Source organism: Nonomuraea sp. NPDC050536, from assembly GCF_044457685.1.
GTDB lineage: Bacteria > Actinomycetota > Actinomycetes > Streptosporangiales > Streptosporangiaceae > Nonomuraea.
The window spans coordinates 1-112,229 of record NZ_JBITHD010000009.1; the positions used below are offsets into that span (position 1 = coordinate 1).

At 71.6% G+C, this 112,229-nt stretch carries 101 protein-coding genes, 3 tRNA genes and 1 pseudogene (1 of these 105 running past the window's edge); 36 read left to right on the forward strand and 69 right to left on the reverse strand.

The genetic code is table 11. The features are described 5' to 3' along the window. From ACIBHX_RS24715 to ACIBHX_RS24725, 3 genes and pseudogenes are all read right to left on the reverse strand, one after another. Window positions 1-239, reverse strand: a pseudogene (locus tag ACIBHX_RS24715) (hypothetical protein); the annotation flags it as partial. Between the two features lie 59 nt (window positions 240-298). Then, window positions 299-478: a hypothetical protein gene (locus tag ACIBHX_RS24720; protein WP_397069583.1), complete on the reverse strand. Its 180-nt coding sequence runs from the start codon at window positions 476-478 to the stop codon at window positions 299-301. A gap of 93 nt (window positions 479-571) precedes the next feature. After that, window positions 572-3,265 carry a BTAD domain-containing putative transcriptional regulator gene (locus ACIBHX_RS24725; RefSeq protein ID WP_397069584.1) on the reverse strand — a complete coding sequence of 898 codons (2,694 nt, stop codon included), beginning with the start codon at window positions 3,263-3,265 and terminating at the stop codon, window positions 572-574. Window positions 3,266-3,440: 175 nt separating this feature from the next. Between ACIBHX_RS24725 and ACIBHX_RS24730 the strand changes: the two genes are divergently transcribed. Further along, window positions 3,441-5,882 (forward strand): caspase family protein, encoded by a 2,442-nt coding sequence (locus ACIBHX_RS24730; protein WP_397069585.1) that lies wholly within the window; start codon window positions 3,441-3,443, stop codon window positions 5,880-5,882. Window positions 5,883-5,889: 7 nt separating this feature from the next. On the opposite strand, the gene ACIBHX_RS24735 is transcribed toward ACIBHX_RS24730, so the two are convergent. The 5 genes from ACIBHX_RS24735 to ACIBHX_RS24755 form a co-directional block, all read right to left on the reverse strand. Next, a complete protein-coding gene (locus ACIBHX_RS24735) occupies window positions 5,890-8,199 on the reverse strand; it encodes a penicillin acylase family protein (RefSeq protein WP_397069586.1) in 2,310 nt (769 codons plus the stop codon). 8 nt (window positions 8,200-8,207) lie between these two features. Then, window positions 8,208-10,421, reverse strand: a complete 2,214-nt coding sequence (locus tag ACIBHX_RS24740; protein WP_397069587.1) for an FtsX-like permease family protein — start codon at window positions 10,419-10,421, stop codon at window positions 8,208-8,210. Then, window positions 10,418-11,110 (reverse strand): ABC transporter ATP-binding protein, encoded by a 693-nt coding sequence (locus ACIBHX_RS24745; RefSeq protein ID WP_397069588.1) that lies wholly within the window; start codon window positions 11,108-11,110, stop codon window positions 10,418-10,420. Before ACIBHX_RS24745 ends, ACIBHX_RS24740 begins: the two co-directional genes overlap by 4 nt. Further along, entirely contained in the window at window positions 11,107-11,634 is a 528-nt protein-coding gene (locus tag ACIBHX_RS24750; protein WP_397069589.1) for a PadR family transcriptional regulator, read from the reverse strand. Before ACIBHX_RS24750 ends, ACIBHX_RS24745 begins: the two co-directional genes overlap by 4 nt. An 80-nt stretch (window positions 11,635-11,714) precedes the next feature. Continuing rightward, window positions 11,715-12,941 carry a serine hydrolase domain-containing protein gene (locus ACIBHX_RS24755; protein WP_397069590.1) on the reverse strand — a complete coding sequence of 409 codons (1,227 nt, stop codon included), beginning with the start codon at window positions 12,939-12,941 and terminating at the stop codon, window positions 11,715-11,717. Window positions 12,942-13,054: 113 nt separating this feature from the next. Between ACIBHX_RS24755 and ACIBHX_RS24760 the strand changes: the two genes are divergently transcribed. Together ACIBHX_RS24760 and ACIBHX_RS24765 are read left to right on the forward strand one after the other, a co-directional pair. Further along, entirely contained in the window at window positions 13,055-14,209 is a 1,155-nt protein-coding gene (locus ACIBHX_RS24760; protein WP_397069591.1) for a histidine kinase, read from the forward strand. Further along, window positions 14,197-14,841, forward strand: a complete 645-nt coding sequence (locus ACIBHX_RS24765; protein WP_397069592.1) for a LuxR C-terminal-related transcriptional regulator — start codon at window positions 14,197-14,199, stop codon at window positions 14,839-14,841. The genes ACIBHX_RS24760 and ACIBHX_RS24765 overlap by 13 nt, the downstream gene beginning before the upstream one ends. 15 nt (window positions 14,842-14,856) lie before the next feature. On the opposite strand, the gene ACIBHX_RS24770 is transcribed toward ACIBHX_RS24765, so the two are convergent. Both ACIBHX_RS24770 and ACIBHX_RS24775 read right to left on the reverse strand, forming a co-directional pair. Continuing rightward, on the reverse strand, window positions 14,857-16,230 hold the full coding sequence (locus ACIBHX_RS24770) for a hypothetical protein (protein ID WP_397069593.1): 1,374 nt from the start codon (window positions 16,228-16,230) through the stop codon (window positions 14,857-14,859). Between the two features lie 21 nt (window positions 16,231-16,251). Then, entirely contained in the window at window positions 16,252-16,884 is a 633-nt protein-coding gene (locus ACIBHX_RS24775) for a TetR/AcrR family transcriptional regulator (RefSeq protein ID WP_397069594.1), read from the reverse strand. 183 nt (window positions 16,885-17,067) lie between these two features. Between ACIBHX_RS24775 and ACIBHX_RS24780 the strand changes: the two genes are divergently transcribed. After that, window positions 17,068-18,249, forward strand: coding sequence for a hypothetical protein (locus tag ACIBHX_RS24780; RefSeq protein ID WP_397069595.1), 1,182 nt, complete (start codon window positions 17,068-17,070; stop codon window positions 18,247-18,249). A 9-nt stretch (window positions 18,250-18,258) separates the two neighbouring features. On the opposite strand, the gene ACIBHX_RS24785 is transcribed toward ACIBHX_RS24780, so the two are convergent. The 3 genes from ACIBHX_RS24785 to ACIBHX_RS24795 form a co-directional block, all read right to left on the reverse strand. Next, a complete protein-coding gene (locus ACIBHX_RS24785) occupies window positions 18,259-18,723 on the reverse strand; it encodes a hypothetical protein (RefSeq protein ID WP_397069596.1) in 465 nt (154 codons plus the stop codon). A gap of 71 nt (window positions 18,724-18,794) precedes the next feature. Further along, on the reverse strand, window positions 18,795-22,355 hold the full coding sequence (locus tag ACIBHX_RS24790) for a WD40 repeat domain-containing serine/threonine-protein kinase (protein WP_397069597.1): 3,561 nt from the start codon (window positions 22,353-22,355) through the stop codon (window positions 18,795-18,797). Window positions 22,356-22,457: 102 nt separating this feature from the next. Continuing rightward, window positions 22,458-23,186, reverse strand: coding sequence for an SDR family oxidoreductase (locus ACIBHX_RS24795; RefSeq protein ID WP_397069598.1), 729 nt, complete (start codon window positions 23,184-23,186; stop codon window positions 22,458-22,460). A 247-nt stretch (window positions 23,187-23,433) separates the two neighbouring features. Between ACIBHX_RS24795 and ACIBHX_RS24800 the strand changes: the two genes are divergently transcribed. Both ACIBHX_RS24800 and ACIBHX_RS24805 read left to right on the forward strand, forming a co-directional pair. Next, window positions 23,434-24,483 (forward strand): glycerophosphodiester phosphodiesterase, encoded by a 1,050-nt coding sequence (locus ACIBHX_RS24800; RefSeq protein WP_397069599.1) that lies wholly within the window; start codon window positions 23,434-23,436, stop codon window positions 24,481-24,483. A 196-nt stretch (window positions 24,484-24,679) separates the two neighbouring features. Continuing rightward, the gene (locus tag ACIBHX_RS24805) at window positions 24,680-25,081 is read left to right on the forward strand and encodes an SHOCT domain-containing protein (protein WP_397069600.1); all 402 of its coding nucleotides are present in this window, start codon (window positions 24,680-24,682) and stop codon (window positions 25,079-25,081) included. A gap of 28 nt (window positions 25,082-25,109) precedes the next feature. On the opposite strand, the gene ACIBHX_RS24810 is transcribed toward ACIBHX_RS24805, so the two are convergent. The 3 genes from ACIBHX_RS24810 to ACIBHX_RS24820 all read right to left on the reverse strand — a co-directional run bounded on the left by ACIBHX_RS24810 (window position 25,110) and on the right by ACIBHX_RS24820 (window position 27,786). Further along, the gene (locus ACIBHX_RS24810; RefSeq protein WP_397069601.1) at window positions 25,110-26,264 is read right to left on the reverse strand and encodes an MFS transporter; all 1,155 of its coding nucleotides are present in this window, start codon (window positions 26,262-26,264) and stop codon (window positions 25,110-25,112) included. Between the two features lie 34 nt (window positions 26,265-26,298). Continuing rightward, the gene (locus ACIBHX_RS24815) at window positions 26,299-26,796 is read right to left on the reverse strand and encodes a VOC family protein (protein WP_397069602.1); all 498 of its coding nucleotides are present in this window, start codon (window positions 26,794-26,796) and stop codon (window positions 26,299-26,301) included. A 78-nt stretch (window positions 26,797-26,874) separates the two neighbouring features. Beyond that, window positions 26,875-27,786 carry a helix-turn-helix domain-containing protein gene (locus ACIBHX_RS24820; RefSeq protein WP_397069603.1) on the reverse strand — a complete coding sequence of 304 codons (912 nt, stop codon included), beginning with the start codon at window positions 27,784-27,786 and terminating at the stop codon, window positions 26,875-26,877. A gap of 208 nt (window positions 27,787-27,994) precedes the next feature. On the opposite strand from ACIBHX_RS24820, the gene ACIBHX_RS24825 reads away from it, so the two are divergent. Together ACIBHX_RS24825 and ACIBHX_RS24830 are read left to right on the forward strand one after the other, a co-directional pair. Then, on the forward strand, window positions 27,995-28,243 hold the full coding sequence (locus ACIBHX_RS24825) for a hypothetical protein (RefSeq protein WP_397069604.1): 249 nt from the start codon (window positions 27,995-27,997) through the stop codon (window positions 28,241-28,243). Between the two features lie 10 nt (window positions 28,244-28,253). Next, the gene (locus ACIBHX_RS24830) at window positions 28,254-29,615 is read left to right on the forward strand and encodes a serine hydrolase (protein WP_397069605.1); all 1,362 of its coding nucleotides are present in this window, start codon (window positions 28,254-28,256) and stop codon (window positions 29,613-29,615) included. Here ACIBHX_RS24830 and ACIBHX_RS24835 read toward each other — a convergent pair. From ACIBHX_RS24835 to ACIBHX_RS24850, 4 genes are all read right to left on the reverse strand, one after another. After that, complete coding sequence (locus tag ACIBHX_RS24835) at window positions 29,612-33,874, reverse strand: hypothetical protein (protein WP_397069606.1); 4,263 nt, start codon at window positions 33,872-33,874, stop codon at window positions 29,612-29,614. The two genes, ACIBHX_RS24830 and ACIBHX_RS24835, sit on opposite strands and share 4 nt — an antisense overlap. Before the next feature lie 80 nt (window positions 33,875-33,954). After that, complete coding sequence (locus ACIBHX_RS24840; RefSeq protein ID WP_397069607.1) at window positions 33,955-34,398, reverse strand: Lrp/AsnC family transcriptional regulator; 444 nt, start codon at window positions 34,396-34,398, stop codon at window positions 33,955-33,957. Continuing rightward, on the reverse strand, window positions 34,395-35,750 hold the full coding sequence (locus ACIBHX_RS24845) for an aspartate aminotransferase family protein (RefSeq protein WP_397069608.1): 1,356 nt from the start codon (window positions 35,748-35,750) through the stop codon (window positions 34,395-34,397). The genes ACIBHX_RS24840 and ACIBHX_RS24845 overlap by 4 nt, the downstream gene beginning before the upstream one ends. A gap of 137 nt (window positions 35,751-35,887) precedes the next feature. Next, window positions 35,888-36,313 (reverse strand): VOC family protein, encoded by a 426-nt coding sequence (locus ACIBHX_RS24850; RefSeq protein ID WP_397069610.1) that lies wholly within the window; start codon window positions 36,311-36,313, stop codon window positions 35,888-35,890. 47 nt (window positions 36,314-36,360) lie between these two features. Here ACIBHX_RS24850 and ACIBHX_RS24855 point away from each other — a divergent pair, with 47 nt between their 5' ends. Then, entirely contained in the window at window positions 36,361-36,762 is a 402-nt protein-coding gene (locus ACIBHX_RS24855; protein WP_397069611.1) for a MerR family transcriptional regulator, read from the forward strand. A gap of 74 nt (window positions 36,763-36,836) precedes the next feature. Here ACIBHX_RS24855 and ACIBHX_RS24860 read toward each other — a convergent pair whose 3' ends face one another. Beyond that, window positions 36,837-38,192 carry a rhodanese-like domain-containing protein gene (locus tag ACIBHX_RS24860; RefSeq protein WP_397069612.1) on the reverse strand — a complete coding sequence of 452 codons (1,356 nt, stop codon included), beginning with the start codon at window positions 38,190-38,192 and terminating at the stop codon, window positions 36,837-36,839. A 132-nt stretch (window positions 38,193-38,324) separates the two neighbouring features. Then, entirely contained in the window at window positions 38,325-38,594 is a 270-nt protein-coding gene (locus tag ACIBHX_RS24865) for a metal-sensitive transcriptional regulator (RefSeq protein WP_397069613.1), read from the reverse strand. 24 nt (window positions 38,595-38,618) lie between these two features. On the opposite strand from ACIBHX_RS24865, the gene ACIBHX_RS24870 reads away from it, so the two are divergent. Further along, a complete protein-coding gene (locus ACIBHX_RS24870; protein ID WP_397069614.1) occupies window positions 38,619-39,170 on the forward strand; it encodes an FAD-dependent monooxygenase in 552 nt (183 codons plus the stop codon). Here the strand turns inward: ACIBHX_RS24870 and ACIBHX_RS24875 are convergent. From ACIBHX_RS24875 to ACIBHX_RS24885, 3 genes are all read right to left on the reverse strand, one after another. Next, window positions 39,167-40,363: an MDR family MFS transporter gene (locus ACIBHX_RS24875; protein ID WP_397069615.1), complete on the reverse strand. Its 1,197-nt coding sequence runs from the start codon at window positions 40,361-40,363 to the stop codon at window positions 39,167-39,169. The genes ACIBHX_RS24870 and ACIBHX_RS24875 overlap by 4 nt on opposite strands. Further along, window positions 40,360-41,445, reverse strand: coding sequence for a PLP-dependent cysteine synthase family protein (locus ACIBHX_RS24880; RefSeq protein ID WP_397069616.1), 1,086 nt, complete (start codon window positions 41,443-41,445; stop codon window positions 40,360-40,362). The genes ACIBHX_RS24875 and ACIBHX_RS24880 overlap by 4 nt, the downstream gene beginning before the upstream one ends. Window positions 41,446-41,517: 72 nt before the next feature. Beyond that, a complete protein-coding gene (locus ACIBHX_RS24885) occupies window positions 41,518-41,841 on the reverse strand; it encodes a hypothetical protein (protein ID WP_397069617.1) in 324 nt (107 codons plus the stop codon). 87 nt (window positions 41,842-41,928) lie between these two features. Here ACIBHX_RS24885 and ACIBHX_RS24890 point away from each other — a divergent pair, with 87 nt between their 5' ends. Beyond that, window positions 41,929-42,582: a class I SAM-dependent methyltransferase gene (locus ACIBHX_RS24890; RefSeq protein ID WP_397069922.1), complete on the forward strand. Its 654-nt coding sequence runs from the start codon at window positions 41,929-41,931 to the stop codon at window positions 42,580-42,582. Between the two features lie 4 nt (window positions 42,583-42,586). Here the strand turns inward: ACIBHX_RS24890 and ACIBHX_RS24895 are convergent, their stop codons facing one another. From ACIBHX_RS24895 to ACIBHX_RS24930, 8 genes are read right to left on the reverse strand one after another with little or no spacing between them, the layout of a single operon-like run. Further along, window positions 42,587-43,624 (reverse strand): C45 family autoproteolytic acyltransferase/hydolase, encoded by a 1,038-nt coding sequence (locus ACIBHX_RS24895; protein ID WP_397069618.1) that lies wholly within the window; start codon window positions 43,622-43,624, stop codon window positions 42,587-42,589. After that, a complete protein-coding gene (locus tag ACIBHX_RS24900; RefSeq protein WP_397069619.1) occupies window positions 43,621-44,280 on the reverse strand; it encodes a TetR/AcrR family transcriptional regulator in 660 nt (219 codons plus the stop codon). Before ACIBHX_RS24900 ends, ACIBHX_RS24895 begins: the two co-directional genes overlap by 4 nt. Window positions 44,281-44,306: 26 nt before the next feature. Continuing rightward, window positions 44,307-45,920: an ABC transporter substrate-binding protein gene (locus ACIBHX_RS24905; RefSeq protein ID WP_397069620.1), complete on the reverse strand. Its 1,614-nt coding sequence runs from the start codon at window positions 45,918-45,920 to the stop codon at window positions 44,307-44,309. A gap of 5 nt (window positions 45,921-45,925) precedes the next feature. Next, a complete protein-coding gene (locus tag ACIBHX_RS24910; protein WP_397069621.1) occupies window positions 45,926-46,702 on the reverse strand; it encodes an ATP-binding cassette domain-containing protein in 777 nt (258 codons plus the stop codon). Further along, complete coding sequence (locus ACIBHX_RS24915) at window positions 46,699-47,679, reverse strand: ABC transporter ATP-binding protein (protein WP_397069622.1); 981 nt, start codon at window positions 47,677-47,679, stop codon at window positions 46,699-46,701. The genes ACIBHX_RS24910 and ACIBHX_RS24915 overlap by 4 nt, the downstream gene beginning before the upstream one ends. Then, window positions 47,676-48,467 carry an ABC transporter permease gene (locus ACIBHX_RS24920; protein ID WP_397069623.1) on the reverse strand — a complete coding sequence of 264 codons (792 nt, stop codon included), beginning with the start codon at window positions 48,465-48,467 and terminating at the stop codon, window positions 47,676-47,678. Before ACIBHX_RS24920 ends, ACIBHX_RS24915 begins: the two co-directional genes overlap by 4 nt. Continuing rightward, window positions 48,464-49,414 (reverse strand): ABC transporter permease, encoded by a 951-nt coding sequence (locus tag ACIBHX_RS24925; RefSeq protein ID WP_397069624.1) that lies wholly within the window; start codon window positions 49,412-49,414, stop codon window positions 48,464-48,466. Before ACIBHX_RS24925 ends, ACIBHX_RS24920 begins: the two co-directional genes overlap by 4 nt. Then, complete coding sequence (locus ACIBHX_RS24930; RefSeq protein ID WP_397069625.1) at window positions 49,411-51,012, reverse strand: amidohydrolase; 1,602 nt, start codon at window positions 51,010-51,012, stop codon at window positions 49,411-49,413. The genes ACIBHX_RS24925 and ACIBHX_RS24930 overlap by 4 nt, the downstream gene beginning before the upstream one ends. Before the next feature lie 107 nt (window positions 51,013-51,119). On the opposite strand from ACIBHX_RS24930, the gene ACIBHX_RS24935 reads away from it, so the two are divergent. Next, window positions 51,120-52,757 (forward strand): SulP family inorganic anion transporter, encoded by a 1,638-nt coding sequence (locus ACIBHX_RS24935; protein WP_397069626.1) that lies wholly within the window; start codon window positions 51,120-51,122, stop codon window positions 52,755-52,757. A 203-nt stretch (window positions 52,758-52,960) separates the two neighbouring features. Here ACIBHX_RS24935 and ACIBHX_RS24940 read toward each other — a convergent pair whose 3' ends face one another. From ACIBHX_RS24940 to ACIBHX_RS24955, 4 genes are all read right to left on the reverse strand, one after another. Beyond that, window positions 52,961-54,592 carry a PHP domain-containing protein gene (locus ACIBHX_RS24940; protein WP_397069627.1) on the reverse strand — a complete coding sequence of 544 codons (1,632 nt, stop codon included), beginning with the start codon at window positions 54,590-54,592 and terminating at the stop codon, window positions 52,961-52,963. A gap of 62 nt (window positions 54,593-54,654) precedes the next feature. Then, window positions 54,655-57,660: an alpha-mannosidase gene (locus tag ACIBHX_RS24945; RefSeq protein ID WP_397069628.1), complete on the reverse strand. Its 3,006-nt coding sequence runs from the start codon at window positions 57,658-57,660 to the stop codon at window positions 54,655-54,657. Between the two features lies 1 nt (window position 57,661). Then, the gene (locus ACIBHX_RS24950; protein WP_397069629.1) at window positions 57,662-59,002 is read right to left on the reverse strand and encodes a 6-phospho-beta-glucosidase; all 1,341 of its coding nucleotides are present in this window, start codon (window positions 59,000-59,002) and stop codon (window positions 57,662-57,664) included. Further along, entirely contained in the window at window positions 58,999-59,751 is a 753-nt protein-coding gene (locus ACIBHX_RS24955; protein ID WP_397069630.1) for a DeoR/GlpR family DNA-binding transcription regulator, read from the reverse strand. Before ACIBHX_RS24955 ends, ACIBHX_RS24950 begins: the two co-directional genes overlap by 4 nt. 125 nt (window positions 59,752-59,876) lie before the next feature. On the opposite strand from ACIBHX_RS24955, the gene ACIBHX_RS24960 reads away from it, so the two are divergent. The 6 genes from ACIBHX_RS24960 (at window position 59,877) to ACIBHX_RS24985 (ending at window position 64,512) form a co-directional block, all read left to right on the forward strand. After that, window positions 59,877-60,827, forward strand: coding sequence for a carbohydrate kinase family protein (locus ACIBHX_RS24960; RefSeq protein WP_397069631.1), 951 nt, complete (start codon window positions 59,877-59,879; stop codon window positions 60,825-60,827). A 4-nt stretch (window positions 60,828-60,831) separates the two neighbouring features. Beyond that, complete coding sequence (locus ACIBHX_RS24965; protein WP_397069632.1) at window positions 60,832-62,094, forward strand: ABC transporter substrate-binding protein; 1,263 nt, start codon at window positions 60,832-60,834, stop codon at window positions 62,092-62,094. Between the two features lies 1 nt (window position 62,095). After that, the gene (locus tag ACIBHX_RS24970; protein WP_397069633.1) at window positions 62,096-63,004 is read left to right on the forward strand and encodes a carbohydrate ABC transporter permease; all 909 of its coding nucleotides are present in this window, start codon (window positions 62,096-62,098) and stop codon (window positions 63,002-63,004) included. Continuing rightward, on the forward strand, window positions 63,001-63,822 hold the full coding sequence (locus ACIBHX_RS24975) for a carbohydrate ABC transporter permease (protein WP_397069634.1): 822 nt from the start codon (window positions 63,001-63,003) through the stop codon (window positions 63,820-63,822). The genes ACIBHX_RS24970 and ACIBHX_RS24975 overlap by 4 nt, the downstream gene beginning before the upstream one ends. 89 nt (window positions 63,823-63,911) lie before the next feature. Next, window positions 63,912-64,214, forward strand: a complete 303-nt coding sequence (locus ACIBHX_RS24980; protein WP_397069636.1) for a hypothetical protein — start codon at window positions 63,912-63,914, stop codon at window positions 64,212-64,214. A gap of 91 nt (window positions 64,215-64,305) precedes the next feature. Beyond that, window positions 64,306-64,512 carry a histidine kinase dimerization/phospho-acceptor domain-containing protein gene (locus ACIBHX_RS24985; RefSeq protein ID WP_397069637.1) on the forward strand — a complete coding sequence of 69 codons (207 nt, stop codon included), beginning with the start codon at window positions 64,306-64,308 and terminating at the stop codon, window positions 64,510-64,512. A gap of 104 nt (window positions 64,513-64,616) precedes the next feature. Here the strand turns inward: ACIBHX_RS24985 and ACIBHX_RS24990 are convergent, their stop codons facing one another. Next, window positions 64,617-65,009, reverse strand: a complete 393-nt coding sequence (locus ACIBHX_RS24990) for a MerR family transcriptional regulator (RefSeq protein WP_397069638.1) — start codon at window positions 65,007-65,009, stop codon at window positions 64,617-64,619. Window positions 65,010-65,060: 51 nt separating this feature from the next. Here ACIBHX_RS24990 and ACIBHX_RS24995 point away from each other — a divergent pair, with 51 nt between their 5' ends. The 3 genes from ACIBHX_RS24995 to ACIBHX_RS25005 are packed head-to-tail and all read left to right on the forward strand — an operon-like array spanning window position 65,061 to window position 67,918. Then, window positions 65,061-65,963, forward strand: coding sequence for an NAD(P)/FAD-dependent oxidoreductase (locus ACIBHX_RS24995; protein ID WP_397069639.1), 903 nt, complete (start codon window positions 65,061-65,063; stop codon window positions 65,961-65,963). A gap of 2 nt (window positions 65,964-65,965) precedes the next feature. Beyond that, window positions 65,966-67,339, forward strand: a complete 1,374-nt coding sequence (locus tag ACIBHX_RS25000) for an MDR family MFS transporter (protein WP_397069640.1) — start codon at window positions 65,966-65,968, stop codon at window positions 67,337-67,339. Between the two features lie 57 nt (window positions 67,340-67,396). Next, a complete protein-coding gene (locus ACIBHX_RS25005; protein WP_397069641.1) occupies window positions 67,397-67,918 on the forward strand; it encodes a GNAT family N-acetyltransferase in 522 nt (173 codons plus the stop codon). On the opposite strand, the gene ACIBHX_RS25010 is transcribed toward ACIBHX_RS25005, so the two are convergent. Further along, the gene (locus tag ACIBHX_RS25010) at window positions 67,911-68,261 is read right to left on the reverse strand and encodes a DoxX family protein (RefSeq protein ID WP_397069642.1); all 351 of its coding nucleotides are present in this window, start codon (window positions 68,259-68,261) and stop codon (window positions 67,911-67,913) included. The two genes, ACIBHX_RS25005 and ACIBHX_RS25010, sit on opposite strands and share 8 nt — an antisense overlap. A 61-nt stretch (window positions 68,262-68,322) precedes the next feature. Between ACIBHX_RS25010 and ACIBHX_RS25015 the strand changes: the two genes are divergently transcribed. Both ACIBHX_RS25015 and ACIBHX_RS25020 read left to right on the forward strand, forming a co-directional pair. Further along, window positions 68,323-69,210, forward strand: coding sequence for a LysR family transcriptional regulator (locus ACIBHX_RS25015; RefSeq protein WP_397069643.1), 888 nt, complete (start codon window positions 68,323-68,325; stop codon window positions 69,208-69,210). Next, on the forward strand, window positions 69,207-70,133 hold the full coding sequence (locus ACIBHX_RS25020; protein ID WP_397069644.1) for a zinc-binding alcohol dehydrogenase family protein: 927 nt from the start codon (window positions 69,207-69,209) through the stop codon (window positions 70,131-70,133). The genes ACIBHX_RS25015 and ACIBHX_RS25020 overlap by 4 nt, the downstream gene beginning before the upstream one ends. Here the strand turns inward: ACIBHX_RS25020 and ACIBHX_RS25025 are convergent. The 5 genes from ACIBHX_RS25025 to ACIBHX_RS25045 all read right to left on the reverse strand — a co-directional run bounded on the left by ACIBHX_RS25025 (window position 70,130) and on the right by ACIBHX_RS25045 (window position 75,218). Further along, window positions 70,130-70,933 (reverse strand): SAM-dependent methyltransferase, encoded by an 804-nt coding sequence (locus ACIBHX_RS25025; RefSeq protein ID WP_397069645.1) that lies wholly within the window; start codon window positions 70,931-70,933, stop codon window positions 70,130-70,132. The genes ACIBHX_RS25020 and ACIBHX_RS25025 overlap by 4 nt on opposite strands. A gap of 68 nt (window positions 70,934-71,001) precedes the next feature. Continuing rightward, window positions 71,002-71,934 (reverse strand): ABC transporter permease, encoded by a 933-nt coding sequence (locus ACIBHX_RS25030; protein WP_397069646.1) that lies wholly within the window; start codon window positions 71,932-71,934, stop codon window positions 71,002-71,004. Further along, window positions 71,931-73,403, reverse strand: coding sequence for a sugar ABC transporter ATP-binding protein (locus ACIBHX_RS25035; RefSeq protein WP_397069647.1), 1,473 nt, complete (start codon window positions 73,401-73,403; stop codon window positions 71,931-71,933). The genes ACIBHX_RS25030 and ACIBHX_RS25035 overlap by 4 nt, the downstream gene beginning before the upstream one ends. After that, complete coding sequence (locus ACIBHX_RS25040) at window positions 73,400-74,419, reverse strand: sugar ABC transporter substrate-binding protein (RefSeq protein ID WP_397069648.1); 1,020 nt, start codon at window positions 74,417-74,419, stop codon at window positions 73,400-73,402. Before ACIBHX_RS25040 ends, ACIBHX_RS25035 begins: the two co-directional genes overlap by 4 nt. Before the next feature lie 160 nt (window positions 74,420-74,579). Further along, entirely contained in the window at window positions 74,580-75,218 is a 639-nt protein-coding gene (locus ACIBHX_RS25045; RefSeq protein ID WP_397069649.1) for a winged helix-turn-helix transcriptional regulator, read from the reverse strand. Between the two features lie 68 nt (window positions 75,219-75,286). On the opposite strand from ACIBHX_RS25045, the gene ACIBHX_RS25050 reads away from it, so the two are divergent. Then, entirely contained in the window at window positions 75,287-76,165 is an 879-nt protein-coding gene (locus ACIBHX_RS25050; protein WP_397069650.1) for an SDR family oxidoreductase, read from the forward strand. On the opposite strand, the gene ACIBHX_RS25055 is transcribed toward ACIBHX_RS25050, so the two are convergent. The 5 genes from ACIBHX_RS25055 to ACIBHX_RS25075 form a co-directional block, all read right to left on the reverse strand. Further along, the gene (locus ACIBHX_RS25055) at window positions 76,162-76,638 is read right to left on the reverse strand and encodes a cupin domain-containing protein (protein WP_397069651.1); all 477 of its coding nucleotides are present in this window, start codon (window positions 76,636-76,638) and stop codon (window positions 76,162-76,164) included. The two genes, ACIBHX_RS25050 and ACIBHX_RS25055, sit on opposite strands and share 4 nt — an antisense overlap. Window positions 76,639-76,696: 58 nt before the next feature. Then, window positions 76,697-77,167 (reverse strand): ankyrin repeat domain-containing protein, encoded by a 471-nt coding sequence (locus tag ACIBHX_RS25060; protein WP_397069652.1) that lies wholly within the window; start codon window positions 77,165-77,167, stop codon window positions 76,697-76,699. Further along, window positions 77,164-77,352, reverse strand: a complete 189-nt coding sequence (locus tag ACIBHX_RS25065; RefSeq protein WP_397069653.1) for a hypothetical protein — start codon at window positions 77,350-77,352, stop codon at window positions 77,164-77,166. The genes ACIBHX_RS25060 and ACIBHX_RS25065 overlap by 4 nt, the downstream gene beginning before the upstream one ends. A gap of 181 nt (window positions 77,353-77,533) precedes the next feature. Next, window positions 77,534-77,962 carry a hypothetical protein gene (locus ACIBHX_RS25070; protein ID WP_397069654.1) on the reverse strand — a complete coding sequence of 143 codons (429 nt, stop codon included), beginning with the start codon at window positions 77,960-77,962 and terminating at the stop codon, window positions 77,534-77,536. A gap of 2 nt (window positions 77,963-77,964) precedes the next feature. Further along, window positions 77,965-78,462, reverse strand: a complete 498-nt coding sequence (locus tag ACIBHX_RS25075) for a DUF2231 domain-containing protein (protein ID WP_397069655.1) — start codon at window positions 78,460-78,462, stop codon at window positions 77,965-77,967. A gap of 103 nt (window positions 78,463-78,565) precedes the next feature. On the opposite strand from ACIBHX_RS25075, the gene ACIBHX_RS25080 reads away from it, so the two are divergent. Then, window positions 78,566-79,261 (forward strand): helix-turn-helix transcriptional regulator, encoded by a 696-nt coding sequence (locus tag ACIBHX_RS25080; protein WP_397069656.1) that lies wholly within the window; start codon window positions 78,566-78,568, stop codon window positions 79,259-79,261. Here ACIBHX_RS25080 and ACIBHX_RS25085 read toward each other — a convergent pair. Continuing rightward, window positions 79,242-79,712, reverse strand: coding sequence for a hypothetical protein (locus tag ACIBHX_RS25085; RefSeq protein WP_397069657.1), 471 nt, complete (start codon window positions 79,710-79,712; stop codon window positions 79,242-79,244). The two genes, ACIBHX_RS25080 and ACIBHX_RS25085, sit on opposite strands and share 20 nt — an antisense overlap. Before the next feature lie 249 nt (window positions 79,713-79,961). Here ACIBHX_RS25085 and ACIBHX_RS25090 point away from each other — a divergent pair, with 249 nt between their 5' ends. After that, window positions 79,962-80,726, forward strand: a complete 765-nt coding sequence (locus tag ACIBHX_RS25090; RefSeq protein WP_397069658.1) for a nucleotidyltransferase domain-containing protein — start codon at window positions 79,962-79,964, stop codon at window positions 80,724-80,726. A 60-nt stretch (window positions 80,727-80,786) separates the two neighbouring features. On the opposite strand, the gene ACIBHX_RS25095 is transcribed toward ACIBHX_RS25090, so the two are convergent. The 4 genes from ACIBHX_RS25095 to ACIBHX_RS25110 form a co-directional block, all read right to left on the reverse strand. Next, window positions 80,787-80,861: transfer RNA gene (locus ACIBHX_RS25095), tRNA-Val, on the reverse strand. Window positions 80,862-80,864: 3 nt separating this feature from the next. Further along, window positions 80,865-80,935 (reverse strand) — tRNA-Cys (locus tag ACIBHX_RS25100). 13 nt (window positions 80,936-80,948) lie between these two features. After that, window positions 80,949-81,020, reverse strand: a tRNA-Gly gene (locus tag ACIBHX_RS25105). A 38-nt stretch (window positions 81,021-81,058) separates the two neighbouring features. Next, entirely contained in the window at window positions 81,059-81,694 is a 636-nt protein-coding gene (locus ACIBHX_RS25110; protein WP_397069659.1) for an amino acid-binding protein, read from the reverse strand. 82 nt (window positions 81,695-81,776) lie between these two features. Between ACIBHX_RS25110 and dusB the strand changes: the two genes are divergently transcribed. After that, window positions 81,777-82,886 carry a tRNA dihydrouridine synthase DusB gene (gene dusB, locus ACIBHX_RS25115; RefSeq protein WP_397069660.1) on the forward strand — a complete coding sequence of 370 codons (1,110 nt, stop codon included), beginning with the start codon at window positions 81,777-81,779 and terminating at the stop codon, window positions 82,884-82,886. On the opposite strand, the gene ACIBHX_RS25120 is transcribed toward dusB, so the two are convergent. Next, on the reverse strand, window positions 82,883-83,662 hold the full coding sequence (locus tag ACIBHX_RS25120; RefSeq protein ID WP_397069661.1) for a phytanoyl-CoA dioxygenase family protein: 780 nt from the start codon (window positions 83,660-83,662) through the stop codon (window positions 82,883-82,885). The two genes, dusB and ACIBHX_RS25120, sit on opposite strands and share 4 nt — an antisense overlap. A gap of 41 nt (window positions 83,663-83,703) precedes the next feature. Here ACIBHX_RS25120 and ACIBHX_RS25125 point away from each other — a divergent pair, with 41 nt between their 5' ends. Beyond that, window positions 83,704-84,600 (forward strand): helix-turn-helix domain-containing protein, encoded by an 897-nt coding sequence (locus ACIBHX_RS25125; protein ID WP_397069662.1) that lies wholly within the window; start codon window positions 83,704-83,706, stop codon window positions 84,598-84,600. On the opposite strand, the gene ACIBHX_RS25130 is transcribed toward ACIBHX_RS25125, so the two are convergent. From ACIBHX_RS25130 to ACIBHX_RS25185, 12 genes are all read right to left on the reverse strand, one after another. Beyond that, the gene (locus ACIBHX_RS25130; protein WP_397069663.1) at window positions 84,565-86,049 is read right to left on the reverse strand and encodes a hypothetical protein; all 1,485 of its coding nucleotides are present in this window, start codon (window positions 86,047-86,049) and stop codon (window positions 84,565-84,567) included. The two genes, ACIBHX_RS25125 and ACIBHX_RS25130, sit on opposite strands and share 36 nt — an antisense overlap. After that, window positions 86,046-86,555: a TOMM precursor leader peptide-binding protein gene (locus ACIBHX_RS25135; RefSeq protein ID WP_397069664.1), complete on the reverse strand. Its 510-nt coding sequence runs from the start codon at window positions 86,553-86,555 to the stop codon at window positions 86,046-86,048. Before ACIBHX_RS25135 ends, ACIBHX_RS25130 begins: the two co-directional genes overlap by 4 nt. Next, a complete protein-coding gene (locus tag ACIBHX_RS25140) occupies window positions 86,555-87,829 on the reverse strand; it encodes a YcaO-like family protein (RefSeq protein ID WP_397069665.1) in 1,275 nt (424 codons plus the stop codon). Before ACIBHX_RS25140 ends, ACIBHX_RS25135 begins: the two co-directional genes overlap by 1 nt. Before the next feature lie 3 nt (window positions 87,830-87,832). Then, a complete protein-coding gene (locus ACIBHX_RS25145) occupies window positions 87,833-88,864 on the reverse strand; it encodes a RimK family alpha-L-glutamate ligase (protein ID WP_397069666.1) in 1,032 nt (343 codons plus the stop codon). Continuing rightward, window positions 88,861-89,508 carry a GAF domain-containing protein gene (locus tag ACIBHX_RS25150; RefSeq protein WP_397069667.1) on the reverse strand — a complete coding sequence of 216 codons (648 nt, stop codon included), beginning with the start codon at window positions 89,506-89,508 and terminating at the stop codon, window positions 88,861-88,863. Before ACIBHX_RS25150 ends, ACIBHX_RS25145 begins: the two co-directional genes overlap by 4 nt. Next, window positions 89,495-90,364, reverse strand: a complete 870-nt coding sequence (locus ACIBHX_RS25155; RefSeq protein ID WP_397069668.1) for a S8 family serine peptidase — start codon at window positions 90,362-90,364, stop codon at window positions 89,495-89,497. Before ACIBHX_RS25155 ends, ACIBHX_RS25150 begins: the two co-directional genes overlap by 14 nt. Then, on the reverse strand, window positions 90,361-93,459 hold the full coding sequence (locus ACIBHX_RS25160) for an ATP-binding protein (protein ID WP_397069669.1): 3,099 nt from the start codon (window positions 93,457-93,459) through the stop codon (window positions 90,361-90,363). Before ACIBHX_RS25160 ends, ACIBHX_RS25155 begins: the two co-directional genes overlap by 4 nt. A gap of 1 nt (window position 93,460) precedes the next feature. Beyond that, window positions 93,461-93,643, reverse strand: a complete 183-nt coding sequence (locus ACIBHX_RS25165) for an aroma-sacti cluster domain-containing protein (RefSeq protein WP_397069670.1) — start codon at window positions 93,641-93,643, stop codon at window positions 93,461-93,463. Then, window positions 93,640-94,896 (reverse strand): MFS transporter, encoded by a 1,257-nt coding sequence (locus ACIBHX_RS25170; RefSeq protein ID WP_397069671.1) that lies wholly within the window; start codon window positions 94,894-94,896, stop codon window positions 93,640-93,642. The genes ACIBHX_RS25165 and ACIBHX_RS25170 overlap by 4 nt, the downstream gene beginning before the upstream one ends. Further along, window positions 94,893-95,444 (reverse strand): flavoprotein, encoded by a 552-nt coding sequence (locus ACIBHX_RS25175; RefSeq protein WP_397069673.1) that lies wholly within the window; start codon window positions 95,442-95,444, stop codon window positions 94,893-94,895. The genes ACIBHX_RS25170 and ACIBHX_RS25175 overlap by 4 nt, the downstream gene beginning before the upstream one ends. Before the next feature lie 6 nt (window positions 95,445-95,450). Beyond that, window positions 95,451-96,803 carry a radical SAM protein gene (locus ACIBHX_RS25180; protein ID WP_397069674.1) on the reverse strand — a complete coding sequence of 451 codons (1,353 nt, stop codon included), beginning with the start codon at window positions 96,801-96,803 and terminating at the stop codon, window positions 95,451-95,453. A 69-nt stretch (window positions 96,804-96,872) separates the two neighbouring features. Further along, window positions 96,873-97,058, reverse strand: coding sequence for an aroma-sacti cluster domain-containing protein (locus ACIBHX_RS25185; protein ID WP_397069675.1), 186 nt, complete (start codon window positions 97,056-97,058; stop codon window positions 96,873-96,875). Window positions 97,059-97,319: 261 nt separating this feature from the next. Here ACIBHX_RS25185 and ACIBHX_RS25190 point away from each other — a divergent pair, with 261 nt between their 5' ends. Continuing rightward, window positions 97,320-99,416 (forward strand): B12-binding domain-containing radical SAM protein, encoded by a 2,097-nt coding sequence (locus ACIBHX_RS25190; RefSeq protein WP_397069676.1) that lies wholly within the window; start codon window positions 97,320-97,322, stop codon window positions 99,414-99,416. A gap of 171 nt (window positions 99,417-99,587) precedes the next feature. Next, the gene (locus ACIBHX_RS25195; protein ID WP_397069677.1) at window positions 99,588-100,403 is read left to right on the forward strand and encodes a ParB/RepB/Spo0J family partition protein; all 816 of its coding nucleotides are present in this window, start codon (window positions 99,588-99,590) and stop codon (window positions 100,401-100,403) included. A gap of 7 nt (window positions 100,404-100,410) precedes the next feature. On the opposite strand, the gene ACIBHX_RS25200 is transcribed toward ACIBHX_RS25195, so the two are convergent. Both ACIBHX_RS25200 and ACIBHX_RS25205 read right to left on the reverse strand, forming a co-directional pair. Next, the gene (locus ACIBHX_RS25200; RefSeq protein ID WP_397069678.1) at window positions 100,411-103,329 is read right to left on the reverse strand and encodes an AfsR/SARP family transcriptional regulator; all 2,919 of its coding nucleotides are present in this window, start codon (window positions 103,327-103,329) and stop codon (window positions 100,411-100,413) included. 167 nt (window positions 103,330-103,496) lie between these two features. Next, window positions 103,497-104,669, reverse strand: coding sequence for an ROK family protein (locus ACIBHX_RS25205; RefSeq protein ID WP_397069679.1), 1,173 nt, complete (start codon window positions 104,667-104,669; stop codon window positions 103,497-103,499). Window positions 104,670-104,804: 135 nt separating this feature from the next. Here ACIBHX_RS25205 and ACIBHX_RS25210 point away from each other — a divergent pair, with 135 nt between their 5' ends. The 6 genes from ACIBHX_RS25210 to ACIBHX_RS25235 all read left to right on the forward strand — a co-directional run. After that, the gene (locus ACIBHX_RS25210) at window positions 104,805-106,112 is read left to right on the forward strand and encodes a glycoside hydrolase family 36 protein (RefSeq protein ID WP_397069680.1); all 1,308 of its coding nucleotides are present in this window, start codon (window positions 104,805-104,807) and stop codon (window positions 106,110-106,112) included. 64 nt (window positions 106,113-106,176) lie between these two features. Further along, on the forward strand, window positions 106,177-107,100 hold the full coding sequence (locus tag ACIBHX_RS25215; protein WP_397069681.1) for a carbohydrate ABC transporter permease: 924 nt from the start codon (window positions 106,177-106,179) through the stop codon (window positions 107,098-107,100). 6 nt (window positions 107,101-107,106) lie between these two features. Continuing rightward, entirely contained in the window at window positions 107,107-107,916 is an 810-nt protein-coding gene (locus ACIBHX_RS25220; protein WP_397069682.1) for a carbohydrate ABC transporter permease, read from the forward strand. A gap of 25 nt (window positions 107,917-107,941) precedes the next feature. Continuing rightward, on the forward strand, window positions 107,942-109,234 hold the full coding sequence (locus ACIBHX_RS25225; protein WP_397069683.1) for an ABC transporter substrate-binding protein: 1,293 nt from the start codon (window positions 107,942-107,944) through the stop codon (window positions 109,232-109,234). A gap of 12 nt (window positions 109,235-109,246) precedes the next feature. Further along, window positions 109,247-110,794, forward strand: a complete 1,548-nt coding sequence (locus ACIBHX_RS25230; protein ID WP_397069684.1) for an alkaline phosphatase D family protein — start codon at window positions 109,247-109,249, stop codon at window positions 110,792-110,794. Between the two features lie 11 nt (window positions 110,795-110,805). Further along, on the forward strand, window positions 110,806-112,229 hold the 5' portion of the coding sequence (locus ACIBHX_RS25235; RefSeq protein ID WP_397069685.1) for an NPCBM/NEW2 domain-containing protein. Its footprint extends 532 nt past the window's final position; the window shows 1,424 of its 1,956 coding nt (coding positions 1-1,424); its start codon is at window positions 110,806-110,808; the stop codon falls past the right edge of the window.

The window sequence follows — 112,229 nt, forward strand, 5'->3', positions numbered from 1 at the left end:
GTCTGGTCGGCCAGCAGCTCCCGGCTCACCCGGCTCCCGTCCACGGTCGTGACGTCGAACTCGCCGACGACCTCACCGACGGCCGGACCGGCAGGAGCGCCCATCGTGGCGACCATCTCATACAGCGCGTCCACCAGCTTCGTGTGCTCCCGCAACCGCCGCACCACACCGAGCGTCAACACCAGATCCAGCAGACACAGCACACCGACCAGAACCACGACCGCGATCAAGTAGGCCACAACACACCTCCGAGTAGAAAGGCGACCGCTGCCCGGCCGGGCAGCGGTCGAGAGTGTGATCAGGCGCAGCGCCAGTACTTCTGGCAGGAGCCGCACGAGACGTGGCCGTTCGGGTAGTAACAGCAGTACTTCGCGTAGCCATAACCGCAGCACTGCCAGTCGCAGTCGGTCGCCCTGGCTACGGTGTTCGGCGCGATCAGCTCGAGGAGCCGGTCGGCCATTCTGGTCACGACGCGCATCGAACCTTTCCTTTCGTCGTCCAGGCGGGCCGGCGCCCGCCTGGTGCACGTCGCAGCCTGCGGCAGAGGTGTGATCGGTTTCTCAACGATTTCTTAACGGCCCGCGGCGATGCGCTCGCGGACCTGCTCCGCCTGCGCGTCGCCGAGGGAGTCGAAGAACTCCGCGGCCTGCTTCCAGGCCTGGCGGGCGGCGGTGACGTCCCCTGCGCGCACGTGCGTCTCGCCCAGGCGGACCAGCGTTTCCGCGGCCGCGTGCAGGTCGTCGCAGCCGTGCAGCAGCTCCGCCGCCCGCTCGAAGCACGCCACCGCGCCCGCGAGGTCGCCCTTGAGGTCGAGCACGTACGCCACGCTGTCCCAGGCGTGCCCCTCTCCCTGGGCGTACCCGAGGCCGGCCAGGATTTGCTGTGCCTGGCGGCAGTCGGCCAGCGCCGCGTCGTACGCGCCGATCTGGGCGCGCAGCCAGCCGGCGTTGTTCAACGCCCGCGCCTCTCCCACAGCGTCGCCGGCCTGACGGAACAGCTCCAGCCCGCACAGCGCGTGGTCCAGCGCGTCGCCGGGCCGCGTCCGGCTCAGCGTCACGCTCAGGCCCAGGTGGACGTGCGCCTCCAGCATCGGTTCGCCCAGGTCCCTGTGCAGCTCGATCGCCCGCTCGAAGTGCTCGACCGCCTCGCGGTCGCGGCCGAGCCTGGCGTGGGCGCGGGCGATGCTGTTGTGGCAGCGGGCCCGGGCCAGCCGGTCGCCGAGCCGGACGGCCGCCTCGAGTGCGACCGCCTGGACCCGCACGATCTCCTCCCAGAGGCCGCGGCGCTGCATGAACTCCGCGAACGCCCACGCCAGCTGCCACGCGTGCCGGTCCAGCCCCGCCGCGGTCGCCTCGGCCAGCAGCGCCGGCAGCGCGGGCGACTCGTCGGCGTACCAGCGCAGCGCCTCTTCCTGACCGGCGAACCGCTCCACCGCCGCGCCGCGGGCCGGCGGTTCCAGCGCGAGGTCGTCACGGTGCGGGTAGCACACGCCGTTCGCGGCGCAGGCCGAGTGCAGGTAGTAGTCCAGCAGCCGGCGGGTCGCGGCCCGCCGTACCGTCAGGCTGTCGGCGGCGCGCGCCTGCTCCGACGCGTAGACCCGCAGCAGGTCGTGCAGGTGCAGGCGGCCGGGCGGGCGCAGCTCGACCAGGTTGGCGCGGCAGAGATGCGTGGACAGCTCGCGGGCGCGGGCCGGCGGCAACGCGCCCAGGCTCGCCGCGGCAGGCAGCGGCAGGTGCGGGCCCGGGTGCAGGCCGAGGCGCCGGAACAGCAGGGCCGCGGGCGCGGGCAGGTCCCGGTAGGAGCGGCCGAACACCCCGCGCAGGTCGATCGCGGGGTCGCTGCTGGCGAACGGCTGCAGATCCGCCCGCTCGAGATCGCCGGCCACCTCGGCGAGCGGCAGATCGGGGTGCTGTGCCAGCTGCGCCGCGACGATCGCCAGCGCCAGCGGCAGCCCGCCGCACCGCCGGATGATCCGCGCGGCGGCGTCCGGCTCCGCGGCCGGGCGCGACTCGCCCAGCCACGCCGTCAGGAGGCAGTGGGCGTCGTCGCCCGGCAGGACGTCCAGCCGCACCAGGTGCGCGCCCGCGGTGACCGCCAGACCGGACAGCTCGCCACGGCCGGTGACCAGCGTCAGGCAGCCGGGCGAGGCGGCCAGCAGCGGGCGGACCTGGGCGGCGTCGCGGGCGTCGTCGAGCATGACGAGAACCTTGCGGCAGGCCAGCACGCTGCGGTAGAGCCCGATCTGCGCCTCCACGCCCTCCGGCACCTGGGCGTCGGGAACCCCGAGCGCGCCGAGGAAGCGAGGCAGGACCACGGACGCGTCGACCGTGCTGAGATCGGCGTGCAACTGCCCGTCGGGGAAGCGGTCGCGGTGCAGGTGAGCCCAGTGCAGCGCCAGCGACGACTTGCCAACCCCGGGCGGCCCGGAGATCGCGCAGACCGCCGCGGCCGCCGCCCCGATCGCGGCCAGCCGCTCCAGCTCCGGAGCGCGGCCGACGAAGTGCCGCAAGCCCACCGGCAACTGAGCGGGAACCGGGCGTAAGGTCTCGGTCGCGTCGCCCGAGCGCAGCAGCATCCGGTGGACGTGCCGCAGCGACGTGCCCGGCTCGACGCCCAGCTCCTCGGCCAGCGTCCCGCGCACGCGGGCGAAATGCGCCAGCGCCTCGGCGGTCCGCCCCCACGCGTGCAGCGCCTCGATCAGCGCGGCCGCCACCAGCTCGTCCAGCGGGTACTCCTCGGCCAGCGGCGACAGCGCCGCCACCGCCGCCGCGGCGTCGCGGCCGGTCACCGTACGCGCCCAGCGCAGCAGCGTCTCCTTGCGCTCGTCGCGCAGGCGGTGCCGCACCCGCTCGGCCCACTCGCCCGGCAGCCCCGTCAGCGGATCGCCGCGCCACAGCGCCAGCGCCTCACCCAGCAGCGGCGCGGGATCCTGTACGGCTGCCGCCTGCTCGGCCAGGCCGCGGAACCGCGGCACGTCCACCGCGGACTCGTCCACGTCGAGCAGGTAGCCGCCGAGCCGCCCCACCACGGCGCCGTCGTCCGCCAGCACGTCGCGGCGGATCCGGGTGATGACCGTGTGCAGCGTGCGCCGCGCTCCCTGCGGCACCCGCTCGCCCCAGACGCGGGCCAGCAGCGACTCGACCGGCACGACCCGGCCGACCTCCCACGCGAGCGCGGCGAGGGCGAGCGCGACCTGCGGGGGCCGCACGGGCCGGGCCTGGCCCGAGCGTTCCACCTCCACGGGTCCGAGCAACCGGATCAGCACGACGGTCCACCACCTTTTGCTCCGTGGATCGTCGAGCGTAACGAGATCATGCGGGGATTTCGGCGCTCTTGCCGGATTCGTCGGCGACCGCACCGCAGCAGGATCAAGACGGGTGCGGCCTCCGGTGCGTAAAATGCGGGCGACCCTATCCCAGGTCTGCCTTGAGGCGGTCACGGTGAGTGAGACGTCCCCGTTACAGCTGCGAGTGATCGACGACTCCGCCGACTCGCAGGAGCTCGACGAGGTCACGGCTCGGCTGCGCGATGAGCTGCTCCAGCTCGATGTGCTGGTGACACCGTCCGACGCGGGTCCGGGGCCCGAGGGGTCGCGGGCCGTCCTGTCGTTCGCCGTGGGCGGGCTGGTGATCGCGCTCGCCGGGACCGAGGTGCTCGCGGCCATCGTGGAGGCCGTCACCGCGTGGCTCACCCGCAACCGGAGCCGGGCGGTCAAGCTCGACATCGACGGGGACGTGCTCGAGCTCACCGGTGTCGACTCCGGCGAGCAGCGCCGCCTGACCGAGGTGTGGTTGCGGCGGCGAGATCGAGCGCAGGCGACGCCGGCGGGCAGGCGGATCGCGCTGATCGTGGCCGGCGACCGGTATCGGGACCCGGGCCTGAGCCGGCTGCGCGCACCCGCGCTCGACGCCGAGGCCCTGGCCAGGGTGCTGGGCGACCCGGCCATCGGAGGCTTCGACGTACGGACGATGGTCAACGAGCCCACCCCAGTCATCAACGAGGCGGTGGAGGAGTTCTTCGCCGACCGCGATCCCGACGACCTGCTCCTGCTGCACTTCTCCGGGCACGGCGTCAAGGACGACAGCGGCGAGCTGTACTTCGCCACCCCCACCACCAAGCTCAACCGGCTCGGCGCGACGGCCGTGTCCGCCGAGTTCGTCAACCGGCGGATGAGCCGCAGCCGGTGCCGGCGCATCGTGTTACTGCTCGACTGCTGCTACGCGGGCGCCTTCGCGCGCGGCGCCCTCCCCAGGGCCGGGGTGGACATCCATGTCGAGGAGCAGTTCGGCGGGCGTGGCCGGGTGGTGATCACCGCGTCCAACGCCATGGAGTACGCCTTCGACGGGCCCGAACTGGCCGACGTGCGGGAGCCGTCCCCCTCGGTGTTCACCAGCGCGCTGGTGGAGGGGCTGGAGACGGGAGAGGCCGACCGCGACCAGGACGGCTACGTCGGCATCCACGAACTCTACGACTTCGTCTACGAAAGGGTGCGGGCGGTCACGCCTCATCAGACGCCCGGGAAATGGACGTACGACGTGCAGGGCGACCTGGTCATCGCACGCCGGGGCAGACCCGTGGACCGGCCCGCGCCGCTGCCGCCCGAGCTGCAGGAGGCGATCGACCACCCCCTCCCCAAGATCAGGTCCGGGGCGGTCGAGGAACTGGACCGGCTGCGGCGCAGCAGGCATGCCGGGCTCGCGCTGGCCGCGCGGCTCGCTCTGGAGGAGCTGAGCCTCGACGACAGCCGCAGCGTGTCCGCCGCGGCGGCCCGGGTGCTCGGCCCGCCGGTCCAGCCGCCGACCTCCCGCACCCCATCGGCTCCGCCCGTACCCGCGCCCGCGCCCGTACCCGTGCCCGAGCCCGAGGTCGTGCCCGAGCCCGAGGTCGAGCCCCGAGAAGCCGCTCGACCCCTCGCCGACACGCCCCCGGAGGCGCCCGGCGCGGACCCGGTTCAGGACTCGGCGCCCGCTGTCCCGGCCACCCCCGTCCAAGGCGGGCGAACGTGGTTGTCTGGGAGCCTGCGCGCGCTGGCGGTGTTCGCCGGGCTGCTGTTGATGATCGGCCCCATGGACGTGTACCACCTGGTGCCGCCGCAGCTCGCGGGTGACATCGATATCTGGCTGTGGTTCCTGGTCGCAGCCTCGCTGGCGACCGGGGTGCTGCCTGAAGGCCGTTGGCGGACGGCGAGCCTGGGTGCGTCCGCCGGCCTGGCCGCGATCCTCCTGGGCGCGTTCTCCGGCTATCTCGGCGCCATGGGAGTGTCGCGGATCTTCAACCTGAACCTGCCGACAGAGAACGTGACGATCACGGTCGTGGCCTGCGCGCTGATCCTGCTGGTCGTCCTCATGGAGACGGCGCTGGCCCAGCATGGACGCCGATGGAAGGCCGCCGGGGCGATCGGCGGGCTGCTCGCGATCGTCATGATCTTCGTCGATTTCCAGCTCTACCGGGACCTGACCGACAACCCCGGCGAGGAGGCCGGCTGGCGGTGGGTGTTCGGCACCGCCCTGCTCTTCCTCCTGCTGTTCGTGACCCGTACGATCCAGCGCCTGCGGGCAGGCGGGATGCGGCCGCCGTTCGTACTGAGCACGGTGGCCACGCTCGTCGTCGTCGTGGACATCTTCGGCGTCTACCTGTTGCCGAGTGGCTCGGACTTTCCGCAGATCCCCGTCTACGCTCCCGCCTTGCTGGTGCTGCTCCTCATGGCCGCCCAGGCGCTCGAGGACCAAGGGGTACGGCTGGCCGGGGTCCAGTTCGCCGTCATCGCGGGATTGCTGCACAACCTGGCCACGGTGTCGAGAAGCCCGGTGTTCGTGGCACTGCTCGTCGTCGCGGCGGCCTGCGCGGGGCTCGCACTCCGCGCAGGCCTGAGAACGGATTGAACCCCCGTCACCCGTGGACGGTGGTGGTGCTCAGGTGCGGGTCGGAGGCGATCTCCGACGGGGTGAACCGTTCGGTGACCCACCGGCCGCGGGAGAACAGGGTCGTCTGGTCCGTGTGGTGCGGTGAACGGGGGTTGGCGGACAGCGAGTAGGTCAGGACGGTGCGCGTTCGGGGACCTTCGGGAGTGAGCTCGACGGCCATCATGAAGCTGGAACCCGTGTCCACCTCCGGATAGCGCCCCTCCGCCCCGAGCGGGCCGCTCATGCGGACCCTGTCGAAGCAGCCCTCGCCTTCGGTGCAGCCGGGAATCGGGATCGACTGGTAGCGCTGTGCCTGGCCCGGAGTGAGCGTCAGGGGGATGCGGTTGGTCCGGAAGTACTGCACGGCGTCGGCCAGGGCCTGCCGTACAACCGGATCGCCGCTCTTGAGGCCCCGCGGGGTGGTCAGCGGGTGCGCGGGATCGAACGGCACCCGCCAGGGGCTGAAGACGGGATCGCCCGGCCTGGTGGGGCCCAGGCGGTCGAAGAACTCGCGCCACAGGACGGCCCCCTGCCCGTCCAGGGTGGCACGCCCGTCCCACTTCCTCAGCGTCCCGCAGGCCTCGCGCACGTCCACCCGCTCACCGCCGGACGCGGTCAGGCCAGGGCCGGTACGGCACAGCCGCAGCAGGTCCCGGCGCATCAGCTCGAAGGTGTGGTTCCGCTTGGCCTGCGCGGTGGCCTGCAGCGTCTCCAGGGTGAAGCCGGGATCGCCGAGCCCGTCGGTCCCGGACAGCCGCTGGGCGATCATGTCCAGGCTGACGCGGGGGCGCGGCTCCAGCTCGGTGCGCGCCTGGCCCCACACACGCGGGTAGCCGGTCAGCGGCGCCGACGGGTTCGTCATCCAGGCGGTGTTGTTGGAGTTGGCCACGTAGTCGGCGCGGGTCAGCCTCGGCTGGGCCGCCGGCCCGAAGATGCCGGGCACGACCGCGTCGCGGTCCCTGCCCCACAGGCACGCCGAGGTCGAGCCGTCCAGGACGTACGCCTCCAGGCCGGGAAGGGGCGAGGGCTTGGCACAGCGCTTCGCCTGGGCGTCGGTGACGTGGGGGACCATCGAGGTGTCGGCGAAGTAGGCGGTCCCGCCCGCGTCGGTGGCGAGCGTGTGGACGAACGGCATGCCCTGATGGGCGTTCTGGGCCGCGCGCAGCTCGGTGAGGTCGCGCGCCCTGGCCATCGCCAGCCACTCGTCGGCCGCGCGCAGGTTGGCGGCGTTGACGTCGGCCAGCGCGTAGGCGACCTTGTTGCTGTGCCCGGCCGCCAGCACCGGCCCGTAGCGCGAGGTGTAGAGCGTGCGGTCCGCGACGGTGCCGTCCTGCAGGGCGACCTGCACCTCCTGACGGCCCATCGGCTCGACCCGGCCGTCCACCAGATAGCCGGTACGGTCACCCGCGGCGAGCTCCAGCTGGTAGAGGCTGACGCGCTGCGCGTGGGACACGGTGTGGGTCCAGGCCACGGCCGCGTTGTGACCGATCTGGACGACCGGCGTGCCGTACAGGCTGGCGCCGGAGACGTCGAGCACGCCCGGGATGGTGAGCTGCACCTGGTAGAAGCGGCGGATCCCGTTCCACGGGAAGTGCGGGTCGGCCAGCAGCATGCCGTGCCCGTCGCGGGTCGCCCGGCGGCCGAGCGCCCAGGCGTTGCTGCCGGCTGCGGGCCTGCGCTGCGGGCCCTCGGCGCCGGCCTCGCCGACGATGTGCTCCTTGAACTGGGAACTGCCGACCATGCGGTCGAGGTCGAGGAGGTTGTTCCAGATGTCGGTGGCGGTGATCGGGCCGACCCAGGCCTTGCCCCGGCAGGTGGGATCCGGCAGGTTCGCCGCCCCGGTCTCCTCCAGGTAGCGGTTGTACCCGGCGGCGTAGCCGTCCACGAGGCGGCGCAGCTCGTCGCCCGGGCCCAGCGGCGGCGGCTGGGCCAGCAGCCGCCGCACGACGCCGGAGTCGGCGACGCTCTTGTAGTAGACGTCGCTGACCAGGTTGGCGACCGAGCGGACCGGGTCGTCGGACTGCGCCTGAGGGCCGAAGTACCTGGATCGCTCGCCCCGCAGCGTCACCACCCAGGAGGCCAGCACGCACAGGTCGTCCTGCGCGAAGGCGTAGCCGTAGCCGAACCCGAGCCCGCCGTAGTCCTTGGCGGACACGTGCGGCAGGCCGTACTCGGTGCGCCGGATCTGGGCGGAGTAGCGGCCGTCGTCCGCCAGGGACGGCCCGGTGGTGCGGACCGCCACCACGATGGAGGCGACCACGGCCAGCGCGATCACCGCCGCCAGCTTGAACTTCATCGCGACTCCTATTCGAAACGCGCGTTGTCGGGTGCGGTCATGCGCCTGAGCAGCGGCAGGGTCGTGAGGATCACCAGCAGGGAGGCGGCCAGGCCACCGCCGACCGCCGCGAAGTAGACCGGCCCGGGCATCGCCAGGGAGGCGCCCTTCATCGCGAGCTGGTCGATGACCGGCTCGGCCACGCCGAAGCCGGCGCCGGCGGCGAGCACGGCGGCCAGCAACAGCGGCAGCGCCGACTCCAGCAGCACCACCGCGGCCAGGGTGCGCGTGGGCGTGCCCGCCAGCCGCAGCAGGGTGAACGGCTGCCTGCGCTCCACCAGCCCGCCGCCGACCGCGACGACGAGGCTGCAGCCGCCGGCGACCAGGGTGAGCGCGACCATCGCCAGCGCCACGCTTTCCGCCTGCATGTACAGGTCCGCTCTGACCGCAGCGATCTCGGCGAAGGTCATCGGCGCCTCGGCGGTGTAATCGGACAGCAAGGTCCGCAGCCGCTCCAGCGACGCCGTGTCGCCCGTGCGGATCAAGACGGCCATCAGGTCGAGGCCGGTGGCCGAGGCGGACTGGCTGGCGGGTCCCGCCAGCGGGATGAGCTTGTCGATGGTGAGGGGGTTGTCGGCACCGACAACCCGATCGAAACGGCCCAGCACGGCCTGCGCGCCCGCGGGGCACCGGCCGAGCACGGGGAAGCGGGCCAGGGCCGAGCACTCCACGACGGAGGTCGCGGGCGGCGGCCCGTCCGGCGTCGGGCGGAGGTTCTCCAGGTCGGCCCTGGCGTAGATCGGCAGCACGTCCACCCCGGGATGGGCGCGCAGCCGGGCGAGCAGATCTGCCCCCGCCCGCGGCGACAGGCCCGGGATCCCCGGCCGGAAGAGCGAGGCGCCCAGCACGTCGTTGAGCGCGCCGCCGGCCACCGCCTGCTGCCCGGTGACCACCGCGGGAACGAGGGCCGCGATCGTCGTGCCGATGAACACCGCCAGCACCAGCCCGCTCACCGACCTGAAGGCGGACTTCGGGTCGGCGGCCAGGCGCTGCGCCGCCAGCAGCGTCGCCGCGCCGCGGGTCAGCCGGGCGGTCAGGCGCGCGGCCAGCATCGTCAGCCACGGCCCCACCAGCACCAGCCCGACCATGATGAGCGCGATCGCCGCGTCGGCCCACAGGGCCTCGGGCTTGCCGTTGCGGAACGCCGGGCCCGCGAACAGCCCCAGCCCGGCCAGCAGCGGGACCACCCGCCAGGCTCGCGGCGGCGGCGGGACCGCCTTCCTGGCCACGCCGAGCGGCGAGATCCGTACCCGGCGCAGCGACCACAGGGCCGCGCAGGCCGCCGCGAGTGGGACGCAGGCGAGCACGGCCGCGTACTGCCAGGGGCCCGGGACGGCGGTGTCGGGGAAGAAGCGCGCACCGGTGATCCGTATCCCGGCGACGGCCGGCCGTACCAGCTGGAAGACAGCGACGCCGGCCAGGGCGCCGAGCAGCGCGCCGAGTGCGGCGTCCACCGCGGCGAGCACGTTGACCTGCCGGGAGGTGGCGCCGACCAGCCTGATCGCGGCGAAGCGCGTCTCGCGGCGGGCGGCGGCCAGCCGGGTGGCGGTGCCCACCAGCACCAGCAGCGGGACGATCAGTCCGATGGCGGCGATGCCGAACCCGAACCGGTAGACGTCCGTGCTCTCGTCGACCGCGGGCGCGGTGTCGACGGTGTCGACCTGCCGGGTGCCGATCATGGCGGCCACCTCCACCGGCGTCCGTCCCACCACGACGGCGAGCTCGTCGGGGCCGGACAGCGCGGCCTGGCCGATCAGGCCGGCGCGCGTCCCGGGGAAGCGGTCGGCGAGCTGTTCGCGCGGCGCCGAGTCGAGCAGCCTGGCCAGGGCGGGGGAGGCGTAGTACTGGCCGGGGCCGGGCATGCGGGACAGGCCGGGGATGACCGGCGCCCGGTCGCCGAGCGCGGCCGCGTCCAGCCTCTTGATCGTCTGGCCGGCGTAGTAGTCCTCGCGCAGGTTCCACAGCGCGCCGTCGGCGGTGGCGTCCAGGGCCCAGCCGCTGGGCGCCGTGCCGCGCGTGCACTCCCAGCAGGGGCGGCCGTCGGCAGCCTGGTAGGCGTTGAAGAGCGACAGCGTGGCCAGCAGCACTGCGACGCCCACCGCCACCCCGGCCACGATCAGCGCCAGCCGGGCCGCCGTCTCCCTGCCGCTGCGCAGCGACAACCGCAGACCCAGCAGGATCATCTGACGATCCCGCCGGCGTACGGGTCGGTCACCCTGCCGTCGCGCACCACGATCTCCCGGTCGGCGCAGGCGGCCACCCGGGCGTCGTGCGTCACCACGATCACGGTGGCGCCTTCCTCGCGGGCCAGGCCGACCAGCAGGTCCATCACGTGCTCGCCGGTGAGCGAGTCGAGCGCGCCGGTCGGCTCGTCAGCGAAGACGACCCGCGGCCGCGTCACCAGCGCCCTGGCGATCGCCACCCGCTGCGCCTGCCCGCCCGACAGCTCCCCGGTACGGCGGGCGTCCAGGCCGGCCAGCTCCAGCCGCTCCAGCCAGGAGGCCGCCCGCGCGTAGGCCTCCTTGCGCCTGGTACGGCCGAGCAGCAGCGGAAGCGCCACGTTGTCGGCCACCGTCAGCTCGGGCACCAGCTGGCCGAACTGGAAGACGAAGCCGAAGGCGGTGCGCCGCAGCTCGCTGCGGCGGCCGTCGTCCAGCGTGTCCAGGCGCCGGCCGTCGAACCACACCTCGCCGCTGTCCGGGGTGAAGATCCCGGCCAGGCAGTGCAGCAGCGTCGACTTGCCCGAACCGCTGGGCCCCATGATGGCCAGCACCTCGCCCGCGGTCACCGACACTTCGGCCTCCCGCAGCGCGGGCGTGCTGCCGAAGGAGCGGCTGACCCCCTCGGCCCGCAGCAGAGCGTCGACGATCATCGGCCGCGCACCTCCTCCGCCAGTGCCCCAAGCCGGGTCTGGGTGACGTCGATCCACCGCAGGTCGGCCTCCAGGCGGAACAGGGCATGGTCGGCGAGGAGCACGTCGATCAGCGCGCCCTCGCGCCTGATGTCGGTCAGCTCCCGCATCCGCCGCAGATGCGCCGCCCGCTGGGAGTCCAGGTAGCCGGCCGCGTCGCGGCCCAGCATCAGCGCCAGCACGACCTTGGTGAACAGCACCGTCTGCAGGTACGGCTCGGCCGCGACGGGCTCGGCCAGCCACTCCTCGACCTCGCCCTGGCCGATCGGGGTGATGGCGTAACGCTTGCGGTCCGGCCCGTCGCCGGGCTCGCTCTGCCCGGCGGTCACCTTGCCGTCCCTGGCCAGGCGGGCGAGCGTGGAGTACACCTGGCCGAAGGGCAGGGCCTTGCCCCCGCCGAAGTAGGTGTCGTAGTCGCGCTTCAGGTCGTAGCCGTGACTCGGCTCCCGCTCCAGCAGGCCGAGCAGCGCAAGGGGAACGCTCATGATCGGAGACTATACTCTGAGAGTATATTCGCCGCGTATAAAGAGCCTCAGCTCTGCCTGAGCGTCAACAGTGGAGAATCTCAACGCCGCGTGTGGCCGGCGTCCGGGGTCGTGCACAGCGCGTCGTCGACCAGCTTGCTCTCGGCCTGTGCCACGCGTAGTACGTCGTCCGGTGAATCGGCGACCACGCCCGTCAACGAGACCGTGACGCTGCGCCGGCCGTCGGCGGTGACGCCGACGGCGCTGATCCAGCCAGAATCGCCGCCCTCGTGGCCCCAGTACGTGCCGCCGCACGACAGTGGGCGTGAGAACAGCCCCAGCCCGTCACGGGCGCCCGGCATGAGCGGTTCGAACCTCTTACTGATGGGAATGGTGTGTTTCATCTGCGCCAGCTGCGCCGGGGGCAGGAGCCGGCCGGCGAGCAGGGCGCGGAAGAATCGGTTGAGATCGGCGGTGGTGGAGACGAGTCCGGCCTCTCCATTGCTGACCAGGCTGACCTGCTTGGTGACGTCCACGAGTGGTTCGCCGGGCTGGAACCTTTGGTAGCTCCTGGCGTGTGGCTGGGGCAGCGTGGGTGAAGTACCCGGCCAGAAGGTGTGCTTGAGGCCGAGCGGCCGGACGATCCGATCCCGCACCTCCTCATGCCAGGGGTGCCCGGTGACCCGATGGATGATCATGCCGAGAAGGGCGTAGCCGGTGTTGCTGTAACTCCACTCCTTGCCGGGCTGGAAGTCCGGCTTGTGGCGCATCGCCCGGGCGACGGTCTGCTCGGCTGTGTAGGTGTCGTATCGGTGCTGGTGGAAGTCCTTCGCCGAGGTGTAGTCGGGGTAGTCGTCGTGGATGCCGCTGGTGTGCTGGAGCAGTTGGCGGATGGTGATCGCGCGGCCGTCGTTGCCGTTTCCTGACACCACACCGGGCAGCCATCGCTCAACCGTGTCGTCCAGAGAGAGCTTGCCGTCGCCGGCCAACCGCAGGATCACGGTGGCTACGAACGCCTTGGTGACGCTGGCGATCCGGAAGTAGCCGTTCCGGGGGACCGGCCGCCTGGTGGTCACGTCGGCGACGCCGCTGGTGGCGGTCAGGTTCCGGCCATCAGAGGTGATCAAGCGGGCCTGGACGCCCGTCACGCCGAGTGCGGTGATCGCGGCGGCGTCGCGCCGAAGCTGGGCCTGGTCGCCGTGCCGGCCGGCGGCGCTCGCCTCGGGCACGCCGGTAGACAGGGTGCCAACCACGATGGCGGCCAGGGCCAGGTTCCATCGGATGGATCGGCCGCGCCGCCGCGGTGAATGAATCGGTGAACTCGTCATGGGCGTTGACGCTAGGTCTGGCGGGGGGAAGCGGACGATACAGCTCACCAGTGGAAAAAAGGGGTAGTGGACTGTAGTGCCAGGTTCGGTCGCCATGGCTCAGACTTGTGCGGATGAACCACCATGGGGCCAGCCGGCTTTCGGCGATGTGGCGCGGTCTGGGCTATCTGCTGGGAAGCCTGTTCACCGCCGCGGTCGCCCTGTTCGCGCTGCCCGTACTCATCGTCCCGATGATGGCTCGCGCCTGGGCGTCCTGGCATCGTCGCCGCGCCGACCGGTTGCTGCTTTCTCCGCCCTCTGGTCCCGTCCTCGTCGGTACGTGGCGTGTTCTCGGGTGGCTGTGCACGTTCATCGTGACGAGTCTGGCGTTCGGGGTCGTCGTGGTGGTGTGCGCGGGCAACGCGGTGGCCACGGCCGTCACGGTGCCCTTGTGGTGGGCGTTGCCCGCCGGCACTCGCGCCGGCGGTTTCGCCGCCGGTGTTCCGCTGACCGGGTGGGGCACGGCGCTGACCCTGGGGACCGTACAAATCATCATCTTCGCGGCGCTGACCTACTGGCTGGTTCCACTGCTGGCGCGCCTGCACGCCCGGATCTGTGTCGCGTTGCTGTCCCCCTCGGCTGCGGAGCGGTTGGCGGAGCGTGTGGAGACGCTGACCGAGACGCGGGCCGGCGCCATGAACGCGCACGGCGCGGAACTCCGCCGGATCGAACGTGACCTGCACGACGGCACCCAGGCCCGGCTGGTGGCCATCGCGATGCGGCTGGGCGCGGCCCGTGAGTCGCTGGGCGAGGACCCCCAGATGGTGGACAGACTCCTGAGGGAAGCGCATGAGGGTACCGAGGAGGCCATGACCGAACTCCGCGCAGTGATCCGGACGATCTACCCGCCGATCCTCGCCGACCGCGGCCTCGCCGGAGCGCTGGCGGCGCTGGGAACCCGATCGGCCATCGACACCAGGCTTGACATCGGCGTCCTCGGGACGATTCCCGCCGCGGTCGAGGCCGTGGCCTACTTCACCATCGCCGAGACGCTCACCAACGCCGCCAAGCACAGCCAGGCCACCCGGACCGCCGTCCGCGTCGCGCACGACGATGACCGGCTGGCGATCGAGGTCACCGACGACGGGATCGGTGGCGCCGACGAGACACTGGGCACCGGCATCGCCGGAATCCGCCACCGCGTCCGAGCGCTCGACGGCACCATCCACATCCACAGCCCCACCGGCGGCCCGACCACGATCACTGTGAGCCTGCCATGCGCGTCGTGATCGCCGAGGACAACGTCCTGCTGTCCAGTGGACTGGAACTCCTGCTGACCACGAAGGGCTTCCACGTAGCCGCGATCACCCAGGACGCCCCCGGCTTCATCGCCGCCGTCACCGAACACCGGCCGGACATCACCATCGTCGACGTACGGCTACCGCCGACCTTCCGCGACGAGGGAATCCACGCCGCCCTCGACGCCCGCCGCCGGCACCCCGGCCTGCCCGTGCTCGTCCTCTCCCAGTACGTCGAGCAGCAGTACGCCGGCGAACTGATCTCCGATGGACGCGGCGGCGTCGGCTACCTCCTCAAGGACCGGGTGAGCCGGGTGAGCGAGTTCATCGACGCCCTGCGGCGGGTCGCGGCCGGCGGCACCGTCATGGACCCCGAGGTGATCGCACAACTCCTCACCCGGCACGCCCACGACCCGATCGCCGCCCTCACAGCACGCGAACGCGAAGTGCTCGCCCTGATGGCCGAGGGAAAGGACAACGCCACGATCGCGGCCCGGCTCGTCATCACCGAGAACGCCGTCCACAAGCACATCGGCAACATCTTCGCCAAGCTCGGCCTCTCGCCGGCCGACAGCGGCCACCGCCGCGTCCTCGCCGTCCTCACCTACCTCAACAGCCAGTAGAGGACTCGGAGTAACTCACGCCCTGGCCAGCGGGATGATCCTGCGGAACTTGCCGCCGGGCGACTGCTGCGGTGCCTCCTCGGCGCGCTCGAGAGTGATGTCGGTGACCTTGTGCTCGGTGAGCAGGTGGGTGATCTCCGCCCGCACCGTCTGCCACACGCGGTCGGCGTCGGCGCCGTTCGCGGGCTGCAGGCGCACGCGCAGCGTGGCGGGCGCGGTCTGGACGAGCTGGAACCGCTCGACGCCGGGGGCCCGGTCGAGCAGGGTGCCGAACAGCATGGGCGAGATGCCGACGTCCTCGCCGCCGCCCGTGGGGAAGGTGAGCAGGTCGGCCGCGCGGCCCTGCACACGGATGGCGGGAAGGAGGCTGCCGCACGGGCAGGGGTCGGGGCGGAGCACGACGCTGTCGCCGAGGTCGTAGCGCAGGATCGGCTGGACCCGGTTGGCGAGGTTGCTCACCAGGACGGTGTGCGACGGTTCGCCCGGCGGGACGGGCCGGTGGTCGGCGTCGACCGGCTCGGCCACGGCCCAGTCGCTGTTGACGTGGTACCAGCCGTGCGCGCAGCCGAAGCTGAGGAAGCCGCATTCCGTGGCGGCGTAGGCGGCCCGGACGTTGGCACCGAACGCGGTGGTGATCAGCTCCAGGGACTCCGGGGTCGCCGTCTCGCCGCCGGCGATGACCATCGCCGGGTGGATGTGCAGGCGTCCGGCTTCCTGCTCGCGTGCCAGCAGCGTGAGCATGCTGAGGAAGCCGGTGAGGCTGGCGGGCTTGTACCGGTTGAGCTCGGCGACCAGGTCGGGCAGCGGCTGGTTGATCGAGAAGACGCGAAGTATCCGGCCGGTGAGGGGCCTTTCCCTGCGGAACCAGGCCGCCGAGGCGACCGTGGAGAAGTGGCCGCCGGGGGCGGTGACGATCGCGGTACGGCCGGCGTGAGTGAGGACGCGGATGACATCGCCGGCTCCCAGGCCGCCGCCGGCGCGCGACCCGATGGCGCTGTGCACGGCCATGGCCCGCTCATCCAGAATGAAGAGGCCGCGCAGACCGCTGGTTCCCGAGGTCGTCGCGACCATGTACCGGCCCAGGAACCGGTGCCCCACGAGGTCGGGATCGGCCACGAACGCCTGGACCCGCTCCTCTGTCACCTCGCGGTCGGTGACCCAGTCGTCGAAGCGGGACATCAGCAGCTTCTTGTCGGTGACCGGGAGCAATGCCGGGTCGTCCACGTTGTCCGGCAGGTCCCGGTACAGCTCGCGGTAGTACGGCGAACGGGCGCGTGCGTAGGTCACGATCTCCGCCAGGCGGGCGCGCTGCCGCTGCGCGATCGCCTCAGGGCCTTCCCGCACGGCACGTCGTGCGTCGCGGGCGATCTCTCGGTAGCTGTCCCCCATGGTGGGCGGGTTCCTTTCTGGTCAAGAGCTTTCCTCGGTGGCCTGCCGTACGGAGAGCAGGCCGTGCATGGCGATGTCGAGGCCGCGCCGGGAGGCCTGCCACATCTCGTCCTGCGACCGGCCGAGCTGGACGCTGGCCAGGGTCGCCTGCTGGATGGCGCCGATCAGGGCCCCGGTCATCGCGGCCGCGGTGATCGGGTCGAGCCGGCCGGCGAACGCCTTCAGTAGCTCGCCGGCGATCCGCTGCTGCGCCTCCATCAGCAGGTACAGACCCTTGGCCTGAAGCGCAGGCGTGGTCATGAACAGCCGCGCGGTCGCCGACAGCTCCTCGGGTTCCCTGGCGGGGACCTTGGGCCGGCGATAGGCGGCGTATTCCTGGACCATCCTGCCCAGCACCTCGCCAGGGCTTTCGTCCGGCCGGCGCTCCGCGATCGCCTCGAGCAGCACGTCGAAGTTGCGCTCGGCGTCGACGAACAGGACGTCGTCCTTGCTGCGGAAGTAGTTGGAGAACGTCTTGGGATCGACGTCCGCCGCCGCCGCGATCTGCCCGATCGTGGTCTGTTCGTAGCCCTGCTCCTCGAACAGCCTGATCGCCGCCATGACGATCCGCTGACTGGTCAGGCGCTTCTTCCGCTCACGCCGCGACTCCTGCATGGTCCAAATATACGCACATAAGAATTTTCCCGACAACCGGAAAATTTCACTGAATGAAGTGATGTGTGGGTTGGCGCACTGTTCATCCCCTGGTCACCTCGTGGGCGGCGGAGCATGGTCTGGGCTGATCTTGGGCCGGGTAACTTGTCGCGGCCGAGGCGAGACGAGACACGGGGGATAGGCGTGGCCGACAGACCGCTGCAGACGAACGCGAAGCACCTGGCGAGGTTGTCGGTCGGCATGGATCTGGTGTCCGAGCGGCTCACGGACCTCAAGAGGCTGATCGGCCAGCACGGTCGGCTGCCCTCCATGGCGCTGGGCGTGGTGGGGGCGCCCGCCTGTGCCCGCTACAACGGTCGTTGCGACGCCGCCGACGCCGCGATGGACTCCCTGTGCAGGTCGGCCGCGACGATCGCCGAGACGCTGAGGGGCACCGCGGTGGCCTACGTCTCCGCCGAGTCCGCCAACCTCGGCGTGGTCGCGAGCACCGGAGAATCCGGCGGGGTCCTGGCCGAAGGCGCGGTCACGGGGATGTTCTCCGCGACCTGGCTGAGCCGGTACGGGTTGCACTACGCGGCGCAGAGAAACCTGGCCGCGTCGCGCGCTGCCGGACGATCCGTGAGTGCCGAGGTCGACACGGCCCTCGAACAGGCCACGAAGGTGTGGGCCGGCGACAGGGACCTGGAGCTCTTCCAGCGATGGGCGTCTCCCGAGGAGGCCGTCCTCGCCGAGTCCAGGTACAACGACTTCGGCCGCGACATGGACCGGGCCGTGGCCGCCACCCTCGAGAAGCAGATTGCCGCCGAGGACGAGATCTCCAGGCTCGCCATGCTGAGCCAGCGGACCGACGAGATCCTGCGGATGACCAGGTCGTTCAATATCGCCGCCACCGCCGCGTCCATCCTGTGGACCGCCAATGCCGTGATCATGTCGGACGACCTGATCGACAACGCGATCGGCATCTGGTACGGCATGGCCGCCGCGACGCGGACGATCTTCCAGGAGTGGATGCCTGCGATCCGCGAAGCCCTGTTCCCCGACTGGGTGGGGGACGCGAGCACGGCGGCCCAGAAGCGGTTCGCCGCGTTCGTCGACGACGGGATGGCGTTCGCGAACCGCGCCGAGCACATCGCGTCGTCGCTGCACACCGTCATCCGGCGGCTCGATCAGGTCTACTGGGCCGCGTTCGCGTTCTCCCTGGCGCAGTTCGGCGCCATGGCCGCTTTCGCGGCGGTCGCCTGGTTCAATCCCGGCGCGGCGGCGGTGCTGCGCTACCTGGGCATGATGCTGCGCGTCTCGGTGACCGTCGCCATCAACGCGATCATCGCAGTCCTCGGCGGCCTGCTGGCCTGGGCCGAAGCCTGACTCGACGGCCTACTGCCGGTCGGCGTCCAGGCGCATGAAGGTGGCGCCGGTCATGGCCGCGCGGGCGCCGAGGACGTGCCCGTCGCACATCAGAGTCTCGGTCCCCACGGAGTCGGTCACCTTCCATGTCACCGGCTCGCGGCACTTCTGGCCGCGCCGGTCGTAGTCCCAGGTGCGGCCGCACACCCGGCAGGTGGTCACGTTGGCCTTGGAGGACAGCGTGTTGCCGTGCTCGGGACAGACGCCCCACGGGAACCCGCATTCCTGCAGGGCGCGGAACGCGGCCAGGTCCCCGGCCGCGCGCTGCAGGTCCTCGCCTGCCCGCTTCAGCCATTCCGCCGCTTGGTGCGCCGCCTGGAGCTGGGCGCGCTCGGGCGATTCCGCGGGCACACCGGCGTACAAGGCACGGACTTCGGCACAGAGCGCCTCGGCGCGACCGGCCAGGTCGCGCAGCTGGGCGGGAGTGATGCTCATCGCTGAGATTCTTCCTCGTTTACGCGCCCGGCGCGCAGAACAGCGCCCGACGGCTCACTCCCGACCCAGGGTCAGCGGCCCAGGGTGGGGCAGGGGTCGGCGTAGTCGACGTCGGGAAGGTAGCGCCTCCATTCGGCTTCGGTCAGGGTACGGCCGGCTCGGGCGCACACGGCATCGGCCACCCGCCCGGGATCGATCGGGATGTCCATCAGAACGCCGGTCTGGTCGATGGTGTGCAGGATCGAGCCGTCCGGACTGAAGGCGGCCGACAGGAAGTCCTGCTGCCCGCCGGTGACCGCCGCGCCCAGTTCGCGGGGGGCGGTGACGTCCCACAGTTGCACGGTGCGGTCGCGGCCGAGCGAGGCCGCCACGTCTCCCCGGTGGGTGAACAGCAGGTCGTCGCTCCCGCCGGAGCCGGTGCGGAAACTCGGACCGTGCCGCCGGCCCGTGCGGGCATCCCAGAACGCGAGCTGGTCGAGGGGGTCGCTGATGGCCGCCGTCGTCCCGTCGGAGGTGACGGCGAGCAGCTCCGATCGCCCTCTCAGGCCTCCCGGGCCGAGCGGCGGGCCGACCGGGTGGCCGGTCGACAGGTCGACCAGGCGGTTGGCGGCCTCGTCCAGCACCGCGCCCATCGGGCTGCCGGGCAGGAACATGATCCGGCCGGCGCCCTCGGGGAAGTCGATCGTCCTGCTCCAGCGGGCCCGATGGACGTCCCACACCAGCAACCGGACCGCTCGACTGCCCGGCGCCATGGATCCGGCGGCGTTGACCACGAGGAACGACCCGTCCCCGGTCAGGGCCAGGGATCTGGCGTACCCGCCTCCGGGCAGGGTGATCGTCGCCATCCGCTCGGGCGTGGTGACGTCCCACAACCGCACCGTGCCGGAGTCCGATCCGTCGAGCGCGGCCAGGAGCGGGCCGTCGCCGCTGAACGTCGGCTGGTCGACGTCCCCGCCGGCCCGCAGGAGGGAGCCCACCTGGCGTCGCGTCGCGGCGTCCCAGAGTGTCAGTGACCGGGAATCCGGCTGGTGGGTGGCCAGGAACCGGCCGTCACGGCTGAACACCGCCGTCTCGGGAGCCCTTCCGGGCAACCGTACAGGGCTGACCAGGTCGGAGATGTCGAGACTCACGGCCGTGTCGTCGGCGAGGTAGCGCAGGGTCGTCCCGTCGAAGCCGGCGGCGTCGAGCGCGGTCTGGTAGGTCAGCAGCGTCCGGCCGTCGGACACCCGGATCAGGTCGAAGCTCCTGTCGCCGCCCGCGACGAGATAGCGCCCGTCAGGGCTGAACAGGATCCGGCCGCCGGCGGAGTCCCACGACTGCGCCGGCGCTTCCCGCAGGAGGGACCGTCCGGTGCGCACGTCGACGAGGGAGATGTCCGAGGTGGTCGCACAGGCCAGGGTGTGCCCGTCCGGGCTGAAGGCGACCGTACGCGCGTGGCCGTCGCAGACGCCGGCCTCGTGCCAGCGGCTGAGCGGCCTGACCGCGGGAAGCCGCAGCAGGCGGAAGCGCCCTTCGACGTCGGCGATGGCCAGCAGGTCGCCTGCCGGGTCGATGCTCGCGCTCAGCGCCGCGACGGGAGGCGACCTTGTCGCGCCGGTCCTGGTGTCCCACAGCGCGCCGTCGTGCGTCCCGTCCAGCTGGATGTAGCGGCCGTCGTCCACCCACTCGGCCGAGTGGAACACGTGGAGCAGCGCCGCGCCCGCGATGGCGTGCTCGGCCCCGGTGGGCCTGCCGGTGCTCATGTCCCACACGCGGATGGTGTGGCCGGCGGACACCGCGAGGAACCTGCCGTTCGGGCTGAGGCTCGCGCCCAGGAACCTCTCCCCGCCGATCTTCAGGTCGTTCCACCCGCCGACCTGCCTGCCGCTCGGCAGGTCGAAGACCTTCACACCCGACGGCGTCACGCTGACGAACCTGCGCCCGTCTCTCGTCATCTGGTGCACGACCTCGCCGCCGGCATCAGGATCGGTGAAGGCGGCCCGCTGGCGCTGTGCCCATGCGCTGTGCAAGGAGGCCCGGGTCTTCAGCCGCGGAGCCAGCCGCCAAGCGGCCACGCTCAGCAGCATCGCCCGGACCGGCTCGGTGAGGCGCATGGCGTCGGCCTGCCCGGCCACCTGTTCCGCGATCGCCCTGTTGCGCTGGGCGGCGACCGTACGGCTCTGCCGTACGGACACCAGGCCGCCGGTCAGGGCCAGGACGAGCAGCACCGCGAGGGCCAGGGTCACCATGCCGCGGCGTCTGACGCGGTGGCGGGCGGCGGTGGCGCAGGCGTCCAGGAAGGCGCGTTCGAGCAGGTTGAGAGTCAGGTGGCGGCGTCCGGTGGCGGCCCAGCCGAGCGCGGTCTCCAGGCGGCTGCCCTGCAGCAGGTCTGCCTGGCGGTGCCCGTGGGTGTCCCAGTGCCGGGCCGCCGTGCGGATCGCGTCGTGGGAGGCCAGGCCATCGCGTTCGTCTGCCACCCAGTCCCGCAGCCGCGGCCAGGCGTGCACCAGCGCCGGTCGGGCGAGCAGGAGGTCGCCGCCGCCGTTGCCGTCGTCCCTGCGGGTGAGCAGGTAGTCGAACAGCCGCAGGACGCGCCGCAGAGCGGCCTGCTCCTGCGGGGTCCTTCCCTCCAGCAGCTCGTCTTCGGGCAGCGGCCGCAGCGTGAGTTCGCCTGTGGCGCTGACGGTCACCAGCCTCAGGAACAGGTCCGGCACCAGGTCGCGCTCGCCCGGATCGAGCAGCCCGTAGGCGTCCTCGGCCAGGGTGCCCAGTGCCGGGTCGGCCGCGCCGCCGCCCGCGAGCAGGCCGGCCTCCGCGCTGCCGACGGCCAGCAGCTCAGCCGAAGACCCGTGGAAGCCGGAGACGAGGCCGCGCAGGAGCCGGTGGGCGGTGGGCCGGGCCGTCGGGTCCTTGGCGAGGGCCGACGCCACCAGCGGGCGCAGGGTGTCAGGCAGGTCGCCGAGGTCGGGGTCGGCGGTCAGCACCTGGTGCATCACGGCGCCGAGGCTCTCAGCGTCGAAGGGGTCGGCGCCGCTGGCGGCGAACACGATGATCGCGCCCCAGGCGAACATGTCCACCGCCGGACCGGCTCGCTGGCCGGTGAGGATCTCCGGTGCCATGTAGGCGGGCGTGCCCGCCACCGGGCCGGTCGCGGTGAGGGACATCTCGGGGGTACGGGCCAGGCCGAAGTCGATGATCCGGGGGCCGTCCGGGCCCAGCAGCACGTTGTCCGGTTTGAGGTCGCGGTGCATCACGCCGGCGTCGTGGATGGCGGCCAGTCCCGTGGCCACCGCGGTGGCCAGGCGGTGCAGGTCGTCCCCGGTGAAGCGGCGCCCGCCGATGACCGCCTGCCGCAGGCTGGGCCCCTCGACGTACTCGCTGACGAGGTACGGCTGCCGCCCTTCCAGCTCCACGGCCAGTACCCGGGCGGTGCAGAACGAGGCGACGCGACAGGCGGCGGTGGCCTCCTTGCGGAACCGGACCCGCAGGTCCGGGTCGGCCACGGCGTCGCCGTGCAGCACCTTGACCGCCACCCGTCGGCCTTCGGGATCGTAGGCCTCGTACACCAGCCCCTGGCCGCCGGCGCCCACCCGTCCGGCCAGCCAGTAGTCACCGATCCGGGCGGGGTCTCCGGCGCGCAGGGCCGACGTCATGTGCACACCTCGTTGTTCGCACTCTCACCGGACGGGCAGGTGTCCCCACGTTCGACTGTTGATCAGTGGCAAAGGTTCGGCGCCGTTGTAGCCCCAGGCGGATTACGTGATCACCAGCTGTTCGGTCATCAGCCGGTTGCCGGCGAGCAGGCCGCCGTCCACAGGCAGCGCGACGCCGGTGATCCAGGCCGCGTCGGCGGAGGCCAGGAAGAGCACGGCCGAGGCGACGTCGTCCGGGGTGCCGACGCGGCCGAGCGGGTACCAGACGGCGAGCCGGTCGAGGATGTCGGGCGCCACGGCCACCCGCTCGTCCCAGATCGGGGTGCGGATGGTGCCCGGCACCACGGCGTTGCACCGCACGCCGTGCGGGCCGTACTTGACCGCGAGGCTGCGCGTGAGGCTGAGCAGGCCCGCCTTGGCCGCGCTGTAGGCCTCGTTGCCGAAGTAGGAGACCGCGTTCACCGACGAGATGTTGACGATGACTCCCCGCCGCCGTTCGAGCATGCCGGGCAGTACGGCTTGCGCGCACAGGAAGGCGCCGGTGAGCGAGACGTCGAGCTCGTGGTGCCATTGCTCCTCCGGCAGGTCGACGAACTCGGCGTCCCTGGCCACGGCCGCGTTGTTGACCAGCACGTCGATCGGCCCGTGACGCCGCTCGACCCCGGCCACCCACTCCTGGACCGTGGCGCGATCGGTGACGTCCACCCCGGATGCTCCCTGGATGTCGCCCTCCGCGACGACCGCCCCCTCCGCGGTGAACCGGTCGACGAGCACCCGCCCGATGCCACCCGCGGCGCCCGTGACGGCCACCACCTGATCGCGGAACCGCATGCTTCCTCCCTGCAAGAACGTGTGCCGACCACCCGGATGACCCGCCAACGCGCATGGGTGGGAGATCCCGAACGACATCCAGTCTCCGACATGGGCGCCCGCGCCCTTGAGTGGCCGGGCGGAGCGGCGTTTCTGTCGGCGGGATTCGTGCCGTCCGGTCTGGAAAGGTTCGCCGTTCGCTCAGCTGGCAGCCGCCTGGCGTCCGCGCGGGGACGGAAGCGTGTGCGTCCGGAGAAAGGATTTGCACATGCGCTTCTTACCGCTGGCGATCGGTCTGCTCGTCGTCGCCGCCACTCCCGGGGTGGCGTCCGCCGACGACTTCGACGACAACTCCCGGCACACGCTGGACCTGCAGGCACACCGCGGCGGGCTGGGACTGGTCGTGGAGAGCACGCTCGGGGGCTTCGCCAACGCGCTCGAGCTCGGCGTGTCCACGCTGGAGCTGGACGTCCAGATCACCGAGGACGGCCAGGCCGTGGTCACCCACGACCGCCGGATCAGCCCCCGCAAGTGCCGGGACACGGCGCCCGCCGTACCGGGAGACCCTGAGTACCCCTACGTCGGGAAGTACATCAACACGCTCACCCTCGCCCAGATCCGCACCATGGACTGCGGCTCGCAGACCCTGCCCGAGTTCCCCGGACAGCGAGCCGTACCCGGCGCCCGGATGCCGCTGCTCAGCGAGGTCTTCGACCTGGTCAACAGCTACCAGGCGAACAAGGTGATGCTGAACGTGGAGACCAAGGTCGAGGCGGGCGCCCCGCAGGAGACCGCGCCACGCGAGCAGTTCGTGCAGGTGACGCTGGCGGAGATCCGCAAGGCCAGGATCACGAACCAGGTCACGATCCAGAGCTTCGACTGGGGCTCGCTGATGCGGATGCGCGAGCTGGAACCGAGGCTGCCGCTGGTCGCCCTGACCAACTACGACTTCCTGCAGACGGGCAAGCCGGGCGCCTCGCCGTGGCTGGGCGGGATCGACATCGACGACTTCGGCGGCGACCCGCTCAAGGCCGTCAAGTCGTTCGGCGCGGCCGCGTTCTCGCCGGTGCACGGCTTCCCCCAGGACGGCAAGGTGACGGACCCCGGCTACGTCCCCTACGTCACCAAGACGATGGTCGACGAGGCCCACGACCTGGGCATCAAGGTCATCCCCTGGACCATCGACGACGAGCCGACGCTCAACAAGCTCATCGACGACGGCGTGGACGGCATCATCACCGACTATCCCGACCGCCTCAGGAACCTCATGGCCGCGCGCGGCATGAAGCTCCCCAAGCAGTACCAGCCCCGCTCTTAGGACACCAGATCCCTCTGATGACGGCGATCAGAGGGATCGTCCTTGAATGGCGTGATTGTTCGCATGGCAAAGGGGCCGTGAACCGGCATTTACGCTGCTCAGCGTACTGTGAAGGTGGCATGGAGTGATAACCAAGCCGCCGAGGCTCGCTCTCATCCACGATGCCACGGCACCGCCTTCAGTACGAGAGGTGGCCATGAGCGACTATCCGCTGCTGAACGTCTTCTGGACGACGTTCGTCTTCTTCCTGTGGATCCTCTGGTTCTTCCTGCTCTTCAGGATCATCACCGACATCTTCCGCAGTGACGACATGAACGGCTGGGCGAAGGCCGCCTGGATCGTTTTCGTCATCATCCTCCCGTTCCTCGGCGTGCTCGTCTACGTGATCGCGCGAGGCAAGTCCATGACCCAGCGTGACGTGGAGCGGTCAAGGCAGAGCGAAGCCGCCTTCCGCGCCTACGTCCGCGACGCGGCGCAAACGGAGACCAGCGGACCCAGCGGACCCGCCGACCAGCTCGCCCAGCTCGCCACCCTCCACGCCCAGGGTGTCCTCAACGACGAGGAATTCCAGAGAGCCAAGGACAAGCTGCTGGTCTGACAGCGGATCCCTGGCCGCATTCCCATGGTCAGCCGGTGACCTTCGTCCGGCGGCGTAGGAGGAGTACGAGCAGGGAGCCGAGCGTCAGGAGGGCGGCGAGGGCGGCGTAGCCGTACGCGAGAGTGGCAAGCGTGGCGACCGTGGCGACGAGCAACGGGCCACCGGCGTCGCCGAGCTCGCGGCCCAGCTCCGCGCTGCCCATGGTCTGGCCGAGTCGTTCGGAGGGGGACGAGGCGGCCAGCGCGGCGAAGCCGAGAGGGGTGATCAGGCCTGTTCCTGCGCCGATCAGCACGGCCGCCGTCAACAGGCCGGCCAGACCGGGGAGTACGGCGCAGCCGAGCCCGGCCGCGGTGACCAGCAGCCCGGTAAAGATGCCGGCGCCGGTGGTGAGGCGGCCGGCATCCAGCGCCCGGCCCGCGAAGGGCTGGACCAGGGCCGCGGTGGCGGCCAGGGCCGAGACCGCGGCGCCCGTGGCGACCGTGCCCAGGCCTGCGGCGGCCCCGGTGACGGGCAGGAATCCGACGCCGACCGACAGCGCGGCGGCGGCCGCGGCCAGCGCCGCGGTCGGCCCGAGGAAGACCGGATCGACCAGGCGGCGTACCAGGTCGAGGACGGTCTGGCGCTGCTTGGGCAGCGGCGCGACGGCGGGCACCTCGAAGGCGGCCCAGACGGCGACCGCCGCGCCGAGCACGGCCAGGACGAGGAACAGCAGCCACAGGCCGCCGGCCCACACCAGGACCCCGCCCAGCAGGGGGCCGAGGGTGTAGCCGATGGACTTGTAGAACCCGTAGGAGCCGAACGCCCTGCCGTGCTTGGCCGCCGGGTTGAGGCGGGCGACCAGGGCGGAAGCGGCGGGGGAGAAAGCCGAGGCGGCGGCCCCCTGACCCAGGCGGGCCGCCCACAACCACGCCGGGCTGTCGGCCACGACGTAGACGGCCGACGCGGCGGCGAAGGCGACCAGCCCGCCGACCATGACAGGGCGCGCGCCGATCCTGTCGGACAGCGTGCCGAAGATCGGCTTGAGCACGACCTCGGCCCCGTCGTACAGGGCCAGCAGGCCGCCGAGGACCATCAGCGAGGTCACCGCGTCGTGCGAGAACCCGCCGAGGTTGGCCGCGATGCCGTGCGCGCCGAACGCGGTGGTGAAGCCCGCCGCGTACAGCGGCCACATGCGCCGCTTCATCGCTCCTCCCGCGGGCCCTCGTGCACCGGTTACATCATGCCTGATCTGCGGGGAGGGCGGGGCCGAGGGTGGACTGGAGGTAGGTCATCGCTTCGGCGTACGCGGGGTCTTCCGCGCGGACCGCGATCTCCTCGGGCGTCAGGTCGGCAAGGCGCTGCTGGATCCACCAGACGTTGCCGAGCGGGTCGCGCACGCGTCCCACCTTGTCGCCCCAGAACAGCTCGGTCGGTTCTGTGACCACGACGGCTCCGGCCTGTACGGCACGCAGTACGACCGCCTCCGCGTCGTCGACGAAGAGCCGCAGAAGGGCCGGGGTGTCGACGGGGAAGGGCGAGTCGAACATCATCACGACGGCGTCGCCGATGCGCGCCTCGGCATGGCCGATCACGCCGTCTCCCACCAGCACCCGACTGAGCTCCTCGGCGTCGAACGCCTCCTTGATGAAGTCGATGAGAGCCGCGGTGTCCTTGGTGACGATCCACGGGGTGACCGTGGTGTATCCCTCGGGGATCGAAACGGGGCGCGTTGTCATCACAGTGGTGACCCTTCGAATTCAGGAGTTGCTGATACCACCACTATAGCAGAACGGAATGCTTTGTTCCAATAAGGGTCACCGGAGTGCTTCTCGTTGTGCCGGGCTCAGGCGCTCCGGCCTCGGCGTGACGGTGTACGTAGCGGGTTCTGGGCGCTGGAGGGCGAAGGGGTCGGCGATGGTCGGGCGATGGCCGATCGCGTCCAGGGCCTCGCCGGCGCGCTCGCGGGGCCAGCCCAGGGCGGTGGCGAGTTCGTCCAAGGTGAGGGGCCGGGCGGCGTAGGTCAGGGCGGCCACCACGGTCAGCGCATCGTGGACGACGGCCTGGGTGACGCCGCTGCCGTTCATCTGCCGGCTGATGCGGCCGAAGAACTGGCCCATCTGCCCGAGCCGGGTGCCGGCGGGCGTGCCGGGGCCGAAGAGATCGATGCCGCGCTGGGCGGCCTCGGCGATCCGGGCGTGGGCGCCGGTGTCGGTGCGCCAGGCCCGGATCCAGACGTCGTCGTCGACGAGGTAGCGCTCCCGCCGCCCGCCGGGGTCCGGGCGGCGTCCGACCAGTTCCATCGCTTCGAGGTAGCCGATGGCCTTGGACACCGACGCCGGGCTGACCTGGAGCCGGCGTACCAGCTCGGCGGCCGTGAGGCTCCCCGACTCGGAGGTGACCAGGCAGACGAACACGCGGGCGGGCATCCGGGGGAGGCCGGTGCCGGCCAGCAGGGTCGCGAACCGCTCCACGAAGTCGCGCACCCGCTCGGCCGGCCACTCCTCGGCAGGCAACTGGAGAGGCTTGCGCCGGCGGGCGCGCCGTCCGGCCACCTGCTGGGCGCGGTCGGCCAGGTAGCCGCCCGGGCCGCTGTTGCGCGCCACCTCGCGGCTGATCGTGGAGGTCGGCCTGCCCAGCCGTCGGGCGATCTCGGCGTATCCCAGCCCTCCGTTGAGCCAGGTCGCGATCTGCCGGCGATCCTCGTGGGTCAGCCTGCCTCCGGGCATCGGCTCACCTCCTTCAGGCCCAAGTGTGCATTCACCGACAGCACATTGCAACGGTGTGATTGCGTTTACCGGCAAGGCTGTTGCAATTTTCTCACACAACATCCCAGCTCAATGGCGATATATGCACAACAGCTCGTTGACGATATATGAAATGCAACGTAGCCTTTTCTCGCTTGGAACAATGGAGGAGGACACAGGAATGCACGTGATGGCGATTTCCTCGATCTCTGACGGGGACGGATTCTGGGACGCGCTGAAGGAGGCGTACGGCCGGCTGCCGAAGGGGGCGAAGTGGACCCTGGCCGTGGTGAGCACCGACGGCGCCAAGGCGGTGAACGTCATCGTGGGCGACTCGCTGGACGCCGTGCGAGGCTTCTTCGAGGGGTACGCCGGCGCCTTCGCCGCGACGGAGTACTTCGAGGCGGACGCCGCCAACGCCGTCGGCCTCCCGAAGTAGGGGCGCCCCCATGGACGTGGCCCGGATCTCCGAGCTTCTCGCGGAATACCAGATCCCGAGCGCCGCGATCGGCATCCTCCACGACGGAGAGATCACCGAAGCGGCGGTCGGCGTCAAGGACGTGACCACCCGGGAAGTCGCGACGACCGACACCATCTACCAGTGCGGTTCCATGACCAAGACCTGGACCGCCCTCGCCTTCATGCAACTCGTCGACGAAGGCAAGGCCGACCTGGACGAGCCGGTACGGACCTACCTTCCCGGCTTCAAGGTCGCCGACCCCGAGGTCACCGCCCGGGTCACGCCCCGGCAGCTGCTCAACCACACCAACGGCATCGAGGAGGAGTACGGCGACGCCGGCGAGGGCGACGATGTCCACGAGCGCATGGTCGAGAACATCGCCTCCGCGCCCCAGGTTCACCCCCTGGGATACACCCACGGTTACAGCGCGGCCCTGGGCTACGCGATCCTCGCCCGCATCATGGAGGTGATCGACGGCAAGGGGTGGGACGACGTCATGAAGGACCGGCTCTTCGACCCCCTCGAACTGACCAGCACGACCAGCCGGCACGAGCACGTGGACCAGGACCGGGCCGCCACGAGCCACCTGATCCGCTCCTCCGGCGAGGGCCCGTTCGTCTCACCGCTCGGTTATCTGCCCCGCGCCTTCGGCCCCGGAGGCAACATCAACTCGACGGTCCGGGAAGTGCTCGCGCTGGCACACGTCTTCCTCGACCAGGGGAAGGCGCGCGACGGCAGGCGAATCGCCTCTGCCGAGGCCATCCACGAGATGATGCACTCTCGCGTCCCGATACCTGATCCGTACATGTTCGGCCCCGAGTGGGCTCTCGGCCTCGTCGTGTGCGACTGGCACGGCGAAACCGTCTACGCCCACGACGGCAGCACGGTCGGTCAGAACGCCCGCCTGCGGATTCTCCCGGAATCGAACCTCGCGATCACGATGATGACGAACGGAGGACCGCGGGAGAGCTTCTACAAGAAGGTCTTCAACGAGATCCTCCCCGATTTCGGCGCCGTCACGATCCCGGACCTGCCGCACCCCGACCCGACGCTGAACCTCGACCCGTCGAGGTACGAAGGCGTCTACGAACGACCGGGCGCCCGCTACGAGGTGACGGCCGAGGACGGCAGGCTCCACCTCACCCTGGTCATGAACCCCATGCAGGCGCGATTCCTCCGCAAACCTGAACGCATCACCTACGACCTGCTCCCGGTCAGCGAAACCCACTTCCTGATGCCCTCGGACGACCCGCTCGAGGACACCCAGACCGTGGCGATCTACGACTTCCAGCACGGAGCCGCCCAGTACCTCCACACCAACTGCCGCGTGACCCCGAGGGCCGGCCTCTAGCAGGTCTTCTGGTACGGCAGTGCCGGGACGTACCGCGCCCAGGCCGCCTCGTCCAAGCCCTGCCCCACGACGACGCAGGCGCGCTGGGCCGCGTTCCGCTGCAGGCCGATGATCCCGCTCAGGTCCCACAGCGTCGCCTGCCGGTCGAAGGTCACGGTGGCGAGCGTGCCGCCGGAGAACCTCAGCCATGCCACGACGCCCTTCGGCAGCGGCAGCGGCGGCCCGAGGTCCTGCGCCATGGCGGGATTGGTGAGGTCCCACAGTGCGAGGGTGCTCTTCCCGTCGGTCCCGCTGGCCGCGGCGAGCGTCCGCCCGTCGGTGGCGAACGCCAGCGCCGTCACCGAGACCCTGCTGCCCAACGTCATGATCATGCCCTTGGGATCGGTCGCGGCGACGAGCGGTTGCCCGATCCGGAAGGGTGAGGACCTGGTGGACAGGTCCCAGATGAGGATCTTGCCGTCGGAGCGCCCAGTCGCCAACGTCCGGCCGTCAGGGGCGAAGGCCAGCGACGTGACGTTGGCGGCGTCGCCGGCGACGAACTTCGTGGGTTGCCGGGAACCGGAGACGTCCCACAGCGTCACCGTGCCGTCCGGATCGTAGACGTCAGTGGTCGCGAGGGTCCGCCCGTCGGGGCTGAAGGTGGCGACCAGGACGATGAAGGGGGCCAGCTCCTCACCCCGGCGCACGGGATGGCCCGGATCCGACAGGTCCCACAGGAACGACTTGTCCTTCCCGCCGATGATCAGCAGCCGGCCGTCGGGGGAGAACAGGAAGGGCGATCCGGTCCCGCGGGGCAACGACGCCCGCCGACGGGGACGTGCCGGGTCGGAGACGTCCCACACGGTGGTCGTCGCGTCCGCTCCGACCACGGCGAGGGTTCTGCCGTCCGGCGACAGCCGGGTGGCACCCGCGCCCAGGTCGAGCGGGTGTACGGCCGGGCGGTCCGGATCCGCCAGGTCCCAGACGGCCGTGGGTCCGCTCGCGAAGGCGTGCCCGCCGGAGCCGAACGCGAAGGAGTCCGCCCCGGCCAGGACCCGTCCGCGCCTGGCGGGCCGGCGCGCGTCGGTGAGATCCCGCAGGATCACGGTCTTGTCCGCGCTGCTGGTCGCCAGCGTCTGGCCGTCGGCGGAGAAGGCGACGCTGGTGACGAAACCCGTGTGCCCGCCCAGCGGAGTCCCCCAGAGGGCCGGCTGCGCGGGATCGGCCAGATCCCACAGGGCCGTCGAGCCGTCGTATCGGACCGTGGCCGCCAGGTCACCAGTGGGGGCGAAGGCGATCGACGCGTTGTTGTCGCTCAGCGGGGTGCCGATCCGCTTGGCCGCGGCCGGCCGTGCCAGATCCCACAGGATGAAGGCGTTCTGGTTGGTGGAGTGCGGGTCCTTGAGGTGCGTGGCCAGCAGGGCCCGGCCGGGGGCGAAGGCGACGGGCCACCGCCCGGCCAGCGGCGCGCCGAGTGGGCGCGGCCGGGCCGGATCCTTGACGTTCCAGAGCGTCACGGCATCGTCGCTGCCCGCCGCCAGGAGCTTGCCGTCGGAGGAGAACGCCACCGATTGGATCCATTTCTTCTGCCCGGTGAGGGGTGCGCCGATGCGGGTGGCGTGCGCGGGATCGGCGACGTTCCAGAGGCTCACCGTGCCGTCCTCGTGCCCCATGGCGAGGGTGCGCCCGTCCGGCGCGTAGGCCACGGACTGCACGTCGTTGGTGTCCGCGACGCCGTACGTGCCGAGCGGGACCGGGTGCCCCGGGTCGGTCACCCGCCACAAGGTCACCGTCGGGTCGCGCTCGCCGCTGGTCACCAGGACGCGGCCGTCCGGGGAGAAGGCGAGCACCTCTTCGAAGCCGCTCTGCTTGATCACCAGCGTGCCGAGCCGGCGCGGCGACTCCCCGTGCGGAACCGACCAGAGGGTGATCACGCGCCGGCCTTCGGTGGTGCCCCCGACGCGGAGGTTGTAGCTGCCGACGGTGGCCAGCGTCCGGCTCGCCGGAGAGAACGCCACGAGATTGGCCCGGGAGACGTCGCCGGAGGGGGTGAACGTTCCGGCGTAGCGGGTCCCGGTGAGCGTGCTGACCAGGCTGGCGCGCGTCTGGGAGTCCGAATGGACCCTGTCCGCGGCGACGCCGAGTTGCAGCGCCCGGCGGGGATCGGCCGCGCGGTAGGCCTCGGCCTGCGCGACGAGCAGCCTGGCGACGGCGACCCGCTGCTGCTCCTGCGCCTGCCCGCGCTGCGTCAGTGCGACGCCGGCCGCGCCGAGGGCGAGCACGAGCAGTGCGCACAGGCTCGCCAGGATCAGCCGCCGCTGCCGCTTCCTGCGGTGCTCCGCCCGCAGCGAGGCATCGAGGAAACCGCGTGCCGTATCAGGGAGCTCCAGCTGCTGGACCGCGGCCAGCCGCTCGCCGCGATACAGGTAGGCGGGCGTCCTGCCGTGGCGTTCCCACTCCTCGGCGTCGTCGAGCAGCTGGCTGCGCAGCGCATGGGTCGCCAGATCGGCCTCCAGCCAGCCCCGGAGCCTGGGCCAGTTGCGCAGCAGCGCGTCGTGCGCGATCTGGGCCGACTCGGTATCGACGACCACGAGGCGGCGGCGGGCGAACACGTCGAGGACCGCGGCGCTGTCCTCACCGTCGAGCTCCGCGCGCGGCACGGTCCTGCGCGCCAGCAGGACGTCGGCGGTGACGGTGGTCAGCTGCTGGAACACCTGGCGGGCCACCTGCCGGCCGTCCGCGTCCAGGCTTTCGTACGCCGCCTCGGCGGTGGTGGTGACCGCCTGGGTGACGCCCCCGGTGAGCCGGTATCCACGGCTGGTGAGCCGGTGATCGTCGCGATGAGACCAGACCGTCAGCATCGTCTGGGACAGCAACGGCAGCGCGCCCACACCGTACTCTCCGGCCGCGGACCGCAGATCGGCCAGGATCGTGTCGACCAGCCCCGGCTCGAGCTCGAGCCCGGCGAGGTCCGCCGGCGCGGTGATCGCCGTGCGCAGCTCGCTCTCGGTCATCGGCCCGACGACGAAGGGGCCTTCGCGCAGCGCGGACGCTAGTTCCGGATGTACGGCGCAGCGGTCGACGAAGTCGCCCCGGACCGCGATGACGACCAGCGCCGCCGAGTCGGTCGCCGCGGCGGACAGCGCGGTGATGAACGCCGCCCGCTCGGCGGGCCGCACCTCGTCGGCGAAGATCTCCTCGAACTGGTCGAGGATCAGGATGAGCCGGTCCCGGTCTCCGTGGCGTTCGCGGCGGCGGGCGTCGGTGTCCACGGCCTGCCGTACGAGAAGAACGGGGTCGTGCTGGAAGGAGGCCAGGACCGTCGGGGCGTCCAGGCCGGCCAGGCCCGCGACCAGGAGGGCCAGCCGCGCCAGCGGGGTGCGGGTGGGCTGGTCGATGACATGACGTGGCCACTGCTTGGCGGCTTCCGACAGGTCTCCCCGCGCGATGGCGGGAAGCAGGCCGGCGCGCAGGAGCGAGGACTTGCCGGCGCCCGAGGCGCCCGTGACGATCAGCAGCCCCGACGCGGACGACCGCTGCGACAGCGTGCTGACCAGCTCGGCGGTGATCACTTCGCGCCCGGCGAAGACCTCGGCGTCTCCTTCGCCATAGGGGGCCAAGCCCTGGTAGGGGGAGCGGTCCTGCCAGATCGGCCCGCGGGTGGCGCCGGGTACGACCCTGCGTTCGAGGAGCGACACCTTCTCCAGGAGTAATCGGGTGTCGGTGGCCTGCCGGTACTGCAGGCCGACCGCCACCTCGAGGTCCGCCCGCTGCCGGTCGACGTCCTCCCTGATCAGCCGCAGCTGCTGCTCGACGTCCGAGAGGACGAACCTGAACTCCTTGAACTGCTCGCCCAGGTCGCCGAGGCCCTCGGCCAGCGCCACCTGCAGCGCGCGGTCGCCGGTGCTGACGGCCGCCTCGATCGCCGCGCCGACCAGGCCGAACTCGCGGAGCAGATCCGCGATCTCCTTGCGCAGCACCTCGGCTTCCCGCCCGCCGCTCTCCAGGACGTTCTGAAGGCGCTGTTCCAGCAGCTTCTCCCGCTGGGGTTGCAGTCTGGCCGCGAGTGCCTTGACGATGTCGGTGAGCACGTTCGCGCCGACCGAGGCCACCACGGCCAGCGCTCCCTCTCCGGCGCCGGAGGACAGCAGGGGAGCGAGCGCGCCCGCGGACAGCACGGCGAGCAGCCCAGGGGAGGTCCATCGGCGGCTGCCCTCCAGGACCGCCCGCTTCACCCGGCTGGACACGCCGGCCTGCATCAACGCCGAGGAATCGGCCACACCACCACTCCCTTCGCGGAGCGCGAAGCCCGATGGCAAGTGTGGGCGCGATCCACCGCCCTGGGATGAGTAGCCCCTACTCACCCCGGCCAGGCGAAGCGGTGGGTGTGGATGCCGAAGTAGGTGAACGCCTCGGCCCGGGTGACGCCCTCGACCCGCTTGATGTGGTCGTTGAGTACGGCGAGCAGTTCGGCGGGCTCCTTGCAGACGATCTCTACGAACAGGTCGAACGAGCCGGCGGTGAGCACGACGTAGATGACGCCGGGCAGCGCGCTGATCCGGTCGGCCACCGCGTGCACGTCGCCGTCGGTCCGCACGCCGACCAGGGCCATGACAGGAAGGCCCAGCGCCATCGGGTCCGTGACGCCGACGATCTGGACCACGCCCTCGTCCCGCAGTCGCTGCACGCGCTGCCGCACCGCCGGCGCGGACAGGCCGGTGGCCTCCGACAGCGCGGTGTAGGAGGCCCGGCCGTCCTGCTGCAGCTCGCGTAGCAGGATCCGGTCGATCTCGTCCAGCCTCATCCGACCAGGTCCCGCACGGCCCCGGCGAAGACCTCGTGGTGCCGGTCCACGTCGGCCGCCGTGGTGGCCGGGCACATCAGCGCCATGTTGTGGAAGGGCGTGAGCAGCACGCCGCGGTTGGCCAGGTAGATGTGGAGGTAGTCCTCCAGGTCGGGGTCGGCGACGGCGTTGGACTGCCCGCCGTTGCGCGGGGCGGGGCTGGCGAAGCGGTACTCGGAGCGGGCGCCGAGCTGGGTGACCGACCACGGCAGCCGGTGCTCGTCGATCACGGCCTGGACGCCCTCGGTGAAGCGGGTGGCCAGCTCGATCATGCGCGTGAACGCCTCGTCGGTCAGCACCTGCTCGAGCGTGGCGCGCATGGCCGCGACCGACAGCGCGTTGCCGGCCAGGGTGCCGCCGACGCCGCCCACGTCGACCAGGTCGAGCCCCGGCATGGCCTCGACCCGGGCGGCGACCTCGCCGGACAGGCCGTAGGCGCCGGTGGGGATGCCGCCGCCGATGGCCTTGCCGATCGTCACGATGTCGGGATCGAGATCCCAGGCCCGGGTGCACCCGCCGGGACCCGCCGAGAACGTGTGGGTCTCGTCGTTGATCAGCAGCGTGCCGTGTGCGCGGGTCAGCTCCCGCACACCCCGCAGGTAGCCGGGCTCGGGCAGCACGATGCCGATGTTGGTCAGGGCCGGCTCCATCAGCACGACCGCCACGTCCCCGTGCGCCAGCTCCCGCTCCAGCGCCTCCAGGTCGTTGAACTCCACCACCCGCGTGGTGACCGTCGGATCGACGGGCGCGCCCACGTTGCCCTCGCGCGACACCTGCTCGCCGTCGGGGTCGACCACCAGCAGCACCTCGTCCACGGACCCGTGGTAGCAGTAGCTGTAGACCAGGATCTTCGGCCGCCCGGTCACCGCCCGCGCGAGCCGGATCGCCCACCGGTTCGCGTCCGTCGCGGTCAGCGAGAAGCTCCAGTACGGCAAGCCGAAGCGGCGCGCGAGCTCCCCTCCCACCCAGGCTGCGTCCTCCGTCGGCATCATCACGGTCGCACCGCCGCGCCGCCCGAACTGCTCGCTCACGGCCTGGACCGTGGGCTCGGGGGAGTGGCCGGCCATCGCCCCGGTGTCGCCCAGGCACAGATCGACGTACTCGTTCCCGTCCACGTCGGTGACCCGCGCGCCGCGGGCCTCGGCGAGGTAGAGCGGGAACCCGGCCGCCGCCTTGTTCATCCAGGTCATCGGCACACCCCCGAACAGGTGCTCCCTAGCCTGCGCGTAGGCCGCCGCCGAGCGCGGATTGCGCCGGCGGAACAGGTCCCGCTCCCGGTCGAGCAGCTCCGCGAGACGAGTACGGTCGATCATGGCCTTCACCTCAGAAAAGTTTGTCCATGCCTGGATAATCGACGGATTCTGAAGTCACTGTAACCGACGACCTTCGTTCTGGTGTAGCCGAAAGCGTCATCGTGCCGGACGGGGGGCGCGCTGGTCGGTTGGAGAAGTCATGCCGCGCTCCTGGCGGTGAGCTGCACGATGTAGCCGTCGGGATCCGCGACGAAGGCGGTGGGAAGGCCGTTCTCGCCGGGCAGTTGCATCAGCAGGGTGCCGCCCTCCGCCTCGGCGAGCTTGACCAGGGTCTCCAGGGTGGCGGCGTCGGTCACGTCGAAGCCGATGTGGTCGACGCCGCCGGAGTCGCCGGCCGTACGGGACTTGCCTGTGGCCCTGTCCAGGGGGCCACCTGCCAGTTGGAGGGCGAGCTGGTCGCCGGTGCCGGGGGTGGTCAGAAACGTGATCTCCTGCGTTACGGCGGCGATCTCCAGGCCGAGTGCCCGGGTGTAGAAGCGCGCCGAGCGGTCGACGTCGGCGACGACGAGGTTGACGTGGTTGAGGCCAAGGGTGCGAGCGCGGTCTCGCGTGCTGTTCGTCATGACGACTATGCTGCGACTTGAATCGCAGTTCAAGTCAAGGGGGGCCGATGGACGACGATCTGCTGGACATCGGAGAGGTGGCCAGACGGTCCGGGCTGACGGCCTCGGCCTTGCGGTTCTACGAGCGCAAGGGGCTCATCGAGCCCGCGGGCCGCAACGGTCTGCGCCGAACCTATGAGCCGGGAACGCTCGAACGCCTCGCACTGATCACCCGTGCCAGGGATGCGGGCTTCACCCTCGCCGAGATCGCCGAGCTGTTCGCGGCCAAGCCCTCCGACGCCGAGCTGCGCGAACGGCTTCGGGCTCAGGCCGCGAACCTGGAGGCGCGTATCACCCGGCTCGCCTTCATGCGCGACAGCCTTCTGCACGCCTCGATCTGCCTTCACGACCCGCTGGTCGAATGCCCGGACTTCCGGCGCTTCGTGCGCTCTGCCGTACCGCGGACTTGAACCGCGCATCAAGTTGTCCTCGGCACCGTAACGGATCGCCTCCCGGGGAAGGGCCGACATTCGCGTGAGGCGTATCAGGTCATCCTGAGCCCGGCGGCGGCCGCGTTGGCGAAAAGGTCGTCGATGATCGTTACGGTGCGTCCGGCCCTGCTCAGCAGGGACGCGGCGGCCGTGGCGCGGTAACCGGTGCCGCAGTGCACCCAGATCGGGCCCGGCGGGATCTCCTCCACGCGCGTGGCCAGCTCGGGGAGCGGCACATGGACGGCGCCTTCGAGGTGGGAGTCCCGCCACTCGTTGCCCAGCCGCACGTCGAGGAGCACGACGTCCGATTCGGCATTCCGCAGGGTGACGAGGTCGGCGAAGGTGGCGGTCGGGGTGCTGTGCAGCTGCGCCGGGTCGGCGGCCAGTTCTTCGGTGCGGCCGGAGGCCGCGGCCGTCACGTGGTCGATGCCGATGCGGACGAGCTCACGCCGGGCGCCGGCGATCTGCTCGGGGGACTCGCCGATCAGCGTCAGCGGGGCGCCCCAGTCGATCAGCCAGCCGAGCCACGTGGCCATCGACCCGTCGAGACCGAGGGCGATCGTGCCCGCCAGGTGGGAGGCGGCGTAGGCGGTGCGGTTGCGCAGGTCGACCACCCATTCGCCGGCCTCGAGCCGGGCGCGCAGCTCGGCCGCGTCCGCGGGCCTGGGCGGGCGGAGGTCGACGGGGGCCGGGCCGTTCCTGTTGAGCACGCCCATGTGCGCGTAATAGGCGGGGTAGGCGTCGAGCCCGTCCAGGGTCTGGTGGACGAACTCGTCCTCGGCCAGCCGCAGCGCCGGGTTGATCGCGCGCTCGCGCTCGATCGTGGAGGCCTCGCCGGACGACTGGGTGGCCGAGCAGAAGCTGCCGAAGCCGTGGGTGGGCCAGATGGCGGCACCGTCCGGCAGCAGGCCGGCGAGCTTGCGGGCCGAGGCGTGCTGCTGCCTGGCCAGGTGGTCGGCGTGCCCGCCGCCGAGCAGGTCGGTCCTGCCGGTGGTGCCGATCAGCAGGGATCCGCCGGTGAAGACGCCCTCGAGGCCTTCCGTACCCTCCGCGACGTACGACAGGTGGTGGAAGGTGTGGCCGGGAGTGGCCACGACGTGCAGGCGGACCGCCGGCGAGAGCTCGAGGATGTCGCCCTCCGCCAGCGGCTGGTGGCCGAAGGTCGCCTTGTCGGCGGCGGCGATCCCGTAGCGCGCGCCGGTGAGCCGGGAGAGCTCGAGCCCGCCGGAGACGTAGTCGTTGTGCAGGTGGGTCTCGACGATCCAGGTGATGGCCACGCCGAGGCGCCCGGCCAGCGCCAGCACCCGGTCGACGTCGCGCTGCGGGTCCACCACGGCCGCCACCCGGCCGTCGGTGGCGAGGTAGCTCCGGTCGCCGAGGGACGACGTCTCGATCACGTGCACGTCCATATGTCACTCTCCGTAGGACACCCCGGGGGGTATATCGCGGTCATGCCAAAGCTCACGCAGGCGCGGGCAGGTCAGGCCGAAGCCCGCGGCGGCAGCCCTGGCCAGGTTGAAGCCTCGCGAGGCGGGCTCCGGTCAGGCCAGGGCGAGGAAGAGCTTCTCCAGCTCCTGCTCGGTCATCGGCGGCTCCTCGCCGCGCTCGCGCGCCGTGTTGCAGTGACGCATCCCGCTGGCCACGATCTTGAACCCGGCCCGGTCGAGCGCCTTCGAAACGGCCGCCAGCTGGGTGAGGACCGAAGTGCAGTCCTCGCCCTCCTCGATCATCGAGATCACGCCGGCGAGCTGCCCCTGTGCCCTCCGCAGCCTGATCAGCGCATCCCCTACCAGTGCCGGACTCAATTCCATGTCCACCACTATACCCCCAGGGGTATGTGCTACATCGGCAGGACCTTCACGATCGCCGACCTCGGCGGCGGCCGGGTCGCCGCCTACTTCATCTACGGTTGCCAGGATCCAGGCGCCGAGCTCGCACTCGGCCCGCGGCGCGCGCTCCTACGGGCCTTCCCTGGGCAGCGATGGGGTGCGACCGACTTGATCGGCGGTCTCGACGAGGACGCGGTCTACTTCGACAGCGTGGCCCAGATCGTCATGGACCGGTGGAGCCGGGGCCGCGTGGTCCTGGTGGGAGACGCGGCCTGGTGCGTGAGCCTGTTCGCCGGATACGGCTCCTCGCTCGCTGTCGGCAGCGCCGACCTGCTGGCCACCTCGCTGGAAGCGCATCCAGGCGACCTCGGAGTGGCTCTGGAGGCCTGGGAGGCGGGCCTGCGTGCCGAAGTGGCCGACCGCCGGCGCAGGGGCCGCGCCAACACCGGCGTCCACGCCCCGCGCAACCGCCTCGAGCTGGCCCTCCACGAGCTGCCGCTGCGCCTGGCGGCCGTCCCGCCGGTCACACACCTGCTCCGACGCCATCTGGCCGCCTAGCCAGGTCCTGAGCTCTTCACGGCTTGCTCCTTCGGGCAGGCGGGCCAGCGGGCCGAGCGGGTGAGCAGGAGTACGGCGGCGCCGCACGCCCAGCCCAGGACGGCCAGCATCCACCAGGGGCGTCCGGTGTCCATGGCCGCGCCGGTGGCCAGGTTGCCCGCGGCGATGCCGAGCCCGGACAGGGTGTTGTAGAAGCCGTAGTAGGTCCCGGCCAGCTCGTCGCCGCCCAGCCGGGCGATGGTCGCCATCTCGAACGGGTAGACGGTCATCGTGCCCAGGGTGAGCAGGGCCGTGGTGACCAGCACGGATCCGAGGCCGCCGGCCAGGGCCAAGGGCAGGAACGCGGCCCCCATCAGCCACAGCCCGCGGACGATGGCCTGCTCGGGAGTCCACCGCTTCTTGATCCACCCGGTCAGCCGGACCTGGCCGAAGGCCGCCATCGATCCCGACAGGGCGAACAGCAGGGTGACGCCGAGCTCGCTTCCGGTGGCCCGCCGTACCTCGATCGGCAGGCCCAGGTAGACCTGGAAGCCGAGAACGTACGAGCCGATCATCGCGAGCGAGAACAGCAGGAAGGCCCGGTTCGCCAGCACCCCGCGCCAGTCGCGCAACATCCCGGACGCCGCGCCCGCGCGGCCGCCCGGACGGGCGGGCAGCGCCCGGGCCTGCGCGAGAGCCAGCACGGCGAACAGCCCGGCCGCGACCAGGCAGGTGACGCGGAACGCCAGCCCCTGCAGCAGCAGGCCGACGATCGGCCCGATCAGGATGCCACTCTGGTAGAAGACGTTGAAGGCGGCGAACGCCTCGACCTTGCGCTCCCCGGCCTCCTGCGCGAGGTGGGCCCTGGCCGCCGGGTTGAAACACGCACCCGCCAGGCCGGTCAGCGCCGAGGCCACGAGCAGGACGGGCACCGACGAGGCCAGCCCGAGCAGGGCGAACCCGGCCGTGCGCAGCAGCAGCCCGGCCAGGATCAGGGGCTTGTAGCCGAGCCGGTCGGCCAGGCTGCCGCCGAGCAGGAACAGGCCCTGCTGGCTGAGGTTGCGCACGCCGAGGATCAGCCCGGTCAGCCACACCGCCAGCCCGAGCCGGCCGGTCAGGTAGGTGGCCAGGTAGGGCATCAGCATGTAGAAGCCGATGTTGATGGTGAGCTGGTTGACCAGCAGCAGGCGGATCGGCCGGTTGAAGGTTCTCACCGGCGTGGGTCCGTCACGCTCGTGCAGCGGGTCCAGCGCGACACCTCGGTCGCGGCGGGGTCGTCGATGCGGTCGGGCTCCGGCTCCGGCTTACGGTCGAGCAGGCCGTGGTCGGCGCAGTAGGCGTCGTTGAAGACGGTGTCGAAGTAGCGTTGCGGGCCGTCGGGGAAGACCGCGGCGATCGACGTGCCCGCGGGCTCGGTCCTGGCCAGCCAGGAGGCGACCAGGGCGACGGCGCCCACGCTCCACCCGCCCGTGGCGTACTGCCCGGCGGCCAGGCGGCGGCAGGCCCACACCGCCTCGGCCGGAGCCACCCAGTGGACCTCGCCGAAGCAGTCGTAGGCCACGTTGGCCGGGTGGATGCTGCTGCCGAGCCCGCGCATCAGCCGGGGTCGGGCGGGCTGGCCGAAGATGGTCGAGCCGACCGTGTCCACGCCCACCAGGCGCAGGCCCGGGCAGAGCCGCCGCAGCGTCCGGTACACGCCGGCGCTGTGCCCGCCGGTGCCGACGCTGCACACCAGCACGTCGACCCGGCCCAGCTGTTCGGCCAGCTCGCGGGCGAGCGCGTCGTAGGCGAGCACGTTGTCCGGGTTGTTGTACTGGTCGGGGCAGTAGGCGCCCGGATGTTCGCGCCTGAGCTCACGGACCCGCTCCCGCCTGGCCTCCTGCCAGCCGCCGGCCGGGTGCGGCTCGGCCACGGTCTCGATCCGCGTGCCGTACGCCCGCAGGAGCCGGTGCATCAGCGGCTCCATCCCCGGGTCGGTGACCAGGACGACGGGGTGGCTGTAGACGATACCGGCCAGCGCGAGCCCGAGCCCGAGCGTGCCGCTGGTCGACTCGATGATCGGCGCACCGGGACGCAGCTCGCCACGGCGGCGGGCCTGGCCGATCATGTACAGGCCCGGCCGGTCCTTGATGCCGCCGGGATTGTGCCCTTCGAGCTTGGCCCAGAAGCCGCGCCCGGCCCCGCCCCACAGCTCGGGGATCCACAGCACGGGTGTGTCGCCGACCAGCCCGGACAGGGAGGTACGGCGCGCCGCCGCCCACAGCTGGGCAGGCTGACGCACAGAGATGGTGTTCATGGTTTCCTCGCCTACGTGTCGCTCAGCACGGATGTACGGCAGGCGCCGCCGGAAGGCATGCGCCGGCCACGATCACGTGCGTGACACGCACACCAGGGCCAGGACCGGTGGCCCCGCTGCCGCTTCGTGACGGGACGGGGCGGTGAGAACGCGCCTGACAGGAACGACCGTGGTCAGCGGAGCGCCGGAAGCGGTCGAGGGCAGGCCGGTGGTGGGAGGCGTGGTGGGGTTCTCGCACGAGGCCGAGTGCTCGTGCCCGTCGTGGTGCTCCTGAGCGTGGGAGGCCGCCGGGCGATGCGGCTGCATCCCCGACGCGCAGAACAGCAGGTGGATCGCCGCCACCAGGGCCAGCAGCACCGCGGGCACGGCGACGGCTGGACGGCTTGAGGCGATCACACAGTGAACCTACCTCACCCAGTGTGCATCCATCATTAACGCTCAGTAATCGGCAATTCGGGCAGCTGCTACTACCGTAAGAGCGTGATGGCAGACCTGGCCGGTGACCAGCGCGATCAGTGGCAGCAGACCTACGCGGACCATCCCGGCATGTACGGCACGCAGCCCTCGGAGGCCGCCGTGCACGCCGCCGAGGTGTTCCTCTCCCATGGCGCGAGGACGGTCCTGGAGCTGGGGGCCGGCCACGGCAGGGACACCCTCTACTTCGCCCGCCGCGGCCTCGCCGTACACGCCCTCGACTTCAGCCCCGTGGGCCTGGACCAGCTACGCGGGGCCGCCACCGACGCCGGTCTGGACGAGCTGGTGACGACGACCACGCACGACGTACGCCTGCCTCTGCCGCTGGAGGCGGCCTCGGTCGATGCGGCCTACGCCCACATGCTCCTGTGCATGGCCCTGTCCACCCACCAGATCCACGCCGTGGTCGCTGAGGTCCACCGGGTACTGCGCCCCGGCGGTGCCTTCGTCTACACCGTCCGCCACACCGGCGACGCCCACTACGGCACCGGCATCCACCGCGGCGACGACATCTACGAACACGGCGGCTTCGCCGTCCACTTCTTCGACCGCGCCCTCGTGGACTCCCTGGCCGAAGGCTGGACCAGCCCGGAGATCCACCCCTTCACCGAAGGCGACCTCCCGCGCCGCCTCTGGCGCATCACGCAACACCGCCACGGATGACCGATCAGAAGCGGACCCAGCCGCGCGGGTCGGCAGTGCACGGGGAGCCGTCCTGGAAGGTGAGGCGATGGTGCCGCACGTCCAGGCCGATGATGATGAGGGTTTCCCACTGGGCGTGGACGGGGGCGTCGGCGGGCGGATGGCAGCACAGGGCCGAACCGTCCTCACGGTGCTCCACCAGGGCGACCGCCCGGTCCGCGAGGTGCGGGCTGCGCAGACCCGGCAGGCGTCGTGAAAGGGATTCGTGGCGGGCGTAGGTGTCGGGGTCCGCGACGCCGAGGCGCTCACCTTGGGCGAGGACCGGGTCGAGGAAGTGGTTGGTGCGCAGGAGGAAGCCGTCAGGATCCATCGGGACGCGGGCGAGGCCGGCGGGGGAGAGCTCGAGCGTGCAGGCCTCCGAGGCGGTGACGACCGTGAGGGCGACCGAGGCCGAGACCTGGGCCGAGCGGGCGATCTCCGCCGCTTCCGAGACGGTGGCGGCCTCGTCCAGGATGCGGCGGGCGACCAAGTGGACGGGCACTCCGTCGGACTTGCCGTCGGCCTCGTGCTGGAGCAGGTTGAAGTGCAGGCCGAGCCCGGCGCTGTTCACGCCGATCTTGGCGAGCACGCCGAACTCGGTGAACGTCTTGACCGTCCAGCCGGGGCGCGGGGAGTACTGCCAGATCAGCTTGACGTCGGACATGCCCTGGTTCCAGTCCCAGGTCTGGATCGTCACCGGCGGCCCGGAGGCGGGCAGGTGGACCACGGTCGAGCACTCGCCGGGCACCGAAGGGCGGAAGCGGGCGAGCACCTCGGAACGGGCGTTGAGCGCGGCGACCTGCCACTGCTCGAGCCCGGCCGCACCGGCCACGACGCCGATCTCCGAGGCCAGCGGAGGCGCCCAGGTGGCCGCCCGGTCCAGGGCGCGCAGGGCGACGTCGCGGACCAGCGCGGGGGAGAGGTCGTGGGCGGCGAAGAAGCGTTCGTAGGCTCCCCAGGTGGCCGCGATGTCCGCGCCGAAGGCGGAACCGAGGTCGCGGCCGCTGTAGATGGTGATCGTCATGCCCGGGCCGCCCGCGCCCGCAGGGAGTCCAGCATCAGTTCCAGCGCCGTCTCGAAGTTGGCCGGGTCCTCCAGCGACGGCAGCCGGTCGGCGACCGCGTTGATGTTGGGGTACTCCTCGGCCGGCAGGATCCGGTAGTCCACCTGCCAGGCCCGCAGATCAGCGGCCCGCGTCTCCGGATCCAGCGCCGCCAGCGCCGCGTCCTGCGCCGCGTAGGCCAGGACGAAGTCGCTGAACACCCGGTAGTAGCGCGCCGCGTCCTCCTCGCGGAACCCGGCCCGCCGCATGCACCCGATCACCCGGTCGACCTTGCGGAACTCGTTCTCCCTACGCGCCGTCCGCGCGCCGGAGAACTGCGCCACCTGCGGGTGCCGCAGGAACACCCGGTGCGTACGGCGGGCCAGCTCGGCCAGGTCGGCGGCCCAGTCCTGGCCCGGCTCGGGCATCCCGTCGAGCGCCTCGGCCTGCAGGGCGTCGAGCAGGGCGAGCATGAGCTCGTCCCGGTCGCGGAAGTGCCGGTAGATCGCGGTGGGGTGGGCGCCGAGCTCCTCGCCGATGGCCTGGAACGTCAGCGCCTGGGCGCCGCCGCGCTCCGACACACGGAACGCGGCCTCGATGATGAGCTCCTGGCTGAGCCGTACACGTGATGATGTCATGACACCTCCGCAATATAGTCTGGCGATCACCCCGCACCACCCAGGTGGGCGGCCCACGGGTAGAAGACGTAGTCGAAGGCCGCGGGCGCGCCGGTGATCCGCTTGTTCATCCACACGGTGTTGTCCAGCACCAGGCCGGGCACCATGGGCAGCAGCTGCTCGTGCAGCGTGGTCTCCATCCTGGTCAGCAGCTCGGCCCGCTTGTGCGGGTCGGCGGTGCCCTGGGCCTGGGCGAACAGGTCGTCGACCCCGCTGTAGCCGTACTGGTTGAAGATCGCGCCGGAGACCGCGGTGGAGGCGAGCCAGTCCATCGGGTTGGGGATGTTCGGCCAGAACTGGGTGTAGAGGATGTCGATCCCGGCCCGCGTCTTCGGGTCGTAGAGGTAGTTGGAGTAGCCGGTCTGCGGCACGACCTTGAGCTGGAAGTTCAGTCCGATCCGGTTGGCGGCGTCCTTGACCGCGAGACCGAGCTGCTTGGTGTCGGCCGAGTCGGGCACCACCATCGTGATCGGCTGGGCGGGCGGGAGGGCGATCAGCTTCTTCGCGGCGTCGTACTGCGCCGATTGCGGCTCGGGCAGGGTGCCGGACAGCTGCTCCAGCTGCGGTTTGGCGAAGCCGAACACGGTGGGCGGTGTCTGGAGCCGGATCGGCCGTGCATTGCCCGCGTAGATCTTGGCGCCGATGCCCTTCCAGTCGATGGCCTGCTGCAAGGCCTTGCGCAGGGTCAGGTCGCGCATCGGGCCGTCGGGGTTGGCGTAGACGAGGGTGACGCTGAGCGGCGCCGGACCGGCCGCCAGGGTGCCCGCGCCGCTGTCGCGCAGCCGGGGGATCGCGGTGGAGGGGACGGCGTAGGTGCCGTCGATCTGGCCGCTGAGCAGGCCCGCGGTGATGGCCGTGTCGTCGGTCAGGAACGTGAACACCAGGGTCTTGACCTTCGGCCGCAGCCGCGGGTTCCAGTAGTGCGGGTTGCGCGTGAGCGTGATCGACTGGCCCTGGGTCCAGGAGCCGAACGCGAAGGGGCCCGTGCACATCACGCCGGCGCTCGGCGCGCCGTACGCCTGCTGGTGGGCGAGGAAGAACCTCTTCTGCACGACGACGCCGGCGAAGCCGGCCAGCTCCTCGTTGAACAGGTAGTCGGGCCGCTTCAGCGTCACGGTCACCTGGTGATCGCCGGTGACGGCGACGCCTTTGACGTTGGCGTACAGGAAGTTGTACAGCGTCGTCTTGTCGGTGAGGTTGTGCCGCAGGCTCCAGGCGACGTCCTCGGCCGTCATCGGGCTGCCGTCCCAGAACGTCACGTCGGTGCGCAGGTCGTACACCCAGTGCAGCGGGTCGGGGTTGGTGAAGGAGCCGGCGAGGTTGGGCTTGATGGTGAAGTCGGGGGTCTGGGCGAGCAGCGTCTCGCACATGTTCGCGTTGATCGTGTTCGGTGTGTAATCGGCGGACTTGAACGGGTCGATGGTCTGCGGCTCGCCCTCGAAGACGTTCCAGGTGACCTTGTCGACCTCGGTCTTCGCGGCCGGGGTCATGACCGTCAGCTCGGTCTGCACGGGCGCGGATGCGGACGGGTGCGTGCCTGCCGAGCAGGCGGTCATGAGCGCGGCGCTGAGCAGGGCCGCGGCGCGGAGTCGGCGGTTCATCGAACTCACTCCTTGGGGGATGGCGTCCAGCCGGGGCGCGGGATGCTGCTGAGCAGCAGCCGGGTGTAGGGGTGGGCGGGACGGTCGAGCACGGTGGCGGTGGGGCCGCGCTCCACGATCCGTCCCTGGCGCATGACGATGGTGTCGTCGGTGATCTGCCGGATCACGGCCAGGTCGTGGCTGATGAACAGGTAGCTGACGCCCGTGCGGGCGCGGATGTCGGCGAGCAGGTTGAGGATCTGCGCCTGGATCGACACGTCCAGCGCCGAGACCGCCTCGTCCAGGATGACGATCTCGGGTTCTGCCGCCAGCGCGCGGGCGATGGCGACCCGCTGGCGCTGCCCGCCGGACAGCGCCTTGGGCAGCGCGCGCAGTTGGCGTTCGTCCAGGCCGACCAAGGCGGCCAGCTCGCGCACCCGCTCGCCGAGCCGGGCACGGCCGAGCCCGAAGTGCAGGCGCAGCACCTCGGCCAGGCAGTCGCCGACGCGCTGGTGCCTGTCGAGCGAGGTGTAGGGGTCCTGGAAGACGATCTGGATCTTCCTGCCGCGTGCCCGCCAGGCCTTGGCGCGCCGCGCCGGGTGGGTGTGGTCGGCGCCGTCGATGACGATGCGGCCTGCGCTCGGCCGTTCCAGGCCGATGAGCATCCTGGCGGTGGTGGTCTTGCCGGAGCCGGACTCGCCCACCAGGCCGAGCGAGCCGCCGGCCGGCAGCTCGAACCCGACGTCGTCCACGGCGACGAAGCCGCCGAAGACCTTGGTGAGTCCTTCGACGACGAGGGTCACGGGGCCACCTTTCCGCGCAGCTCGAGGGTCCGGCGGCAGCGGCTCTGCCCGTCGCCGAACGCGCGCAGGTCCTGGACGCCCTCCCCGCACTCGGGCTCGGCGTGGCGGCAGCGCGGCGCGAACGCGCAGCCCTCGGGCGCCTCGTAGGCGGTGGTCGGCTGGCCGGGGATGGCGTCCAGCCGGGCCGCGGCACGGCCGAGGTCGGGGCGGGCCTGGACGAGCGCCGCCGTGTACGGGTGCAGCGGATCGCTGTGCAGCCGGGCGGAGGCCTGCCGCTCGACGACCCGGCCCGCGTACATGACGACGGTCTGGTCGCACACGGCCGCCGCCAGGTCGAGGTCGTGCGTGATGAACAGCATGGCCATGCCGTACTCGCGGCGCAGCCTGGCCAGGATGCCCATCACCTCGGCCTGCGTGGTGACGTCCAGCGCGGTCGTCGGCTCGTCGGCCAGGATCAGCCGCGGCCTGACAGCGACCGTCGCGGCGATCATCACCCGCTGCAGCAGGCCGCCGGACAGCTCGTGCGGGTACTGCCGCAGCCGCCGCTCCCCGTCGGCGATGCCGACCTGGGCGAGCAGTTCGACCGCCTGGCGGTTCGCCTCGCGGGAGCCGAGCCCGCGGTTGACGCGCAGCGCCTCGGTCAGGAAGTCGCCGATGCGGCGCACCGGGTTGGTGTGCGCCCGCGGATCCTGGAAGATCATCGCGACGTCCTCGGCCCGGTAGCGGCGCAGCGCCGCACCCCGCAGGTCGAACACCGCGGCGCCGTCGACGCACACCCGGCCCTCGACCTGCGCTCCTGGCGGCAGCAGGCGGGCGATGGCGCGCGCGGTCATCGACTTGCCCGACCCGGACTCGCCGACCAGCCCCAGCGTCTGCCCTGGCGCGAGGCTCAGCGACACGTCGTGCAGGACGGTGCGCGGCACGCCGTCCACCGGCAGCCGGATCGTCAGGCCCTCTATCCGCAACAGGTCACTCATGCCCTGGCCTCCGCCCGTGCCGTGAGCCGGTCGCCGAGCAGGTTCGCCGCCGCGACCGTGGCCACGATCAGCACCCCGGCGTACAGGGATTCCTGTGGGTAGCGCTGCATGATGCCCGGCAGGCCCTCGCCGACCATCGCGCCCCAGTCGGCGGTGGGCGCCTGCACGCCCAGCCCGATGAACGACAGCCCGGCCAGGTCGATCAGCGCGAAGCCGAACGTCAGCGTCGCGTTCGCCACGATCAGCGTGGCGATGTTGGGCAGGATGTGCCGCAGGCAGATCGTGACGCCCCGCAGCCCCTGCACGCGCAGCGCGGAAACGTACGGCATGCCCCGCTCGCGCAGCGCCGCGCTGCGGACGATCCGCGCCAGGTACGGCGTGTACGAGATCGACAGCGCCACCGCCGCGGCGGTCAGCCCAGCGCCGAACAGCGCGGTGGCCAGGATCGCCAGCAGCAGCCCGGGGAAGGCGAACAGCGCGTCGCTCACCCGCGCCACCACGGCGTCGAACCAGCCGCCGAACCACACCGCGGCCAGCGCCAGCACCGTCCCGGCCAGCGTGCAGGCCACCACGACCAGCACGGGGCCCACCAGCGCCGTGCGGGCTCCGAAGACCAGCCTGGTCAGCAGGTCCCGGCCGCTGGCGTCCTGGCCGAGCAGGTGCTCCAGGCTCGGCGCGCCGTACGCCTGCGACAGGTCGAGGGCGTTCGGGTCGGCCGAGGCGAGCAGCGGCCCGGCGGCGGCCAGCAGGAACACCAGCACCAGCACGATCGCGGCGGCCCGGCTCATGACGGCCTCCGCCCGAGCGCGATGCGCGGGTCCAGCAGCGAGTAGGCCAGGTCGATCAGCGTGTTCAGCACGATGAACGCGGCCACGTACATCAGGCAGATCGCCTGGACGACCGGGAAGTCCTTCTGCTGCACCGAGCTGACCAGATAGCTGCCCAGCCCGTTGAGCTGGAAGGCCTGCTCCACGACCACGCTGCCGGCGATCAGCCCCGCCACGGTCAGCCCGGTCACGGTCAACACCGGGATCGTCGCGTTCCGCAGCACGTGCCTGCGGACGATGAAGCGGTACGGCAGGCCCCGGCTGACGGCGGTCTGCACGTGGTCGGCGGCCAGCTCCTGGCGCACCGCCGCCTGGGTGAGCCGGGCGACGAACGCGACCGAGGCCAGCGCCAGCGCCGCCGACGGCAGCACCAGATGCCCGATCCGGTCCGTCAGCCCCGACCCGGAGCCGAAGACGGGGAACCAGCCCAGGTCGACGGCGAACACCAGCGTCAGCACCATCGCCGCCACGAACGCGGGCACCGCCATCGCCGCCGTGGACAGGCCCATCAGCGAGGTGGCCACCACCCCGGGCCGCAGCCCGGCCAGCACGCCGATGGCCAGCCCCGCCACGATGATGAGCACCGCGGAGAACAGCACCAGCGCCACCGTGTTCATCGCCCGGCCGGCCAGCAGCGAGCCGACACTGTCGTGGAAGAGGATCGAGGTGCCGAACTCGCCGCGCACCACCCCGGTCAGCCACCGCCAGTACTGCGCGGCCAGCGGCTCGTCCAGGTGGTACTGCGCGTTTAGCGCCGCGATCGCCTGCGGCGTCATCGACCGCCCGTGCGTCAGGAACGTGATCGGCGAGCCCGGCGCGGCGTACAGCGCACCGAAGATCACGAAGCTGGCCACGAGGAGCGTGGCGACCAGCCCGCCCAGGCGGCCTGCCAGGAACCGGGCGCTCATGACGCCCACACGCCCGTGCCGCCGACGACGGTGCGCAGCACCCGGGCCCGCAGCAGCTCCTCGGCCGGCAGGTCGAACACGTCGCGGTCGAGCACCACGAAGTCGGCGAGCAGGCCAGCCGCCAGCCGCCCGACCTGCTCCTCGGCCCGGCAGGCCCACGCGGCGTCGCGGGTGGCGTGGGTGACCGCCTCGGCCAGCGGCAGCGCGTAGCGGGCCACGTTGGCCGGCAGGCCGGGATCGAAGGCCGAGCGGCGGGTCGCCGCGATGAACATGTTCCGCAGTGGGGCGTACGGCGCGGTGGGGGAGTCGGTGCCGAAGGCCAGCGGCGCGCCCGCCGCGGTCATCTCCGGCCACGGGTATCCCCGCTCCACCCGCTCGTCGCCGAGCATCGCCCGCCAGTTGGCCTGGATGGCGGGGTCGGCGTGGACCGGCTGCATGCTGGCCGTGATGCCGAGCGCCGCCAGCCGCCGGATGTCGGCCTCCTCGGCCACCTCCAGATGCTCGATGCGGTGGCGGCGCGGCCCCGGCCCGTTGACGCGCACCGCGTGCTCGACGGCGCCGATCGCGATCCTGATCGCCTCGTCGCCGATCGCGTGCATCGCCACCTGCAGCCCGGCCGCGTCGGCCGCGGCCACCACCGGGGCGAGCGCGTCCAGGTCCCAGATCGGGCCCGGCAGCGACCCGTTGGCGTACGGCCGGCCGAGCGCGGCCGTGCAGCCGTCCACGGTGCCGTCCACCATGATCTTGATGCCGGTGACCCGCAGCCACGGCGAGGTGTGCAGGGCGGCCAGCTCGGCGGCCCTGGCGACGCTCGCGAGCGCGTCGTCGTGGCGGCGGATCACCCAGTGGCCCACCAGCCGGGCCGTCAGCGTGCCCGCCCGCTCGGCGCGGGCCATCGCGGCCAGGTCGGCCTCGTCCAGGCCCATGTCGACCGCCGCCGTGACACCCGACTCGCGGTAACCGCGCAGCGCCGCCCGCAGGTCCTCGTCGCGGTCGGCGTCGGACACCCCGGCGTCGAGCACCGGCCAGACCAGCTGGTGCATGGCGGTCTCGTCGATGTAGCCGGTGGCCTCGCCCGTCTCGGGGTCGCGGGCGATCGTGCCGCCTTCCGGATCCGGGGTGCTCGCGTCGATGCCCAGCTCGGCCAGGGCGGCGGTGTTGAGCCAGATGGAGTGGAAATCGGCGGCCTGCGCGTACACCGGCCGGTCGGGCACCACCGCGTCCAGCATCTGCCGGGTCGGCCTGCCGCCGGGCACCTCGGCGTGCTGCCAGCCGTAGGCCCGCACCCGCTTCGCGTCGGGGTGCGCGGCCGCCCACTGTCCGATCCTGCACTGGATCTCGGCGAGCTCGCCGGCGCCGGTCAGATCGGCCTGGTGGCTCGCCGACCCCGTGGACAGCACGTGCGCGTGCCCGTCGACGAAGCCCGGCAGCACGAGCGCGCCGCCGAGATCCACCTCGGTCACGCCGGGGCCCGCGAGCCTGCGGGCGGTGCCGGCGTCGCCGACATAGCCGATGCGGCCGTCGGCGACGACCATCGCCTCCGCCCACGGCCGGCGGTCGGCCGTGAAGAACCGGGCACCAAGGAACAACTGTGGCATCGCCAAAGACCTCCGATCGACGGTTGCGACATCACAGCACCTGGCACGTTACCTGTCAATGCCCCTGACATTCTCAGTGACGCATCCGTCGGTGCGAGACTGGCGGCGTGATCGGATACCGGCGCGCCTGGTTGCGCGGCGACCTGCTGGCCGGGCTGACCGTGGCCGCCTACCTCGTGCCACAGGTCATGGCCTACGCCACCGTCGCGGGACTGCCTCCCGTGACGGGGCTGTGGGCCAGCCTGGGGCCGCTCGTGCTGTACGCGGTGCTCGGCTCGTCACGGCAGCTGTCGGTGGGGCCCGAGGCCACCACCGCGCTGATGACCGCCGTCGCCATCGGGCCGATCGCCACGGGCGACCCGGCCCGCTACGCCCAGCTCGCCATCGGGCTGGCCGTCATGGTCGGGCTGCTGTGCCTGCTGTGCCGTTTGCTCCGGCTCGGCTTCGTGGCCGACCTGCTGTCGCGGCCGATCCTGGTCGGCTACATGGCCGGCGTGGCGATCATCATGATCGTCAGCCAGCTCGGCAAGGTGACCGGCGTGCCCGTCTCGGGCGAGAGCGTGCTGGAGGAGCTGGCCTCCTTCTGGCGCGGGATCGGGGCCGTCCACCCGCTGACCCTGCTGGTGGCGGCCGGGGTGCTGGGGTTCCTGCTGCTCCTGCAGTGGCGGCTGCCGGCCCTGCCGGGGCCGCTGATCGCCGTGCTGCTGGCCACCGTCTGCGTGACGGTGTTCGGGCTCGACCAGCAGGGCGTGCGCGTGATCGGGGCGATCCCTTCTGGGCTGCCGCACCTGGTCCTGCCCGACCTCGGCGACGCCCGGCAGCTGGTGCTGCCCGCGCTCGGCGTGCTGCTGGTCGGCTACAGCGACAACATGCTCACAGGCCGCGCCTTCGCCGCCAAGCACCGCCAGCAGATCGACGCCAACCAGGAGCTGCTCGCGCTGGGCGTCGCCAACCTCGGATCCGGATTTTTCGGCGGATTTCCGGTCAGCAGCAGCGGCAGCCGTACCGCTCTCGGCGACGCGGCCGGCGCGCGCACCCAGCTGTACTCGATCGTGGCGGCGGTGTGCGTGGTCGCCGTGCTGCTGTTCGGCGGGCCGCTCCTGGCCGATTTCCCCGTCCCCGCGCTCGGGGCGCTGGTGATCTACGCCGCGCTGCGGCTGGTCGACCTCCCCTCGTTCCGCCGCCTGGCCGCCTTCCGCCACAGCGAGCTGCTCCTCGCGCTGGCCGCGCTCGCCGGAGTGCTCGCCTTCGACATCCTGTACGGCGTGCTGCTAGCGGTGGCCCTGTCGGTGGCCGAGATGCTGCACCGGGTGGCCAGGCCACACGACGCCATCCTGGGGCTGGTCCCGGGCCTGGCCGGGATGCACGACGTCGACGACTACCCCAGCGCCCGCACCATCCCCGGCCTGGTCGTCTACCGATACGACTCGCCGCTGTTCTTCGCCAACGCCCAGGACTTCCGCCGCCGCGCCCAGGCCGCCGTCGACGAGAACCAGGGCTCGGTCGCCTGGTTCGTGCTCAACGTCGAAGCCAACGTGGAGGTGGACATCACCGCGCTGGATGCGGTGGACTCGTTGCGGCAGGAGCTGGAGGGCCGGGGCATCGTCTTCGCCATGGCCCGCGTCAAGCAGGATCTGCGCACCTCGCTCGACGCCTTCGGCCTGACCGCCGCCATCGGCGAGGACCACCTGTTCCCCACGCTCCCCACGGCGGTGGCGGCCTACCAGGCCGCCACCGGCGCGTGAACGCCTCAGTGGCGGGCGGCTCCCGGGAGGACGACGGCGGCCTCGCCGGGGAGGTCGAACAGAAGCCGGCGGGCTCCTGGCCGGAGGGCATGTCCTCCTCGAGGTAGGTGCTGACGTCGCCGTCGGAGTGGTAGCCATCCCGCTCAGCCCACGCCCCCGCGCGGCCCCGGCGAGTCCGCCTCGCAGGTGGGGTCCCTGGGCGCTCAGCCGCCGGTGACGTCGACGAAGATCGGGTTGGCGTAGAACCACAGGTCGCCCCAGGGGCTGTCGTTCTGGCCCGTGTCGGCGGCCGGCTCGATGCTCCCAGGGGCGTGCCGGTTGCCGTCGGTGCCGCGCAGCCGCACGTAGAACGGCTCGCGCACGTCCCTGAACCGGTAGGTGAAGCGGGCGGGACCGTGGCCGCGCGGCTCGAACGACCGCACCACCCGCACGTCGGCCGCCGTCGCGGCGTCGCGGTCGGCCTGCGCACCGGTGACCGCGCCGCGGATGAGGTCGATCCTGGCCAGGCGGGGCACCTGGCCCGCGGCGTTCGGCCGGGTGGCAGGCTCGGCGTGGACCGTGATCGTCACGTCGTCGCCCCGCCGTACCGTGAGCCGGCCGCCCAGCGTGACCTGCCCGTTGCCGGGGGCGTGCGCGTTGACGTGCAGCGCCTCGACCAGGCCGCCCATGCCGACCCACACGCGGCCCGCGCGCAGGCCCTCCATGACCGCGCCGTAGTCGCGCGAGGCGGCGCCCACCACGGTGCGGCTGAACTGGCCCGGCCAGAAGTCGGCGTGCCGCTGCGGAAGGCCGGTGTCGACCGGGTCGGGGTACCTGCCGTGCGTGTCGTACCAGTCCGCGGGCACGGCGGGCCGGGTGAGGGTGTCCTGGTCGTAGAAGTGGCCGTCGCTGTTGGAGGTGATCCACCAGCCCTTGCCCTCGGCGAGCATGGAGTCCCACATCCCGCCCAGGATCGCCGCCGCCGAGTCGAACCCGCCGTAGGTCGGGTAGTGCTCCTGCCGCCATCCCGGCCACGAGTCGGCGTCCGGGGTGTTGTTGTAGTCGCCGCGGGCCCTGATCTCGTTCTGCGCGCCCGGCGAGCCCTCCATGCCGATCGCGATGTACGGCGCGGCGTCACGGAAGGCGCGCAGCTCGTGCGGGGCGTACCGGCCACGCCGCATCACGTGGTTGACCAGGAACAGCGCCTGGCCGGCCGCGCCGCTGCGCAGAGCCGCGTCCAGCCAGGCCAGCGCCTCAAGCGCCTTGGCCTCGTTGGCGGGGGACGAGGCGCCGGTGCCGTTGACCCGCGAGTCGAAGAGCCGCTCGAAGACGCGCAGCAGCCCGATCTCGTCGCGGGCGCCGTCGAAGAACACGGTGGCGTGCTCGCCACCGGGCACGTTCAGCTCCAGCCCCTGCCACACCAGCATGTCCGGGTGCCTGCCGCGGGAGGCCAGCACGTCGGCGTAGGTGGACTCCACGGCGAACTTCTCGTGCGCGGCGTGCCCGTGGTCGGTGATGACCATCCAGTCGAGCCCGTGTCCGGCGCCGCCCGCCACCTGCTGCTCGATGGTGTACATGGCGTCGTAGCTGTACTGGGTGTGGATGTGGTGGTCGCCGGCCAGCCACTGGTAGCCGCGCGATCCGCCGCCGCGGACGGTCGCCGCGGCGGGCAGGCCACCCAGCACGGGAGCGACGGCGGCGCCCACGCCGAACAGGCCCACCCGGCGCAGGAACGAGCGGCGGCCGAGGTCGGCGGGCGACAGCGCGTCGTCGGGGATCCCCACGTCGGCGTACTCAGGGCCGCCGAGCGGGTGGTCATGGTGATGGTGGTGGTCATGGGCAGCGGTGCGGCACATGGGGGGCTCCTAGGGGGTTCGGGGTCATCCATGATCACCGATGCGTGGCGACCGTAACGTCGTCACCTGCGGCGCAGCCGCAGCGTCAGGATCTGGAACGGGCGCAGGCCGATCGGCACGCTGCCGTCGGCGTCCGCGGCCAGGGTCTCGCCCAGCGGGCGTTCCAGCAGGTCGGTCACCGTCACCTCGGTGATCGGGAAGGACGCGCGCAGCCGCGTGGCGGCACGCCCGCCGAGCGACTCGTACACCCTGACCACCACGTCGCCGGAGGCGTCGTCGGCCAGCTTGACCGCCTCGATCCTGGCGGCCCTGCCATCCAGGCTCACCAGCGGCTCCGGAACGGGCCCCGCGCCGCCGGAGACCACGCGCGCCGGCAGGTTGAGCGCGTACCCGGCGTCCACCGCCTCCGCGATCGACGCGCCGGGCACCAGGGCGTACGTCATCCGGTGCCTGCCCTGGTCGGCCTCAGGGTCGGGCGACTGCGGCGCCCGCACCAGGCTGAGCCGGGCGGTCGTGGTGGTGCCGCAGTCCTGGCGGGTGGTGCGGGTGACGTCGTGCCCGTAGGTGGCGTCGTTGGCGATGGCCACGCCGTACCCCGGCTCGCCGACGTGGATCCACCGGTGACAGGAGATCTCGAACCTGGCGGCGTCCCAGCTGGTGTTGGTGTGCGTGGGCCGGTGAACGTGCCCGTACTGGATCTCGGCGGCCGACCGGTCGGCGTGCACGTCCAGCGGGAACGCGGCCTTGAGGATCTTCTGCCGCTCGTGCCAGTCGATCTCGGTGGCGATCTCGATGCTCGGGCTCCCCGCCCGTACGGTGACCGTCTGCGTCACCCGCGAAGCGCCGAACGAGCGCTCCACCCTGACCGCGCCCGCCAGCGGACCACGCGAGACGACCGTGACGGAGTCGGCGTGGGTGAGGTCGGTGCGCTGCCGCCGGTAGTGCGCGTCGATGTCCCAGGCGTCCCATTGGTTCGGGAAGTCGGCGTGCAGCTGCAGCAGGTTGCCGCGCGTGCCAGGCGCGAGCACCTCACGCCCGGCGACCAGATCCCTGACCGAGGCGAGCAGCCCGTCCCCATCGATCACGACCCTGACCAGCCCGTTGTCCAGCGTGGTGCCCTCGACGGTGACGGGCGCGCCGGGCTCCGGGAGGGTTTCGAGCCTGGCCATGCCGCCGCCGGGGACGCTCTCCACCGGCTGCGGGGCGGTGTTGAAAACCCAGGGCGTGGTGCCCGTCCCGGCCAGCGCCGTGGTGGCGGCGGTGATGATCTCCTCGAGCTCGGCGTGCACCCGGGCGTAGGTGGCCTCGGCCTCCTTGTGCACCCAGGCGATCGAGCTGCCCGGCAGGATGTCGTGGAACTGGTGCAGCAGCACCACCTTCCACAACCGATCCAGCTCGTCGTAGGGGTAGGCGAACCCGGCGTGCACCGCCGCGGTCGCCGCCCACAGCTCGGCCTCGCGCAGCAGCGACTCGCTGCGCCGGTTGCCGGCCTTGGTCCGTGCCTGCGAGGTGTAGGTCGCCCGGTGCAACTCCAGGTACAGCTCGCCCGACCAGACGGCGGCGTCCGGCAGCTCCTCGCGGGCCGCGGCGAAGAACGCGTCCGGCGGCTGGACGACCACGCGGGGCGAGCCTTCCAGGTCCCGCAGCCGCCGCGCCCTCTCCAGCATCTCGCGGGTGGGCCCGCCGCCGCCGTCGCCGTGCCCGAACGGCAGCAGCGACCGCGTGCCCGCGCCCTTCTCGGCGTAGTTGCGCACCGCGTGCGCCAGCTCGCTCCCGGCGAAGGTGCCGTTGTAGGTGTCGGCGGGCGGGAAATGGGTGAAGATCCGAGTCCCGTCGATGCCCTCCCACCAGAACGTGTGGTGCGGGAACTTGTTCGTCTGGTTCCACGAGATCTTCTGGGTGAGGAACCAGTCCATCCCGGCCAGTCGCGCGATCTGCGGATAGGCCGCCGTGTAGCCGAAGGAGTCGGGCAGCCACACCCCGCGGCACTCGACGCCGAACTCCTCGGCGAAGAACCGCTTGCCGTGCACCAGCTGCCTGGCCAGAGCCTCCCCGCCGGGCAGGTTGCCGTCGGCCTCCACCCACATGCCGCCCACCGGCACCCACTGCCCGCCCTTGACCGCCTCCCGGATGCGGTCGAAGATCTCCGGCCAGCGCTGCTTGACCCAGGCGTACTGCTGCGCCTGCGGCCCCGCGAAGACGAACTCGGGGTAGTCGCGGGCCAGCGCGGTGACGTTGGCGAACGTGCGGGCGTTCTTGCGCTGGGTCTCGCGGATCGGCCACAGCCAGGCGGAGTCGATGTGCGCGTGGCCGACCCCGGAGATCGTGTGCGCGCTGGCGTGGGCGGGGGAGGCGAGGACCGCGGCCAGGTGGGCTCGCGCCTGGCTCGCCGTACCGGAGACATCGTGGATGTCCAGCACGTCCAGGGCCCGCTCGAGGGCGCGCAGGATCTCGTGGCGGCGCGGCTCGGCCTGCGGCAGCTCGGCCATCAGCTCGCGCAGGACCTCCAGGTCCAGGCGCAGGTGCCAGACCTCCTCGTCCAGGACGGCCAGGTCGGCGTGGGCGAAGCGGTACAGCGGCTCGTCACCCGCCGTCGCGAGGTCGCCCAGCGGCGTGGGCAGGAAGCCGTCGGCCAGGATGTCCGGGTTGGCGGCCATCTCCAGCATCAGCCCGACCTGCGGCCCGGTGACCGGGACGTACTGGTTCTGCGGCTCGAGGCCCTTGATCGGGTCGCCGGACAGGTCGTAGACCAGCGCCTCCGCCTGGCCGCCCGGCCAGTCGCCGACGAACCCGAGGTCGAAGACGGCCTCCACGCGCCGCCCCAGCCATTCGCCCGGCACGGTGCCGGTGGCGCGCAGCCAGGTCGTCGACCAGGGGCGGCCCCAGCGGGTGCCGGCGGCGAACGGCTCGTACGTCGCCGCGAGCGCCTCCTCGAGGGGGACCGGCTCGCCCGGGACGTGCCAGGCGGCCAGCTCCAGCGGGATGCGAGCCGCGTAGACCGCGGGCGCGATGCGCTCCCGCAGCATCCGGTCGATCCGCTCCTCGACGAGCTTGCGGTCGTCGTGCATGTCAGGCCCTTCCGCGCAGGTAGCCGAGCTGGGGGAGCTCGGCCTCGTACCGTTCGAGGAGCCGTCCCGCCACGGCGACGGAGTCGACGAGCGGATGAAGGGCCAGCGCGCGCAGCGCGGCCTGGCGCGAGCCGTCGGTGGCCGCCTCGATCACCGAACGCTCCACCGCCTTGACCGTCGTCACCAGGCCCGCCGCGTGCCCGGGCAGAGGGTCGGCGGCCAGCGGGCGGGCCCCGTCGGCGTCGACCGAGCAGGGCACCTCCACCACGGCGTCGTCGTCCAGCGGTGACAACGTGCCTCGGCCGCGCACGTTGAGGATGAGCGTGGTGCGCTCGTCCAGCGCGATCGCCCGCATCAGCGCCAGCGCGACCCGCTCGTACCCGCCCGACTCCAGGTCGCACGACTCCCGCTCGCCCACGCCGGCCGCCTGGCGGTTCTCCGCCATGTACGTGCTCTCCCGCTCCAGCCTGGCGTCCTCCCAGGCCGCCAGCGCCGGCCCGTCCTCGTGCGCGTAGAAGCGCCGCTGCTGCTCGATCAGCAGGGCTCCGCGGGTACGGCCGGCGGCGCGGCTCGCGGCCACCGCCTCACGGTTGAAGTAGTAGTAGTGCAGGTACTCGTTCGGGATGCAGCCGATCGTGCGCAGCCATGCGGCGCCGAAGAGCTTGCCCTCCTCGAAGGAGGTCAGAGCCTGCTCGTCGGCCAGCAGCTCGGGCAGCAGGTCCCGCCCGTCGACGTGCACGCCGCGCAGCCAGCCGAGGTGGTTGAGCCCGGCGTAGTCCAGCCGGACCGTCGCAGGGTCGGCGCCCAGAGCCCCGGCCACCCGGCGGCCGAGCCCGACGGGCGAGTCGCAGATGCCGATGACCCGCTCGCCAAGGTGGTGGGACATGGCCTCGGTCACCATGCCCGCCGGATTGGTGAAGTTGATGACCCACGCCTCGGGCGCGACCGCGGCGATGCGCTTGGCCAGCTCGACGGCGAACGGGAGGGTGCGCAGGCCGTAGGCGATGCCGCCCGCGCCCACCGTCTCCTGGCCGATCACGCCTTCCTCGATCGCGACCCGCTCGTCGACGGCGCGTCCCTCCAGCCCGCCCACGCGGATCGCGGAGAAGACGAAGTCCGCGCCCTTGAGCGCCTCGTCCAGATCCGTGGTGATCGTCACGTCCGGGGCGTCGGCGACGCCGTCCGCCATCTCCGCCAGCACCCGGCCGATGGCCGCGATCCTGGACTCGTCCAGGTCGTGCAGCGTGACGTGGGTGACGCGACCGCTGCCCCGGTCGTTCAGCAGCGCCCGATACACCAGCGGCACGCGGAAGCCGCCGCCGCCCAGGATGGTCAGCCTCATACCTCGATCACCTCGACGCCCGCCTCCCGGAGCGTGGACAGCGTGCCCGGATCGGTGCCCGCGTTGGTGACGACGACGTCGAGCTGCTCGGGACCGCACACCCTGGCCATCCCGGTCCCGGGGAACTTGCCGCTGTCGGCCACGAGCACGACGTGGTCGCTCGCGGCGATCATGGCGCGCTTGACCGGGACCTCCACCACGGTGGTGTCCATGACGTGGCCGCCAGGTCGTACCCCGCTCGTGCCGAGGAACAGGCGGTCGGCCTTGATCTGCCGGAGGTTGTCCTCGGTCAGGAAGCCCACCAGCGACCGGTAGTCGCGGCGGACCATCCCGCCCAGCAGCAGCAGCTGGATGCCCTCGTCGTCGTTGAGCTCCTCGAGCACGGCCAGGCTGCTGGTGACCACGGTCAGGTTGCGGCCGCGCAGATGCCGGGCCACCCGGTGCGCGGTCGTGCCGATGTCGAGCAGGACGGTCTCACCGTCCCTGACGAGTTCCGCGCATTTCTGCGCGATCCTATCCTTCTCTTCTGCGCGCACGGCCGACACGTCGAGGAAGGGCTCGTCCTTCCCCTCGATCGGCATGGCGCCGCCGTACACGCGCCGCAGCAGGCCCTCGTCATCCAGCTGGACCAGGTCGCGCCGGATCGTCGCCACGCTGGTCTCCAGCCGCTCCGCCAGTGCCTCGACCGTGGCGGTGCCCTCGGCGCGCAGGATGCGCAGTATCAATTCGTGCCGTCGGTCTCGAAGCATGACTGGGACGTTAGCGCTCAAAGTCGCTCAAGGCTAGGGGGCAATTTCGCTCAAACTCTTGCGAACTTTGGCAAAGCGGTGCACCATCCACCGTAATTTGAATCGCACGCCCGAGGTGAAGCGTCGTGACCCACCCCCGCCAACTCGATGTCCTCGTCTCAGGTCTGCTCTTCTTCGACGTCGCGTTCTCCGGCCTCGACCACGCCCCCCAACCGGGGACCGAGGTCTGGACGTCCGCGATGGCCTCAGGGCCGGGCGGCATCGCCAACTTCGCGTTCACGCTGAGCAGGCTCGGGCTGCGCACGGGCCTGGCGGCGGCCTTCGGCGACGACCCGCTCGGCGGCTACTGCTGGCAGTTGCTGGCCGACGGGGAAGGCGTCGATCTCACCCTGTCGCGGCGCTTCCCCGGATGGGCCACCCCCACCACCGTGTCGCTGGCCTACCAGGGCGATCGCGCCCTGATCACGCACGGCGCGGCGCCGCCCATGGCCGCCGACGAGATGATCGGCGATCCGCCGCCCGCCAAGGCGGCGATCGTCCACCTGGAACTCGAACCCGTGGCCTGGCCGCTCAGGACGGGCGGCCTCGTCTTCGCCGACGTGGGCTGGGATCCGTCCGGACAGTGGTCGCGGGCGATGCTCGACCAGCTCGCCGCCTGCCACGCCTTCACCCCCAACGCCCACGAGGGCATGAGCTACACCAGGACCGGCACGCCCGAGGCGGCCGTGCGCAGCCTGGCGGAGCTGGTGCCGCTGGCCGTCGTCACCTGCGGCGGCGACGGCGCCCTGGCCATCGACTCGGCCACCGGCGAGACCGCCCGCGTCCCCGGGCTGCCCGTCGAGATCGCCGACCCCACCGGAGCCGGCGACGTGTTCGGCGCCGCGCTCGTCGCGGCCACCCTGGCCGGCAGGCCACTGGTGGAGCGGTTGCGCTTCGCCAACCTCGCCGCCGCGCTGTCCGTCCAGCGGGTCGGCGGAGCGGTCTCCGCGCCCAGGCGGGACGAGCTCGACCACTGGTGGCAGCACCTCACCGACCCCGACCTCCGCCGTGACTATGCCTTCTTGAAGGAGCTATGAGGCCATGGAACTCACCCGCAGGACGTTGATTCAGGCAGGACTCCTCTCCCTCGCGCTGGCGGGCTGCTCTTCTGGTAACGGCAAGGGGGGCGGCACCAAGGAGCTGACCCTCTGGTACTGGGGCGGCGGCCTCAGCGACAAGGTGGTGGCCGACGCCGTCAAGCAGTTCAAGCAGATCACGCTCAAGCCGTCGGTGATCGGCGGCGACTTCAAGCAGAAGCTCGTCACCACGATGAACGGCCGCAAGTTCGTGCCCGACATCACCGGCATCAAGGGCGAGAACATCGCCTCGATGCTGGACGAGGCCAACCGGTTCATCGACCTCAACACGCTCGGCGCCGACAAGCTGGCCGGCCAGTACGTGCCGTGGAAGTGGAAGCAGGGCTCCACCAAGGACGGCAAGCTGATCGGCTTCCCGATCGACATCGGGCCCACCGCGATGTTCTACCGGCAGGACATCTTCAAGAGGGGCGGGCTGCCCACCGAGCCCGCCGAGGTCACGGCGGCCATGTCCACTTGGGAGGACCTGTTCGCCGCCGGGCAGAAGCTGAAGAAGGCCGTGCCCGACGCCTTCATCGTCGACAGCGTCCTTCAGGTGTTCACGGTGGCCGTCGGGCAGGGCGACAAGCGCTTCATCGACCAGAGCAACCACTTCATCGGCGACCAGGACCACATCCGCAAGGCGTGGGACGTCGCCGTCAAGTCCGTCGAGATGGGCGTCGCCGCGCCCAAGTTCGACGGCCAGGACCTCAACGCCGCCATGACCAACGGCAAGCTGGCCGCCATCCAGGGCGCCGCGTGGTCGGCACTCGACATCAAGAACGGCGCCCAGGGCACCGACGGCAAGTGGCGGGTGGCGGCCGCCCCGGTAGGCCCCGCCAACATCGGCGGCTCGTTCCTGGCCCTGCCCACCACGTGCCGCGATCCCCAGCTGGCCTTCCAGATCGTCACCTGGCTGCTCAGCGCCGAGAACCAGGCCAGGGGCTTCACAGACGCCGCGCTGTTCCCGTCCTCACCGGCCAGCTACGCGCTGCCCGCCCTCACCCAGGGCGACGCGTTCTTCGGCGGGCAGAAGACGATCGAGGTGCTGGGCGAGGCGGCCAAGAAGGTGCCCGTGCAGTACGAGGCCTCCGCGGACGCCGCCGTGAGCCAGCCGTACTCCGACGAGCTGACCAACGTGTGGGTCAAGGGCAAGAACCGCGACCAGGCCTGGAACGACGCGGTCGCCGCCGCGAAGCAGATCGCTGAACGCCAGGGAGTGAGCTGACGTGGAGTCCCGCAGGCTGCGGTCTTACTGGCCGCAGTACCTGGCGATCTCGCCGTTCTTCGTGCTGTTCCTGGTGTTCATGCTGATCCCGATCCTGTTCTCGCTGTACCTGGCCTTCCAGAAGTGGGACGGCCTGGGCGAGATGGAGTTCGTGGGCCTGCGGAACTTCCAGTTCCTGATCAAGGACTCCACGTTCTGGCTGGCGCTGAAGAACACCTTCCTGATCTGGTTCATGTCCACCGTGCCGACGCTCTTCCTGGCGCTGGTGCTGGCGAACCTGCTCAACTCCACGGTCCGCTTCGCCGGCGCCTACCGGATCGCCTACTTCGTGCCGAACGTCACCTCGGTCGTGGCGATCGCGATCTTCTTCGGCTCGGTCTTCAGCACCAACGCCGGGCTCATCAACATGCTCCTCGGCTGGCTGAGCGCCTCGCCGGTGCCCTGGCTCGTCAACGAGTGGACCATCAAGGTCGTCATCGCCACGCTGATCTGCTGGCAGTGGACCGGCTACAACGCGATCATCTACCTGGCCGGGCTGCAGGCCATTCCGAGCGAGCTGTACGAAGCGGCCAAGATCGACGGGGCCGGCGCCGTCCAGACGTTCTTCCGCATCACCATCCCGCAGCTGCGGCCGATCATCCTGTTCACCGTGGTCATCTCGACCGTCAACGGCATGCAGACCTTCACCGAGCCGCAGGTGCTCTTCTCCAGCAACGCCGCCAATGCCGCCAACGGCGGCGGCCCCGGCTCGGCCGGGCTCACCGCGATCCTGTACTTCTACCGCGAGGCCTTCAACAACAACGACTACGGGTACGGCGCGGCCATCGCCTGGGCCGTGTTCGTGGTCATCCTGCTGTTCACCGCGATCAACTGGCGCCTCGTGGCCCGTCCCCGCAAGGAGGCGGCATGAACCGGTTCCGTGGCGTGGGCCTGCACCTGACGCTGCTCGTCGGCGTCGTCATCTCGCTGTTCCCGTTCTACTGGACGGCGGTCATGGCGACCAACACCACCCGCGACATGTACCGGGTGCCGCCCAAGCTGACCTTCGGCCCCGAACTGTTCGCCAACATCGGGCGGGTGCTGGACAACATCGACTTCTTCGGCTCGATGCTCAACACCACGATCGTGGCCACCAGCGTCACGCTGCTCGTGCTGTTCTTCGACTCGCTGGCCGCCTTCACCTTCGCCAAGTTCGCCTTCCCCGGCAGGAACCTGCTGTTCGGGCTGCTCATGGTGACGTTCATGCTGCCCGGCCAGCTCGCCCTCATCCCGCAGTTCGTGATCATGGTGGACCTGGACTGGGTGGGCACGCTCAAGGCGCTGATCATTCCGGCGGCGGCCAACGCGTTCGGCATCTTCTGGATGCGGCAGTACATCAGCGGCGCGGTGCCTGACGACCTGCTGGCGGCCGCCCGAATTGACGGGTGCGGCTTCTTCCGTCAGTACCTGTACGTGGTGCTGCCCGTGATCCGGCCCGGGCTGGCCTTCCTCGGCATCACCACGTTCATCGGCGCGTGGAACGACTACGTCTGGCCGCTGATCGTCATGGTGGACCCGTCCAACCTCACCCTCCAGGTGGCGCTCTCGCAGCTGAACACGGCGCATGACAACGACTACAGCATGATCATGGCTGGGACGCTGCTCGCCGTACTGCCGCTCGCTCTGGTCTTCACCCTGTTCGCCCGCGGCTTCATCCGCGACGCCATGAAGGGGGCCCTACGCGGCTGACCACCCCGAATACCCAGGCCTGCCCTCTTGCGGACGTTATGACCTGTCATAGCGGGTACAACCTGCAGTGATGAGGAAGGGAAGCCGCGATGACCCGCACGTTGGGGGCGGCTGTCGAGAAGGCGCGCCTGGAATGTGAGGCGACGGCCGCCGACCTGGAGGCGCACCCGCTGAGTGCCGACCGGGTACACGCGCACCGCCGCGCCCAGGCTCTGTACGGCTGGTGGCGGCTCGTGGCCGGTTACGCCACGGACCGGGAGGTCAACCCGATCAGGGCCGTCGACAAGTTCGGCCACTGGATCGGCTCCTACGTCGACTCGGACGAAGATCCGGACACGGCCGACGCGGCCCGGGAGTTCCTGCGCCAGGCCAAGGAGGTCGGCGACACCTGATCGGCCCTGCTCCACGTGCCATCGCGCGAACAGGTACCGCATGAGTACTTCTCCCGTGCCGCTTCCATCGTTCGCTGGTCATGCTTGAACGATGGAGATGACCCTGACCGCCATCGGGCGCGAGCGCGCCCTGGGCTCGCAAGCCTCACACGACCTGCGGACGCCGCTGGCCGGGCTGCGGGCCGAGCTGGAGGAAGCGCGACTGCACCTGGACCAGACCAGACTCGACGACCTGCTGACCCGGGCGCTGCGCAACCTCGACCGCCTCCAGGCGACCATCGAAGAACTCTGCCTGTAAGGGCGGCTCTTTCGACCTCCGGCACACCTACCCGTCAGCCGTAGACGGCGTAAGGGGTCCTCCACGCCGGGGGCGCGCCTGATGCCGCCTGCGACCCGGCACTGTCAGCCGAGGCTCTCGACCATGCGCCGGTAGGCGGGGCACTGGGTGAAGTCGTCGGCTCGGCACTGCATGACGTGCTCGATGAGCACCTTGGACGCCTCGATCTCCCGGAGCCGCCGCTCCAGCTCCGCATGATGCCGCCGCAGGAGCGCCCGCCGTCCGACCTGGTCGGAGACCTCGAGCATCTCGCGGATCTGGTCCAGGCTCATCCCCGCCGACTTGGCGCGGATGATCGTCATCACGCGGACCGCGTGGTCTCGGGTGTAGCGGCGCCGGCCGTTCACCCGGGCGGCCGGCGTCAGCAGGCCCATCGCCTCCCAGTGGCGCAGCACGTGCGGCGCGAGCTCGAACCGCTCGGCCAGCTCCCCGATGCGCATCGAGTCACTTGACTTCATGTTGACATTAACTTGCAGACTTGCCTCCACGTCAACCTGTGGAGGCACGACATGTACGACGTCGCGATCGTCGGCGCCGGCCCGGCCGGCATGGCCGCGGCCCTCACCCTTGGCCGTACGCACCGCTCGGTGCTCCTGCTGGACGCAGGGGAGGGGCGCAACGCCCCGGCCGAGGCGGTGCACAACTTCCTGACCAGGGACGGCACGCCGCCGGCCCGCCTGCGCGAGCTGGGCCGCGAGGACCTGTCGGCCTATCCGACGGTCGAGTTCCGGCGCGGGCTGGTCACGGGCGTCGAAGGCGCCTTCCGCTTGACCGTGGACGGCGGCGGCGAGGTGCGGGCGCGCCGCCTGCTGCTGGCGACCGGGCTGGCCGACGAGCTGCCCGGCCCGCGCGGCGTCGAGCGGCTGTGGGGCCGCTCGGCCTTCCACTGCCCCTACTGCCACGGCTACGAGTGCACCGGCAGGTCGGTCGCGGTGCTCGGGTCCACTCCCGCTCGGGTACGGCTGGCGCTGCAGCTGAGCCGTTTCGCCGGGGACGTCGCCCTGTGCACCGGCGGCGAGCCGCTCGACCCGGCGGCGCGGGCGAAGCTGGAGGCCCACGGCGTCACCGTCCGCTGCGAGGCGATCGCCCGCGTGGAGGCGCCGGGCGACGTGGTGTTCGACAGTGGTCCTGCGCTGGCCAGGGATGCGCTGTTCGTGGTCAACGTGCCGCGCCAGCGCTCGGACCTGGCCGCCCGGCTCGGCTGCGCGATGTTCGCCGACGGGTGCGTTGAGGTCGACGAGTTCGCCAGGACCAGCGTGCCGGGCGTGTACGCGGCCGGAGACATGGCGCGGCGGGCCACCGTACCGATGCCGCTGGCGGCGGTCATCGCCGCGGCGGCCAGCGGTACCGTCGCGGGCGCGGTCGCCGACCAGGACCTGCTCGACGACGACTTCGACCTGGCCAGGAGCTGATCGTGAGGTCGAGAACGCTCGCCACGGCCGGCCTGCAGATCGGCATGCTGCTGTCGCTGATGGACCAGACGGTGGTGGCCATCGCCCTGCCCGACATCGTCGCCGAACTGGGCGGGATGGACGCGATCGGCTGGATCGTCACCTCCTACGTGCTGGCCTCGACCGCGACCGGCGCGCTCTACGGGCGCCTCAGCGACCGTTTCGGACGCCGGGCCACGTTCATCACCGGCATCGCCGTCTTCATGGCCGGCTCCGCGCTGTGCGGCATGGCCCAGACGATGGGGCAGCTGATCGCCGCCAGAGCCCTGCAGGGCGTGGGCGCGGGCGCGCTGTTCGTGCTGCCCACGATCGCGCTGTCGGAGCTCTACCCGTCGCGGCTGCGCGGCCGCGTCCAGGGGTTCACCGGCGGAGTGTTCGCTCTGGCCAGCGTGGGCGGCCCGCTGGCCGGCGGCGCGATCACCGACGCTTCGAGCTGGCGCTGGATCTTCTACGTCAACCTGCCGCTCGGGCTGATCGCCCTGGTGCTGGCCGGGTTCGCGCTGCGCCTGCCCAGGGCGGGCGGCGACGGCAAGGTCGACGCCCTCGGGGCCGGGCTGATCGCGGGTGCCGTGGTGAGCCTGTTGCTGGTCTCCTCCTCCGCCGTCTGGGCGCCTGTCTCCGCGGTGCTCGCGGCGCTGTTCGTGTGGTGGGAACGGCGGGCCGCCGGCCCGCTGCTGCCGCCGCGCCTGTTCACCAACCACGTGCTGCGGGTCGCCCTGCCCGCCACCGCGCTGCTCGGGGCGTTGCTCGGCGGCTCGATCGTCTACCTGCCCACCTACCTGCAGGCCGCGTACGGCATGGGCGCCACCCAGGCGGGGCTCGCGCTCAACCCGTACGTCCTGACGTTCATGATCGTGTCCTTCGTGGCGGGCGCCCGAATCGGCACCCGCTTCAAGCCCTACCTGGTCGCGGGCTCGGCGATCGTGACGCTGGGCTTCGCCCTGCTGAGCCTCCTGGACCCCGGCGTCCCCTACGCGGTGCTCGCCGTGGAGGTCGGCGTGCTGGGGGCCGGCTTCGGCCTGCTGATGCAGAACCTGGTGGTCGTCGCGCAGAACGCGGTCCCTCCTGCGGACCTGGCCGCCGCCAGCTCCGCCGCGGTCTCGATCCGCGGCCTGGGCCTCTCGCTCGGCGTGGCCGGCTTCGGCTCCCTACTCACCCAGCGCCTCCACGGCCACCCGCCCACCCCGCAGGCCACGGCCGCCGCCATCCCCGACGCCCTCACCTGGGGCATCCCCGCCGCTCTCCTCCTGGTCGCCCTCATGACCCTGCTACCGCGAGCCGCCGCGAAACGGGCGTCCACCTCCCCGGCATCTCCCAGCTACAGCGAGACACCGTGATCGCCGCCGCGGGTTCATCCGGTGGACAGCGGCGGCCTTCCTCAAGAGCCTTAAACCATGCCGGAACTGATGCCGCCCGCCATCACGGTCCACGAGTCCTTCGTCGCCGCCGTCCGCGAGTTCCACACCCACCCCGAGCCGCCGCCCTGGTTCGTCGCGAGCCTGAATGCCGACGGGCTGTCCGACCCGGGCGCGTTCAATCGCTACGTGACCCGGCTGCTCGACGAATCCCTGGAGAGCACCCCACGCCCGGAGGGGTTCGTCCCATCCACCACCCTGTGGTGGATCGACGGCCAGGAGTTCCTCGGGCGGCTGGCCATCCGCCACCGCCTCACCCCGGCCCTGGAGGACGCCGGCGGCCACATCGGCTACGACGTGCGCCCCACCGCCAGGAACCGGGGCCACGCCACCGCCATGCTGCGCGCCGCCCTGCCGGTCGCGTGTCGGCTCGGCATCGACCCGGTGCTGCTCACCTGCGACGACACCAACGAGTTCTCCCGTCGCGCGATCGAGCGCAACGGCGGCCGCTTCATCGGCCGGCGGGGCGTCAAGCAGCGTTTCCTCGTCCCCACTAGGTGAGGGTGGCCAGGACGAGGGAGGCGACGGCCAGCGCGAAGAAGGCCGCGGGGAAGCCGATCGGCCGGAAGACGCGGGCGCGCACGTGCACGGCGAGCGCGCCGGCGAAGAACAGCACGAGCCCGGCCGCGGCGGCGGTGCCGATGTAGGGGACGCTCAGCAGGCCGAGCAGGAGGCCGGCGGCGCCGGCGGCCTTCGGCAGGGCGAGCAGGGGGAGCCAGGACCGCGGGATGCCCACGGCCGCCGCGTTGACCAGGACGACCCTGGCCCGCGCGAAGTCCGCGATGGCGGCCCACGCGTTGGCCACGATCGTGAGGAGGGTTAGGGCGACGTATGCGGCCTGCATGCTCCGAGTCTCGAGGGGAGCCGGATCGGGCGTCCAATACCTGTATCTATAACCTGATGGCATGGATGTCGACACGCGGTTGCTGCGGTACTTCATCGCCGTGGCCGAGGAGGGCACCCTCACCCGCGCCGCCGATCGGCTGTTCGTCTCCCAGCCCGCGCTGACCAAGCAGATCAAGCAGCTCGAGGCCCAGCTCGGCATGCGCCTTTTCACGCGATCGAAGGCCGGGATGGCGCTCACCGAGCCGGGCCAGGCCCTGGCCGAGAAGGTGCCCACGCTGCTGGCCGAATGGGACAGGGCGCTGCGGGAGACCCGCCAGGTGGCCAGCAGGGCGGCCCGCGTGCTGCGGGTCGGCTTCATCGCCAGCGCCGCCAACGAGGCCACCCAGCACATCATCGCCGCCTTCGCCCGCCACCGCCCCGGCTGGCGGGTCGACATGCGGCAGGCGGCCTGGTCGAACCCGACCGCCGGGCTCGCCGACGGGGACGTCGACGTCGCCCTGCTGCGCCTGCCGTTCCCCGGACAGGAAGGCCTGCGCGTCAGGACGCTGTTCAGCGAGCCGCGCCTGGTCGCGCTGGCCAGCACGCACCCGCTCGCCGAGCGCGACCTGATCCCCTTCCGCGACCTGTGGGACGAGCCGTTCGTCGCGGCCCCGCCGGAGACGGGCTGGTGGCGTGACTACTGGCTGGCCGCCGACGAGCGCGAGGGACACCCGGTCCACATCGGCGCCGTCACCGACCAGCCCGACGACTGGCTGAGCGCGATCGCCAACGGCTACGGCGTCGCCCTGGCCCCCGAATCCGCGGCCCGCTTCTACGCGCGCCCCGGCGTCACGTACCGCCCCGTCAGCGGTGTCAGCCCGAGCCGGGTCGCCGTCGCCTGGGCGCCCGCCGACGACGCCAACCCCGTCGTCCAGGAATTCGTCCGCTGCTGTGAGGAGTCCCCGTGAAAGCCGTGATCGTCGACGGGTTCGGGGGTCCAGAGGTGCTGCGGCTGGCCGAGCTCCCTGATCCCCAGGCCGGTCCCGGCGAGGTTCGCATCGCGGTCCACGCCGCCGGGGTGAACCTGGTCGACGCGGGCAACCGGGCCGACGGCTCCTGGGCGGGACTCGCCGACGGGTGCGTGCTCGGCTACGACGTGGCGGGCGTGATCGACCAGGTGGGGCCCGGCGTGGACGGGTTCAGGGCGGGCGACCGCGTCATGGCCATGACGCCCTTCCCCTCGGGCGGCGGTGGTTACGCCGAACTGGCCACGGTCCGCGCCGACCTGGTCGCGGCCATTCCGGAGGGCGTCTCGTTCGTGGAGGCGGCAGCCGTACCCCTGGCGGGCGGCACCGCGTACGAGGTGCTGCGGCGGCTGGACCTGCCACCGGGCGCGACCATCCTGGTGCACGGGGCGAGCGGAGGCGTCGGCACGTTCCTCCTGCAGCTGGCCGCCGAGGCGGGGCTGCGCGTCATCGCGGTCGGGAGCGAGCCGTCACACCGGCTGCTCACCGAGCTCGGCGCCCTACACTGCGTCGACTACCGCACCACCGACGTGGCCTCCCAGGTCGCGGAGCCGGTCGACGCCATCGTGGACCTCTTCGGCGGGACCGTGATGAACGACAGCCTGTCCGCGGTCCGCCCGCACGGGCAACTGGCCTCGATCGAGACCCCGAGCCTGGACCTGGACGCCGTCATCGACGCCAACCTCACCTTCCACGGCGTGCTCATCCAGGACGACGGCGCACGCACCCGGACGCTGGCCGGGCTGCTGGGCCGTACGCTCCAGCCCGTCGTCGCGGGCACGCTCCCGCTCGACCAGGTCGCTGAGGCGCACCGGCTCGTGGAGAGCAGGCACAGCCACGGCAAGATCGTCCTGGTCGTCCGCTAGGGCTTGCGGGCGACGCCGACGTACCACCACTCGCTGCCCACGGGGTCTTCCTCCCGCGGTTCCTCCGGCCGCCAGTCCGCGACGTGGACCACCCCGGGCTCGACCACGTCGAAGCCGTCGAACAGGCGGGCGATCCGCTCGTGGCTGCGGTGGATCAGCGGAGTGTCGGCCTTGTCGTAGACCTCGCGGGCGGCCACGCCGACCTCGGGATGGGCGTCGTCCGTCAGGTGCGACACGATCAGGTAGCTGCCCGGCGCCATCCTGTCGGCGAAGGCGCGGACCACCCGGTAGGGGTCCTCCTCGTCGGTGAGGCAGTGCAGCACGCCCAGGAACACCACGCCGACGGGCTGGGAGAAGTCGATCAGCTGCTCGACGTCCGGGTGGTCGAGGATGGACCCGGGGTCCCTGATGTCGGCGTGCGCGAAGGCGGTGTTGCCGTTCACGTCGGCCAGCAGGGCGCGGGCGTGGACGATGACGACCGGGTCGTGGTCGACGTAGACGACCGGCGCGTTCGGGTGGACCTGCCGCGCCACCTGGTGGACGTTGTTCTGGTTGGGCAGACCGGTGCCCAGGTCGATGAACTGCCGGATGCCCTGGTTGGCGATGAACCTGACCGCCCTGCCCAGGAACCACCGGTTGGCCAGGCAGATCTGCCTGCTCGGACCGAGCGCCATGATCTTCTCCGCGGCCTCACGATCGGCCGCGAAATTGTCCTTGCCGCCGAGGTAGTAGTCGTACATGCGCGCGGCATTGGGGACGTTCGGGTTGATCCCGGACGGCACGCGCGTCGGGTTGGTCATGTTCGCACCTCGGGTGAGCGCCCATTCGATGAACAGATGGTAGTGCCTTACATGAGGGTTTTTCACAGTTACGCCCTGCGTTGGCGAAGTGCGTAGTCGGTGCTCACCGCGGCCAGGATGAGCACGCCTTCGACGATCGGCTCGTAGGTGGTGTCCCAGCCGAGCAGGTTGAAGCCGTTGCCGATCAGCGTGAGGATCGCCACGCCCGCCATGCCGCGCCAGATGGCGCCCTCCCCGCCCAGGATGCTGGTGCCCCCGATCACGGCGGCGGCGATCGCGCTGAGCTCGAGCAGCGTGCCCATGCTCGCCTGCGCGGAACCGCCTCGGGCGGCGAGCACCAGCCCCGCCAGCGCCGCGCAGATCCCGCTGACGGTGAACACGACGACCCGCACCCGCCCCACCCCGATACCGGACAGCCGGGCCGCCTCCGGGTTGCCGCCCACGGCGTACACGCGCCGCCCCAGGGTGGTCCGCCACAGCACGAGCGAGGTCACCACCGCCACGGCGAGCAGCATCAGCGACGGTACGGTGACCCCGCCCAGCACCGTCGGCCAGCTCAGCGACTGGAAGGCCGTCAGCCGTGCCGCGTCCGGGTAGACGATCGCCCCGCCGGTGAGGATGAGGGCCAGGCCGCGAAAGACGATGCTCAGCGCCAGGGTCACGATGAAGGAGTGGACGCGTGACAGCACCACGACCGTCCCGTTGACCGCGCCCATCAGCGCGCCGGCCAGCACCGCCGCGGCGAACCCTGCGCCCACGCCGGCGACCCTGGTGACCAGCACGGCCACGATCGCGCTGACCGCGAGCACGGCACTGGCCGACAGGTCGAACACCCCGCCGATCATGCACATCGTGATGCCGCAGGTCAGCAGCCCCACGATGACGGCCTGGTCGAGCAGGTTGACCAGGTTGCCCTGGGTGAGGAACGTGCCCGTCGCCAGCGACAGCGCCACGGCCAGGGCGATCAGCGCCAGCAGGATGCCGGAGTCGCGCACTCTCACGACGGCTCCCCGGCGAACGCGAGCGCCATGACGTCCTCCCGCGCGGCGCTCCCGCGCCGGAACTCGCCCACGACCGTGCCCGCGCGCATCACCACGACGCGGTGGGACAGGCCGAGGACCTCCTCGATCTCGGAGGAGACCATCAGGACGGCGATGCCGCGCGCCGCCAGCTCGACCAGCAGCCGGTGGATCTCGATCTTCACGGCCACGTCCACCCCGCGGGTCGGCTCGTCCACCAGCAGCACCCGGGGCTCGCGCAGGAGCCACTTGCCGAACATCGCCTTCTGCTGGTTGCCTCCCGACAGGCCGGCGATCGGCCCGCGCGGATCGGCGGCCGTGATGTCCAGCCGGTCGGTCCAGGCGGCGGCGTCGCGGGTCTCGGCGGCTTGCCGTACGAAGCCCGCGCGCTGCCGGGCGGGCAGGCTGGCCAGCGCCAGGTTCTCGCGCAGCGAGCGCACCAGCACCAGGCCCTGGTCCTGGCGCGACTCGGGCACCATGGCCATGCCGCGTGCCATCGCCGCGGCCGGCGCGGCCCGCCGTACCTGCCGGCCGTCGATCTCCACCCGGCCGGACGTGCGGCGCTCGGCGCCGAACAGCAGCCGCAGCGTCCGCGTCCTGCCGCTGCCGACCAGCCCGGCCAGTCCGACGATCTCACCCGCGCGGACCTTCAGCTCGGGCACGTGGAGCGGGCCCGCCCCGCGCAGGCCGGTGACGGACAGGACCACGGGCGCGTCGTCCGCGACCGGGGCGGGCTCGGGATAGAGCACCTCGATCGGGCGCCCGACCATGCGCCGCACCAGCGAGTCCGACGTCTGTTCCGAGGCGGGCGAGGTCAGCACGTGCCGCCCGTCGCGTAGCACGGTGACGACCTCGCACACCGACAGCACCTCCGGCAGCCGGTGGGAGATCAGCACCACGGCCGTGCCGCCGGCCGCCAGCCGCCGCAGCAGGTCCAGCAGCTGGTCCGTCTCGGCCTGCGTGAACAGCGCCGTCGGCTCGTCCAGCGCGATCACTCTGGGCTCGCCCGCCAGCGCGCGCAGAATCTCCACGCGCTGCCGGTCGGCCACCGACAGCTCGCGCACGGGCCTGTCCGCCTCGATCGCGAATCCGGTACGGCGGAGCAGCGCCGCCAGGCGCTCGCGGTCAGCCTGCGGAGTCCACCAGCCGCCGCGGCTGGACCAACTGCCGAGGAAGACGTTCTCCAGCACCGTCAGCGCGGGGACCAGCGTCACCTCCTGCGTCACCAGCGTGATCCCGTGCGCCGCGCGCGGTTTCACGGGCCGCCCGTCGAGCAGGACGCGGCCCGCGTCCGGCGGGGTGAGGCCGGACAGGATCCGCGCCAGGGTGCTCTTGCCTGCCCCGTTCTCGCCGACCAGGCCGTGCACCCGGCCGGGCGCGATGTCCAGGCTCACCTGGTGCAGCACGGTCGTGCCCGCGTAGCTCTTGGTGACGCCCTCCAGCCGGATCATTCGTCGTACTCGCCGGTGACCCCGGCCAGCACCTCCTTGGTGCCCAGGCTCTTGCCCGGCTGGACGTCGGTCATGATGTTGGCGGCGGGCACCTGCTTGCCCTGCGCCTTGTCCAGGCCCAGCTCGGCCGCCTTGGCACCGAGGGTGCGGACCGGCAGGTAGTAGGCGGCGAACCAGCGGCCGGCCTGGACCGCCTCGACCGTCTGGCGCGAGCCGCCGTTGGCCACGTACATGATGTGCTTGCCCTTGGCCACCGCCTCGGCGCCGGCGACGGCCTGCGAGGATCCGATGACGACGTCGATGCCCGGGTCGCGCTGGAGGATGTCCTGCATGGCCTTGCGGCCGGTGTCCTGGGTGTAGCCGCCTTCCAGCTGCGCCACGAGCTTGACGCCGGGCGCCTGCTTCAGCGCGCCGACGGCCGCGTTCGTCCTGGCGTTGTCCAGCGGCAGCGCCTTCAGCCCCTCCAGGTAGCCGACCTCGCATGGGTTCAGCTTCCTGCTCTGGCAGGCCTGCACCGCCAGCCTGCCGAGGGTCTCGCCGTTCTGCGTGGGCACGTCCACCAGCGTGACCGTGCCGTCCACCTGGGGCTGCGCGGTGTCGTAGCGGGTGCCGGCGGGGGTGAAGTGGATGACGACCGCGATGCCGGCCTGCACGGCCGACCGCAGCGCGGGAGCCACGGCGGCGCCGTCGTTGGCCTGGACGACGAACACGTCGAAGCGTTTGGCGGTGACGGCGTCCTGGATCTGCCGGACCTGCGCCTGGGCGTCGAAGTTGGGGTCGAAGAACTCGGCCGTGGCGCCGTGCGCCTTGGCGTAGTCCTCGATGCCGGCGAAGGTGGCCGAGGCGAACGAGTTGGCCTTGGCGAAGCCGAAGAACGCGATGCGTTTCTGCGCGCCAGTGCTCGTGCTCGCGCTCGTGCCGGGCTGCTGCGACTGGCCGGCGCTCGGGTTGACGCACGCGGTGGCCAGGAGCATCACCGCGGCGAGTACGGGTAACCCGGCCCATCGTGCGACCATCTCGGTCTCCTTCGCTTTCCGGCGTGGCTACGCCGGCGAATGTGCACGTGAGGAAATTTCGCGACTTGCTGGCCTTGATCATAGAGAAGCCCCAGCCATCCCGCCCCACCTTCGATCAAAGCCCCAGCCGCGTGTCCCGTGCACCTCGACTGGTCCTGGATCAGTCGCTCAGGGCGCCGAGCAGCCGATCGAGGGCCTCGAGATCGCCGGTGGCCGTCAGCCGGCCGCCGAGCTCGCCCGCCGGGCGGCCCTCGATCACCAGGGCCTTGAACGTCGTCGGGTCGGTCCTGACGGCCGCGTCGTGGTGCGCCGGCTCCTCGCGCCGGATGGCGAGCGCACCGTCCACCAGGCGGACGGTGAAGAGGTCCTCGCCCAGATCGACCAGGTACGTGGCGGTCAGGCCGCCCAGGCGGGTGAGGTCGAGGTGGCTCTCCAGCGCGAGCATCAGCGAGTCGGTGCTCAGCATCCCCGCCGCGTCGTGGCGGGGGGTACGGCGGCCCCAGTGGCCGAGCCGCACCAGGATCGGCTCCAGCTCACGACCCCAGTCGGTCAGCTCGTACACCCAGGCCCGGGCCGGTGGGCCCAGCTTGCGGCGCTGGATCACGTCCGCGCCCTCCAGCTCCTTGAGCCGTTGCGCCAGCACGGTGGGGCTGGCGTTGGGCAGGCCGCCCTGCAGGTCGCTGTAGCGCTTGGGTCCGAACAGCAGCTCACGGACTATCACCAGGGCCCACCGCTCGCCGATCACATCGAGGGCGCGCGTGAGGGCGCACGGGTCACCGTACGTGCGGGGCGTCGTCATGCCCTCATTCTACAGAGGGAGAAGTTAGTACTTGTTTTTTTGTAGTAAACGCTATTAACGTCGTAGTCATGATTTTGGTGACAGGAGCCACCGGGCTCAGCGGATCGGCGGTCGTCCGCGAATGCGTCAGGCAGGGCGTCCCCGTGCGGGCGCTGACCAGGGACCGCGGCAGGGCACGCAGGCTCGACGGGCTGCCAGGGGTGGAGCTCGTCGAAGGGGACATGTCGCGGCCGGATTCGCTGAAGGCCGCACTGGACGGTGTCCACCGAGTCCTCATGATCTCCTCCGCCAGGGAGCGGATGCTGGAGACGCAGTGCACGTTCATCGACGCGGCCGGGGCGGCCGGCGTGCCGTACATCGTGAAGTATTCGGGAAAGGAGGCCGGGGTCGGCTTCGACCTCGAGGCGTTCACCGGGACGCGTGAGCACGCGGCGATCGAGCGCCACCTCGAGGCGTCGGGGATGGCGTGGACCCAGTTGCGGCCGAGCCAGTTCATGCAGTTCTACCTGCCGGGCACGCTCACGGGCGTCGATCCGGAGCGGCGGGAGCTGCGCATGCCGATCGGCGAGACCAGGCTCGCGCCGGTCGACGTCGAGGACGTCGCCAAGGTGGCCGTCGCGCTGCTGCGCTCCGACGGCCACCAGGGCAGGGCCTACGACATCAGCGGCCCCGAGGCGCTGTCGATGAAGGAGGTCGCCGAGCGGATCTCGGAGGCGACGGGGACCGCCTTCCACTACGTGAACCTCACGCTGGAGGACAAGCTGCGCGAGCTGGAAAGCCGGGGAACGCCCGCGCTCGCCATGCGCATCGTCGGCGAGCTGCTCGCCGAGCGCCTGCGCCGCCCCGAGACGCACGTCTGGACGGAGACCCACCAGAGGTTCGGCCTCGAACCCACCACGTTCCTGGACTTCGCCCGCCGCAACGCCCGGGCCTTCCTCGGGGGTTAGCGACCGCGGGCCTCGCGCCAGGCGGTGGCGTCCAGGAAATGGACGTCGAAGCGGTCCTGCTCGGGCAGCAGCGTGTCGAAGGACTCCTCGCCGCGCTGGACCCTCCCGAGTGTCCTGAAGTACTCGAACCGGTCGACACCCGGCGTGAGGACAGCGAACAGGTCGGCGGCCGACCCGGGCGCGGCGCCGAAGGCGTGCGGCACGCCGGGCGGGATCACCACCATCCCGCCGGCACCCACGCTCGTCAGCTTCCCGTCGAGGAAGAACTCCACGACACCGGACACCACGAAGAACGTCTCCGACGACCGCGCGTGAAAGTGGGTGCGGGCTCCGTCTGCTCCCGCACCCAGCGCCAGCCGGTTCGCCCCCAGAGCACCACCTGTGTCACGACCGTCGGCCAGCAACCGGAACGCGCCACCACCGGGCAGCTCGACGACCTCGGCCTCATCCGCCTGAACCACAAACCACGACATATCCACATTCGACAGCGGGCGATCCACGCGAACCAGGACCGATGCGCGATCGCATCCATCACCGATCGAGATAGAGGATTGGAGTGGCGCCGCGGCGGAGCAGGTGCTCGACGCCGGCCGTCCTGCCGTTCTCCGTCGCAAGCCGCAACGCCTGGAGGCGGTAGCGGTCGTCCTCGGCGTCGATCGGGGTCCCGGCGGCCAGCAGCTGGTCGATCACGTCCAGCCGCTGGTGGTCGGCGGCCATCGCCAGGGCACGGACGCGGTCCTGCACCGGGGTGTCCCGGCCCAGCCAGCCGGTGACATCGCCGGCCGCCGCGGCCTCGCTGAGGCTGTTCACCGGCGCACCGGCCGCCAGCAGCAGGTCCAGTACCTCGGTCATGCCGAACACCGCCGCATGGAGCAGCGCGGTCCCGCCCGGCACCCCGCCGGAGGTCTGCGCAGCGGTGGCCTCCAGGTCGGCGCCCGCCTCGATGAGCACCGCCGCCACCTCGGCGTCGCCGTAGCTCGCGGACGTGATCAGCGGGGTCACCTGGACCACCCGGCGAAGCCGTACTCGCGGGCGATCGCGAGCTGGGCGCCGGCCAGCGTCAGGCCGGGCGACACCGTGCCCATGCGGGTCAGCGCGGCGCGATCGCCCGCCCTGGCCTCGCGCAGCAGTTCCTTGGCCTGGCGGCGCAGCTGGTCGAGGTCGGGGCGCTCGGGAAGCTCGGGCATGACGTCTCCTTCGTGGCCTGCGGTCCGCGTATCAGGCCGAAAGGAGATCGTCGGCTTCGTCGAGCTCGGTGAGCTGAGGTGGACTCAGTCCTGCCCGCGGACCCGGAGGCGCCCTCACACGCCCACCTCGACGATAGCCCGCCGCGGGCGATCCGGCACGATCCGGCTGTACGGCGGGCCGTCAGCCGGTCAGGGTGCTCAGCAGTACGAGCACCAGCGTCGCCACGGCCAGCACGCCGTGGCCGCCCACGATCGCCACGGGGAAGTGGCTCTCCGGCGGGGCCGAGGCCGCGGTTTCCGGCTGCCCGGCTGTCACGGTCGCCTTGGCGCGCCGTACCGGAAGCCAGCGGGCGAGCATGGTGAAGCCGAGGACGGCGACCAGCAGGAGCAGGATCAGGGCGGTCCAGGCCAGGGCCTTGGCGTCGGTGACGACGTAGAAGATCCACGCGAGCAGGCCGAGGGCGGCCAGGGCGAAGTGGCCGAAGATGACGGGAACGGGCAGGTGCGTGGTGCCGCCCTGGCGGGCGCCGCCGTGTGAGAGCCACATGCCCAGCATGGTCAGGCCGCCCAGAGCGGTGAGGATCCAGGTGATCAGCGCGGCGATTTCCATGGCTACCTCTCAGCGTGATGGGTGAACCCTTCGGCCTGCGCGCTCTCGTCGGCGACGCGCACGCCGTACCGGAAAGCGAGCTTGCCGCCGAGATATCCGGCGATGGACAGCACGGCCAGGGAGGCCGCGTTGAGGACGAGCACGCCCGCTCCGTCGCCGCCGTTGAGCCGCCACCACAGGTTGACCGCGTAGGCGGCGGTCACCGACAGGGTCAGGCTCATGTGCAGCAGGCCCGTGCGGAAGGCGCGGGTGCCAGTCGGGATGGCGAACAGGTCGAGCGCCCCGACGCAGGCCGCGGCGACCGCGCCGACGATGCCGATCGCGATGAGCCACCGCGCCCCGTAGGTAAGGAACTGGCCGTTGTCCACGACATGGGAGGCGACGTCGAAGGCCAGGCTGGACACCCAGGCGCCGATGGGCACGGTGACCAGGATCGGATGGTACGGGTGACCGTACGGTCCGGCGAGCACGGCGCTCACCGGCTGCTTGCCTGTCTCCACGGCGACCACCTCCCTTGCAAGAAGGGTTTCACTAATCAATGCTGGTCTTATTCCGCCGGACAGTCAAGACGTAGAATTACGCCAACGCTCATGGGAGGTATGCATGGATCTGGAGCTCGTGGGCGCGCTCGGCGAGCGCTCGCGCAGGGAGCTTTTCCTCTACGTACGGCGTGCCAGGCGTCCCGTGACGCGCGACGAGGCCGCAGAGAACGCCGGCATCTCCCGCAAGCTGGCCGCCTTCCACCTGGACAAGCTGGTCGCCGCCGGGCTGCTGCGCGCCGAGTACGCGGCGCCGGAGGGAGTGCGCAAGGTCGGCCGCCAGCCCAAGGTCTACCTGCCGGCCGACACCCAGATCCACGTCAGCATCCCCGAGCGGCGCCACGAGTTCCTGGCCGGGCTCTTCCTCGAGGCGATCATCGGCCAGCGTTCCGGCGAGGCGGGCACCGAGGCCGCCATCAGGACCTCACGGGAGCGTGGCCGGGAGCTGGGCGCCGCCGATCGCGCGGCGGCCCGCCCCGGGCGGCTCGGCGCGGAGCGCGCGCTCACGTTCTGCCGGGACATCCTCGAACGGCTCGGCTTCGAGCCCGACCGGGTGAGCCCGACCCGGGTCCGCCTGCGCAACTGCCCGTTCCACCCGCTGGCCGCCCAGGCCCCCGACCTGGTGTGCGCGATGAACCAGCAGTTCATGACCGGCTACCTGGACGGGCTCGAGGTCACCGGGGTGCGGGCGAGGCTGGACCCGCGCGCGGGGGAGTGCTGCGTGCTGCTGGAGTCCGCGGCTAGTCCACGTGGGGTCTGAACCGCTCGTGGGCGGCCTGCTTGGAGATCCCCATCGCCTCCCCCACCTCCGACCAGGAGGCGCCGCTCTCCCTGGCCTTGGCGACGGCCTGCTCGAGCAGGGTGCGCTGCCAGCTTTCCACCTGTGACAGCAAGGTGAGGGAGGCCAGAGGCCGGTCGGCCGTGAGGTTCACGATCTGCTCGCACAGCAGGTTCGACTTGATCACCAGCCAGCTGGGCGGCGCGGCCAGCAGCAGCGGCCCTGCGTGGACGGTCCATCGGCCCTCCGCGTCCTTGGCCCCCTCGGGCGTGGCCGGATACTGCCGCCGATCGGACCACCCGCAGGAACACGCGGCCCGGTAGCCGACGAAGTCCCTGGTGAACGCGCTGGCGGAGCGGGCCAGCTCCCCGCCGGGAAGCACCGGCGCAGCGAACCCCTCGTGTCCGGGGATGTCGGCGAACTTCAGAGTCATGGGCGTCAAGATACCTTGACGCTCTCCGTGTTCGTCAAGATATCCTGACGAAATCGTCGAGGACGACTTCGAATCCCAGCCGGCCACCCTCACGCTGTTTGCTGCGCCTCTGAGTGCTGTTGTAGGGTCGTGGATCATGAAGTGATGATCCGGCACCGATGACCTGTGGCGCGGCGTTCGAGCCTGGCTCCGGCGTGGGGTCGGCGGTGCCCGTGGTGTCTGTCATTCACTTCTTCCGATCGGATTCTCATGACCGATGAGATGTTTCTCGGCCTTGTCGCTGACCGGCTTGCCGGGTTGCCCGCCGTACGGGCTGTCACTCTTGGCGGGTCGCGCGCGCAGGGCACCCACACTCCAGACAGCGACTGGGACTTCGCCATCTACTACCGCGGCGCCTTCGATCCTGACGAGCTGCGGGCCGTCGGATGGGAAGGCGAGGTGTCCGAGATCGGCGGCTGGGGCGGCGGGGTCTTCAACGGCGGCGCGTGGCTGTCCGTGTCGGGCAGGCGCGTCGACGTCCACTACCGCGATCTCGACGTCGTCGAACACGAGCTCGCCGAGGCCCAGCAGGGGCGCTTCCGCTGGGAGCCGCTGATGTTCCACCTGGCGGGCATCCCCAGCTATCTGGTGGTGGCCGAGCTCGCCCTGAACCGGGTGCTGCGCGGAGAGCTGCCGCGGCCCGGCTATCCGCGGGCGCTACGGGAGTCGGCGCCCGCTATGTGGCGCGGGCGGGCGGATCTGACGCTGCGGTACGCCAAGGGGGCCTACCTCCCGCACGGGCAGGCCACCGAGGTCGCCGGTGCCGTGGCCACCGCTGCCGTGCAGACCGCGCACGCCATCCTCGCGGAGCGCGGCGAGTGGGTCACCAACGAGAAGCGGCTGCTGAGCCGGGCGGGACTGCGGGAGCTGGACACGATCCTGGCCGGGCTGCGGCCGGAGCCCGAGGCCCTGGCCGACGCGGTCGCGGAGGCGGAACGCCTCTTCGAGGCTCGAGCAGACATGTCGCGGTTGTAGAGCCTTCTCGACCACAGGCAGCTGAACAAAAAGGCCCCAGCTCTGTGAGCTGGGGCTTTGTGGTGGACGATACTGGGATTGAACCAGTGACCTCTTCCGTGTCAGGGAAGCGCTCTCCCGCTGAGCTAATCGTCCGTGAGGTGGAGACGGGATTTGAACCCGCGTATACGGCTTTGCAGGCCGCTGCCTCGCCTCTCGGCCACTCCACCGAGGCGGTCTCCGAGCGGAAGACGGGATTCGAACCCGCGACCCTCACCTTGGCAAGGTGATGCTCTACCACTGAGCCACTTCCGCGTTGCCCGTCGATTGTACCGGGTTTCCTGACCGGATGCTCACTTGCGGAGCTGGCGTGCCACGCTGCGCTCCGTCGCGGGGAGGCTGAGGAAGATCTCCAGGATGCGCGTGAGCCGGTGGACCTCGATCCGGTGGAAGGCGGGACCGTCGGTGCGAGCCAGCAGGAGCGTCAGCGCGAGCGGCGGCAGCGGGGCGTGGATGAGGTGCAGCCCGCCGTCGAGCGTGGTGGCCACCGGACGCGGCGGCGTGTCGGGCAGGCTCGGGATGTCCTGCGGGGCACGCCAGCTGGTGTAGACGACGCCGTGCTCGCCGGCGGTGGCCGCCCAGTCGGCGCTGAACAGGACCGGCAGCGAGTCGACGAGCGTGGTGAGCGCCCGGTCGCCCGCGGTGGCGATGTACTTGAGTATCTCCAGCTCGGGATAGGTGCCCGGCGCCTCCCGGGTGGTCCAGATGCCCTCGACGGTCACGCCGGGCACGCTCTCCACCCCCTTGGCCAGGGATTGCTTGGGCGTGCCCTCGGGGCAGAAGACCGTCAGGTCGTCGACGGCCCGGCCCGCGCCCCGATCCAGGACGATCACCTGCGTGATGTCGGCGCCCGTCGCGCCGAGCGCCCTGGTCACCTGGGCGAGCGAGCCAGGTTTGTCGGGCAGCGCGATACGCAGTCGCAGCAGCATCCATCGCCTCCCCAGCCGAGTCGCCGGCTTCAGCCTATCCGCGAATACCTCCCGAGGCTGGAGGTGCGCTACAACTGAGGGGGTGAAGATTGGGCCGATAGGGGTGTGGCCGCCGGTTGTGCTGGCGCCCATGGCGGGGATCACGAACTCGCCGTTCCGGGTGCTGTGCAGGGAGCAGGGCGCGGGGCTGTTCGTCTGCGAGATGATCACGACGCGGGCGCTGGTGGAGCGTAATCCCAAGACGCTCAGGATGATCAGGTTCGCCGAGTCGGAGACGCCCAGGAGCATCCAGCTGTACGGCGTCGACCCCGAGACCGTGGGCCGGGCGGTCAAGATGATCGCCGAGGAGGACCTGGCCGACCACATCGACCTGAACTTCGGGTGCCCGGTTCCGAAGGTGACCCGGCGGGGTGGCGGCTCGGCCCTGCCGTACAAGAGGAACCTGCTGCGGCGCATCCTGCGTGAGGCCGTCGCGAACGCGGGAGCGCTGCCGGTGACGATGAAGATGCGCAAGGGCATCGACGACGATCACCTGACCTATCTGGACGCGGGGCGGATCGCCGTCGAGGAGGGTGTCGCGGCGATCGCGCTGCATGCCCGTACGGCCAAGCAGCACTACGGCGGGGTCGCCGACTGGGAGGCGATCGCCCGGCTCAAGGAGGCGGTCGAGGAGATCCCGGTGCTGGGCAACGGCGACATCTGGAGCGCCGACGACGCGGTGCGGATGGTGGCGGAAACCGGCTGCGACGGGGTGGTCGTGGGGCGCGGCTGCCTGGGACGCCCGTGGCTGTTCGCGGATCTCGAGAACGCCTTCAACGGCGACGACACCAGGACGAGGCCGTCCCTCGGCGAGGTGGCCGACACGATGCTCCGCCACGCCCAGGGCCTGACCGAGTGCTTCGACCAGGAGCGGTACGCGATCGCCGACTTCCGCAAGCACGTCGGCTGGTACCTCAAGGGGTTCACCGTCGGCGGCGCGGTGCGGCGCGAGCTGGCCACGTCCGAGTCGCTGGACGGGCTGCGGGAGAGCCTGGCCAAGCTCGACCGCGACCAGCCGTGGCCGCCCAACACCGACACCCCGCGCGGCAAGTCGGGCGAGCGCGCCAAGGTGCTGCTGCCGGACGGCTGGCTGGACGATCCGTGGGACTGCGTCGTGCCCGACGATGCCGAGTCGGACATCTCCGGCGGTTAGTGCGGGCCGTCGATCTCCGTCCCGCAGGGCCCGCCGCCCGTGGCGGGCTCCAGCTGGATCGGCTCGCCGTCCATGGTGATCGTCGGGTAGTACGTGGCGATGCGCTCGGCCGACCGGCCGGCGTAGTGGCAGATGAAGCTGCGCCTGAAGCGGTCGGTAGTGCTGTTGGGCTCCGAGCCGTGCACCAGGCTGCCGTTGAAGAACAGCACGTCGCCCGCCTCTATGTCGACCGGTACCCGTTCCAGGCCGGGCGGCGGCGGCACGTAGTCCCGCGTGAACGACACGCTCGGGTCGGAGTCCTCGGGACAGAACAGGTCCATCTTGTGCGTTCCCGGCACGACCTCGAGCCCGCCGTTGGCCCGGTCGACCTTGTCCAGCGCGATCCAGGCGGCCACGCAGGTGCCCGGTTCGACCTGGAGGTAGAAGTTGTCCTGGTGCAGCGCCTGCCCCTTGGCGCCGGGCGGCTTGAAGTAGAACATGCTCTGGGCTGCTATCGGCTCCTCCTGGAGCAGCTCACGCAAGATCGCCGCGATCCTGGCGTCCAGCAGGTAGCGCAGGGCCACGTCGTTCACCTGGTGCGGGTGCATGACGCGCGGGTAGTCGCGCAGCACGTCGTACGGCCGGCCCGGCTGCTGCGGAGCCGGGGTGAAATGCCGTGGGATGGGACCCCTGGCATGCAGGGCCATGAACTCCTCGCGCAGCTCGGCCACCTCGTCCGGCGACAGCAGCGCGGGCACGATCACGTAGCCCCGCTCCTCGAAATCGTTGAGCCTCATACCTCTCACGGTAGGCAGCCCGCATGCGGAAGGGTATGTCTGTGACCGCTGAGGACATGTCTGTTCCTGCTGCCGAGCTGATGATCGTGGGACATCACGACAAGCCGCCCGGTTACGCGATCCGCCGCTCGACGGGCTCGCCTAGCTGGCTGCTCATCTGGACGCAGGCCGGCGCCGGCACGGTCGAGCAGTCGGGTACGGCCTGCCTGGCCCATCCCGGCGACCTCGTCGTGCTGGGATCCCGGGCGCCGCAGCACTACCGGGTCGCGCCAGAGCAGACCCGCTGGCGCTTCTGGTGGGCCCACTTCCAGCCCCGGCCCTCCTGGCCCGCGTGGCTGGCGCCGCACACGCTCGTGCCCGGGTTCCACCTGGTGGCGGGCGTGCCCGCCGCGCTGCACCCGCGCATCCGGTCGGCCTTCCACCGCGCTCACCACGATGCCCGCCTCCCGGCCGGCCATCCCGAGCCCGTGCCCGACGCCGAGCAGGGCGAGCCCGGCCTGCGGAATGCCGTGGCCCCGGCGGTCGCGACGGCGGCTCCGGCGCGGGAGCTCGTGCTCGGCGCGCTGGAGGAGATCCTGGTGCTGGCCACCTCCTCGGTCAGCCTGGGGGAGGCGCCCGGCGACCCGCGGGTCGCGCGGGCGCTGGCGCTCATCGCCGCCGAGCCGGGCGCGCGTCACACGGTCGCGTCGCTGGCGAAGGCGGTCGCCCTGTCGCCGTCGCGCTTCGCCCACCTGTTCGCCGCCGAGACCCGCCGCACGCCCATGCGCGCCGTCCGCGAGGCCCGGGTACGGCACGCCGCCCGCCTCCTGGAGGTCACGGACCTCGACATCGCCCAGGTCGCCGCGGCCTCCGGCTTCGTCAGCCCCTTCCACTTCAGCCGCGCCTTCCGCCAGGAGTTCGGCCTATCCCCCCGCAACTACCGCGGAGGGCTCAGGTGAGGCGGCGTACCCGAGGGCGCAGCCGTACAGGTCCTGGTCCGCGAGCAGCCCGGTGGCGATCCCGGCCCGGCCGGCCAGCAGCCGGATCGTGCCCGCGGCCAGCCCGGCGCCGATCAGGTCCGGCTCGGCGCCGAACAGCAGCACCGCCGCGGGCGACAGACACCGATCATCCAGGTACCGCTCCAGCTCCGGCGGCGAGCCGGCCGTCATGCCGGTAACCCGGCGGGCGTGCAGCGTCCATCGCGGCCGGCCGTCCGGGTAGATCTCCTCGGCCGTGCGGCGCGCCCGCTCGGCCAGGCGGGCCAGGCGCCGCCCGTCGAGGGGGCGCTCGGCGAAGGAGGTGGTCATCGGGCGCCTGACCGGCCGCGCCGCGCGAGGGCCGGGGGAGAGCTCGACGACCAGCGCGATCCGCTCGCGCTCCGGGTCGAGATCGAGCCGTTCGGACAGCGAGCCGTCGTGCCTGGGCGTGCGCGCCCGAGCTCGCAGACCCCAGGCGCGGACGCTCGCCGCGAGCTCCGCCAGCGCGAGGCCCACCTCGATGTCCGATGAATCGCACGTCGCCGGACATGTCAGCACAACCGCGGGCCCATCGCCCCCGCGCCGCGCCCGCCCGGCGAGTTCGACCAGCTCGCGTGCGATCGGGTCGATGACGTACGAGGCCGGGCCGTCACACACGTAGAGCCGGACCGCGCCCAGGGGAGCGGCCAGTCCCCGTAGCCACGGCAGGAGCGGCAGGCGGTGTTCCGTCAGGTACCGCTTGCCCACCCCACCCGCCAGAGCGCCCACCTGCTCGACCACCCGTACCCGGCCCGCCGACTCCACGACCTGGACGTCCCGGCCTACAGCCCCGTGCTCGCCCAGCAGGCGCAGGGCGATCCCGGCGATCACCCCGGCCGCGACGCCGGCCAGCGCGGGGGAGCAGTCCGCACCGGCGTCAGGGACGGCCCGGCCCACCGCGACCGTGTGACTTCCCGCGCTGACGTGCAGCACCGCTTCCACGCCGGGTTCGTTCACGGCGATGGCCACGGAGCCCGGCCCCACCTCGACCCCGGACCGCGCCAGGGCGGAGGCCAGCGGCCCGCACAGCCGATGGTCACCCACGATGGCCACCTGCGATCCGCGCAGGCGCCGCCAGATGCCGTCGGCCCGTTCCGGCGGGTACGAGCGCTGAAGGTAGACGCGCAACGCCGCCGGCTCGCCGGGATCAGGCGTCCACGGCCTGTCCAGCAGCCTGACGAGGCCGAGCCGTACCAGCGCGGAGACCAGCGCCGGCGGGAGCCCGAGCTCGCCGGCGGTCCTGCTGCCGTCCAGCAGGGGGAGCAGCACGGGCAGCACGTCGCGCGCGAGGCGTCCGGTGAGGGTCTGGCGGCGTTCCCCGCCCTCGACGACGTAGCCGCCGGCGACGGGGATGAAGGCCAGCCCCTCGGTGAGGCGCGGGTAGGCGTTCATGGGCCGCACCCCGGGCAGGCGTGCGCGGGCACCACCCGCCACGAGCTGACCTCGTCGGTGCGGCAGTCGATCGTCACCAGGGTCCCCGCCTCCTCCGCCTCGATCAGCGACAACGCGATGCCCGCGGCCATCAGGACCTGGTGCGGCGCGAACCCGCCCACCCCCACCTCCGGATGGGCGGCCAGGGCCGCGTCGACCCCGTCGGCGGGGCCGTGCTGCCGCACCCGGGCGAGGTAGCACTCATGGCAGGGCGCCACGCCCGGCACGACGGCGGGCCCGACCCTGAGGTACGGATGCCCGGGCGCCACCGCCAGCCACGGCGTCCGCACCGTGGCCGCGAACGCCTCGAACTCGGCGCGCACGTCCCGCCACGCGGCGCGGACGGCGAAGCCAGGCCCGGGCTCGGCGGCCACGCGCACCGTGTGGCCGGTGCCCGCCAGCAGCGCGCGCAGCTGCTCGGCGAAGCTCAGTCCGAAGTCTCCGCTGGGGGTGATCCAGATGTCCATCACGCCATCGGCTGGGGGTAGGGGTTGAGGCGGTGCTCGGGCAGGGCGCGCATGCCCATCAGGGGCGGCGCCGAGTACAGGCGAGGGTGGCCGCGGTACTGCACGAGCGGGCGGGCCGACATCGGCTGCAGCTCCGGGATCAGCACCCGCACGGCGACGTGCCCGCTGTCGCGCAGCTCCCGGGTCGTGAGGTCGACCGCCAGCGCGCCCATGCCGAGCCGCTCCAGCCGCCGCAACAGCCAGGCCAGCCGTTCCCGGGCCGAGCGCGGGCCCACCTCCCGCGGCGCCGAGCTGGGCCGCTCGCCCAGCAGGAAGCCGAAGGCCGAGCGCCTGCTCCGGCGCGCCATCGCGGCCGCGCCGTCGTCGACCGACCGGTAGTCGGCATACCTCCTCGGGACCGGGCGGTCCTGGATCCCCGGCCGCAGCCCCATGGTCTCCATCAGCGCGTGCTCGGCCAGGGGACCGACGTCGAAACCGCAGGCGGCGCCCACGAGCTGGGCGCCGCGCGGGGCCCGCTCGGTGGTCTGCAGGCAGTACACGACGGGCACGCCGACGTCGGTGGTGGCGTCGAACAGGTGGGAGTCGATGCCGCGTGCCGTACACCACGCGATGATCGACCGCGCCGCGGGGGAGAGGCAGGACCGCGCCAGCCTGGGCAGCGGCAGCCGCTGCAGCCAGGTCAGCGCGAGCGCGTCCCGCTCGATCACCTCGCAGATCGCGCCGACGGCCGCCGCCTCGAAGCAGGTGTGCACGGCGCAGCCGGTGGAGATCGGGATCCAGAAGTTCTCCGCGTCCAGCTCGGGGAACTCCAGGAACGCCATCACCGCCGGAACCAGGACGGGCCGGCCCGTGTGCAGGTCCGTGGCCTCGACCCAGCGGATCGGCCGCTTGTCGTCGAACCTCGTGACGGGGCAGCCCTGCCTGGCCAGCTCCCGGGCCGAGCAGCGCGGGATCCGTTCAGGATCCAGCGCCTGCGAGCCCAGCTCCGCCGCGGTGGCGACCGTGAGCCGTCGCCGGTCGACGACGAGCCCGGCGTAGCGTTCCAGCGCCTCGGCGACCGCGAGCAGCCGCGCCCGCTCCGGGTCGCCGTAGGTGCGGCCCGTCCCGTAGCCGGTCCTGGCGTTCCGGCGGAACGGGCCGCCCACCGCCGACGGGTTGCCGGTGTAGGCGGTGAACATCGAGCACTCGCGCGGCATCCAGCCGTCGGTGCCGACCCGCTGCGGCCGGTCCACCGCCCCGAACGGGGCGGCCAGGTCGAGCAGACTCGCGGCCATCGGTCACCCTCCCAGCAGCGCAGGCAGCCCCGCGCCTCCCCTGTCGATCCGCCCGCCCGCCGCCAGGTGCAGATCCCGTACGGCGAGCGCGACCTGCCTGCTGACCTCCCGGGTCCCGGCCTTGGCCTCGTACCAGAGCCAGTCGCCGTCGGCGTTCACCTCGAGCAGGACGGCGCCGTCCCGGGCCAGCAGCACGTCGAACGCGCCGAAGCCGAGCCGCCAGCGGGCGGCCAGCCCGGTGACGAGCCCGGCCACCTGCTCGGGGCAGCCCGCCCGCCGTACCTCGACCGCGTCCTGGTCGCGCCAGATCGCCTCCGGGGAGGGCTTGCGCACCTCGAAGGCGACCAGCCGGCCCCCGATGGCGTACACGCGGTACTCGGCCAGGTGCGGGACGTACTCCTGGACGACCAGCGGCACGGGCCCGTCGCCGTCCGCGAGCTCCTCGCGCGGCAGGATCCGCGGCAGGGCGCCGTCGAGCGTGCCGGGCTCCGGCTCGACGAAGTGCGGGCCGAGCGTCTTGACCACCACCCGGTCACCGGGCAGGAGCCGGGCCGCCCGCGCGGGTGCGGTGGTGACGATCGTGGCGGGCACGCGCACGCCCGCCGCGGCGGCACCGGCCAGCTGCTCGAGCAGCCCGAGCCGCGGGCCCGGCAGGTCGTGCGGCGCCAGCAGCCGTGCCTGCCGGACCAGCGCCAGCCAGGACTGGCGGCGCAGCAGCCCGGCCGCGGTCCGCGGGTCCGTCATGGCCGAGGACCAGAACCTGCGGGTCCAGCACGCCGTGGGCCGCACCAGGTCCTCGCCGAGCCGGAGCACCCCGGGGCGGGCGAGGTCGAGCTGGATCGGGCCGAGCGCGTCGGCGTCGACGCGGCGGGTGGGTACCCCGGTCAGGGCCAGCAGCCGCTCCAGCGCGGAGACCTCGGCGTCGGCGCGCCGGGTGAAGAACACCACGCACCCGCCGGCCGCCGAACCCGCCGGGTCACCCGTGTCCCGGCGGGGCTCGGCGGCCAGTACCAGCCTGCGGTGGCCGAGGATCACCGCTGCCCCACCAGGACCTCCTCCGCCGCGGCCAGCAGGCTGACCGCCAGCGTCACCGTCGCGGGGGAGGCGGTGCTCATGGCCTTGCGGATCCGGTCGACCAGCAGCGCGTGCTCCTCCGCCATCGCCGTCCCTTCCGCCCTGTCGCGGGCGCGGATCAGGATCTCCAGTCCGATGGTCGCCTGGACCGCGAGCAACCCGAGCACGTCCAGATCGGTCAGCTCGCCGCGCGGGGCGGTGCACGGGTCGAGCACCTCCAGCACGCCGAGGCAGTCCGCCTCCCGGATCAGCGGCGCGGCCATCAGACTGTTCGGCACGTATCCCGTGGACGCGGCCGAGTCACGGGCGAACACGGTGCTGGAGGACAGGTCGTCGACGTGGACGGGCTGGCCGCTCATCGCGACCCAGCCGGCGATGCCGGTCCCCGAGGGGAACCTGGTGCCGGGAAGGTGGGCGTCGCCCTGCCCGGAGACGGCCTCGAAGACGAGCTCCCCGGTGTCGCCGTCGACCAGGAAGATCGACGCCGCGGCGGCGCCGAACAGCAGGCGCGCCATCTCGACCACCGAGTGCAGCAGCTGACGCTCGGTCAACGGTGTACGCGCCTGGGGGCGGGAGTCCGGCAGCGAGTAGTCATGCAGGGGCATGGCGTGCTCCGTGGTGGGTGACGTTGTGCGCGGTCTGGAAGAGCACCGACCTGAGCTGGAACGGGGTGAGCCAGCGGTGCTTGCTGAGGATCAGCGCGCACAGGCCGGTGATGTGCGGCGCGGCGAAGCTGTTGCCGCTGTTGCGGGTCTGCCCGCCGCCGGGCGAGGCGACGGGCACCGCCAGCCCTCTGGCGTAGAACTCCACCGGCGGCGCCGGGTTGTAGTAGTGCAGCAGCGGATCGGCCTGGTCGTGACTGGCCACCGAGATCACCGAGGCGAACGACCAGGGAAAGCTCCGCACGGGCATGTTGTGCGCGGACACCACCAGGACGCAACGCCGAAAGTAGGCCCGGTCGGCCAGGGCGTGCAGCGCCGGCAGGAACTCCGGCTTGGTGGTGGAAAGGCTGAGGTTGATCACGTCGAAGCCCGACTCGATCGCCCATTCCAGCCCGGCGAGCAGCGCCCGGCCGGTCCCGGTGATGGAGTCGGTCAGCACCCGCATCGACGAGATGGCCGCCCCGGGCGCGATCGAGCGGATGATGCCGGCGCAGGCCGTGCCGTGCCCGGCCAGGTCGATCGGCTCCGAGGCGACGATGCGTGGGTCGGGTCCGGCGTCGAAGGCGACCGTCATCGCCTCCTCCAGCGGCGCGACCAGCGGGTGGGAGCCGTCGACCCCGCTGTCGACCACGCACACCCTGATCCCGGCGCCGTCCGCGCCGCCCCAGGCCCACTCGGCGGTGACGTCGGCCAGCCGGGTGGCCGGCAGGCCGGTCAACGGGCGCCGCGACGTCGGCGCCCCCCAGGCGGGCAGCCCGGGAAACTGTTCCTGCTCGCCGTCGTGCCAGGGCAGGGTCATCGTCCGCCTCCGTCGCCCGCCGCCCAGCGGCGCACCGTCCCGGCCGGCAGTGTCGCCCCCTTGGCGAGGTAGTGGGCCTCCGCCGCGTCGATCGCGACCCGGTACGGCCGGCCCGCCATCCGGGAGATCGCGGCGAACTCGAACCAGGCGTCCCCGAGCAGGCACGGGTCGTCCGTGGAGATCCCATCCAGGGTCCGCGCGGCCAGCTCGAACCCCTCGGCCGGCCGGCCCTCCGCGCACGCGAATCTGGCCCGCACCAGCTCCAGCCAGATCCGCGCCCGCGCCACCATGCCGGTGGCGTGCTCGCCCGCCGCCAGCGCGTCGAAGGCCGCCCTGGCCGTGCCGTACCGCCCGCAGCGCAGCAGCTCGCGCACCGCGTACACCTCGAGCGTCAGCGCGGGCTGCAGGTGCCCCTGCTCGCGCAGCATGGCCGCGGCCTCGCCGAAGCGGCGGGCGGCCGGCCCGTGCTCGCCGACCAGCGACAGCAGCACCGCCTCCGACTGGTTGATCGCGATCTCGGGGAACGCCGCCCGCAGCGAGGCGGCGTCCTGCCGCGCCGCCGACAACGCGGCGCGGGCCTCGTCCACCCGGCCGGCCAGCGCGAGCAGCCGGGCCCGCGCCGCCATGACGGGGATCAGCAGCAGCCGGTCCGCCTCGAACCCGCGCAGCAGCTCGCCGCACAGCCGCAGGCCCTCGGAAACGGTGGCCGGCGACCACTGCGCCAGCTCGCACAGCGCGTTCGACAGCCGGTGCTCGATCCACCGCTCGTCCAGCCGCCGCGCCCGCTCCAGCGCCGCGCGGAACTCCGCCTCGGCCCTGCCGACCTGGTCCTCGCCGAGCGCGACGAACGCCCTGAGCTGGTGCATCAGGCAGGGGCCCAGATCGTCGCCCGCGCTCCGGTCAAGCCGCGCCTGGTGCGCGGCGATCGCCGCCCGCGCCGCCTCGAACCCGAGCCGGCCCAGCCGGAAGCGCACGATGTCGCGCTGCAGCCCGAGAGCGACCCGGCCGTCAGGCGCGGCCCCTTCCAGCCCTGCCTCGAGGACCTCCAGCGCTCCGCCGCCGTCCCCCAGCGCCAGCCGGGCCTCGCTCAACCGGACGGTCAGGTCGGCGTAGCGCCGCCCCCGCTCCGCGTGCAGGTCCAGCGCCCGCTGGAACAGCGACCCGGCCGCGACGGCGTCACGCCGGTGCAGCGCCGTCGTCCCCTCCTCCGCCAGCAGCCGTACGGCCAGCCCCGCCAGGACCGGCAGCCGCGGCTCGTCCGGACCCACCTCGCGGAACAGCAGCGTGGCCCGCTCGGCGTGGAACATGGACTCCGCCGGGGAGGGCGCCCGCTCCGCCAGGAGCGCGTGCCAGCGGGCGCGCGACGACTTGGCCGTCATCGCGTAGCAGGTGTCGCGGACCAGGGTCTGCCCGCATCGCATCCGGCCCGCGCCCAGCGGCTGGATCAGGCCACGCCTGCGCAGTCCCGACAGCGCCACGCGCACCTGGGCGCCCGCCGTACCGTCCTGCTCGGCCAGCGCCAGCAGCTGGTCGGCGGCGAAGTCGCTGCCGCACGCGGCCGCCCACTTCAGCGCCCGCCTCTCGCCGGGGGGCAGTGCGTCGATCCGCGCGCGCAGCATCGCCGAGATCGTCGGCGGCGCGGCCAGTGCGGAGCCGTCGTCGGCGAGCGCGTCGATCATCGCCGTCACGAAGAGCGGGTTGCCCGCGCTCAGCTCGACGATCCTGGCGGTGATCGCGTCCTGGCCCTGCCCGGCCACCTCAGCCGCGCCGGTGAACGTCTCCACCAGGCCGAGCGTGTCGGCCGGATCCAGCGGCCCGAGCCCGATCCGCTCGGCGCCCGGCACGCCCGCGTCCTGGTGCGTCTCGAGCAGCTCGTTCCTGGCCACGCAGACCACCAGCACGGGCACCCCGGACAGCCGGCGGGTCAGCTCGTCGAGCAGCCCGAGCAGCGCCCGCTCCGCCCACTGCAGGTCCTCCCAGATCAGCACCAGCGGCCGGTCCCGCGCGATGCCCGTGAACAGCCGGATCGCCGCCCAGCAGATCTCCTCCGCCCCGACCGGCACGCCGCCCGCCCGCCCGGGCGCCCCCGCGACGGCGGACAGGGTCCTGCGCGCCCGCTCGCCCTCCTCGTCCGCGCCGAGCAGCCGCTCCAGCCCCACCCAGCCGCCGGGCAGCGAGTCGCGCAGCATCGACGCCAGCGGATGGAAGGTGATGTCTCTGCCGTACGGCTGGCAGCAACCGGCCAGCACCAGCGCTCCCGCCAGTTCGGGACGGGCGGTGAACTCCAGCACCAGACGCGTCTTGCCGATGCCCGCCTCGCCGTGCACCAGCACGCAGCCGCAGGACGCCCTGGCCACCACCCGGCGATAGCGCTCCAGCAGCCCCGCCAGCTCCGCCGAGCGCCCGATCATGGTCGTGCGGGCGCCGGCGGCAGCCGTGACCGCGGAGGTCGCCCGCCAGGCCCGCTCGGGCAGCGCCTTCCCCTTGAGCGCCAGCGGCCTGAGCTCCTCCAGCCCGACGCGCCCGCGCACGAGCTGCGCGGCCTCGCCGTTCAGCAGGGTCTGGCCGGGCCCCGCGGCGCTCTGCAGCCGCGCGGCCGTGTTGACCGTGTCGCCCACGATCCGCAGCTGCGCCCCCGGGGTGGTGATCACGACCACCTCGCCCGAGCCGATCCCGCAGTGCACCTCCAGGTCCGCCTCGATCGGCCCGAGCTCGGCCGACAGCCGGTGCACCGCCTCGACCAGCGCCAGGGCGGCCCGCACCGCGCGCAGCGCGTCGTCCTCGCGGGCGACGGGCACCCCGAACACCGCCATGATGGCGTCCCCGATGTACTTCTCGATCACCCCGCCGTGCTCGGTGATCAGGTCGCTGCACACGCCGTAGTAGCGGCGCAGCACGCCGTGCAGGAGCTCCGGATCCAGCCGCTCACCCAGCGCAGTCGACCGCACCAGGTCGACGAACAGGACGACCACGTTCTTGCGGGCCTCGGGGCCCGCCTCCGCGACCGCGGCGACGGCTCCGCAGGACGAGCAGAACCGGTCGCCGTCCGACAGCCGCGAGCCGCACACCCGGCAGTCCCCGGCGCTCCCGTCCACGTCACAGGACCTTGAGTTCCTGGCCCTGGACGTCGGGGGCGGCCTCGTCGAGCCGGCGCTTGAGCCGGACGAGCATGTCCACCTCCGCCCGTGACAACCGCGCGAGCACCTGCTTCTGTTCGGCGGACAGCAGCTCCACCCACTGACCGCTGGCCCGCAACGCGGCCAGAGCATCGAACGTCATGACGCGTTCACCCCTTTCTCGGCGAACTGGTCGCCGTGCCGGTAGTTCCTGAAGATCGGCCGGCTGAGCGCCCACAGCCCGCCGCAGGCCATGGCGCATCCGGCCACCACGAAGAACGCGGCCACGCCGTATCGCTCGACGCCCCAGCCCGTCACCGCCACCGACAGCGGGAACGTGCCCGACATCGCCAGCAGCATGACGCTCATGACGCGGGCCAGCAGGTGGCGCGGCGCCCACAGCTGCAACATCGTCATGATGGCGATGCCGGACCAGCCGTTGGCGATGGCGAACACGGTGACGCACACCGTGGCGCCCACCAGCCCGCCGGAGTACGGCACGGCCGCCACGGACGCGCCCATGACCAGCACCAGGATCGCCAGCAGGTAGCCGGGAGGCGGCCGCCGCCACTTCGGCCTGGCCAGCACCGCCCCCACGATCATGCCGGCGCCCAGCCCGGCGAGCATGACGCCGTAGCCGCCCGCGCCGAAGTCCCCGTGGGCCAGCGTGGGCAGCGCGACCTCGGCGACGCCCGCGTACACGAAGTTGCCGATGATCGCCGCCAGCAGCACGACCTGGAGGAGCCTGCCCCGCAGCAGCACCGTCCCGAACGTGATCGCGGGGCCGCCGTCGACCTGCTCGGGCGCCCGCTCCCTGCGGGGCGCGCGCACCGCCAGCAGCGCGGCGGCGGAGACCAGGTATGAGCCCGCGTCGACCAGCAGCGCAGGAGTGGGACCCAGGCGGGAGACCAGGATCCCGCCGAGCACGGGCCCGAGCAGGGTGCCCAGCTCCGTCGCGACCGTCGACAGCGAGTTGCCCGCCGTGAGGTCCTTCTCCGGCAGGATGCCGGGCAGCAGCGCGTAGGAGGCGGGCACGAACAACCCGCTGCAGGCTCCGAGCGCCACCGCGATGGGCGCGAGCACGGCCAGCGACGGGGTGACCGTACCGGCCAGGACCGCGAGCAGGGCGACCAGTCCGAAGCGGACGGCGTCGGTGACCAGCATGATCGTCCGAGGGCCGAGGCGGTCCGCCAGCACGCCGCCGGCCGGGATCGCGACCGCCCTGCTGATCCCGAAGAACGCCAGCACCGTGCCGAGCAGGGCAGGGCCGCCGCCCGATGACAGCACCAGCCACGGCAGCGCGATCGCGTAGCATAGGTCGCCGACGCTGGAGGTGAACTGGCCCGCCAGCAGCCACGGGAATCCGCGCACGGCCAGCGGGCCCGACGCGAGCGCGGCCGGCGGCGTGCGGCTCATGCCGTGTCCTCCTTCATGATGTCGCCGATGATCTCCGCCACCTGCGCGGGCGAGGGCAGGCCCGGGCCGACCCGGACGTCCTGCCCGGCGATCTCCCAGCACTCCGTCATCACCGGCCCGGCGATGTGGTGGCCGTCGGCTCTCAGCTGGGCCACGTTCCGCTGGACGCTGGGCTTGCGCCACATGGCCGCGTTCATGCTGGGAAAGAAGATCACGGCGCCCTCGTGCGCCAGCAGCGCGGCCGTCAGCAGGCTGCCGGCGAATCCGTGCGCGGCCTGCGCGAGCACGTCCGCCGTGGCGGGCAGCACGATGACGCGGTCGGCCCACCGCGCCAGCCGCGCGTGCCCTGGCTCGAAGTCGTGCTCGCCGTCGCAGAAGACGGCGTCGCTCACCAGGGCGACCGTACGGGCGGGCAGGAACCTGGCGGCGCTCGCCGTCATGACGACCCTGACCTGCACGCCGGGCAGCCTGCGCAGCTCCAGCAGGTAGCCGGGCAGGTTCATCACGTTCGCCGCGCCGCAGGCGCCGACGAGCAGCCGCGAGCCCACCTTGGATCACCCGGCCTCGACGGGGTGCAGGCCGAGGCGTTGAGCCGCCAGGTCGAGCCGCCCCTGGACGTTGAACTTGTAGCCGGGACACGGCGGGTTGCCCTCGTGCCAGGCCTTGGGACACGAGCCGCCGCACGTCGGCAGGAACACGCAGCCCCTGCACCACGACTTGCCCTGCTCCACCTCGTCGTACCAGTCGTCGAACTCGCCTTCCGGCCGGAAGACGGGCAGGTCGTCCTGGCTGATGTGGGCCAGCGCCGATGTGCGCTCGGACTCGGGCACCAGCGGGTGGTCGGTGCAGGAGAAGATGTTGCCGGTGCCGCTGATCAGCTCCGACGTCGCCTTGACGGCCGGGCAGGTGACCCGCTTGGCCAGGGTGGGCATCCGCATGAACGGCAGGCCGCGCTCCTGCATGCGCCGCAGCCAGCCCAGCTCGCGCTCGGCGTAGTCGCGGTCGGCCAGCTCGATCGCCGACACGTCGTTCCCCCACGGCCGCACGCGGGCCAGGGTGAAGTTGACGTTCGGCTTGTCGAAGCCGAGCTCGGCCATCAGGTCGATGTAGCGCGAGATGCTGTCCTGGTTGTGCACGTCGACGTTGGTGCGGAAGTCGAACACCACGTGCCGGTAGTCCTCGCGGTCCAGCGCCGCCCTGATGGTCCGCACGATCTTCCAGAACGACCCGCCGCCGCTCTTCAGCGGCCGGTGGACGTCGTGCACCTCGGGCGGGCCGTCCACGGTCAGGTAGAACTTCTCGACCCGGCACTCCTTGATCAGGACCTCGAGGTTCCTGCTGTTGAGCAGAGAGCCGTTGGTGACGATCTGGGAGGAGTACCCGATGCCGCCCTCGTCGGCCGCCCGCACGAAGTGCCTGCTCAGGTCGCGGATGATCGCGTACCCCATCATGGGCTCCGACCCGAACCAGTCGACCAGCGCCCGTCGCGTGGTGGGCAGCCGCATCGCGCGCAGCACCCGCGCCCGCACCCGGTCGCGGTGGTCGGCGGTGAGCCCGCCGCGCACGTGCTCCTGGCCGCAGTACGCGCAGCCCATGTTGCAGTACGAGGTGGGCAGCAGGATGAAGTTGACCAGCGACCTGTCGAGCGCCGCCGCCCGGTTGCGGGACAGGATCTCGTCGAGCTCGTCCTGGCCCTCGGGGACCACGATCTGCGCCTCGCGCAGCGCCGCGCGCGTACCCGGGGAAACCGGGTCCAGCTCACCCGCGCGCAGCGCGTCCGCGACCTCAGGAATGACGAACATCAGCTCCGCCGTGCGCGTCGCATAAACAATGTTCACGCGCAGGCCCGAGCCGTCGTCATAGACATTGTCGCTCACCACGAAATAGCGACCGATCTTCTCCTGCACGTTTCACTCCTCACCGATGCCGATGGTCGCCGGCCCGCGCGATACAGGCGGGCCGGCTGGGCTCCGCCGTCAGCAGAGGCAGTTGTTCTTGTTCATCTGTCCTTCGACTTCGGGCGCCGCAGCGTTGAGGCGCTCCTGAATGGCGCTGACCACGCGCATTTCCTCCGGGCTCAGCTCCTCGAACACCGCCCGCTGGGACTCGGGAAGCCTGTCCAGGCCGGCGGCGCGCAGGGGGGCGAGGGGATCGTTGGACATGCTTGACTCCTCTTTTCGAATGCGGATGTCCGCTGTCGTGGCCGACGATAAGCAGCCCCGAACAACGTGTCCAGGCCTTTCTTCCGCCGAATTCCTAAGACGTGTTCCTAAGACAAGTCAGGTAATTCTTAAAAAGCACTTCTATTAATTTCCCGGTCGAGTACGCTGCGCCTGAGCGAGCAACGGATGTCAGAATCCTCGGAGGCAGGGATGCCGGTTTTCCTCACCCAGGCGCCAGCGGTCCGCCGGACGAGTCGCAGGGTGAGCACGCTGCCCTATCTGCTGGTGAATCCACCGCTGACCGACCCGACACAGCCCTACCATTCGATTCCCTATCTGGTCGGCGCCGCGCGGGCGGCCGGTTTCACCGGCGAGCGCTGCGTCGACGCCAACATCGACGCGCTGAACGAGCTGGCCCGCCCCGACCAGGTGGCCGCCCTGCTGGCCAGGGCGGGCGAGATGAGGGCCCGCATCGAGCAGCTGCCACGGCTCACCAGGCTCGACGAGCTGACCTACGAGTCGGCGCTGGTGGCGCAGACGCTCACCCCCGACCTGGTGAGCAGGGCGATCGAGGTCTTCAAGGACGAGGAAGCCTTCTACCACTACCCGACCTACCGCCAGGCGGTCCTGGTGATGAAGCGCTGGCAGGACCTGCTCTGCCTGGACGGCGTGCCCAAGAGCATCGACGGCTTCGGCATCCTGCCGGGCGGCGTCGTCAACCTGTCCTCCTACCAGGACCTGTGCGATCCGGCGGTGATCGACCGGCTGACCGCCCCCTTCGACCCGTACATCAACGGCGCCTTCGCCGACGTGCTGCGCGAACGCGAATGGGCGGTGGTCGGCTTCTCCGTCGCCTTCACCGGCCAGCTCCCCGCCGCCCTGCGCCTGGCGCGGGAGGCGCGTGCGGCGCTGCCGTCCGCCGTCATCGTCTTCGGCGGCACCGAGGTCTGCGACGACGTGCGCCTGGCCAGGGAACCGAAGAACTACTGGAAGCTCTTCCGCGACGCCGACATCATCGTGCCCGGCGAGGGCGAGTCGCCCTTCTGCGACATCCTGCGCGCCGTCCACGACGGCCGCGGCTTCGACGGGATCCCCGGCATCCTGACGCACGGGTCGACGCCCGACACGCCGCCCATCACCTACGAGAACGTCGCCGAGCTGCCCGCCCCCGCCTACGACGTGTGGCAGTGGGACTCCTACTGGACTCCCGAACCCGTCGTCCTCTACAGCCCCACCCGCGGCTGCTACTGGAACAAGTGCACCTTCTGCGACTACGGCCTGAACCTGGACAGGCCCACCTCCCCCTCCAGGGAACGGCCCGTCGAGACCGTGCTCGACGATCTGGCCGCGATGTCCGCGATCGGCAGGACGGTCTACTTCTCCGTCGACGCGATGTCCCCCAGATACCTGCGCAGGCTGAGCGAGGCCATGGCCGAGGCGGGCACCGGCGTGCGCTGGAGCGCGGAGCTGCGGCTGGAGCGGACCTTCCCCAAGAGCGACATGGCGCGCCGCCTGAGGCGATCGGGATGCGTGGCGATCTCCTTCGGCTACGAGTCGGGCTCGCAACGCGTGCTCGACCTCATCGACAAGGGCGTCAAACTCGCCGAGGTGCCGGCCATTCTCGGCCACCTGGCGGAACACGACATCGGCGTGCAGATGATGGGCTTCATCGGGTTCCCCACCGAACGCGCCGACGAGGCAGAGCGGACCTACGACTTCCTCATCGAGCACGGCGAACTGTGGGCCCTGGCCGGCATCGGCACGTTCTCGCTCACCCCGGGATCCATCGTGGCCAAGAACCCCGACAGGTTCGACATCGACATCCTCCCGCTGCCCGCCACCCAGGACATCGCCCGCTACCTGCCCTGGCAGGGCCGCCTGGACCGTACGCCGCAGTGGCCGGGCGAGACCGACGGCCGCGTGGGGGAGGAGCGCGCGGCGGCGCTCGCCAGGACGATGGACGACCGGCCCTTCGTCGGCGGCCTCGACACCGCGCACACGCTGCTCTACTTCAGCAGGTACGGCCCGCGGCTGACCCCGGGCAGCCCGAGCGACGAACCCGCCGACAGGCTCGCCCGTGTCGCCCGGCTCGACATCCCCTTCCGCAACGTCGAGGAGTTCACCCGCTTCGAGGACCTGCGCGATGAGTACTTCGCGCAGCAGCGCGACGGCGGCGCCACCTCGAGCAGGATGAGCGCCTGGCTCGCCGGGCCCGGCCGGGCCCGGCGCGGCGCGGCCACCGTCGCGATCACCCCGTCGGGCGCCGTCGTCGCCCTCGACGCCCACGATCCCGGCCTTCCCAGGGAACGGCTGACGGAGCTGTTCACGCTGGCCGCACGCATGCGAGGCGATGCCTGATGGGTGCGCTGCCGGAGAACCCGCACTGGTCTTAAGACGACCGCGAGGTTTCTTAGGATCACCGACCCTGTAACCCGGATGAAGCCGGAGGCGGCTGGATGTGAACGAGCTGTCATCGGCCGATGTCATCGTCGGGATGTCGAGCGCTCGAGCCGAGGAGGGGCAAGAGTGGTGTCATTCAGCAGAGTCGAGAAGATCTCCCTGGACCGGCTCGTCATCGGCGACCGGCAGGTCCGCACCCGCGAGGTCGAGGAAGACATCGACGAGCTCGTCGCCAACATCCGCGTTCACGGCCAGCTGGAACCCATCATCGTCGCCCCGCTGAACGACCACGACGGCCATTACGAGATCCTGGCCGGCCAGCGGCGCTGGCTGGCGATGCGCAGGCTCGGCGCGCGCGAGATCACCGCGGCCGTCATCGCCGAACGACCGGACCGCGACGTGGCCAGCGCCCTGTCGATCTCCGAGAACCTCATCCGCAGGGACCTGAGCGTGCTCGACCTCATCGACGCCTGCACCAGCCTGTACAACCGGTACGGGTCGATCAAGGCGGTCGCCGAGCGGTTCGGCCTGCCGTACGGCAGGGTGCGGGGCTATGTGAAGTTCGACCGCCTGCGGCCGGAGCTGAAGGAGCTGGTCAGGGACGGAGCGATCGATTTGAAGACGGCGATCAGGCTGGAGGACCACTGCCAGCGCGGCGACGTCGACGAGCGGCAGCTCAGGCAGCTCGCCGCGGAGGTGGCCGGGATGTCGATGGCCCAGCAGTCCGACTTCCTCGGCGCCGGCCCTGAGGTCGGCCCTGAGACCGGCAGCGTCCCGCACAAGCCGGGCTCGGTGAAGCAGATCATCGTCACGCTCACCATCGCCGACCTGGAGGCGCTCAGGGCCTGGGCACGCACCAAGAACCTCACCCAGGACCGGGCGGGCGCCCGCATCATCGCCTCGTTCCTGCGCGACATCGCCCACGAGGTGTCCCGCAACGCCTGATGCCGCCTCAGGTGTTCCTGCGGATGATCTCCGGTGTCGGCGGGCGCCGCTCCGCGTCCATGCCGCGCATCTCCGCCGCGGTGATCAGCCCCAGGTCGTGCAGGATCGCCCCACACGTCCGCCGCGCCTTCCTGGCCTGCTCCGGCTCGCCCAGGTCGTCGTAGCAGCGGCTCAGCCCCCACCAGTGCTCGGCCTCGTCGTAGGTGCCCGTACGGCGGGCGTCCGCGTCGGCCTGCAACGCCTCCTTGTACAGGCCCGCCGCCCGCTCCGGCTCGCCCTTGAGCCGCCACGCCTCCGCCAGGTTGCCCAGCAGGCTGCCCAGCCCGAACGGGTCCTCGGCCTCCCGGTGGATCTCGATGGCCTCGCCGTGCGCCCTGATCGCCTCGTCGTGGCGGCCCGCCTGCTGGAAGGCGATCCCCAGGTTGCTCAGCGTCATGCCCTGGTTGAACCGGTCGCCCTGCCGCCGATCCAGCTCCAGCGCCTGCAGGTAGCAGTCGATCGACTCCTCGAACCTGCCGAGCAGCCCGAGCGCGCCCGCCAGCCGATCGAGCTGCGTCGCCTGGCCACGCGCGTGCCCGATGCGGCGGTAGGTCTCCAGCGAGTCCCGCAGCTGGGTGATCGCGTCGCTCAGCCGCTCCAGGTGCGAGCGCACATCGCCCAGATCGCCGTGGCTGATGGCGTGGTGCAGCGGATCGCCCGTCCGCGCCGCCGCGTCGACCGCCAGCTCGCACAGCGCGAGCTGCTCCCTCCACAGCCGCTGGTATCCCATCGGCAGGTAGAGCGCCGCCGCCAGCGCCACCACCAGCGACGGCCCGTCCTCGAGCGCCGCCACGGCCTGCCGCAACACCGTGGCGAAGCTCGCCGCCTCCTCCTCGACCCAGGCGTGGACCTGCTGATTGGTCTCCAGCTTCCGGCCCGCGGTGTCCAGGTGACGCGGTTCGCATTCCGTGCGCCAGGCGGCGTCCGGGTTGAGGTGCAGGCACGCCGTACGGGCTGTGGCCAGGTACCAGTGCGCGACCTCGCGAACCGCCCGCTCGCGCTCGTGCGGCGGCTCCTCCCGCAGGGCGCGGTCGTGGGCGAACTGGCGCAGCAGGTCGTGCATGCCGTAGCGGCCGGGGGCGTGGTTCTCCACCATGTGCAGGTCGACGAGCCGATCGAGGAGGTCCTCCGCCGTTCGTTCCTCGACCTGGGCCAGCGCCGCCGCGACGGCCACGTCGACGTCGGGCGTGGCCAGCAGCCCAAGCCGCCGGAACATCCGCGCCTCATCGGCGTCGAGCTCGTCGTAGCCGACCGCGAAGCTCGCCCGCACCGCGCGGTCGCCCGCCCGCAGCTCGCCCAGGCGGTGCCGGTCGACGGACAGCCGGTCGGCCAGAGTGCGCACGCTCCAAGTGAGGCGCGCGTTGAGCCGGGCCGCCGCGATGCACACCGCCAGGGGGAGCCGGCCGCACCGGCTGACGACGTCCTCGGCGGCGTCCGGCTCTGCCCGCACCCGGTGCCGGCCGACCAGGCCGGCGAACAACGACAGGGATTCCTCCTCGGGAGGCAGGTCCAGCCGGACGTGGGTGACACCGTCGAGCTCGGTCAGGATCCTGCGGCTGGTGATCAGGACCGCGCCGTCGCGGTCGCCGGGCAGCAGGTCGCGGACCTGGGCGGCGTCCAGGGCGTTGTCCAGCACGATCAGCAGGCGCCTGCCCGCGACCAGGGAACGCAGCTTGGCCGCCGCCTCCTCGGTTTCCACCGGCACCGCCTGGCCGTCCAGCCCGAGCGAGCGCAGCATGCGGCCAAGCGCGGCGGCCGGGGCGAGCGGTCTGACGTTGGGGGTGGAGCCGCCGAGGTTCACATACAGCTGCCCGTCTGGGTAGAGCTCGGCGATCCTGTGCGCCACATGGATCGCCAGTGCCGACTTGCCGACGCCGCTGCATCCGGAGATCGACGCGATCGCCGACCCGTCGCCCCTCGGCACCGACAGCAGCGAACAGAGATTCTCGACCTCCCGCGCGCGCCCGGTGAACGTCCGCACGTCCATCGGCAACTCCGCCGCGACCGGCACCCCGGAATCACACCCGGTCGTAGTGCCCCTGGCACTCGCGAGCGCTCTGGTTCCCGCGCGCGGCGGCGAGGGCGCGCCGGTGTCCGGGCGCGGTGGCTCCTGGAGCAGGAGCGCGTGGGCCGCGCGCAGTTCGTCGGAGGGATCGACGCCGAGCTCGTCGGCGAGTCTGTGCCTTACCTGCGCGAAGTGCCGCAGCCCCTCGGCCCTGCGCCCGGTCGCCGCGAGCAGCCTGATCAGCCGCGCCTGCAACGGCTCGTCGAAGGGAGTGCCCGCCGCGAGATCACGCACCTGGCGCAACGCGGCCTCGGGCCGGTGCGCGCGCAGCGCCAGATCCGCCGCCCGCGACGCGCACGCGGTGCGGGCGCGCTCCAACCGGCCGATCGCCGGATGCGCCCGGATGCTCTCCGGCGCGCCCTCCAGAACCACGCCCCGCCATTCCTTCAGTGCCCGCAACGTCAGGCCCAGCCCGGCGTCCGGGTCGGGCTCGCGTCCCGAGGCCCGGTAGAGGCTCATGAACCGCGCCGCGTCCAGCCGCTCCCCGGGCACCTCGAAGAGATACCCGCCGGACCTGACATGCTCGATCGCGTGCGCCGCTCCGGCATGGCCGCGCATCCACGACCGCAGCCGCGAGATGGTGGTGCGCAGCGCGCGCAGGCTGGTCCCCGACGGTCCCCAGACCAGGTGGAGCAGCTGGTCCTCCGACACGGGACTCCCGTCGGAGAGCAGCAGTACGGCGAGCAGCCAGTGCACGTGCTGCCCTGGCAGGCGGACCTCCCGCCCGGCCCGCGTGATCTCCAGCCTGCCGAGGACGCGGAACTCGGCGTGCCCGGTGCTCGCCTCGCCGGCCGTACGGTCTGCCGCCAGTTCTTGTGGCACCTCGATCGCCCCTTGCGTCGCCGCCGGTGAACATCCCGCATCGAGGATCGCCGTTCGCTCTATATTTCCGGTTCAGTCGCGACTTTCCCGGCGAAACCGGCTGCTCACCGCGTACGTGAAAGGAGGACCCATCGCCGCGCCGCCTCCACGCGGATCGCGACATGTCCTCATGATGGAACGCTCTCGGCGTTGGTGGGCGGGAGCGGGGCGTCGGGGGTGAAGAGCTGGTGGTCGAGGTGGTCTACGGCGAAGTCGATGGCGCCCGTCACCACGCATTCGTCCCCGAGCGCGCTGGCCCGCAGGTCCGGCATGCGGATGCAGGCGCCTTCGAGGCGCTCCCTGAGCGGCGGCAGCAGCACGTCGGCCGAGCGCGAGAAGCCGCCGCCCAGGATGACGACCTGGGGATCGAGCAGCAGGACCATAGCGCTGGTGCCGACCGCGAGATCGTCGACGTAACGGCCGACCGCGTCCAGGGCGACGGGGTCGCCGTCGCGGGCCGCCGCGAGCGTGTAGGCGGCGGCGTCCTCCGGCGACGTGCCGTCGGGGATGATCGAGCAGTTCTGCAGGTGCTCCGGCGCGTCGAACCAGCGTGACTGCGGCAGCATGGCGATCTCGCCGGCGGCCGTGCCGAAGCCGCGGTGGACCTTGCCGTCGATGATGAGCCCGGCGCCCATGCGCCGGCCCACGTGCAGGAACACCACGTCCCTCGCGCCGCGGGCGGCGCCGCGCTTGGCCTCGGCCCTGGCCGCCAGGCGGCTGTCGTTCTCGACGAGGACCTCGCACGGGAACATGGCGCGCAGGTGCCCCGCCAGGTCGAGCCCGGTCCAGGCGGGGATCGCCGCGCAGTACAGGATGCGGCCCGCGGGGGTGACCACGCCGATCGTGCCCGCGGCGACGATCCACACGTCCGCGATCGTCTTGCCGCCCAGCGCCAGGCAGCCGGCCACGGCCCGTTCTATCGCGGCCAGGCGCTCCTCGAGCGGCGTGTCCGGCAGGACCGGCTGCCTGGTCTCGGCCAGGATCTCGCCGTCCAGGTCCGCCAGCGCGGCCCTGATGTTGTGGCCGCCGATGTCCAGTCCGACCAGGTGGCCGCTGCCGGAGCGGAAGCGGTAGCGGCGGGCCGGCCTGCCCATCGTGCCCTGCGTGGGCGGCACCTCCTCCACCCAGCCCAGCGCCATGAGCTCGTCGACGACCTCCTTGGTGGAGGGACGCGACAGCCCCGTGCGCGCGGCCAGCGCCGAGAGGGTGAGCGGCTCGGCCCCGCGCAGCGCTCCGATCGCGGTCAGGGAGTTCAGCTGCCTGAGCCGGGACAGGTCGCCGCCGCGAAGTTTGGCCATCATTGTCCTAATGCAGGTGTCCTTGTTAAGTCGTGCTCAAGTATGCCAGTGATCGCGCACGAACGGGCATTGACCCTCCGGATCGTCAGTGCTAGTAATGAAGCGCTCCTTCGTAAGTAGGCGAAAGGAAAGAGCCTGATGCCGTTCGCGGACGTCGGCGAGATCGCGTGCCAGCCAGACCGGGCGCGGATCTTCGAGCACGGCTGGCAGTCGTGGAGCCCTTCGGGCACCTACGGTCTCGGTGACACCCCACCCAGAGCCGCCGACGGCAACATCCAGACCCTCTGCTATCGGCCGGAGACGCCGGTGCCGGCCGGCTGGTTCCAGGGCGAGGGCCTGCTGGTCGTCGACCCCGGCGACGGCGGGCCCGTCCAGATCTTCTCGGCGACCAGCCCGCTGCTCGTCCCCTCGATCAGGGCACGCCGGCAGGGGGAGCGCGTCGTCGTCTCCGCCGACGGCCCCGTCCTGCAGTGGAGTGCGGCGAGCCTCGACACGGCGCTGCGAGAGTGGGCGGACTCGATGGCCGGCTCACCCGGGCCGAAGATCCCGGCGGTGCCCCCGATGTGGTGCACCTGGTACGGCTACTGGGACAAGGTCACCGACCAGGACGTGATCGACAACCTGGAGTTGTGCGAGCGCCACGGACTGGGCGCCGACATGTTCCTCATCGACGACGGCTACGAGGCGGAGATCGGCGACTGGCTGGAGCCGCGCCCCGGCTTCGGCTCGCTCGACAGAGCGGTCGGTACGGTCACCGGCGCAGGCAGGCGGGCCGGCATCTGGACCGCGCCCTTCCTGGTCGGCCACCGCAGCCGGATCTTCGAGGAGCACCCCGACTGGCTGGTCGGCGACGCCCACGCGGGCCGGATGTGGGACCAGGAGCTCGCGGTCCTGGACGTCACCCACCCCGACGCCGCCGCGCATCTGGTAAACGTCTTCAGCCAGCTGGCGGGCAAGGGCATCACCCACTTCAAGCTCGACTACGTCTACGCGGGCGCGCTGCACGGCCGCCGCCGCGAGGACGTCGACCCGATCGAGGCCTACCGCCGCGGCCTGGAGCTCATCCGCCAGGGCGCGGGCCCCGACGCCACCCTGCACGGCTGCGGAGCCCCGATGCTGCCCAGCATCGGCCTGGTGGACGTCATGCGGGTCGGTCCCGACATCGCGCCCACGCTGCTGCCCAAGTCGGGCGACATCAGCCAGCCCTCCCAGCTCGGCGCCCGGCTGACCAGCGGGGCCAGAGAGTTTCTGCACGCCCGCTGGTGGGTCAACGACCCCGACTGCATCATCCTGCGCCCCGAGGTGGAGGCCAGGCAGGAGTGGGCGGCGTTCGTCGCGACGACCGGCGGGCTACGCGGCTCGAGCGACCCGATCGCCGCGCTGGACGCGTGGGGACTGGAGACCACCAGACGGCTCATGGTCCCCACCCGGGTGGAGCCAGCATGACTGAGCTTGTCGAGGTCATCAATAGACACAGCACCTTGGTCATGAGACCGACGAAGGAGGGCTCATGACCACGGAAGCGCTCACCCGGCGCGTCGCAGCGCGGAAGACCAAGGCCAGGCGGAGAGGCGGCTGGCACGCCTACCTCTTCATCGGCCCCAGCCTGTTCGGCGTCGTCGCCTTCCTGATCCTCCCCGTCGTCATCGTCTTCGTGCTCAGCTTCTTCGACTGGGAGCTGCTGTCGGATCCGACGTTCGTCGGCCTGGACAACTATCGCAAGATGGCCGGCGACGGCTCGGTGTGGAGCTCGCTCGGCATCACGGTCGCCTACGTGCTGCTGTGCATCCCGCTGCAGACCGTGCTGGCCCTGGCGCTCGCCCTGCTGGTCAACCAGAAGGTCAAGGGCGTGAAGTTCTTCCGCGCCCTGTTCGTCGTGCCGTGGATGGCCACGCCGATGGTGCTCGGCCTGGTCTGGAGCTGGATCTTCGATCCCAAGGACGGCGCGATCAACCAGTTCCTCGACCTGTTCGGCATCACCGGCCCGGCCTGGCTGTCGGAGACGTCGCTGGCGCTGCCCGCGGTCGCGCTGGTGCACGTCTGGCAGAACACCGGCTACAACATGCTGTTCTTCCTGGCCGGGCTGCAGGGCATCCCGCAGGAGCTCTACGACGCGGCCGCCTGCGACGGGGCCACGCCCCGGCAGCGGTTCTGGCGGGTGACGCTGCCGCTGCTCAACCCCACGATGTTCTTCGTCACGGTGACCAACATGATCGGCGCCTTCCAGGCGTTCGACACGATCTACTCCATGACCGCGGGCGGTCCGAGCCAGTCGACGGCGGTCATCAACTACAAGATCTTCCACGTGGCGTTCAAGGAGTTCGACTTCGGCTACGCCTCGACGCTGTCGCTGGTGCTGTTCCTGGTGATCCTGCTGGTCACGCTGGCCCAGGTCAGGTTCTTCGCCAAGCGCACCACCTACGACCTGAGCTGAGAGGCCATGAAGCGATTCCTCGTCTACGCCGCGCTCGTCATCGGCTCGATCATCTCGGTCTTCCCCTACCTGCTGGTGGTGCTGACGGCGTTCAAGACGCAGACGCAGCTCCATTCGACCGAGCCGTGGCTGCCGGGCATCCCGCCCACCACCGGCAACCTGGCCGCACTGCTCGACGGCGAGTTCCCCCGCTACATCCTCAACACGCTGCTCATGACCGTCGCGCTGACGCTCGGCCAGCTCGTCTTCACCACGTTCGCCGCCTACGCCTTCGCCCGGCTCCGCTTCCGCGGCAGGGACGTGCTCTTCTGGGTGTTCGTGGCGACCATGATGGTGCCCGTCGCGGTGACCGTCATCCCGCTCTTCCTCATCATGCAGAAGCTCGGCCTGATCAACACCTGGGGCGGGCTGCTGGTGCCCTACATCCTCGGCACGCCGTACGGGATCTTCCTGATGCGGCAGTTCTTCCGCTCGCTGCCGGCAGGACTGGAGGAGGCCGCGCGCATCGACGGCGCGGGGCCGCTGACGATCCTGGTGCGGGTGCTGCTGCCGCTGTGCAAGCCGGCGCTGGGGACGCTGGCGATCATCACGGTGATCTCGTCGTGGAACAGCTTCCTGTGGCCGCTGATCATCACCGGCGGCGGCGACGAGACCAAGGTCATCACTGTCGCGCTGGCGGCGCTCAAGGTCGGCATCGGCGTCGACTACTCGCGGATCATGGCCGGGGGTCTGATCGCGCTGGTTCCGATGGTCGCGATCTTCATCTTCTTCCAGAGATACATCGTCCGGTCGGTCGTGCTGACCGGTCTGAAGTGAAAGGCACCCCATGAAATCCCCCCGCATGCGCCTCGCCCTCGCCGTCCTGGCCGTCCTCCCGCTCGCGGCCTGCGGTTCCGGCTCCACCAAGGACGGGCCCGTGACGCTCACCTACCGGCTGTGGGACGACCAGCAGAAGGTCGGCTACGACAAGGTGATGGCCGGCTTCGAGAAGGCCAACCCGAACATCAAGGTCAAGATCGAGGTCATGCCCTACGACGACTACTGGACCAAGCTCACGGCCGACGCCGTCGCCGGCAGCGCGCCCGACGTGTTCTGGATGTCGCCCGGATACTTCCCCGAGTTCGCCACCAAGGGCGTGCTGGCCGACCTGGGCCCGCTCGGGCTCGACACCTCCAAGTACCACCCCAACGTCGTCTCCTCCAACACCTACAACGGCAAGCTGTACGGCGTGCCCAAGGACTGGGGCATGCCCGGCCTCCTTTACAACAAGGACCTGTTCAAGAAGGCCGGCGTCACCATGCCCGACAAGCTCACCTGGGCCCCCGACGGCTCGGGCACCCTGGTCGAGGTGGCCAAGAAGCTCACGACCGACGAGGCGGGCAAGCACCCCGACGACCCGGGCTTCAACGCCGACAAGATCGCCACCTACGGCTTCGGGTCGTGGAACCACTCCCAGACCCAGTGGATGAACTGGATCGAGTCCAACGGCGGCAAGCTCGTCGACAAGCCGTTCGGCACCTACACCTTCAACGACGACGCCTCCGCGCAGGCGGTCCAGTTCGGCGTCGACCTGATCTCCAAGTACCACGTCTCGCCGCCGGCCACCCAGACCAACCCGCCCACCGGCAAGGCGACCGACATGTTCACCGGCGGCACCGTCGCCATGTTCCCCGCCAACAACGCGCTGCTGCCGTTCGTGGCGCCCGGCGTGAAGTTCGAGATCGGCGTCGCGCCCATGCCCGAGGGGCCCAAGGGCCGCGCCGTCAACATCAACGGGCTGGGCGAGGCCGTCTACGCCAAGGGCAAGCACCTGCAGGAGGCGATGAAGCTCGCCAAGTACCTCAGCTCGGAGGAAGCCCAGAAGTCCATGGCCGACCAGGGCTACATCTTCCCCGCGCTCACCGGTGACACCCTGGCCCAGGGCTACATCGACTTCTGGAAGGCCAAGAACATCGACGTCGCGCCCTACCTCGAGGAGTCGAAGGGCACGACGTACAACATGCCGATCGTCACCGGCTGGACCGGCTTCGAGTCGAAGCTGAACGAGATCTTCAACGAGATCTACCTCGGCAAGATCCCGCCCAAGCAGGGCCTGGAGCAGGCCGTGACCGAGGGCAACGCGACCATCAAGTAGGAGCCCCCCATCATGATCACCCGGCGTTCTCTCTTCGCCGGGGGCGCGAGCGTGGGCATCGCCGCCGCACTGGGTGCCGCCGCACCCGTGCGGGCGGCGGTCCGCCGTGTCCCCTTATCCGATGTCTTCCAGTTGGGCGTCGCCTCCGGCGAGCCCACCCCCGACGGCGTGGTCCTGTGGACCCGCCTGGCCATGGACCCGCTCGCGCCCGACGGCCTGGGCGGCATGCCCGACCGGCCGGTCCCCGTCGAATGGCAGCTGGCCAAGGACGACGGCTTCCGGCACGTCGTACGGCGTGGCGTCGAGCTCGCCGGGCCCCAGGCGGCGCACAGCGTCCACGTCGAGGTCGACCACCTCGACCCCGGCGCCGAGTACTTCTACCGCTTCCGCGTCGGCACCGAGATCTCCCCGGCCGGCCGTACGCTGACCGCCCCTGCGGCGGGGACGGCGAGCCGCGCGCTCAACCTGGCGTTCACCTCCTGCGCCGACTGGCAGACCGGCTGGTTCACCGCCTACCGCAGGATGGCCGAGGACCACCCGGACCTGATCGCCTTCCTCGGCGACTACTACTACGAGTACGGCGACTACAAGTACCCGGTGCGTGACCAGGCCGGCGGCGAGTGCTTCGACCTGGCCGGATACCGCCTACGCCAGGCCCAGCACAAGTCCGACCCCGACCTGCAGCAGGCCCACGCCGTCGCCCCCTGGGTGGTGGTCTGGGACGACCACGACATCGAGAACGCCTGGGCCGGTGACGTGCCCGAGCAGCCGGACCCGCCCTTCCTGCCCCGCCGCGCGGCCGCCTTCCAGGCCTACTACGAGAACATGCCGCTGCGCCGCGCCCAGCGCCCCGACGGCTGGTCGTTGAAGCTGTATCGCAGCCTCCGCTGGGGCTCGGTGGCCAACCTGCACATGCTCGACACCCGCCAGTACCGCGACCTGTACGCCTGCACCGGCACCAGCACCACCGTCGGCCCCGACTGCACCCAGCGCCTCGACCCCAACCGCACGATCATGGGCAAGGAGCAGGAGGCCTGGCTCTTCGACGAGTTACGCCACTCCAGCGCCACCTGGGACGTCATCGGCCAGCAGGTGTTCATGATGGAGATGGACTGGGTCAACGGCGAGCAGAAGGGCTACTCCAACGAGGGCTGGGACGGCTACGTCGGCTCCCGCGACCGCCTGGCCGCCACCATCGACGAGGCCAAGCGCAACGCCGTCGTGCTGACCGGCGACGTGCACTCCCACTGGGCGGGCGAGCTCAAGCGCGACTACCAGGACCCCGCCTCCAAGCCGGTCGCCGTCGAGCTGGTCACCACCTCGATCACCAGCGCCGGCAACGGCCTGGACGAGTACCCCAACACCCGGCAGCTCCTGGCCGAGAACCCGCACGTCAAGTTCTTCAACGGCCGCCGCGGCTACGTCAACGCCAAGATCAGCCAGAAGGAGATCAAGGTCGACTTCCGCTCGCTCGCCGTCGTCACCCAGCCGCACTCCCCGGCCTACACCTCCGGCTCGTTCGTCATCGAGCCCGGCAACCCCACGCTGAACCCAGCCTGACGGGAACTCGAATGCGTAAGCTCCCGGCCGCCCTCACGGTGGCGGTCCTCCTCGCCATGCCCTTATCCAGCGCCCACGCCGCGCCTCCGACCGCCGACACCCCGCCGATGGGCTGGAGCAGCCGCGCCCTGGGCTGCTCCGTCTCCGAGGCCTCGGTACGGCAGGCCGCCGACAACCTGGCCCCGCTCGCCCAGGCCGGATACCGCTACGTCATCCTCGACGGCTGCTGGCAGGGCCCCGACGGCAACGCCGACCCCGCCCGCTTCCCCTCCGGCATCAAGGCACTGGCCGACTACGTCCACGGCAAGGGGCTCAAGCTGGGCCTCAGCCTGTCGGCGGGCACCAAGGCCTGCGCGGGCGCCGGCCGCGGCTCCTACAAGCACGAGGCCGACGACGCCGCCATGGTCCGCGGCTGGGGCGTCGACTACGTCAAGTACGACTGGTGCGCCATCCCCACCGCCGACTTCCCAGGCAAGGGCACCCGCGACATCGCCCAGACCCTCTACCCGCCGATGCGCCAGGCCCTGGGCGACTCGATCGCCTTCGCCATGAACAACGAGGAAGGCAGCACGGTGCCCTGGCTGTGGGGCAAGGACGTGGCCACCACCTGGCGCACGAACCTGGTCACTCGCCCGATCGCCGACACCTACGCCAACATGCTGAGCGTCTGGGAGACCGCCATGCTCCGCGTCGACTACGCGGGCAAGGGCTCCTGGGCCGACCCAGACCTCATCCAGGCCGGGCTCGGCGGCATGACCGAGGCCGAGTACCGCTCCCAGTTCAGCCTGTGGGCCGTCGCCGCGGCCCCGCTCATCCTGCAGGCCGACCCGGCCAAGGCGCCCGCCCCGATCGTGGCCAACCCCAAGGTCGTCGCCGTCGACCAGGACAAGCTCGGCGCGATGGGCCGCTTCGCGCAGACCGACGGCTGGTACCACGTGATCACCAAGCCGCTGGAGAACGGCGACCTGGCCGTCGTGCTGTTCAACGAGAGCGACAGGCAGACCACGATCTCCGTCAAGGCGAGCCGGCTGAAGCTGCCGGACGCCTCCCGCTACCGGGTCGAGGACCTGTGGACCGGCGCCGTCTGGTCCACCAAGGGTGACCTGTCGGCCGCGGTGCCCGGGCACGGCAGCGTCATGTACCGCCTCACCCCGAGCCGCGAGCACGCCGCGCCGCTGGTCTCCTTCGACCTCGATCCGGCCAAGTTCCTCGGCGACAACCGGCCCTCGGTGTTCGAGCCGGGCAAGCCGGTCGAGGTGGCGGCCACGGTCACCAACACCGGCGGCACCGAGCGGCTGCGCGACGTCGCGGTGACGCTCGCCGTACCGGACGGGTGGACGGCCACGCCGCGCACGGACAGCACCACCCGCGGCCTGGACGCGGGGGAGACCTTCACCGCCAGGTGGGCCGTCACCGCTCCCGCCGGGGCCGAGCA

Bases quoted from the DNA above. Each gene is read 5' to 3' on its own strand.
- ACIBHX_RS24770 (WP_397069593.1), bottom strand. From the start codon at position 16,230: ATGGGGGACAGCTACCGAGAGATCGCCCGCGACGCACGACGTGCCGTG.
- ACIBHX_RS25070 (WP_397069654.1), bottom strand. From the start codon at position 77,962: ATGGAAATCGCCGCGCTGATCACCTGGATCCTCACCGCTCTGGGCGGC.
- ACIBHX_RS25035 (WP_397069647.1), bottom strand. From the start codon at position 73,403: ATGATCCGGCTGGAGGGCGTCACCAAGAGCTACGCGGGCACGACCGTG.
- ACIBHX_RS24720 (WP_397069583.1), bottom strand. From the start codon at position 478: ATGCGCGTCGTGACCAGAATGGCCGACCGGCTCCTCGAGCTGATCGCG.
- ACIBHX_RS24800 (WP_397069599.1), top strand. From the start codon at position 23,434: ATGCGCTTCTTACCGCTGGCGATCGGTCTGCTCGTCGTCGCCGCCACT.
- ACIBHX_RS24855 (WP_397069611.1), top strand. From the start codon at position 36,361: ATGGACGACGATCTGCTGGACATCGGAGAGGTGGCCAGACGGTCCGGG.
- ACIBHX_RS24980 (WP_397069636.1), top strand. From the start codon at position 63,912: ATGACCCGCACGTTGGGGGCGGCTGTCGAGAAGGCGCGCCTGGAATGT.
- ACIBHX_RS24740 (WP_397069587.1), bottom strand. From the start codon at position 10,421: ATGATCCTGCTGGGTCTGCGGTTGTCGCTGCGCAGCGGCAGGGAGACG.
- ACIBHX_RS25025 (WP_397069645.1), bottom strand. From the start codon at position 70,933: ATGACCAACCCGACGCGCGTGCCGTCCGGGATCAACCCGAACGTCCCC.
- ACIBHX_RS24815 (WP_397069602.1), bottom strand. From the start codon at position 26,796: ATGACAACGCGCCCCGTTTCGATCCCCGAGGGATACACCACGGTCACC.
- ACIBHX_RS24750 (WP_397069589.1), bottom strand. From the start codon at position 11,634: ATGAGCGTTCCCCTTGCGCTGCTCGGCCTGCTGGAGCGGGAGCCGAGT.
- ACIBHX_RS24825 (WP_397069604.1), top strand. From the start codon at position 27,995: ATGGCGATTTCCTCGATCTCTGACGGGGACGGATTCTGGGACGCGCTG.
- ACIBHX_RS24795 (WP_397069598.1), bottom strand. From the start codon at position 23,186: ATGCGGTTCCGCGATCAGGTGGTGGCCGTCACGGGCGCCGCGGGTGGC.
- ACIBHX_RS24920 (WP_397069623.1), bottom strand. From the start codon at position 48,467: ATGAGCCGGGCCGCCGCGATCGTGCTGGTGCTGGTGTTCCTGCTGGCC.
- ACIBHX_RS25040 (WP_397069648.1), bottom strand. From the start codon at position 74,419: ATGGTCGCACGATGGGCCGGGTTACCCGTACTCGCCGCGGTGATGCTC.
- ACIBHX_RS24915 (WP_397069622.1), bottom strand. From the start codon at position 47,679: ATGAGTGACCTGTTGCGGATAGAGGGCCTGACGATCCGGCTGCCGGTG.
- ACIBHX_RS24955 (WP_397069630.1), bottom strand. From the start codon at position 59,751: ATGCTTCGAGACCGACGGCACGAATTGATACTGCGCATCCTGCGCGCC.
- ACIBHX_RS25090 (WP_397069658.1), top strand. From the start codon at position 79,962: ATGACCGATGAGATGTTTCTCGGCCTTGTCGCTGACCGGCTTGCCGGG.
- ACIBHX_RS25110 (WP_397069659.1), bottom strand. From the start codon at position 81,694: ATGCTGCTGCGACTGCGTATCGCGCTGCCCGACAAACCTGGCTCGCTC.
- ACIBHX_RS24890 (WP_397069922.1), top strand. From the start codon at position 41,929: ATGGCAGACCTGGCCGGTGACCAGCGCGATCAGTGGCAGCAGACCTAC.
- ACIBHX_RS25010 (WP_397069642.1), bottom strand. From the start codon at position 68,261: ATGCAGGCCGCATACGTCGCCCTAACCCTCCTCACGATCGTGGCCAAC.
- ACIBHX_RS24950 (WP_397069629.1), bottom strand. From the start codon at position 59,002: ATGAGGCTGACCATCCTGGGCGGCGGCGGCTTCCGCGTGCCGCTGGTG.
- ACIBHX_RS25050 (WP_397069650.1), top strand. From the start codon at position 75,287: ATGATTTTGGTGACAGGAGCCACCGGGCTCAGCGGATCGGCGGTCGTC.
- ACIBHX_RS24850 (WP_397069610.1), bottom strand. From the start codon at position 36,313: ATGACGAACAGCACGCGAGACCGCGCTCGCACCCTTGGCCTCAACCAC.
- ACIBHX_RS24995 (WP_397069639.1), top strand. From the start codon at position 65,061: ATGTACGACGTCGCGATCGTCGGCGCCGGCCCGGCCGGCATGGCCGCG.
- ACIBHX_RS24860 (WP_397069612.1), bottom strand. From the start codon at position 38,192: ATGGACGTGCACGTGATCGAGACGTCGTCCCTCGGCGACCGGAGCTAC.
- ACIBHX_RS25130 (WP_397069663.1), bottom strand. From the start codon at position 86,049: ATGAACGCCTACCCGCGCCTCACCGAGGGGCTGGCCTTCATCCCCGTC.
- ACIBHX_RS25055 (WP_397069651.1), bottom strand. From the start codon at position 76,638: ATGTCGTGGTTTGTGGTTCAGGCGGATGAGGCCGAGGTCGTCGAGCTG.
- ACIBHX_RS24805 (WP_397069600.1), top strand. From the start codon at position 24,680: ATGAGCGACTATCCGCTGCTGAACGTCTTCTGGACGACGTTCGTCTTC.
- ACIBHX_RS25150 (WP_397069667.1), bottom strand. From the start codon at position 89,508: ATGCCCCTGCATGACTACTCGCTGCCGGACTCCCGCCCCCAGGCGCGT.
- ACIBHX_RS24785 (WP_397069596.1), bottom strand. From the start codon at position 18,723: ATGAGCATCACTCCCGCCCAGCTGCGCGACCTGGCCGGTCGCGCCGAG.
- ACIBHX_RS25185 (WP_397069675.1), bottom strand. From the start codon at position 97,058: ATGTCCAACGATCCCCTCGCCCCCCTGCGCGCCGCCGGCCTGGACAGG.
- ACIBHX_RS25215 (WP_397069681.1), top strand. From the start codon at position 106,177: ATGACCACGGAAGCGCTCACCCGGCGCGTCGCAGCGCGGAAGACCAAG.
- ACIBHX_RS24880 (WP_397069616.1), bottom strand. From the start codon at position 41,445: ATGAACACCATCTCTGTGCGTCAGCCTGCCCAGCTGTGGGCGGCGGCG.
- ACIBHX_RS25120 (WP_397069661.1), bottom strand. From the start codon at position 83,662: ATGAGGCTCAACGATTTCGAGGAGCGGGGCTACGTGATCGTGCCCGCG.
- ACIBHX_RS25155 (WP_397069668.1), bottom strand. From the start codon at position 90,364: ATGACCCTGCCCTGGCACGACGGCGAGCAGGAACAGTTTCCCGGGCTG.
- ACIBHX_RS24765 (WP_397069592.1), top strand. From the start codon at position 14,197: ATGCGCGTCGTGATCGCCGAGGACAACGTCCTGCTGTCCAGTGGACTG.
- ACIBHX_RS24895 (WP_397069618.1), bottom strand. From the start codon at position 43,624: ATGACGATCACCATCTACAGCGGCCGCGACCTCGGTTCCGCCTTCGGC.
- ACIBHX_RS24755 (WP_397069590.1), bottom strand. From the start codon at position 12,941: ATGACGAGTTCACCGATTCATTCACCGCGGCGGCGCGGCCGATCCATC.
- ACIBHX_RS24840 (WP_397069607.1), bottom strand. From the start codon at position 34,398: ATGAGGCTGGACGAGATCGACCGGATCCTGCTACGCGAGCTGCAGCAG.
- ACIBHX_RS25210 (WP_397069680.1), top strand. From the start codon at position 104,805: ATGCCGTTCGCGGACGTCGGCGAGATCGCGTGCCAGCCAGACCGGGCG.
- ACIBHX_RS24845 (WP_397069608.1), bottom strand. From the start codon at position 35,750: ATGATCGACCGTACTCGTCTCGCGGAGCTGCTCGACCGGGAGCGGGAC.
- ACIBHX_RS24735 (WP_397069586.1), bottom strand. From the start codon at position 8,199: ATGAAGTTCAAGCTGGCGGCGGTGATCGCGCTGGCCGTGGTCGCCTCC.
- ACIBHX_RS24945 (WP_397069628.1), bottom strand. From the start codon at position 57,660: ATGCACGACGACCGCAAGCTCGTCGAGGAGCGGATCGACCGGATGCTG.
- ACIBHX_RS25140 (WP_397069665.1), bottom strand. From the start codon at position 87,829: ATGGCCGCGAGTCTGCTCGACCTGGCCGCCCCGTTCGGGGCGGTGGAC.
- ACIBHX_RS25225 (WP_397069683.1), top strand. From the start codon at position 107,942: ATGCGCCTCGCCCTCGCCGTCCTGGCCGTCCTCCCGCTCGCGGCCTGC.
- ACIBHX_RS25080 (WP_397069656.1), top strand. From the start codon at position 78,566: ATGGATCTGGAGCTCGTGGGCGCGCTCGGCGAGCGCTCGCGCAGGGAG.
- ACIBHX_RS25135 (WP_397069664.1), bottom strand. From the start codon at position 86,555: ATGGACATCTGGATCACCCCCAGCGGAGACTTCGGACTGAGCTTCGCC.
- ACIBHX_RS24990 (WP_397069638.1), bottom strand. From the start codon at position 65,009: ATGAAGTCAAGTGACTCGATGCGCATCGGGGAGCTGGCCGAGCGGTTC.
- ACIBHX_RS24940 (WP_397069627.1), bottom strand. From the start codon at position 54,592: ATGTGCCGCACCGCTGCCCATGACCACCACCATCACCATGACCACCCG.
- ACIBHX_RS25165 (WP_397069670.1), bottom strand. From the start codon at position 93,643: ATGACGTTCGATGCTCTGGCCGCGTTGCGGGCCAGCGGTCAGTGGGTG.
- ACIBHX_RS24985 (WP_397069637.1), top strand. From the start codon at position 64,306: ATGGAGATGACCCTGACCGCCATCGGGCGCGAGCGCGCCCTGGGCTCG.
- ACIBHX_RS24925 (WP_397069624.1), bottom strand. From the start codon at position 49,414: ATGAGCGCCCGGTTCCTGGCAGGCCGCCTGGGCGGGCTGGTCGCCACG.
- ACIBHX_RS25005 (WP_397069641.1), top strand. From the start codon at position 67,397: ATGCCGGAACTGATGCCGCCCGCCATCACGGTCCACGAGTCCTTCGTC.
- ACIBHX_RS24870 (WP_397069614.1), top strand. From the start codon at position 38,619: ATGTGCTACATCGGCAGGACCTTCACGATCGCCGACCTCGGCGGCGGC.
- ACIBHX_RS24810 (WP_397069601.1), bottom strand. From the start codon at position 26,264: ATGAAGCGGCGCATGTGGCCGCTGTACGCGGCGGGCTTCACCACCGCG.
- ACIBHX_RS24760 (WP_397069591.1), top strand. From the start codon at position 13,055: ATGAACCACCATGGGGCCAGCCGGCTTTCGGCGATGTGGCGCGGTCTG.
- ACIBHX_RS25220 (WP_397069682.1), top strand. From the start codon at position 107,107: ATGAAGCGATTCCTCGTCTACGCCGCGCTCGTCATCGGCTCGATCATC.
- ACIBHX_RS24965 (WP_397069632.1), top strand. From the start codon at position 60,832: ATGGAACTCACCCGCAGGACGTTGATTCAGGCAGGACTCCTCTCCCTC.
- ACIBHX_RS24820 (WP_397069603.1), bottom strand. From the start codon at position 27,786: ATGCCCGGAGGCAGGCTGACCCACGAGGATCGCCGGCAGATCGCGACC.
- ACIBHX_RS24745 (WP_397069588.1), bottom strand. From the start codon at position 11,110: ATGATCGTCGACGCTCTGCTGCGGGCCGAGGGGGTCAGCCGCTCCTTC.
- ACIBHX_RS24790 (WP_397069597.1), bottom strand. From the start codon at position 22,355: ATGACGTCGGCCCTGCGCGCCGGAGACCCCGCCCGGATCGGTGACTAC.
- ACIBHX_RS24905 (WP_397069620.1), bottom strand. From the start codon at position 45,920: ATGAACCGCCGACTCCGCGCCGCGGCCCTGCTCAGCGCCGCGCTCATG.
- ACIBHX_RS25085 (WP_397069657.1), bottom strand. From the start codon at position 79,712: ATGACTCTGAAGTTCGCCGACATCCCCGGACACGAGGGGTTCGCTGCG.
- ACIBHX_RS25205 (WP_397069679.1), bottom strand. From the start codon at position 104,669: ATGATGGCCAAACTTCGCGGCGGCGACCTGTCCCGGCTCAGGCAGCTG.
- ACIBHX_RS24930 (WP_397069625.1), bottom strand. From the start codon at position 51,012: ATGCCACAGTTGTTCCTTGGTGCCCGGTTCTTCACGGCCGACCGCCGG.
- ACIBHX_RS24975 (WP_397069634.1), top strand. From the start codon at position 63,001: ATGAACCGGTTCCGTGGCGTGGGCCTGCACCTGACGCTGCTCGTCGGC.
- ACIBHX_RS25065 (WP_397069653.1), bottom strand. From the start codon at position 77,352: ATGCCCGAGCTTCCCGAGCGCCCCGACCTCGACCAGCTGCGCCGCCAG.
- ACIBHX_RS24900 (WP_397069619.1), bottom strand. From the start codon at position 44,280: ATGACATCATCACGTGTACGGCTCAGCCAGGAGCTCATCATCGAGGCC.
- ACIBHX_RS25170 (WP_397069671.1), bottom strand. From the start codon at position 94,896: ATGAGCCGCACGCCGCCGGCCGCGCTCGCGTCGGGCCCGCTGGCCGTG.
- ACIBHX_RS24830 (WP_397069605.1), top strand. From the start codon at position 28,254: ATGGACGTGGCCCGGATCTCCGAGCTTCTCGCGGAATACCAGATCCCG.
- ACIBHX_RS25015 (WP_397069643.1), top strand. From the start codon at position 68,323: ATGGATGTCGACACGCGGTTGCTGCGGTACTTCATCGCCGTGGCCGAG.
- ACIBHX_RS24775 (WP_397069594.1), bottom strand. From the start codon at position 16,884: ATGCAGGAGTCGCGGCGTGAGCGGAAGAAGCGCCTGACCAGTCAGCGG.
- ACIBHX_RS25045 (WP_397069649.1), bottom strand. From the start codon at position 75,218: ATGACGACGCCCCGCACGTACGGTGACCCGTGCGCCCTCACGCGCGCC.
- ACIBHX_RS24865 (WP_397069613.1), bottom strand. From the start codon at position 38,594: ATGGAATTGAGTCCGGCACTGGTAGGGGATGCGCTGATCAGGCTGCGG.
- ACIBHX_RS25230 (WP_397069684.1), top strand. From the start codon at position 109,247: ATGATCACCCGGCGTTCTCTCTTCGCCGGGGGCGCGAGCGTGGGCATC.